Here is a 107,057-nt window from a genome sequence, read left to right as displayed (position 1 = left end):
GGTGAACTCGGCGTCCGTCACCAGCCCCGCCTGATGCAGCTCACCGAGGTGATGTATCCGCTCGGCGATGTCCGCCGGGTCCCGCCGACCGGCGGACACCAGGACCGAGGCGGGCTCGGCGGGCGCGGGCTGGCTGCGTCGCACGGACTCCAGTACGGCGGCGGCGAAGGGCAGCGACTCGTGCACCGGCCCGTAGCCCAGGCCGAAGATCACGGCTGCCGGGTCCTGGTCCGCCTGGGCCACCGGGGCGGCCGTGCGGGGCACCAGCCGCAGATAGCCGTCCAGCGCCTCGGGCGAGCGCCACTCGATTCCCGCCAGTTCGCTCACCCGGTAGGTCTGGTCGCCGGCCTTCCACTTGGCGCTGGACGCCCCGGTCCAGGACCACCGGAAGGAGACCCGCTCGCCGTCGAAGCCGGCCCGTCCGTCGTACGCCTTGAAGTTGACCGGGGCCTCCGGGGCGGTGACCAGGAAGCGGTCGGCGGGCTCGTCGCAGGAGGCGCCGAGCAGCGCCCGCAGCTCGTCGGCGTAGTACTCCGCGAGCACCTCCCGCTCCGCCGGAAGCACCAGGCGGTAGGGGTCGGACCCCTCCTTGAGCTGCCCCGCGGCAGCCTCCATCAGGGGGTCGGCACCTGGTCGGGGCACGGCACGCAGAACCACCGTGCCCCGCTTGCCCGGAGTCAGCGTCACCGATGACAGCGCCGCATACGGGATGCGGCGTTCCCGCAGGCTCTGGAAGAGCTTCGGTGCGCGGATACCCCGTTCGAAGCGGATGAGCACGGAGTCGGTGTCGAACTCCCAGGTGGCATGAATTCCGGCCAGCACATCACCCATGTGCCTCATCGTATGCGGCACAGGCCCGCACGTCCCCCCTCGGAGTAAGTCCCAGTTAATCCGCCCGTCACGCCCTTCTACGCGCGTCGGCCGTCCCGTTCACCGTAAATACCGCTGTGACATGCGCTGTCGGCACTCGCGCAGCGGACCGATCCGTAGGCCCCGACGCCGATCGCGGCGAAGTTGTCCAGGCTCGCGGTGCCCGGTTCGAAGTAGCCGCTGTGCCCGGCGGCCCCGGCCGCCGAGACGATCCGGGCGCCGAAGTCCGGGTCCACCGGGTCGGCCCCGTGGCCGATGCCGCCGAACTCCAGATGCGGTACGTCCCCGATCCAGTCGTCCTGGTCCCGCATCGCCCAGATCCGGGCGTCGGTGTCCAACTGCCCGGCGTTCGCGGCCCGCATGCCGGGGGAGCCCGCGACCGCGATGTCGGCCACCCGGCCCGGGGCCTCGTCCGCCGCCACCCCGCAGACCACGGAGCCGTAACTATGGCAGAACAGCGAGACCGTGGAGGTACCGGGCAGCGCGCCGACCATCGCGTTGAGCCGCACCGCGCCGTCCGCCGCGAGCCGGCCGAGCGCCGCGTCCATGCCGAGGCCGGCCGGGGCGGTGTAGTCGGCCCAGGCGATGACCGCGGTACGGGTGCCCGGGGCGGCCGAGCGCTCCGCCCCGTACAGGGACTTCGCCATGCCGACGGGGGCGGCGTTCGCGCCCCGGGTGCGCTCCATGGTCAGGAGATGGGTGTCGACGCCGGGGACGATCACGGAGACCCGGGCGGCCCGGTCGAGATCCCCGAACACCTCGGCCGCGCGGCCCTTCCCGGACGGGTCGAAGGCCAGGATCTGGCGGTCGCCCGCGAGCAGTGACCGGAAGCGGTTGATACGCCGTACCGCCTCGTCGCGGCCGTCCGCCGAAAGGGCCGCGCCGTGTACGCGCCGCTTCTCCGCGGCGGCGGCCCGCTTCAGGGCCAGCCGGTTGGCGTGGTAGCGCAGGGTGACCGGCGCCCCGTTCAGATTTCCCACCACTGATGGGTACTTGCCCGCGAGCGCGACCTGCTGTCCGGAGGTGAGTGTGGCGAAGAAGCGGGCCAGCCGGTAGGCCGGCGCGTCGACGTCCGGCAGCGCCCGGCCCCCTATCCGGTCCCGCGCCCAGGAGGCGAGGGCGAGTGTCCGTCCCTCGTCGGAGCGCTGACGGTGTACGGCGCTCCAGCCGGTCGTCGCCAGCATCACGAACACCACCGCGACGGCGAGCAGCGCGCGCCAGGCGGTCAAGGTGGGGGAGGTGTCGAAAGAAGTCACTGCGCCACACCCTAGGAGACGTGTCACGAGGACCGTGGTCCAGGTGACGTACATCACCCGTACACGAAGGATTCACCTGCGATTTCTCACGCAGCGTCACCCGTCCGTCGGCAGGGTCACTTGTCCTTCGGTAGCGTCCCCCGTCCGTCGGCAGAGTCCCCTGTCCCTCGGTGGCGTCATCTGCCCCTCGGCCGGGCCACCGGCCATCCGGCAGGCGCGCCGGTCCTCAGGGTGTGTCCTGTCGCCACTCATGGGCGAGCGCCGGGCCGAGCTGGTCAAGGTAGGTCTCGGTCAGCTCCCGCAGGGCCTCCACGCTCGCGTCCTGCCCCTGGCCCCAGAGCTGTCCGGTCACCCGGATCACTCCGGAGAACGCGGCGACGGCGACCCGCGGGCGGGGGTCCCGGTCCACGTCGAGCCCTTCACGCTCGGCGATCAGCCGCGCGATCTGCTCCTCCATGGCGACGCCGCGCCGCATATGGGCGGCGAGCAGGGAGGGCGTCGACTCGATCATCCGGTACGTCCGCATATGAAGGTCGACCGTGACCACCTCCTCGATCGCCTCGCCGATGCTGTTCCAGGAGCACAGCACCGCCCGGCGCATCGCGTCGAAGGGGGTCTCGTCGGCGGGGCGGCGTCCCAGCTCCGCGAGGAAGTGCGACTCGACCATCTCCTGTATGGCGAAGGCCGTCTCCTCCTTGTTCGCGAAGTAGCGGAAGAAGGTGCGCTGGGAGACCTCCACGGCGTCGACGATCTCGTCGACGGTGGTGCGCTCGTATCCCTGGGTGGTGAACAGTTCGAGGGCGGCGAGCAGCAAGGCGTCGCGAGTGCGCTGCTTCTTGCGTTCGCGTAGTCCGGCTCGGGGCTCCACTGCCTGCCCGTCGGTCACGTACTGGTCCCTCTTTCCCTGTGTTTGTCCAGCTCAGCTTACCTGTGAGCTATGTGACAGTTACTGACTTGTGAAATCGTTTGTCAACTGGCAGCGGCTGTCATTAGTCTCCGCGTATGACTAGTCAGACCACCGTCGAGAAGGCGCCGCGGGAGCCCGCGGGCAACGCTGTTCCCGCCCCGGCCAAGGGGCTCCGCGGCCACCCCTGGCTGACCCTCTTCGCCGTCGCCATCGGCGTGATGATGGTCGCGCTCGACGGCACGATCGTCGCCATCGCGAACCCCGCCATCCAGAAGGACCTCGGCGCCACGCTCGCCGACGTCCAGTGGATCACCAACGGCTATCTGCTCGCCCTCGCCGTCGCCCTGATCACTGCGGGCAAGCTCGGCGACCGCTTCGGCCACCGGCAGACGTTCCTGATCGGCATCGCGGGCTTCGCGGCCTCCTCCGCCGCGATCGGCTTCTCCAAGGAGATCGGCCTGGTCGTTCTCTTCCGTGTGCTCCAGGGCCTCTTCGGCGCCCTGCTGATGCCGGCCGCGCTCGGTCTGCTGCGCGCCACCTTCCCCGCCGAGAAGCTGAACATGGCGATCGGTATCTGGGGCATGGTCATCGGCGCGTCCACCGCGGGCGGTCCCATCGTCGGCGGTCTGCTCGTCGAGCACGTCAGCTGGCAGTCGGTCTTCTTCATCAACGTGCCGGTCGGCATCGTCGCGCTCACCTTCGGCCTGGTGATCCTCAAGGACCACCGTGCCGCCAACGCGCCGCGCTCCTTCGACATCCTCGGCATCGTGCTGCTCTCGGGCGCGATGTTCTCCCTCATCTGGGGCATCATCAAGGCCGGTGAGGCCTGGGGCTGGGGCGACGGCCGCACCTGGGCATGGCTCGGCCTGGCGATCCTGCTCTTCGTCGCCTTCGGCCTCTGGGAGGCCCGGGTCAAGGAACCGCTCGTTCCGCTGGGGATGTTCCGCTCCGTCCCGTTGACGGCCGGGACCATCCTCATGGTGCTGATGGCCTTCGCCTTCATGGGCGGGCTGTTCTTCGTGACGTTCTTCCTCCAGGGCGTCCACGGCCTGAGCCCGGTCGACAGCGGTCTGCATCTGCTGCCGCTCACCGCCATGATGATCGTCTCCTCGCCGGTCGCCGGTGTGCTGATCACCAAGTTCGGCCCGCGCGTCCCGCTGGTCGGCGGCATGGTCTGCACGGCCACCGCGATGTTCGGCATGACGACGCTCACCGACTCCACCGGCACCTTCGCCATGTCCCTCTGGTTCGCGCTCCTCGGCTGCGGGCTCGCCCCGGTCATGGTCGGCGCCACCGAGGTCATCGTCGGCAACGCGCCGCTGGAGCTCTCCGGTGTGGCGGGCGGTCTCCAGCAGGCTGCCATGCAGGTCGGCGGGGCGCTCGGCACCGCCGTCCTCGGCGCGGTCATGTCCTCCAAGGTCAGCGCCGACTTCGCCGGGAACTGGGCGGCGGCCGGCCTGCCCGGCGAGGCGGACCCGAAGCTGGAGGAGGCCGCCGAGTTCGGCATGGTCCCGGTGGAGGAACTGTCCAAGGCCCCGGGCATGACGCCGGACCTCGTCGACCGCATCGGCGGGGTCATCCACGACACGTTCATGTCCGGCATGGGCCTGGCCTTCACCGTCGCGGGCGTTGTCGCCGTGGTCGCCGCCCTGGTCGCCACGCTCACCAAGCGCGGTGCGAACGCCGAGGCGGGCGCCGGAGTCGGCCACATCTAGCACCCCCGTACGCCGTCAACCCGGCGCACACCACAGCCCCGCCGAATCCTTTCGGCGGGGCTGTCGCCTATCAGGGTGGCCTGGGCCGTCCTCCTCTTCCGCATACCTCGCCCGGTGACTCAGAGTGAGCGGCAGAAGAACAGCACCAACCACGGGGGTTGATCCACCATGCGTACGACCGTTCTCGCGGCGGCCGCCCTGGCCGTCACCGCACTCGTTCCCCAGGCTCTCGCCGACGACCGGGCCGCGGCCCCTCCCGGGCCGTCGTCCGACATCAGCCTCGGGAGCTGCGAGGCAGGCAGCCTCTGCCTCTGGAAGAAGCCCGACTTCACCGGGGCCCGGCAGACCTACGAGCTCTCCGGCGTGGACATCGAGAGCTGCACCCCGCTGCCGAAGGGCGGCGACGCCCAGTCCCTCGCCAACCGCACCGGTCGGCCTGTCACGACCTACCAGTCCGCCGAATGCGCGGAGACCGGCGAGTTCGAGACGTACCCCGGCGGCGGGACCTGGCTGCCGCGCTCGCCGTACCAGGTACGCGCCTTCAAGATCTGGGAGAACTGAGCGCACGGGCTGGACACGCCGAGGGGCGGCGACGCACACGCGTCACCGCCCCTCGGATCCGAACGGCAGCCCGCGGCTACGCGTCGCCACCCGCCGCGCCCGGATCGGCCGCGGCCACATCCAGGAGCTCGTAGCGGTCCACCGCCGTCTTCAGGGCCGACCGGTCGATCTTGCCCTCCTTGGCCAGCTCCGTGAGCACCGCCAGCACGATCGACTGCGCGTCGATGTGGAAGAACCGGCGGGCCGCGCCACGGGTGTCCGCGAAGCCGAAGCCGTCGGCGCCCAGCGACTGGTACGCCCCCGGCACCCAGCGCGCGATCTGGTCCGGCACCGAACGCATCCAGTCCGAGACGGCCACGAACGGGCCCTGGGCCCCTTCGAGCTTCTTGGTCACATACGGGACGCGCTGCTCCTCCTCCGGATGCAGGAGGTTGTAGCGCTCGACGTCCACGGCCTCACGGCGCAGCTCGTTCCAGGAGGTCGCCGACCAGACGTCCGCCTTGACGTTCCACTCCTCGGCGAGGATCTTCTGCGCCTCGACGGCCCACGGGACCGCCACGCCGGACGCCAGGATCTGCGCCGGGATCTCGCCCGCCTCGCCCTGCTTGAAGCGGTAGACACCCTTGAGGATGCCGTCCACGTCCACGTTCTCGGGCTCGGCCGGGTGCTGGATCGGCTCGTTGTAGACGGTCAGGTAGTAGAAGACGTCCTCGTTGGCCTCGCCGTACATCCGGCGCAGCCCGTCCTGCATGATGTGCGCGATCTCGTACCCGAAGGCCGGGTCGTACGCGACGCAGCCCGGGTTCGTCGAGGCGAGCAGCTGCGAGTGGCCGTCCGCGTGCTGGAGACCCTCACCGGTCAGCGTCGTACGCCCGGCCGTCGCGCCCAGCACGAAACCGCGCGAGAGCTGGTCGGCCATCTGCCAGAACTGGTCACCGGTGCGCTGGAACCCGAACATCGAGTAGAAGACGTACACCGGGATCAGCGGCTCGCCGTGCGTGGCGTACGCCGAACCGGCCGCGATCAGCGAGGCCGTGCAGCCTGCCTCGGAGATGCCGTCGTGCAGCATCTGCCCGGTCGGGGACTCCTTGTACGCGAGCAGCAGCTCCCGGTCGACCGCCTCGTACTGCTGGCCGAGCGGGTTGTAGATCTTCGCGCTCGGGAAGAACGCGTCCATGCCGAAGGTGCGGTACTCATCGGGCGCGATCAGCACGAAACGCTTGCCGATCTCCTTGTCCCGCATGAGGTCCTTCAGGATGCGGACGAACGCCATGGTGGTGGCGATCGACTGTGAACCCGAGCCCTTCTTCGCAGCCGCGTACGTCTTCTCCACAGGCTGCGGCAGCGGCTTCGCCCGCACGACCCGGGTCGGGACGTAACCGCCCAGACTCCGGCGGCGGTCGTGCATGTACTGGATCTCCTCCGAGTCGCGGCCCGGGTGGTAGTAGGGCGGGTAGCCCTCGTCCAGCTGCTTGTCGGTGATCGGGATGTGCAGCCGGTCGCGGAACCGCTTGAGGTCCTCGACCGTGAGCTTCTTCATCTGGTGGGTCGCGTTGCGGCCCTCGAAGTTCGGCCCCAGCGTCCAGCCCTTGACCGTCTGGGCGAGGATCACCGTCGGCTGGCCCTTGTGCGCCTTGGCCGCCGCGTAGGCCGCGTAGACCTTGCGGTGGTCGTGACCGCCGCGGCCCAGGTGCAGGATCTGCTGGTCGGTCATGTCCTTGACCATGTCCCGCAGCCGCGGGTCGTCGCCGAAGAAGTGGTCGCGGATGTACGCGCCGGTCTCCGTGGCGTACGTCTGGAACTGGCCGTCCGGCGTGGTGTTCAGCTTGTTGACCAGGATGCCCGTGCGGTCCTGCGCCAGCAGCGGGTCCCAGGAGCGGTCCCAGACCAGCTTGATGACGTTCCAGCCGGCACCCCGGAACTGCGACTCCAGCTCCTGGATGATCTTGCCGTTGCCGCGTACCGGGCCGTCCAGCCGCTGGAGGTTGCAGTTGACCACGAAGGTCAGGTTGTCCAGGCCCTCCCGGGCGGCGATGGACAGCTGGCCCAGCGACTCCGGCTCGTCCATCTCGCCGTCGCCGAGGTAGGCCCACACATGCGACTTGGAGGTGTCGGCGATGCCGCGCGCCTCCATGTAGCGGTTCATCCGCGCCTGGTAGATCGCGCCGAGCGGGCCGAGACCCATCGAGACGGTCGGGAACTCCCAGAAGTCCGGCATCAGCCGCGGGTGCGGGTAGCTGGACAGGCCGTTGGGGGCCTTCGACTTCTCCTGGCGGAACGCGTCGAGCTGGGCCTCGCTCAGCCGGTCCAGCAGGAACGCGCGGGCGTAGATCCCCGGGGAGGCGTGCCCCTGGAAGAAGATCTGGTCGCCGCCGTCGCCCTCGTCCTTGCCCCGGAAGAAGTGGTTGAAGCCCACGTCGTACAGCGAGGCGGAGGACGCGAAGGTGGCGATGTGGCCGCCGACGCCGATCCCGGGGCGCTGCGCCCGCGAGACCATCACGGCGGCGTTCCAGCGGGTCGCGTTGAGGACCTTGCGCTCGATCTCCTCGTCGCCGGGGAAGAACGGCTCGTCCTTCGTGGCGATCGTGTTCACGTAGTCCGTGCTGCGCATCTCGGGCACCGCGACGCGCTTCTCCCGCGCGCGCTCGATGAGCCGGAGCATCAGATAGCGGGCCCGCTCACGGCCGCGCTCGTCGACGGCGGCGTCGAGGGAGTCGAGCCATTCCCGGGTCTCCTCGGGATCAAAGTCCGGGACCTGGCTCGGAAGGCCGCCAATGATGATCGGGTTGCGATCGGATCCGGAAGCCACACTGTTCCTTCGCTGTTCGGTGGTGCTCTACGGGGCCTGTTACGGGGAATGTAACCCCGGACAGCTCTGTCAACTCTGTGCGCGCCGCCTCCATCGTGCTACCGCGAGGGCCCAAACGTCATCTCTACCGTTGGGTAACCCCGAGGGTTGCGAAAACTCGTCCGCGGGGCACGAGTATGGGCAGTACGCGGCTGGGTACGGGCAAACCGCAACCTTACGCCCAAGGCGTCCAAGCGTTCCCAAAGGCTGTTCGACTCCGATTGGCGGATCGAAACGGCATAAGCTGAGGAAGGACGTAAACGGATGGAGCGACCCAGGGGCGACCCGGGGGAGCCGCCGGAGAGACATGCCGGAGCTTGCGGTGACGTGGCAGGGAACGTCACCGTTTCGGCGGTCTCGCACGCTGGGTACTTGCGCGATTCGCCGGGCCCGTGTGGACTACGGCCTACGCCCCGCGCACGCGCGTGGGCAGCATTTTCCGAAGACATGATCAGGAGGCAACCCGTGAGCGCGACCGCGGACCACGCGGAGGAGCGGACCAACCCGGCAGCACGCCTGGGGTTCGAGCCCGGACAGGTGGTCCAGGAGATCGGCTACGACGACGACGTCGAGCTGGAGCTCCGTGAGGGCATTGAGGCCACTACCGGCCAGGAACTCGTCGACGAGGAGTACGACGACGTCGCAGACGTCGTCCTGCTCTGGTTCCGTGACGAGGACGGCGACCTTACGGACGCGCTGGTGGATGCCATTGGTCTGATCGAGGACGGCGGTACGGTCTGGCTGATGACGCCGAAGACCGGCCGTGACGGATACGTCGAACCGAGCGACATCAATGAGGCTGCCCAGACAGCCGGTCTCGCCCAGACCAAGAGCATCAGCGCGGGCAAGGACTGGACGGGCAGCCGTCTGGTCACCCCCAAGGGGGCCAAGGCCAAGCGCTGAACCACTCTCTGCACCACCCCGGGGCCCCCACGGGCGCACAACACTGTGCTCGTGGGGGCCTTCGCACGCCTGCGGCCATGGAAGCCCCCGTACGCCCCGGGCCTTCGTACGCCCCGGGCCTTCGGATTGCCCGCGGCCCGGGTCGGCGGGCTGCGGCCACGGGTGCTTGGAGACCGGCCCGCGGCTCTGCGTAGGGTGGGTGTCACCCGGACGGCCCCCGCCCGGGACGCGGAGAAGCGGCGAAGGGATGCGTGTTTCCATGACGATCGAGGTCGGCACCGAGGCCCCGGACTTTGAACTCAAGGACAACCACGGCCGGACCGTGCGGCTCTCGGAGTTCCGCGGTGAGAAGAACGTGGTGCTGGTGTTCTACCCGTTCGCCTTCACCGGCGTCTGCACGGGCGAGCTGTGCGAGCTCCGCGACGAGCTGCCGCGCTTCGAGAACGACGACACCCAGTTGCTCGCCGTCTCCAACGACTCCATCCACACCCTGCGCGTCTTCGCCGAGCAGGAAGGCCTGGAGTACCCGCTGCTGTCCGACTTCTGGCCGCACGGCGAGGCCTCGCGGGCCTACGGTGTCTTCGACGAGGGCAAGGGCTGCGCGGTGCGCGGCACCTTCGTCATCGACAAGGCGGGCGTCGTCCGCTGGAGCGTCGTCAACGGCCTCCCGGACGCACGCGACCTGAAGGACTACGTCAGGGCGCTCGAAGCGCTCTGAGACGATCTCCTGGCGGCGCCCGGCCATAAGCTGTTTCGGCCGGGAACCGGTCACTAGGATCCAATCGTTGATCCGATGCCAACGAACGACGGGGACGCTGGTGTCTGCCGGCCCCTGAGAAAACTACTGGAGGACTCGTGGGAGTCAGCCTCAGCAAGGGCGGCAACGTCTCGCTGACCAAGGCCGCGCCCAACCTGACCGCGGTCATCGTCGGTCTGGGCTGGGACGCCCGCACCACCACCGGCGGAGACTTCGACCTCGACGCCAGCGCGCTGCTGGCGAACGCCGAGGGCAAGGTCGCGGCGGACGGCAATTTCGTCTTCTTCAACAACCTGAAGAGCCCCGACGGCTCCGTCGAGCACACCGGTGACAACCTCACCGGCGAGGGCGAGGGCGACGACGAGGTCATCAAGGTGAACCTCGCCGGTGTCCCCGCCGACGTCGACAAGATCGTCTTCCCGGTCTCGATCTACGAGGCCGAGACCCGTCAGCAGAGCTTCGGCCAGGTCCGAAACGCGTACATCCGCGTGGTCAACCAGGCCGACAACACCGAGCTGGCCCGCTACGACCTGAGCGAGGACGCCTCGACGGAGACCGCGATGGTCTTCGGCGAGCTCTACCGCAACGGCGCCGAGTGGAAGTTCCGCGCCATCGGGCAGGGCTACGCCTCGGGTCTGCGCGGCATCGCGCAGGACTTCGGCGTCAACGTCTGAGGTTCTGAAGCAGCAGGAGCTCCGAGGCTCGCAGAAGCAGCAGGAGCTCTGAGGCTCTGAGCAGCAGTGGAAGCTCCGAGGCTCGCAGCAGCAGAAGTACGGAGCGCGCACAGCGCTCCCGCACCACCGTGTCCGGCGCCGCATGCACATGCGGCGCCGGACGCGCTCGGGGGGTGTCCGGGAAGCCCCCCGGCAGCGTTCACACGACTAGGGGAGGACACACATGGGCGTCACGCTCGCCAAGGGAGGCAATGTCTCCCTCTCCAAGGTCGCACCCAACCTCACACAGGTGCTGGTCGGGCTCGGCTGGGACGCACGCTCCACCACCGGAGCGGACTTCGACCTCGACGCCAGCGCACTGCTGTGCCAGTCGGGCCGGGTGCTCGGTGACGAGTGGTTCGTCTTCTACAACAACCTCACGAGCCCCGACGGCTCCGTCGAGCACACCGGCGACAACCTCACGGGTGAGGGCGACGGCGACGACGAGTCCGTCATCGTCCGCCTCGACCAGGTGCCCGCCCACTGCGACAAGATCGTCTTCCCGGTCTCGATCCACGAGGCGGAGAACCGGGGGCAGGCGTTCGGCCAGGTCAGCAACGCCTTCATCCGGGTGGTCAACCAGGCCGACGGCCAGGAGCTGGCCCGTTACGACCTGAGCGAGGACGCCTCGACGGAGACCGCGATGATCTTCGGCGAGCTCTACCGGTACAACGGCGAGTGGAAATTCCGTGCGGTCGGTCAGGGGTACGCGTCGGGCCTGCGCGGCATCGCTCTAGACTTCGGCGTCAACGTTTCATAGCCGCGCACGGCGCGGGGGAGCCCCCCGAAAGACACCAGGGGAGACCCTTACACAACACGATGGGGTAGGCAGTGGTTCTGAAAACCTTCGGCTGGTCGTTCGCGGTCACCGCGCTCGGCCTGGTTGCGGCGTTTTTCTACGGGGGGTGGCAGGCCTTCGGTATCGTCGCGATCCTGTCGGTCCTGGAGATCTCGCTGTCCTTCGACAACGCGGTGATCAACGCCGGAATCCTGAAGAAGATGAATGCCTTCTGGCAGAAGATCTTCCTTACCATCGGCATTCTCATCGCCGTCTTCGGTATGCGGCTGGTGTTCCCCGTCGTGATCGTGGCCGTGAGTGCCCAGCTCGGTCCGATCGAGGCCATCGACCTGTCCTTCAACGACCCGGACAGATACAAGGAACTGGTCACGGACGCCCATCCGTCGATCGCCGCCTTCGGTGGCATGTTCCTGCTGATGATCTTCCTCGACTTCATCTTCGACGAGGACCGGGACATCCACTGGCTGCGCTGGATCGAGCGTCCGCTCGCCAAGCTCGGCAAGGTCGACATGCTGTCGGTCTGCGTCGCTCTGATCATCCTGCTGATCACCGCCATGACCTTCGCGACCAACGCCCACCAGCACGGTGGCGGGCACGTGGACAAGGCGTCGACCGTCATGCTCTCCGGTATCGCCGGTCTGATCACCTACCTCGTCGTCGGCGGGCTCTCCGGATTCTTCGAGAACAAGCTCGAAGAGGAGGAGGAGCGTGAGCACGAGGCCGAGGAAGAGGCCAAGCGGAAGGGCAAGCCCGTCAACGGGGTCGCCCTCGCCGGAAAGGCCGCGTTCTTCCTCTTCCTCTACCTGGAAGTCCTGGACGCCTCGTTCTCCTTCGACGGCGTCATCGGCGCCTTCGCGATCACCAACGAGATCGTGCTCATGGCCCTCGGCCTCGGCATCGGCGCCATGTACGTCCGTTCGCTCACCGTCTACCTGGTGCGCGAGGGCACGCTGGACGACTATGTCTACCTGGAGCACGGCGCGCACTACGCGATCGGTGCCCTGTCGGTCATCCTGCTGATCACCATCCAGTACGAGATCAGCGAGATCATCACCGGTCTGATCGGCGTCGTCCTGATCGGGCTGTCCTTCTGGTCCTCCCTGCGCCGCAACAGGGCGCTCGCGGCTGCCGACGGGGGCGGCGGGAGCGACGGCCCCAGCTCCGGCGCCAAGGCCGAAGTCACCTCCGGGGTGTGACCCGGTAGGGATTGAGGAACGCTCTCTGCGGGGCGGCCACACGGCGACGGCTCTCCGGGATCTCCCGGACCCGGCCCGAGTGGCCGCCCCGCAGCGATGTCCGGGTGCTGTCATGCGTGCGGGCGCGAGAGCAGGCGCGAGAACGAGCACGCCGACAGGCGCGCCAACAGGTGGGGGTTGGAATGGGATTCTTCGACGGCTTGCGACCGCTGCGCGCGGCACAGTTCGACTCGGGCAATGGCACGTCGAGCGCCATCGAGCTGACCAAGCGGAACGCGACGATCTCGCTCACCGAACAGGGCGCCCTGTCGGGCAATCTCCGGGTCAACCTGTCCTGGCGGATGCGGACCTCGGACATCGAGGGACGCTCCCGCCAGAGCGGCCGGCTGCGCCGCCCTCTCAAGCTCTTCCAGCCCGAGGTGGTCCAGGCTCACACCCAGGGCGTCGTCGACGTCGACCTGGACCTCGGCTGCATGTACGAGCTGACGGACGGCACCAAGGGGGTCGTGCAGCCGCTGGGCGGCCTGCTCGGCGACCTCAACGCCCCGCCGTACATCCGGCTCAGCGGCGACGACCGGTTCGGCGCGCCTTCGGGGGAGACGGTCTACGTCAACCTCGATCAGCGCGAACAGATCAAGCGGCTGCTGTTCTTCGTCTACATCTACGACCAGACGCCCGCCTTCGACCGTACGCACGCGAAGATCACGCTGTACCCGGGGCACGGGCCGCGCATCGAGATCGACCTGGACGAGCGCGCACCGCAGGCCCGGTCCTGCGCGGTGTTCACCGTGGACAACACCAAGGGGGAGCTGATCGTGCGCCGCGAGGTGAAGTTCGTCTACGGATTCCAGTCGGAGCTGGACCGGCTGTACGGCTACGGCATGCAGTGGGGCCGCGGCTACAAGTCCCGTACCTGAGTCGCTCCCGTACCTGAGCGCCTTCCGTACCGGGCCGTTGGACGCGGGCTTCGTGACCCGGGCGCCCGGATCGTCAGGCCCGGATGAACTGCGGACCTTGAGGGGGCAGCACGAAATGCGGGTCGGGTGCGTGCGCGGCGGCCGCCGCGGGCTGGGGATAGCCGTACGCGGGCGGTGCGGCGGCGGGCTGAGGGTAGCCGTACGCAGGCTGGTGGGCCGCCGCGGCCGCCGCTGGATGTGCGGCGGCAGGCGGGTAGCCGTAGGAGGGCTGCTGATGCAGGACCGTGGCCTGGGAGTCCGGACCACCGGCCCCGGCGGCCGCGGGCATCGGAGTGGGCGGCGGGGGCACGGGTGGCGCCGGGGGCACGGCCGCCGGGGCAGGCTGAGCGGACTGCGCCCCGGGCCGGGGCTGGGAGACCTGCGGCTGAGGCTGCGGGGCCGACGGCTGCGGGGCCTCGGGCCGGACGGCGGAGGGCTGGGTCCCCGCCTGCGCGGCGGCCGCGCTCTCGTCCTCCCCGGCGGCCTCCGAATCGTCGACCGAGATCCCGAAGGCGGTGGCCAGCCCGATCAGCCCGGTGGGATAGCCCTGGCCGACCGCACGGAACTTCCATCCCTCACCGCGCCGGTACAGCTCGCCGCAGATGATCGCGGTCTCTTCGCCGGTCTCCGGCCGCACGTCGAACACGGCCAGCGGCTCGCCCCCGGCGGACGCGGCATCGAAGAGAAGTATCCGCAGGTCAGGAACCTGCTCAAAGGCGGCGCCGTCCGAGGAGGCGGCGATGACCACCTGGTCCACGGAGGCGTCGAGCGCGCCGAGATCCGCCTCGACCGTGTCCGTCAGTCCTTCGGGCACACTGCGCTTCGGCAGCCGCCGGACCAGGCCGGAGGGGTGCCGGGGCTGGTTGTAGAAGACGAAGTCCTCGTCGGACCGCACCCGGCCGGACGCACCGAGGAGCAGGGCGGAGGCGTCCACGTCGGGAACCCCGGCGCCCGGGGTCCAGCGCAGCACGGCCCGTACGGCCGCGGCATCGACGGGGACGTTCGAGCCCTTCAGCATCGTGTGCGTCATGACCGTCATCCTGCCTGCTGGGGGCTTGTGCGGACAACGCGGGGGCGGCACGTCTGTGCCCGGAGACCGTGCCGGCAGGGCGGGACGGTACCGCGGGAGGAGGGCGGGTGACTGCCGGGTAACCGGAAATTCATGTCCTTGCGGAACTGTTGACACCCGTCCGTACGTACTATTACCGGCCATACGTTGTCCGGCCGGTCAGGCAGTTCGGGGGAAACTCATGCGTCACTTCGGGCATATAGCGCCCGCGACCCGGGAGGGTCTGTTCTTCCGGGAGCCCTGCGACTTCAGCGCGCGTTCCCCGGCGCGGCTGCTCTCGGTCGCCCTCGGGGCCACGCTCTACTCCCCGGCCACCCGCCCGGCCCTGGCCGACGACGTGCTGAAGCAGGCCGGGCGCGGCGTCGTCTCCATGGTGCTCTGCCTGGAGGACTCGATCGACGACGCCGAGGTGGTCGACGCCGAGGCCAACCTGATCAGGCAGTTCGCCGCCCTCGCCGCCCGGTCCGAGTCCCCGGACCCCACCGTCCCCGACGTGCCGCTGCTCTTCATCCGGGTCCGCGAACCGGACCAGATCACCGACCTCGTGGAGCGCCTCGGCGACGCGGTCCGGATGTTGTCCGGTTTCGTACTTCCCAAATTCACCGAAGAGCGTGGAGTCCTGTTCCTGGAGGCTCTCGCCGAGGCCGAGACCGCCTGCGGACAGCGGCTCTTCGCCATGCCGGTCCTCGAATCGCCCGAGCTGCTCCACCTGGAGAGCCGCGCCGAGATCCTCCAGGGCATCGCCCGCAGCGTCGACAAGTACCGGGACCGGGTGCTCGCCCTGCGGCTCGGCGTCACGGACTTCTGCTCGGCCTACGGACTGCGCCGAGCGCCCGACATGACGGCGTACGACGTCCAGATCGTCGGCTCCGTGATCGCCGACGTGGTCAACGTGCTGGGCCGCGCCGACGGCACCGGCTTCACGATCACCGGCCCCGTCTGGGAGTACTTCCGCCGCCAGGAACGCATGTTCAAGCCCCAGCTGCGCCGCAGCCCCTTCCTTGAGGGCCGGGCCGAGGAGCTGCGGACGGCACTCATCGAGCACGACCTGGACGGCCTGCTGCGGGAGATCGAGCTCGACCGCGCCAACGGCCTGCTCGGCAAGACCTGCATCCACCCCTCCCACGTGGTGCCCGTGCACGCGCTGTCCGTGGTCAGCCACGAGGAGTTCACGGACGCCCAGGACATCCTGCGGCCCGAGCGCGGGGGCGGCGGCGTGCTGCGCTCCGCGTATACGAACAAGATGAACGAAGTGAAGCCCCACCGGGCCTGGGCCGAGCGCACACTCCAGCGGGCCGAGGTCTTCGGGGTGGCCAGGGAAGACGTCGGCTTCGTGGACCTGCTGGCCGCGGGCCTGACGAACTGAGCGCGTATCGATGAGCGAGCGCGCGGCGAGACAAGAGACCAGAGAAGAGGCCGTGGACGTGGTGTGGTCGGGCAGCTGGGTGGCGGAGCGGCTGGGAGTCGCCCTGGAAGGCGACGGGGAGCTCCGGGAACTGCTTGGCCTCGCCCTGCGCCGTAACCCCAAGCGGGCACATCTGCTCGTGTCCAACGTGCTGGGCAAGCACGTGCCCCAGCGCCCCTCCGTCGTGTACGGAGAAGGCTTCGCGCTCGGCCAGCGGGTGCGGGAGCTGCTCGGCGCGCAGGAGGCCCGCCGCGCGGTCGTCCTCGGGTACGCGGAGACGGCCACCGGCCTCGGCCACGCCGTCGCGGACGGACTGCGGGACGCCCCGTACCTCCACTCCACCCGGCGCCCGGTGCCGGGCGTCGAGCAGGCGGGCGGCTTCGAGGAGTCCCACTCGCACGCCACCTCGCACCTGCTGCTGCCGGAGGACCGGGAGCTGCTGGCGGGGGGCGCGGACACCGGTGCGGGTGCCGGTGCGGAGGCAGGTGCTTCCGTTCTGGTCCTGGTCGACGACGAGTTCTCCACCGGCAACACGGTCCTGAACACCATCCGCACCCTGCACGACCTGCACCCGCGCGAACGGTACGTGATCGTCGCCTTGGTCGACATGCGCTCACCGGAGGACCGCGACCGGCTGGCGGCCTTCGCCGCCGAGATCGGGGCCCGGGTGGACCTGGTGGCCCGCAGCAGCGGCACGGTCGCCCTGCCGGACGGCGTACTGGAACACGGACAGGCCCTGGTGGCGGCACAGGAGGCGGAGGCCCCCGCCTGCCCGCCGCCCTCCGCACAGGCCCCCGCTTCCGTCACCCGCGTCGATCTCGGCTGGCCCGCGGGAGTCCCCGACGGCGGCCGGCACGGCTTCACCCCGGCCCACCGGGCGGCCCTCGAATCGGCGCTCCCGGTCCTGGCGGAGCGGATTGCGGGTGCCCTGGGAAGCGACGTCCGCCGGGTCCTCGTCCTCGGCTTCGAGGAGCTGATGTACGCGCCGCTGCGCCTGGGCACCGCACTGGAGGAGGTGCTGGGAGCCGACGCGGCCGACACCGAGGTCCGCTACTCCACCACCACCCGTTCCCCGGTCCTAGCCGTCGACGACCCCGGCTACGCGATACGCACCCGCCTGGTCTTCCCGGCCCACGACGACCCGGCTGACGGACCCGGCGACCGGTACGCGTACAACGTGGCGGGCGCGGGCTTCGACGCGGTGGTCGCCGTCGTCGACTCCGCCGCCGACACCCCCGAACTGCACGCCCCCGACGGCCTGCTGGCCCGCCTCGCCGAGCACACCGGCCACGTACTCCTCGCGGTCATCCCCTCGTACACCCCCGCCCCCGCCCCCGCACCCGTCCCCCACCGGCAGGAGCCCCCCGTGCTGCCCGAGCCCCTCCGAGGCCCCGACTTCTCCAGTTACGCACCGGAGGACGTCGGCTGGCTCCTCCAGGACCTCTCGGACACCGAGCTGGAGGCGCCCACCGAGGAGCGCGAGGAGGCGATCCAGAGCGGCGGCGCGCACTACGCGGAGTCGCTGCCCGTCGAGTACCAGCCGAGCCCCGAGTACCAGGCCCTGTTCACGGCCGCCCTGGATGCCTCCGCCGCCCGCATCGCCCGCGCGGTGGGCACCGTCACCGAGACGGTCCTCGCCGAACGCGGCCCGCGCCCGGTCCTCGTCTCGCTCGCCCGCGCCGGAACGCCCGTCGGGGTGCTGATGCGCCACTGGGCCCGCCACCGGCACGGCCTGGACCTCCCGCACTACGCCATCTCCATCGTCCGGGGCCGGGGCATCGACGCCAACGCCCTGCGCTGGCTCGCCGCCCACCACGACCCGGCCGACGTGGTGTTCGTCGACGGCTGGACGGGGAAGGGTGCGATCGCCCGCGAACTGGCTGCGGCCATAGGTGAGTTCGAGGCGCAGGAGAGGGCTGGGGGCTCCACGGGTACTGGCGGCCGCGCCGGCTTCGACCCGGAGATCGCGGTGCTCGCCGACCCGGGCGGCTGCGTCCGCACGTACGGCACCCGCGAGGACTACCTGATCCCTTCCGCCTGCCTCAACTCCACCGTCTCCGGCCTCATCTCCCGTACGGTGCTCCGCGCCGACCTGGTCGGCCCCGACGACTTCCACGGCGCGAAGTTCTACCGCGAGCTGGCGGGGGCCGATGTCTCCGGCGACTTCCTGGCGGCGGTGGCCGCGCGCTTCGACGAGGTGGCGGACCAGGTCGACGCCGAGGCGAAGGAACTGCTCGCCGCCGACCGGGCCCCGACCTGGGAGGGCTGGGCGGCCGTCGAGCGGATCAGCGAGGAGTACGGCATCCACGACGTGAACCTGGTCAAGCCCGGTGTCGGCGAGACCACCCGGGTGCTGCTGCGCCGGGTCCCCTGGAAGATCCTCGCGAAGCGCGGAGCAGGCACGGACCTGGAGCACATCCGGCTGCTGTCCGAGCAGCGGGGCGTCCCGGTCGAGGAGGTCGACGACCTCCCGTACAGCTGTGTCGGCCTGATCCACCCCCGGTTCACGCGCGGCGCGACGGGCGCGGACGGCAAGGCGGTGCAGGGCGCATGAGCGTGAGCGCGACTTCACCGGTCACCCTGGTGGCGAGCGACCTCGACCGTACGCTCATCTACTCGGCGGCCTCGCTCGACCTGACGATGCCGGACGCGGAGGCCCCCCGGCTCCTGTGCGTGGAGGTGTACGGCCACAAGCCCCTCTCGTACATGACGGAGACGGCGGCCGCACTGCTCACCGAGGTGGCGACCTCGACGCTGTTCGTCCCGACCACCACCCGGACCCGCGAGCAGTACCACCGCATCCACCTCCCCGGCCCCACTCCCCGGTACGCGATCTGCGCCAACGGCGGCCACATCCTCGTCGACGGGGTCTCCGACCCGGACTGGCAGACGCGGGTGGAGACCCGCATCGCCGACGAGTGCGCCCCCCTCACCGAGATCCGGGCTCATCTCGCCGCGACCGCCGACCCGGCCTGGCTCCTCAAGGACCGCGTGGCCGAGAACCTCTTCGCGTATCTCGTCGTCGAGCGCTCCCTCCTCCCCGAGGAGTGGGTGAAAGAGCTGGCGGCCTGGGCGCGGCCCCGCGGCTGGACGGTCTCCCTCCAGGGCCGCAAGATCTACGCGGTCCCGGCACCGCTCACCAAGAGCGCCGCGATGCGCGAGGTGGCCCGCCGCTCCGGCGTCACCCGCACGCTCGCCGCCGGGGACTCGCTCCTCGACGCCGACCTGCTGCTCGCCGCCGACCTGGGCTGGCGCCCCGGCCACGGTGAACTCGCGGACGAGGGCTGGCGGGCCCCGCACGTCGAGGCGCTGGAGGAGAAGGGAGGGGCAGCAGGGGAGGAGATCCTCCGCCGCTTCCTGACGGCTTCCTCCTCCGCCGCCTCCGCCGCCTCCGCCGCCTCCGCCGCCTCCGCCGCCTCCGCCGCCTCCGCCGCCGAGTCGGCCGCCTCTGCCGCTTCCTCTGATTCCTCCGCTTCCTCTGCGTAGGGGCGCTGGTTGCGCGAGGCTGGGGCGGAGAGCGGCTGACGGGCGCGGAGCCCGGCCACTCTTCTTCACGGACGACACGACAGAGGGAAGCGCACCCGGATGACCAAGGGCAACGAGACCACGATCACGGACGAGCTGTACGCGTACATGCTGGCCCACAACCCGCCGCTGGACCCGGTCCAGCGGGAGCTGGTGGACACCACGTACGCCCGGTTCCCCGACCACGCGGGCATGGTGTCGGCCGAGGAGCAGGCCCCGCTGCTGGCGTTCCTCGTCCGGCTGGTGGGTGCCCGGCACGTGGTGGAGGTCGGGACGTTCACCGGCTTCAGCGCCCTGGCGATGGCCCGGGCGCTGCCCGCCGACGGCAGGTTGATCGCCTGCGACATCTCGGAGGAGTGGACGGCGTACGGCCGGGAGGCATGGGAGAAGGCGGGCGTCGCGGACCGCATCGACCTGCGAATCGCCCCGGCCCTGGACACGCTGCGCGCGATGCCCGCCGAGCCGCACATCGACTTCGCCTATCTGGACGCGGACAAGGGCGGGTACATCGCGTACTGGGAGGAGCTGGTGCCCCGGATGCGGCAGGGCGGGGTCATCGCCACGGACAACGTGCTCTTCCACGGCGGCGTGACGGACCCGGAGGCGACGGGCCCGACAGCGGCGATCAAGGAGTTCAACGACCACGTGAGCGCGGACGACCGGATGGACAGCGTGCTGCTGACGGTCGCGGACGGCCTGACACTGTCCCGTAAGAAGTAGCGCGCACCAGGCCGCCCGGCTCAGGCCCGGCACTGGTGCGGCGCAGTTGGGGTGCGGGTGGCGGGTGGCGGGTGCGGGTGCGGGCGGCGGCGTGGTGAGGCTCGGGTGGGGCGGGGTACGGCTCAGCCGCAGCACCCACCGCCGCAGCAGCCCCCGCCCCCTCCGCCGCCGGACGAGTCGGGCGCGGACCCGGCGGCACCGCCCACGGCCACGGCGGACAGCAGCTTGACGGTGTCGTCGTGGCCGAGGGGGCAGGAGGCGGGGTCCGAGGACTGGGCCATGGGGCGGCTGACTTCGAACGTGTCGCCGCAGGTGCGGCAGCGGAATTCATAGCGAGGCATGGGCCAAGGCTAGAGCCATCCGCGCCCGCACGGCTACGACGAGGGCTATGGGCCTCGGGCGGGCGCAGAGCCAGGCGGAAGGTGCAGCGCATCGCGACATACGCCACGGCGCGACCGGCACCGCGTCGCGAGCCCGGCACGGCCCGACACGGCGCCCGAGGACCTCGCACCGTATCGCGAGCCGGGAACGGCAAGGTACGACACCAGACAGCCCTGCAACGCACGGCACGGTGGCCATGCCGCACGTGGCTATGCCGTACGCAGCTATGCCGTGCGCAGCTACGCCCCGGCCCCGCTGCCGCGCTCTTCGCGGATGTCGGAGACGACGCGGGCGGCGGTCCGCCGGACGGCTTCGGTCTCGGTCAGGAAGTGCCAGTAATCGGGGTGACGCCCTTCCAGGCCGCTGATGGCGCGCTCCAGCCGGGCCACGGAGTCGTCGAGCGGCCGCGCGTGCCGGGGATCGGGGGTGTGCCGCCCGGCCATGGCGAGGCGCTGGGCGTCCCGGACCGCGAACCGGGTCCGCTCGATCTCCTGCTGCGGGTCCTTCGCCACGGCATCAAGCCGCTGCAACCGGTCTCCGGCGGCGGAGACCGCCTCGTCGACGGAGTTGAGGAGGGCCCGGACGGTGGAGAGCCGCGAGGTGGCGTCCGCCCAGCGCTGCTCATCACGCGCCTTGGCGGCCTCGGCGAGCTTGTCCTCGGCCTGTCGTACGTTTACGGCGGCCTGCTCAGGGATGGGCTGGAGGTCCTGCCAGCAGGCGGCGGAGAAGCGCCGCCGCAGTTCACTGAGGACCGGCTCGACCGACCCGGCGCGAGTGGTGAGGGCCTGGGCGCGGGTTCGAAGGGAGACCAGGCGCCGGTCGATCTCGGCGGCCCGCTCGGGCAGCCGCTCGGCTTCGGTGCGTACGGCCTCGGCGTCGCGCAGTACGACGTCGGCGCGCTGGAGTGTCTCGGCGACCCCGTGCTTTCCGGCACCCTGGTTCAGCTTGGTCAGCTCCGGGGCGAGCGCGGCGAGCCGGGCGGCGAGCTCATCGGCCCGCAGCCCCGCGGCCCGTACGGCATCGAGGGCGTTGCTGGCGGCCAGGAGCGCCTGCCGGGCCCGCTCCACGGCGGGGGCGAGCCGGGCGAGCTGGGTCTCCGCAGTGCCCAGGAGGGGCCCGAGCCCGTGCGCGAACCGGTCCAGCTCGCCCTTGACCCGGACGAGGTCGTCCTTGGCCCGGGTGAGCTCGGTGCGGGCCCGGGAGGCGACGGAGGGCTCCAGATCGTCCCGGTCCAGGTCATGGGAGTCGACGGCGGTGATGTACGCGTGGCTGACCGTGTCGATACGGTGGCTCAGCGCGGCGAAGTCCTCGGAGGCCTTGCGGCCGCGCGAGGAACTGTCCACGGCGTTGATGGTCTCGATGGAGATCCTGAGATCGCGCTGGGCGCTGTCGAGCTCGTAGAAGGCCTCGGCGGCGGCGTCCTTCGCGGCCTGCGCCTCGGCCCGCTGATTCTCACCACGCCCGCCGAACCACCGGCGCGTACCGCCCCCGGCGAAAGCGGCGGGCAGTGCGGCAAGCAGGAGGGGCACAGGCAGCAGCACGAGCGCCAGCAGATCCCGCCCCCCTTGACCACGGCCCGTTTGACCACGGCCCCTGGGACGGCCCCCTTGGACACGGCGCGCGCCCCGGCCCCCCTGGCTTTCACGGGCTCGGGCTCGCTGATCGCCCTTGACGGCGGAACTCCCACCCGCTCGTGCCTCTGGCCGCGTGTGTGTCGCCGTCACATCCCTCTCCCGTGCTGTTCCGCCCCTGCCCGGTACATTCTCCCACCAGGTAAGGACGAACACACGGGTCGGTTAGTTCGCGCTTCGCACGGTGACTTGACCATTGTCGCTGCGGGCCTTCACCACGTGAGCACTGTCGTCGCTGCGCGGCACGCCGATCGAGACGTCGCCGTTGTCGGCGGAGGCGCTGACGGCGTACTTCTTCCCGCCCGCAGGCAGGTCGATGGTGACGCCGCCGTTGTCGCTCACGGTGTCCACGAGGTCGGGCACGGTGTCGAAGTCCAACCGGACTTCGCCGTTGTCCGACCTGGCGACGACGGAGGAGGAGGATATCCGCTCCGCCAGCACCTGCCCGTTGTCGCTCTGCAGCTTGAGCGTCCCGCTCACGTCCCGGACGTGGACTTCGCCGTTGGCGGAGGACAGCTCCAGCGGCCGGTCGAACCCGGTGGCGCTGACTCTCCCGTTGTCCGCCTCCGCCGTCACGCTCACCCCGCGCGGCACCTTCACCCGGTGCCGGGCCTCGCAGTTGTTGATCATGGCCTTGCACTTCACGTGCAATGTCAGGGTGTCTGCGTCCATAGCCCACACAGGATCGGGCCCACTGCCGAACATCACCCATCCGTCGACCTGACGCTCGACCTCGACCCGCTCGACGTCGGCGGGCACGAGCTCCACGGAGCTGTTCTCGGCGTCGATGGTCAACATCTTCCCCTCCAACGCGAACGTCTTCCGCTCCACAGGCACGTCATCCACGTTGGTGCCCCCGCACCCGGTGATGCCCAGCGCCAGCAGCACGACCCCACCCCCCAGGGCGAGAACCCGACCGCGCGCCCCGCGACGGGTACGGTTCGGTGCGCTCGTAACGATGTCCACGGTGATCGATCCCCCAGTGAGTACGGCCGGACGGTGCCACCGGACGCCCCGCCCGGTTCCCTCAAACCGTATGCACCGGAAGCCCCCGACGGGATCCGGGCGGCCACCGTCTCTGGGGTGGGGTTATCCCCCGGTCCCGGCGGCCCGGAGCCGCCGCCGACCGCTCCCGCCGAATCGGTTTATGAGCAGGGCCCCCCGTCCATGTACGCTGTTGTCTCATCCACGGGTGCGTAGCTCAGGGGTAGAGCGCTGCTCTTACAAAGCAGATGTCGGCGGTTCGAAACCGTCCGCGCCCACAGCAGTAACTAGCAGGTGAGAGCCTGTTTCGGCCCCTCGATCCACACGGATCGGGGGGCCGTTTCCATGATCGATGCCACATAGATGCCACATCCCCATGGGCGGCCGTTGGATCTGTCACCCGTTCGAGGGGTGGACTGCGTGGCCTTGGCACGTAGAGTGCAGGCACGGACGGGGCAGGCGTGACTCCCCACACGCGCCTGACACGCGCCGTCCGGATGCCTGTGGTGACTGGGCGGGGAGGCCCGGCCCACAGGAGCGAGGCCCCCACCGCACAGCTCGGTGGGGGCCTTCTGCTGTCCAACGTAGACCGCCCCGCACCCTGATGGGTGCGGGGCGGGACGTCTTGACTGAGTCATGACGTCTAACGGCGCAATGAGGCGGACACGCGAACACCTCTGCGCCGCTTCGGTGCCACATCCGAACTCGCAGACGTGGCCGCTCAGTGTAGGTTCTGCCCTACATACATTCGATCTTGATCCGCTGAACGTGGTGGAGTGCCACGCTCCGTACCGCCGCCCGACTGGGTCATCGCCCGCCGCCGCGCGATCGGAGACCGCATCCGCGCCGCCCGGCTGGCCGCCGGGTACACCCAGGAGCAGATCGCGCTCCGCATCGGGATGGACCGGGCCACGTACAACCGCATCGAGCAGGGCCACGCGGCGGCACTCATCGACTCGCTTATCCGTATCGCCGACGCCATCGGCGTCCCGCTCTCCGGACTCGTCGAGTAGAACCCGCAGCTACACCGGCGGGGTGCCCGGCGGAGACGGGGCCGGCGGCGGATGAGGCAGTGGCGGCCCCTGGTCCGGAGGCGTCTGCGGTGACCCGGACCCGTGCCGACCCATCTCGATCCGGCGCTCCGTCAGCCCGTAGATCCCGAACGGCGGGAACAGATCAACGCGCCGCGGGTAGCCGCCCACCGCGCACGGCCGGCAGACGAGGTCCGTGCCGGAGTCGGTGACGCGAACGCCTTCCACCGGCTCCTTCCAACAGGCCTCGCAGGTGGTGACCGCAGTCGAGGACAAGGCGGTTGTCATGGGCGCCGCCTGGGGGGTGTCGTCGGGCGGGTGTCGGTGGTACGCATGGTGGTGCCTCCGTCCTCATGGGTGGGTGGTGACCCGTCTCGGCCGCTGTCCTGGCAGGGAGTGGGCGGCCGGGGCGGGAGCTCGTGGCAGATGCAGCCGCAATACAGCCGTTCGACGATTCGCCCTGCTGCGATGACGTTCGTGTTCCCCGCGCACAGGTCGTGCCCCTCGTCCCATTCGGCATAGGCCGCGGTCCGACACTCAGGGGAGCCGTACGTCCTCGTCCGCTGGCCGTCGACGGCAGTCACTGTGCGGCGGCCTCTCGTTCGGCGCAGGTCGCCGCGTCAAGGCACTCGCGCGGGAACCAGAGGTAGGCGGCGCCTGTCTCGGGGACGACGCGCTGCTGGCCCAGGTCGGTGCTCAGGCCGACGGGCAACCAGGTCCTGCACCAGACGCACGCCCAACCACGCTGCTGCTGTTCGAGCGTGTCGTTGACCGGCGGTAACTGGCGTACAGACACGGCCGCCTCCCGGGTCGTCGAAGTGGTTCTCAGACCGTAGAGAAGGCTGTTTCTCGGGACCCGCGATGTTTCTTGATGTTTCTCCGGCGGGCCCCGGTGTTGCTCCGGGTTTCTCAGAAGCCGATCGCGGCCCGCGTGCGAGCGATGACGGCGTGCGCCGCCCGCCCGGTCACCGCCCCGGTGGCGAGCCCGTCCCAGACCTTCGCGAACAGGGCGATGTCGTCGGCCGAGTCCAGCCACATCTCCGTGTGCCACGTCTCGGCGATGACGAGGCGGTCGTCGTGGATCCAGAAGTCATCGCCCACACCGATCCGCACGTCGGCGGTGAGCGGGATGACTCCCAGCTCCACCGTCGACAGTCCGTTCACGGACATCAAGCGGTCCAGCTGGTCGGCGAGAACGGCGCGCGTACAGATCCGCGTGTGGAGGGCAGCCTCGGCGACGAGGACGCGGTACCGGCGCCCCGACCGGTAGAGCCCCTCCTGCCGGCGCATCCGGGAAGTGACCGCCGCGTCGATGTCACGGGTCACGCCGTGGAGTTCGGCGTACCGGGTCAGGACGCTGCGCGCGTACTCGGGGGTCTGGAATACGCCGGGGATGACGGCTGCACTGAATCCGCGGAACACGGTGGTCCTCTCGTGCTGGGCGCCGAGCGCATCCTGCACGGCGCGGTGGCCGCCTGCGAGCTGGCGGCGCCAGGACCGGTACGTGGACTCCAGCCCTGCAAGGCGGCCGTGCAGCTCGGCGGCGCACTCGGGCTGCCCGACCGCCGCCGCCCACGCGTCGAGATCGGCGACAGCAGCGGTTTGCTTCCCGTTCTCCAGCTTCGAGACCTTTGACGGGGCCCACCCGCAGCGGGCGGCGAAGTCGCGGACGGTCAGCCCGGCCTCGGTGCGCAGCTCGCGGAGCCGCACACCGAGGAGGACCCGGGCGCGCTGGAAGTCGGTGCTCACATAGGGGACGGTACCCGGCTGATGAACTCCTCGTACGGGACGGCGTAGTGCCATGCCGCGTCGCGGAGCTGGCATGCCCGGACAACCTGCTCCGGGTCGGTTGTCAGCTCCATCCGGCGGTTCGCGTCCTCCCAGTTGAAGGACGCGAGGGCCCGGGAGTCGAAGAGCCAGAAGTCGCCAGCGCCTGCGAGGCCGAGGGCGTCGGCCTCCGACCGACACAGGTAGCGGATGTCCTCCCCGGCCGCGAGATTGCTGGGTGTGGTGGCCAGCAGGTACCGCTGGTTGTCCGTCGCAGGCTCGTCGACCAGGCGGACGCGCTCGATGCGCCGCCCGGCTGCCGTCTGCGCCCGGGCGTTGGTGAACCACGGGCCGTCGTCGTCGAGCGGCGGCGCGACACCCTGGAGGAACTGCTGGTACTCCTCCGTTCCTTGGTCAGCGGCGTACTCCCGGCGGGTCTCCAGCCGCCATGCAGTGTGCTCGAAGCCATCCCGGAAGAAGTCGAGTATCCGGGCGGCGGGTACGACGTCCACCGTCACTCCTTCGGCGCGAAGTTGATGAGGAGCTCGCGGTCGACGACGACGAGCGACTCGCCCTTGAGAGGGTTGACCATCTGTGCGAGTACCTCGGGGTCGGTGACGGTGTACCCCTGGACGAGGATCTCCCTGGTGTCGACGTCCTCGTAGAGCGTGGGGCATTCGCCGGTCTTCGAGTTGGTGCCGAGCATCCGCAGTGTGCGGGCCATGTGTGTCCCCTCCCGGTCATGGGCCCGGCCAGGCAGCCGGGGTGTGATCGACCGTAGCCCGGCGATCAAGAAACACGCCACCAGCCAGGCGCACGGACGTGCAGCGCCCGGGAGGTCGTACGATCCGGCCATGGCTGACATCGACATCCCCGAGCACCTGATCGCCCTGGAGCGGGCCGCGTGGGCGGAGCAGCAGCAGGGCGCGCTGACCTTCGAGACGGCGGACGCGGTGCAGGCCGCGTACCGGGAGCACGCCGCGGCCACCGACGGGGTGTCGCGGCTGGAGCTGGAGATGGCCGTCAAGCGGGCAGTGCGGCACCCGCAGGTCAGGGCAGGTTGAGCGGGAGTCACGATCCTCCTGCGGCCCGCCCCGCCTCGGTGACCGACAGCCGCCACCCCGTGCGCCCCTCCTCCCAGCCCAACCCCCGCTGAGACCCCTCGTACTCGGGCACGGGCCCCAGCTCCCCGAGCTCGATCAGGCCCGCGTCAACCAGTGCCATCAGGGTCTGCGCGCGAATGGTCTGCCGGAGCTGCCAGGGCCGCCACAGATCGGCGGGCACCTCGCTGATGAGCCCGACCAGATGGCCGCTGCGGGTGGGTACGGCCCACGCCGGGAACCGCACGCCCGGCGTGCAGGATCGAGAGATCGCGATGAGAACGTCGCTGGGCTTCATGGGGCGAGCATGGCGCAGGCACCCCGGCCACTCCGCTCCCACGGCGCACACAGCTTGTGACCTGGGCCACACGGGCATGACGAAAGGCCCCCACCGCCGAAGCAGTGGGGGCCAGGTCTGGTCAGCGGAGGAGTGCGAGCAGGCCGGTAGCAGCGCCACCAACACCCGCCAGGACACCGATGGTGGGCAGCGGCCACCGCGCCCGTTCCAGGGTGCGGATCCGCTGCTCGTGGTCACCGAGGTCGCCGCGGATGTCTTTCGTCTCGTCGAGTATGCCGTCGATCTTCGACTCGATCCGGCCGACCGCCTGAGCCAGCGCCCTCACCTCCTGGTACATCTGCGCCGGGGAGATGTACACCCCCGGGTCCTGCGGTGTTACCACCTACACCCCCCGGCCCGGGACCACCCGATCCGGCTGCCGGTTCGGCACGGCGTAGGTGATGCCGAGAGCGCCGAGGACGGCGAGGACCGTGGTCACGACCTCACCGGTCGTGAAGACGCCGTCCTGCACGGCGGTGACCGCGACACTCGCACCGGCGGCGAGAGCGGCCGTGAACGCCTTGGCGGCGGAAGAGATCTTCATGGTCAGTCCTTCGGGTTGTCGAGGGCAGCGCGGACGAAACAGTCCTTCGCTTCCAGCAGTTTCCGGAGCCCGGCCGTCAGTTCGGGTCCATCCGGGAGCGCGTAGACCATCTCCTGGGCGAGGCGCGCGCACGGCATGGCCACGTCCTGGAGGCGGCCGGGCAGGTGCCCGTGGTCGAAGTACCTCAGCAGGTTCGTCGTGCCGGGGTGGCGGTCAGCCATGGGTCAGCTCTCCGTTTCCAGGCGCACGGTGACGCCCTCGATGGCGGCCTTGATCCGGGCGATCAGGGCCTCGACGTCGACCGCGTCGTTCCGCGAGGCGAGCGCCTCGGCGAGCGTGCGGACCGTGGCGTGGGTTGCCGCCAGCTCTCCCTGCACCGCCCGGATGCGGGCGTGGATGTCGCGGACGTAGCTGTCGGGGGTCCAGAACTCGTTGCCGGGCGCGGCAGTCGACGGCGACGGCAGGATCCCGTCCGTCTTCCAGATCTTCTTGACGTCGTCAGTGCTCAGCGGCACGTCGGCCTCCTTCGGTGGGTTGGTCTTGCCGTTGGCGCGGGCGACGATCCCGGGGAACACCACCTCGCGGAACTGGCGGATGCGGGCGGGCCCCGGGCACGCCGTGCCCGAGGTGGACCACTGCGGGAACATGCTGTGGTAGCCGAACCCGGGGTCGCCGTGGCTGCGGCAGATCCGCAGCGGGATCCCGTGGTGCTGGTGCGCCCAGACTCCGAGGGCGATCAGCTCCTCGACCTGCGCAGCGTTCCACGGGTCCGTCGCCGTGCTGTTCGACGCGGTCTCCACCGAGATCGCCCCGGTCCCGTCCGACCGCCGGTTCGCCCCCGCGTTCGCATCGGCCCGGGTCTCGGTGCCGATGTACTGAGCGATGTCCCGCTCCCCGTACCCGATCCCGAAGTGCGATTCGAGGTTGGTGGAGTCCCGCCAGAACTCGTAGGTCCGGCGGGCGGTCCAGTTCGCGACGATGCTGTGCATGATCAGCTGCGTCGGCCGGATCGCAGGCTGCGCATCCGACTCCGGTTGCAGCTCCAGCTTCTTGGCACCGGGGTACCAGGCCATCAGGCCTCCAGACGTGACGAAGCCCCGGGCCGATCGGCGCGGGGCAGGGGTGGGCGGGGGCGAGGGTCAGACGACCTCGTACACGGTGACGACCAGCGCGGTGTACTGATTCAGCGTCATGCCCGTGGGCACCGTTGCGCTGAGTTTCAGCGTGTGCGAGCCCGCCGCCCCAAGATCGACCCGGTAGTCCTGCCCGGGGGTGCTGCGGTCAGCGCTGGCTCCCGGGCCCTGTTGGAAAAGGGCAAACCGTGAAGTGGCAACGCCGTCTACGACCAGGCGGCCGGACCCCAACGTTGTTGTCGCCGCCGTGAAATCGAAGTCGAAGGTCGTGTTCACCACGGCGACGGCATTGTCCGTCGTGGTGGTGAACGTCACCGTGGCCCCCGGGACGTCCACGCCGGTCTCAGGCCCTGTGAGGGTCCCGGTGGCAGCCGCCTCGTACGTAGTGGGCTGGAGCCGGTTGAGCTGCCCGGCAGTGACATTCTGACCCGCAAGGATCGGCAAGGTGCTGCCCCCTTTCTAGAGTGCGGCGCGCATCGGATGGGTGAGAGACAGCACCGTCCCGGCCGCATGAGATTTAGTGATGCCGTTGACGGACCGGACAACAGTCATCGTCTGAGGGCTGGTCGTCGACACGGTGGCGGTGGCCACCAGCTGGACAGCCCACCAGTAACTGATGTCCGTCAACCCAGGCGTCGCCCCAACACGACCCCGAACCCGCGCCCGGGACGCGTCAGCCGGCGCCGTCGCAGTCACCGTGATGAACGTCCACACCCCGGCCGCCACCGGAACGGCAACCGACGGACTCGTGGAAATCAACGTGTCAGCAGCGGTATACCAGTCGGTCACCACCCGCATGTCCGACCACCCAGCAGGCGAGTAAACCCACCCCGACATCGTGTAGCTGGCCCCCGGCGTAATACTGCCCACGGGGGTGTTCGGCGAGGACGCCACCGATGCCGAGGACGCGCCGGTCGGCGTCACCACCAACGACGCAGCCGCCCCCCGATCCGTGTGAACCACAGCAGTTGAGTAGTCAACCTGCGCCGACAACGGAACCCACCCCGACGCCCCGGTGAGCAGCAACGGGTTCGAGGTGAGCACGCTCCCAGCAGCGACCGCAGTAACAACCTCACCACTGACCGTCAGGTCGAACGGATACTCCTGTGGGTCAGTAACCCACGGGGGGCCAGCAGTCGTAGAGATCGACAGCAGCGTCGCCGAGTCCGTCACACTCGACTCCAGTTCCGATCCCTCAGTGTCCGGGCGGCCCAGCACCGGATCCTCCACCACACCCACCTGCCACGGACCAGCCGGGGCACAGTTCATCGTCAGGGCCCAGTCGTACAGGCCGAGGCGCTCGGTGTACCCGTGCATGTGCTGGTCGATCACCCCTGGGGGCAGCCACGGCGGCGGGTTGCTGATCTGGAGGCGGTCACCGATGTCCATGCCGAGAACGGCGGGGATCAGGTGCGGGGCGGCATGCAGCCACACAGTGATCGTCGGGTAGCGGGCCTCGTCCCACGTGCCCAAGTGGAGCCGCCACTGGGCGATCCGGTCGGGCTGGTCGTCGGTGGCCAGGCTCAGCGTCAGCGACTCGTCGTAGATTCCGACCCCGTCCGGAGGCGGCAGCACGGAAAGCGGGCCCGTCTCGGCGACCGCGCGCCCCGAGGACCCGCCGGACCGTGTGACGGTGACGTCGTTGCGGAGCCGCTGATCGTCCTCGATCGGCTCCAACGGCGGTGGTACCTCCCCGGGCGCTGTGTAGTCGAGGGACAGGCGCACCGGCTGGTTGTACAGGGATGACCGGTCCCGGTACACGAGGCCGAGCCGGTCCGCCGGTTCGTACAGGACCCCGCCGTCAGTGTCCGCAGCCTCCTGAATGAGAGTCAGGAGGGTGTTGGGCCGTTGCGGGCCGAGGCGTTCGGTGTCCGCCGCCGTGTCGCCGTCGATCCACGACAGGTCGATCTGCGCCGACTCCTCGTTCGCGAGACGCCGCATCCTCGCGATCGCCGACTCCCGGGAGAACCCGTGATCGGCGGACGTGTAGGCCGCGGTCGACGCGACGGGCATGACCGCCAGGTGCCCGACCTTCAGGCCGCTGACCGACGCACCGAACTGCGTCTCAATCTGGGTGACGCGCCCGGTCGTCCCGCTGTACGTGTCACCGATGCCGCCAGCCGGACCGCCGATGTTGTACCAGTCGAGCCGCCAGGTGACCGTGCCGCCGGACTGGGACACCCAGAAGTAGAAGCGCTGCCACCCCTCGAACACGTCGTCGCCGATCGCGGCGAACTTGGTGACGACAGCAACCCCGTCCTCGTCGAGCCCCTCGATTGTGGCCAGGTCCTCGCGCTGCACGATCCGCCACCGGCGCACAGTCCCCGTGGTCTGCCAGGACAGGAACTCGGCGTTCGTGGCGGGCGGGGAGTCGACCGCGTACACCATGTGCACCGACCACTCGGTGGCCGTGCCCGATGGGGCAAGGACCGTGCCAGTCATACGGCCTCCGGCGTCCACCGCCGGGAGCGCGGACGACCCAGCCAGAGTGGAGTCCTGCCCGAACCGGAACCCGGTCACGGTCAGCGGGGCGACCCCTTCGATCGGGGAGTACGCCTGGGTGGCACCGTCCTCGTCCTCGCACGGCCAGTACGCCAGCGGGGAAAAGGCGGGAATCCGCCGCCTCAGTGTGCTGTCGAGCGCCTTCTGCCCCTGTCCGAGCCGCCGCCGGATACCGGCCGCCTCGATGGGGACCCACACGTCGGCACCGGACACGTCCCACCGGGACGGCCAGGCGGAGATCTCCCCGTGGAACCGGAACTGCCGGTCCGTGACCTGTGCGTCGGGCCCGAGCGTCCACGTGCGGCCCACGGAGTCCGTCCACCCGGTGGTCCCCTCCGGCAGATCACGCACGTCGAGGTCCGCGACCACGGTCCCGCCGATACCATCACGCACCTCCGCACGGTGCACCCGGCCCTCCACAGGCAGCCAGGGTGGCGTGATCGTGAACGAGGCAGGCGCCAGGCTCAGCGGAGCTGTGCTGTTGAAAATACTGATCGGCCCGTCAGCATCGTAGGAGAACGGAGCCATGATCGGGATCCACGGCCCGTCCAGGGAATCGGCCCAGTACATGTTCATGGTCCAGCCGCCGGCCCCGTTGTTCACGTCCATCGTGGCCCGGACGGCAGCCCGCCGAGGCAGTGCTGGCAGGGCCGCGTTGACGGTGTACCCGTAGACGCCATCAACGGTGACCTGAAAGCGCAGGACCCCGTTCTCGATGGTGAGCATGTAGCTGCGCTGGGCGATGGATGAGTCCCATTTCCCGAGCAGGATCTGCGGGGCGACGCGCCGCCAGTCGGTGGTCACTTCCACCCGCACGTCCAGGTCCCCGGTAATGTCCAGCGCTGCCGCATCCGGCGTCGTCACGTAGGACGAGGTGATGCCCTCCAGCCGGAGGTAGGACTCCGGGCCCTGCACCGACACCCTGATCGGGGTATTGCGGCCGATCAGCCCGTAGTACGGCGACATCGGGTTACGCGGGGAGAAGCGGCCGTCCCGGTTGTTGAGCTTGAGGGTGCACTTGGACGGGCCGACCTTCGCGGACTCGCTCTTCGCCCCGCGCTCGATGAGGATCGGCTCGCTCTCGCGGACGGCGCTGGTGACGTTCGTCCACGTGCCGCCGATCTGGAACTCTGTGCGCCGGTCCAGAGGGAACACGGCCACCCCCTCTACTGGCCGAAGGCCTCTTGGACGTCGCCGCCCGCCTCGATGCGGACGATCTCCTGCAATGCGGTGCGCAGCGCGCTGCTGCCGCCGGACGCGTCGTAGACGAAGCGGATGGTCGTCCCGCCCCCCTCACCGGCGTGCCGGGGCCCCCGCGGCGAGTTCAACAGGCTGTCGAGCTTCGACAGCGGCAGGACGGCTTCCTGCTCGGCCCCTTCGCCGATCATCGCGAGCGTGGCGCCGGTGGTGATGCCGCCCTCGGCCAGCATCGGGATGTTCGGGGTGTGCAGGGTCAGCGACGGAATAGACACGCCCATGATGGAGCCGCCGCCGATCGTGAAGGACAGGTTGTTCCAGCCGCTGATCAACTGGTTGACCATGCTGCGGAAGCTGGAGCTGATGCCGTCCCACATGCCCGACGCGGCGGACCGGATCTTCCCGGGCAGGCCGCCGATCCAGGACACGACCTGACCGAACCATCCGGCCACCTTCCCGGGGATCGCAGCCAGCCAGTTCACGATCGCCATGACGTCCGAGATCGCCTTGCTGATGTCGGCGACGACCCAGTCCCATGCCGCCGTCGTCTTCTGGACCACCCAGTTCCATGTCGCGGCGACCGCGTCCTTGACCCACTGCCAGGCGGTGCCGAGCTTCCCGACGATCCAGTCCCATACCCGGCCGGTGGCGGCGGCGATCTCGTCCCAGTAGACGACGATCAGCACGATGATCGCGATCAGGGCGATGATCCCGGCGATGATCCACGTCCCGGGGAACGCCCACAGGGCGGTGTTCCATGCCCACTGGGCGATCACCGCGATGCCGATTGCCAGGGCCAGCGCGATCAGCCCGACGGCGAGAACCTTCACCAGGCCCGGGTTCTCCTGCATGAATCCGGCCAGGAACTCAAGGGCGGGCTGCAACGTCTCCCCGAGCGTTACCGCCATGGTCCGCCAGATCGCATCCAGCGACTTTGACGCCTCTGCCGACGCGGTGGCCTTGTCGGCGGCCCCGGCCACGTCGTCCATGCCTCCGGCGGCGGCGGCGGTGGCCGGGTCCATCGCCCACAGGGCGTCCGCGCCTTCGCCCGCCATGTCGCCGAACAGTTCGATGCCGAGGGCTGCCTGCTTGGCCGGGTCCTTCACCCCGCGGAGCGCTTGGAGGGTCTTGCCGAGGGCAGCTTCGGCGTCGTCGCCGCCCTTGCCGATGTCGGCGAACATTTCCTTGGCCGGCAGGCCCAGTTCCTTGAACGCGTCACCGGCCCTCTCCGTCTCCTCGGACGTGATGCGGGCGAACTCGTGGATGACGTCGGCGGCCTGGTCGATGTCGCGGCCGCCAGCCTGCACGTACTGCGACATCATCCCGAACGCGGTCTTGCCGTCGACCCCCATCCTCTCGAAGTGCTTGCCGTACTCCTCGATGACCTTCGGGATGTCGTCGCGCATCATCGCGGGGAGCTCCTGCGCGGCCGCGGTGAGGATGTCGAACGCCTCCTCGCCGTCCTTCGCCATCCCCAGCTTGATCATTTTTCCGGCGGCGTTCGCGGACTCGGCGACGTCCAGCTCGAACGTCTCGCCGAGCATGAGCGCCTTCTTGGTGAGGTCGTCCATCTCGGCATCGGACAGGTCGCCGACACCGCCCATGGCCTGGGCCACGGTGCCGAGGGCGTCGCCGACCTCCTGCATCGACTCGCCCCATCCGGCCGCGTACACCCGCCCAGCCGCTTCCCCGGCGCGCGCGGCCTCGTCCTCGGTGAGGCCCAGCTGGTTCTGCAGACGGGTCTCCACGTTCTGCAGGTCCATGGCTGCGGTGAGCCCGGCCACGAACAGTCCGCCCACCGCGGCACCAGCCGCAGCTGCCTGAATTCCTCCCAGGCTCGCACCCACGTCGTCGGCGGCACCCTGGGCCCCGCCGGTGAGGTCGTCGGTGTTGATCCCGATCGAGACAAGGAGCTCTTCGAGCGTGGCCATCACGGTCTCCCTTCTCTGAGATCAGCACCGCCGAACCGGGCGTTCATCGCCTGGACCTTGGCCAGCATCTGCTGCCAGTCGCCGGGCTGGCGCTTCGCCGCCTTGTCCCACGTGGGCACGAAGTCCTTGGGCTCGGCCTTCTTGCCGCCCTTGCCTCGGGCGGCATTGGCGACGGTCGCGGCAAGGATGCCGTGCAGGATGTCCTGGCGTTCCGGGCCGATGGGTCCGGCCACGTGCTCGTAGGCCATCCACTCGGCGAGCTCGTCCGAGGTGCAGCGCGCCAGGAGTTCGGGCACGGTGCACCGGAGTTCGAGGGCTAGGCGGTGGTAGAAGCGCCGCTCTGGGGCGCTTCGGAGTTTCCCGCCTTCGCCTCCACGTCCTCCTTGCGGAGCCCGGACAGGCGTTGAGCGACCTGCCCGATGCGTTCGAGGACGGCCCCGTTCTTCTTGCCGAGGGCGGCGACTTCCTTGTCGGTGAAGAGGCGTTCGAAGTCCTCGCCGACCATGGACTTGGCGCAGAGTTTCGCGAGCTGGTCGGCCATGTTCATCCGCTGCACGGACCCGTTGGAGCCGAGGACGACAAGCGAGCTCTGGTAGGCGTTGCGTTCGGTGCCGGACATGCCGAGGACGCGGACGGTGCCGCCCCACTCGGGCACGTCGACGTCCTCCCACTGCCGGTCGTCGACCGCGGTGATCTGGTCCTTACTCAGCAGTGCCATTGGGGGCGCCTTCCTTCAGGGTGTTCAGTACGTCGACGCGGGCGCCGATAAGCGTCAGATGAACGGCGGGGGCATCGTCGGGGTTGACGGGGACGTCCACGGAGTCCCGCAGGATCGCGCCTGCCGGGATCTCTACGCCGTCGACGACAATGCGGGCGAGCATGCCCTCGCGGACGACAGTGATGCGCTCCGCGGGCATCAGCTGATGACCGGCTTCCCGGACACCTTGAAGGTGAGGGACGCGGCGGCCTTGTCGTCGTAGGGAGCTTCCGGCTCGAACCCGGTGATGATCGCCGGGAACGACCACGTCGTGGCCCCGGTGTCGGGGAACACGATCTGGTAGTTGCGGGGGGCGGTGTCGTCGAAGTCCGCGACGAGCGTGTCGTGCAGGACGGGCTGGTAGTTGATGTCCGCAGACACCTCACCCGGGTCCTTGAGCCCGCCCAGGAACTCCATCCACCCGTCCGGCGACCCGTGCGACGTGACGTCGAGGGTCTCCCTGGACAGGCCCGGGCCCGACAGGTTCGTGATGTCGGCGATGGCGGTGAACACCTCAGGGTCCTCGCCGTCGCCGCGCTTGAGCTGTACTCCGAAGCCGTCCATACCGGCCATGAGGTGCCTCCTGGGCATGAAGAAGGCCCCGGCCGGTGGCGCGGGGCGGAAAGGGAAGGGGGAGGGTCAGTGCTGCTCGGTGACGATCCGGTACCGCAGCACCAGGTGCCGGATGTTGCCCGGCGGCTCCGGGTCGGTGAGCGTCTGGGAGAACTCGAACCGCGTCGCGATCCACTCCTGTCCGGGAATGGTCAGCGGCTGGTGGTCCAGGAGCTCGGTGATTCGGGCCCCGATCCGCAGCACCCGGGCGTACCCGCGGTACTGGTCCCACACGTGGAGGGTCGGCACGGTCTGCCGGCCGAACCCGCCGTGCCGGTTGTCCGGTGTCTCGATCGCCTCGCCGATCTGGACGAACGGATAGGGGACGGTTTCAGGCAGGTAGTCGTAGATGCCCTCGATCAGCGCCCCGAGCGTGCTGTCACCGGACAGGACGCTGTGCAGGGCCCCCTGGACGGGGAGCATCGGGGACGGGGCGGTGCTCATCCCAGAGCCCTCCTCACCTCGGCCTGGATGCGGGCGGCAATCCTGGTGCGTTCGGCCTCGATCGCCGGTCCGAGCGCGGGCCGGGCGGGAATCTTGCGGGTGCCGAACTCGTGGAGGATCGCGTAGAAGTCGTCCCGGTCCCACCAGCCGATCTCGGCGCGCAGCTGGCTGTTGTGGAACCGGGCTCTCGCGCTGTTCCGCAGGTTCCCCGAGTCGACCCGCACGCCCCTGGCCGCATCAGCGCGGATGGCCTCGGCCGAGTCCTTCAGCGCCTTGAAACCGGCGGCCCGGATCGTCGGGGTGAGATCTGCGAGCTGATCCCGAAGCCGGTCCAGGCCCTCGATCTGCACGGTGATTCCGGTGCTCCTGGTCCCGCCGCCGCGGCCGCCGGACCGTCCTCGTCGCCGCGCCACAGCTACTTCGCCAAGGTCCGGCGGATCGTGGCCAGCTCGGACGCCACGGCAAGCAGCGCCCAGGCGAGGGCGGCTGCCGGATCGTCCCCGCCCTCGTTGTTCGCGAGGAGCCGCTCGGCGTTCTGCCGGCACTCCAGCGGATCGGTGGGCAGCGGCGGGCGGGCGGTCACTGGCCGAGCTCCAGCACCGCGACCGTCACCGAGGTGACCGCATCGTAGGTGATTGCCGCCCGGCCCGACGTACCGCGGAACAGAGGGGCGAGGGGAAGCACCCCGGTCTCCCCAGCAGCGACGACCAGTGTTGCGTCGGGGACAGCGAGGCCGGACACGGTGCCCGGGGTGGCGACCGTCGCGGTGTGGGGCGAGGCGTCGCCGTTCACCATGACGAGGAAACGGCCCGGCCCGCACGGAGCAGTGTCCCCGAGCGCCGCCGCAGCGACTGCGGCGCCTTCGAGGTCGGGCAGGCCGCCGTTGACCGGGACCGGGGTTACTGCGAGCGCGGCCATGTCAGCCACCTGCTTTCTGGATCAGTTGGCACGGGGCCTTGGAGTACACGGGGGTGGAGGGCTGGACGACGGCCAGCACCCGGAGCACCTGCTCCTGGCCCAGGGCGTCGGTGCCGCGCAGCTCGTCGCCGCGGCGGACATCCGCCCGGGGCAGGAGGAACACGGTGTGGTCGTGCGTCGACTGGGCCTGGGCGGCCAGCATCCGGTCCGCGTTGCTGGGCTGGTCGACCTTCGCCCGTACCGTGCCCGGCTGCTGTACAAACACGGTCTCCTGGCCGCCGTACCCGTCGTCCACGGTGGTCGGCCGCCACACCTCCAGCCGCCGGTTCAGATGCCGCCCCGGGCCCCTCACCGCGACCTCAGCAGGGAAGCGCCGCCACCGAACCGGGCGGCCAGCCGCTCGTGCAGGTAGGAGGGCAGTTCCATCTCGGTGATCAGGCCGTCGCTACCGTAAGTGACCGCCCAGTCCCCGAGCCGCTCCGAGGTGACGTTCCCTGCGGCCAGCCCTTCCCCGCCGTCGTCCGCCCGGTACGCCACCAGCGCGGCCGCGACCATCCGGCACACGAGGTCGACGATGTCCGGCGGCACGGCGGGCAGGCCGTGGGTGTAGGTGACCGTCACCTCGGACGGACCGTCGGACGCGGTCCAGCCACCGAAGCGCCAGAGCCGGTCCGAGCGGAGCCGCCAGTCAGTTACCGCTACGTCGTCCAGGAGGACCGTGGTGACGTCGGTGACGGGCGGGCCGGGCAGCCGTAGCCGCTGGTCCGCCTCGCCCTCCACAGTGACCGTGGACGTCGTCATGGAGATCGGCGCCCCGGCCGCGTCCCGCACAGCGGCCGAGGCCACCGCGAGGTACCGCTCGGCGACGGCGGCCTCCTCGGAACCCACGGTCATACCGAGGGCCTCCAGGTCGCCCACCGTCGCAAGGAGTTGCAGAGCCACGGTGACCTCCCGGTCGTCAGCTGACCATGTCGATCAGGTCGGCCTTCGTGTAGTTCTCGGCGTCCTCGGCGGACAGCAGACCGCGGGCGACGACGCACGCGATCCACTCGGACTTCGGCGCGTTCAGGGCCGGGCGGTTCTGTCCGCCGACCACCGGCTCAGGCACCGGGTCGGTGGCGGGCGGCTCGTCAGGCCGGGCAGCGGGCGCGGACGTCGGGGCAGGCGCGGTGGGCTGGGGGGAGCCGTCCGAGTCGACGCGGACGAGGAGGCCGCGCTCGTACCGGTCGGCGATGCCCTCGGGCAGGGGCAGGTCCATCGTGAAGATGGCCCCGCCCTCGCCCCGCAGGTGGATCGTCTCGGCCATGTCAGGTGTTCCTCGGCACTCGGAGCGCGGTGATCGTGCCCGTGGTCGTCGTCGACTCGATGAGCATCGACCCGTCGTTCTGGACGAACCGCCCGGACTCGAACGGGCCGATGAACTGGGTGGTGCCGAACGCCACCGACACCTCCAGGTCGCCCTGCCCGGCGGCCAGGGCAGGCGGGTGGTCCCCGGCCTTGACCGTGATCGTCAGGGCGGTGTCGTCGTCGGTGTTCGAGACACGCAGCACGGTCAGCTCCGGGAAGGAGTCGGCCAACTGCATGTCGTTCGTCGGCGCCGCGACGAGCGTCGTCCCGGCGGGCTGCGCCAGGTTCCCGTTCGGCACGAGGTTGGCGTAGGTGAGCTGTGTGGTTGCCATGGGTCAGGCTCCTCAGGCGGCGGGGTTGATGAACGCGGCGGCCAGGTGGTCGGGGCGCACGACCTTCGCCCCGTACAGGGCCAGGCCCTTGACCGCGTCGGAGAACGAGGACTCGGGACGGTAGGCCTCGGTCTTGTTGATCTGCTCGGCGAACGTGATCGCCCCGTTCGTCCCCGCGGTGACGACCTGCGTGTCCCCCGTCGGGTTGGGGATGTTGTTCGACTCGTAGATGTCGAACCCGGCGGCCCGGCCGACCATGCCGTTGCGCAGACCGGCGTCCGTGCCCGACTCGTTGACCTTGATGAACCGGGAGTCGAGCAGCAGCGAGGCATAGAACTCGGCGGACACGATCGCGTACCGGCCTGCGGTAGGCACGTTCGCCTTCGTCAGGCGGGTCCGCAGCGGCACCAGCACCTTGTCATAGGCGTCCGTCGGGGTGGTGTACGTGTCGATCGGCGAGCCCTGCACGTTCAGGAAGTTCGCCGTCTGGATCTGCGTGTACAGCCCGGCCACGTACTGGTCGACGGTGTCCGCCAGGGCGTAGGCCGCCTCGGACATCGCCTGCGGGACAAGCCCGCCCTTGGCCTGCCGCTTGTCGACGTCGTCGATGCTGAACGCCCAGTACTTCGACTGGTCGACGACGAGGGTGCGCTGCCCGGTGGTCAGCTTCTCCGGGGTGATGACGGTGGAGCCGGGTACGTAGGTGCCGACCGCCGGGCGGGACACCGAGGTGATGCGGACGGTGTCGCCCGCCTCGCTGATCTCGCCCTCGTAGTCGCGGTTCACGACCGTCGGGCCCGCGTAGATGAGCTGCTTCCGGACCGCGACGAGGAGCCGCGACGACCAGATTTCGGGAACGAAGTTCCGCACGGACATAGGGATCTCCCTGGTTACTTGCCGCCCATGAGGTCATCGAGTCGGCCGTCTTCACGGGCCTTGTCGATCGCCTCAGGGGACATGGACTTGAGGTCTGCTCGGGTGAGCTGCTTCGGCCGGCCCGCCTTGCGCGCTGCCGCTCCGCCGTCGCCGGTGCCCTGGAACCTCTTCACCGTTGCGGCAAGGTAGGGCTTGGACTTGATGAGCTCGTTGATGGCTTCGGTGACCTCGTCGGAGTCGAGGTCACCGTTCTCGTCGACCTCGAACTGGTCGAGGTCGAGGAACCTGTAGGCGTCCGCGGGGTCGGCCAGCACACCCTTGGCGGCAGCCTTCACCTCGGCACGGACGATGCGGGCATTGGCCTTCTCCAGCGCTGCGGCCTCGGCCTGCCGGCGGGCCTTCTCGGCCTCGTCGACGCCGTCCTTGTCCGCCAGGCGTTGCTCCAGCTCCCGCGCCCGGTCTCGCTCGGCCCGCCACTTGCCCTTCATCGACGCCAGAGCGCGCTTGCCCTTGTCGCCGAGCTCGTCGGCGCCGTCCGGGTCCGGCTCGTCGCCCTCGTCGGGCTGCTCTTCCTGCTCGTCGCCCTCGGGCTGCTCTTCACCGCCGTCGCCAGGCTGCTCTTCCTGCTCGTCGCCGTCGGCGTACAGGGTGAACGGGTCGGTGTAGGGGTGGGTCCAGCCGGGTGCGTGCGCGCGGGCGTGACGGGGCAGGGTGCGGCGGTTCATGGGTTCTCCCGTTGCGGGTGAAGGGCCCGGGCGTTGCGCGAGGGCAGGGGGTCAGTAGAGGTAGCCGTGCAGCCGCAGCAGACGCATGGCGTGTGCGCGGCCGTCGGCCAGGCGGAAGATCTCTTCGGGCATCAGGCGGGGAGTCCGTGACACCCGGTACCGCTGCCCTTCGACCTTCGCGAAGTTCTGGAGCCGGTTCCCGGCGAGGCCGCGGCGGGTCGTGCCCTCGGTCGTTGTCTGAACCGTGCGCCCGAACACGGTGGCGGTGGCCATGCCCCGGCGGGCGTTCACGACCTGCCCGAGGTCGGCGCCCTCGTCCAGGGCACGCGCACCGGCCTGCCCGAAAACCCGCCGCTTCTCCTTGGCCGACATGGCGTCGAACACCTTGCGGGGGTCCTGCGCGGTGGGCCGGTGTTCCCGGGTGACCGGCTCCATCCCGCAGTGACATCGAGGGTGCCGCAGGAAACCGCTGGAGACGCCGTACTCCCGCCCGGCCAGGACGATGCACCGGGAACACGCCCCGGCCTCCACGACACGGATGTACGACGTCACCCCCGGGCGGGCGGTCATACCAACCTGGTCCGCGGCCCGCGCGGCGTCGGCGACGGCAGTGCGCACCATCAGATCCAGAAGCAGCTGCCCGCGGGCGAGCGCCTGCACGATCGGCACGCCCTGGGTGACGAGACGCAGCGCGGTGAACACCGGGATCTGCAACGCCTGCGCGAGCGGAACACCATCCCCGGTCACCCCGGCCAGGGACTCCGGCACAAGCCGGTCCGACTGGGCTTGTTCCGGGTCCTCGCCGAGCAGGGCGAGGAGCCAGGGCTCGGTGCCGCGCGCGGCGGCCAGCTGTGCACCGGCCACTGCCGCGACGACCGGGCCGAGCGCCGCCACCCACGACAGGCCCGGGGCGTCACGGTCGACGCCCCGCCACGCGGACCGGGCCGCCCGGGACGCGGCGGCCGCCAGGCGCAGGCGCGCGAGCACGTGCGCCACCGCCATCGGGGACGGGCTCACGCCGCCACCTCCTCGGCCTCTTCCTCCTCGGGCGCCGGAGGCTCCGGCGCAGCCGACCCTGTGAGCTGCCGGGTGATCTCCGAGACCGGATCCATCTCCAGTTCCCGCTCCCGCATCGCGACCACGTCGGCCACCTCCGTCGGCGTCAGCCCGTACCGCAGGGCCAGCCACTCGAACGGGAACCCGAGCTGCTTCAGCTTCAGCAGCGCGTCCGCCATCTGCGCATGCGACCGGGACTCCGAGTCCGCCCACAGCACCCGGCCTGAGCGCAGCGCGCGCGCCAGCCCGTCCTGCCCGCGCGCCAGAGCAATCAGCCGGGCCACCTCCCGCAGCCCCTGCCCGAACCACAATTTCTTCTCGTCGACCCGCTGCACCAGCCCGGTCTCCGCAGCCAGCAGAGCGTCGGCCGACAGGTTCGCCATCTTCCCGATCAGATAGTGCTGGGGGGTGCGGGTCTGGGCGGCGAGGTGACCCACGGCAACCTCGATGATCCCGGTGTATGCGGCCAGGTTCGCGGCCTGCCACTCGGCAATCTTCGCGTCCTTGCCGGTGATCCACGCGACCCGGTCGATCTGGAATTTGTCCAGGTCAACGGGCTGCTTCCCGATGATCTCCCCGGCCGCGTTGAGCTTCGGGATCATCGGCCGCTCGGCGCCCATGACGACCCGCTGCGGGAAGCTGGCGTAGTCCGAGGCGGTGAACAGCTGGGCCCACAGCAGGTTGATTGCGTCCTGCATCGCGATCACGCCGTGCACGTCGCTGATCGGCTCGTCCACCAGCATCGGCTTGTTCGGCAATTCCACCATCGGCACCACGCCCATGGGGTTCGGCTGCGGGTTCGGCTCGTCGCCAAGCTCCCGCGGCGTCCACCGCTCCAGCTCCTCGTCCACGTCCGCCATCTGCGGGGACTTGTCCTGCTTCGCCAGCGGCCGGGAGAACTTCCACACCTCGTCCTTCAGGTACAGGGTCGCGAAGTCCTGGTTGCCGTCCTGCCACCGTTTCAGGGCCGCCCGCCGGTGCCGCCGTGACCCGGGCTCGTAGGCCACGATGCACTGCGAGGCGTCCTCGAACGTCACGACGGGCATGTCCGGGTCGTCGGGGTCGCCCCACACCAGCACGAAGCACCTGGCCCCGGTCACCGCACCGAGGAAACCCAGCTGGGAATCGGCGTCCAGGCCGTTGACCTGCCACACCTCCCACAGATCCGTGTCCGCCGTGATCTCCCCGGACGCCTGGAACCCGGTGACCGTCAGCCGCTCCACCGGGGAGTCCGCCACCACCTGAACCCAGTTGTCGCTGAAATCCCGGTAGCGGTCGCCGTGGAACTTCGCGAACTCAGCCGACGCGAACTTCAGCCTCTGCTGCCCCCGGTAGTAGTCGTTGTGCCGGTCGATATCGCCGCGCCGCCGGATCAACTCGTTCTCCAGCAGCCCGACCAACTGAAGGGCCTGCCCCTCCGTAGCCATGGGCCCTCCTCATCCGCCGTAGTAGTAGGACGTCTCCAGCTCGGCCAGGCCAGCCGCGATGACGTCGCCGAGCGCCTCGTGGGCGAGGATGCTCGGGATCGTGGCGTCGATCTTCTGAGCGGGCGACGCCTTTCGGAGCACGTACCGATCCGACGGGCGCGCGGCCGCGCGGGTGTTCGCGATATGCGACGCGGTGATCTCGCACCCGTCATGCGTGAACACCGCCCCCTCCGAGTTGCGCTTGACCACGTCCGTCTTCAGCCGCTCGGCCGCTGAGTACATCTGCACGATGCGGCGGGTGTGCCACCGAATCACCCGCTCCTCCCCGTACAGATCCACCCACTCATCGATCTCCGTGTCCCAGTACGGCGGGTCCGCGTACAGCCGCACCACGTCGTACCGGTTCATCAGCTGGTCCACCGCCGCCCGCACCTCCGCGCGCGGCACCTGCCCTCCGGTGTCCGCCGGGTTCCAGATCGTCGGGGCGTCATCCGGCCCGTACAGCGGGGTGAACTGGTAGCCGTCCATCGTCTCGGCGCGGATCGCCGTCCAGTCGTCCGAGTCGGACCCGTCGAACCCGAGGACGATCCGAGTCATCGGCCGCACCCGTCGCGGGTCCGCCTTCGCCGCCCACTTCGCCGGATCCAGCCACGCCGCCGACCCGGCGACACACCGGTTCCCGAAGAACCGTTCAGCCTGCGCCGGATCCTTCTCCATGATCTCGGCGGCCTCAGCCTCGATCGCGTCCAGGTCGACGTGCGCTGACCCGGCGTAGACCACGGCGTGGATCTTCCGGCGGTCCCGCTTGTTCGCGTAGGACAGCGTCTTCGGAGCCTGCGGGTGATAGCGGAAGATGTCCGTCGCCTTCGCCTCGGACGTCGACTGCGCGACGGAGTCCTCCGAGGGGTCCCACCCGTTCGTCGTCTCCATCGACCGGCCGCCCATGCCGGCCGTACCGCGGCGCTGGGTCTCAGCCACCCGGCGCAGCTTGTTCGCCGTGGTGTACAGGCCGGTCTCGTCCTGCATCGCGAAGATGATCGGGTTACCCAGGCGGGACAGCGCGGACGACGTGACCACGTCGATGCGGCCCTGCTCGCCGACCCGGGTGAACTCCTCGCCCACACGCAGCTGCTCGGACAGCGGGCCCCGGCGCACCATCGACTGGAGCGGCCGGTAGACGTTCGCCACCTGGTCCTCGGACGTCGCGGTCAGCTGGATCTGGGGCGTCGGCCACGGGGTGCCCATCGGCTCGCCCGGCTCGTAGTCGTACCACCACCCGCAGCCGCACCCATGCTCCGAGCACCGGTACCGCTCGCCGCCGCACGCCCACCCGTTGAAGACGACCGGCCCGGCCGCCTCCGCCAGGACGATGGTTGCGCTCCAGGGGCCCTTGCCCGTCTTCTGCGGCGCCACCACCTGCGACCGCCGGTAGCGGAACGCGGGCGCCAGCTGGCCGACCACCGCGGTCGGCTTGATCCGGTAGTGGTTGACCGTGCACCACAGCTGCCACGGGTACAGCTCCATGTCCTCACCAGCACGGAACCCGTCCGGGATCGGACAGTGCCGCTCGATCCAGTCCGGCACGATCCAGAGGGTGGGGAAGTCGACGACGAACTCGGCGGCGGCCTCAGCCGCCTTCGCCACTGGGCACGACCTTCAGCCGGTCCCGGGCAGACGCGCGCCGCACGGGCTCCGCAGCCACCGAGCCGACGGCAACCGACTCATCCGCCACCGGGGCGATCTTCCACCGGTTGCGGTTCATGCCAGCCACGCTCAGCCCGAGCGAATCGAGGTAGCCGCGCACCATCTTCTTCACGTCGACACGGGCGTCCGCACGCTCAGCCTCGGCCAGAGTCCGGACGAACAGGGCCACCTCCAGCTCCTGACCCATGTCCTCCCACGCCACTGCCTGAGGCTTCGCCCACAGGTCCTCCCACAGATCCAGCTCACGGTCCGCGCCCTCGGTCAGCGGCCACTCCGGCGGACTGCCCGCGCGGCCCTCGGCCGGCAGAGTCCGCCACCCGCCCTTCTCCATCGACGCCGCACTCTTCAACGACCGCGGGTCCGGCGGCGGCCCGGACACAGCACGCGCTCCACCACGGGGCATAACGATCACTCCTTCAACGCCGCATTGCGCGGCACCGATGCCGTCACCTTGCGTGACAGCGGGGACCCTCTGAACCCGGCGCACCCCCGAGCGCCCTCCCCCGCGTCTGGGCCCCCCAGGTCGGCCGGGGGTACCCCCCTGGGTGGGGGTTGCTGAGCGTGACGAGCCTGGTCAGTGCCCGAAGGTCTCGATCGCGGTCTTGCGGCTGTGATGACGCTTGCTCATGGCCTGCCAGTTGGTGGGGTCGAAGCCTCGGGGGCCGAGTGGTCCGAGGCCGTCGATGTGGTCGACCTCGGTCGCTCGGTCGCGTTGCAGTGGGGGCAGGGCGGCGCACTCGTCGCATTCGCAGTACGGGTGGTCTTCGAGGTAGCGGGGGCTGGCGTTGCGCCATGCGGTGCCTCGGCCTGCGTTGCGGTGTGCGGGGCGGGCCTGGGTGGCCTGGGCTTGGCAGGGGGGGCATCTGCCTTGGGGGGTGAGGGTGGGGCAGCCTGGTGTTGGGCAGACCTGCATGGCCTTACGCATGCGCGTACCTACTGCTGTGCGTGCGTGCTGTGTCCCATGCCTGGGCTGTGGGGATGAGCCCTGTGTCGAGGCCGCATGGGCATGTGGTGCGTGCTTGGCCTGTGCGTTCGACTGGGGCCCATCCGTTCTCGGGGGGCAGGTCGCGCGTCTCGGCCTGCACGTTGGGGACGTGCTCCATGGCTGCCTCCTGGCGTGGGTCGGCCCGGCGGCACGGTATGCGCGGCCGGGCCTGGGTGGATGGGTTCAGCGCTGGATGAGCTTTACCTCGTGGGCCGTCCACGTGTCGTCGTCCTCGGTGGACGTGGTGCATGTCCAGTTGCTGCGGACGGTGGCCCCGAATCCGTTCTGGCTGTCGACGACTCCGGTGACCTTGTACTTCCAGGGCTTGGTGTCGCTGAGGACGGTGGTCTTGGCGTAGTCGTCGTCCATGACGCCGGGGAACTTGGCGGTGCCGGGTGACTTGAGGCGGTCCTTGACGAAGCCCTCGCACATGACTGCGGCGCTCTCGTCGAGCGGTTTGCCGTCGCCGGAACCGCAGGCGGTGAGTGTCAGGAGCAGGCCGGCCGCGATGAGCGTGGCGGTGGTGGTGCGGGTGCGCATGGTCCCCCCAGGGATGGTGTGCGGTGGGGGCCATCATCGGCCGGGCCTCGGCTCGGTGTCTGGCTGTTCGGCCAATCAGAGTTGGGTGATGGCGAGGTTCCGCCAGTGGGGTCTGGTGTCGAGGTCGGTGATCGACCCGTTGGACAGCCCGTGGTAGCCGCCCCGGTAGGTGGTGTCGGCGATGGGCCCGGTGGTCCATCCGGTGCTGTCGGTGCGGCGGAGTTCGACGGTGGTGGGGGTGACGTCGATCTCGAACGACATGGCCGTGTCCGCGACGGGGGTGTCGGTGTTGACGGTGGACCCGATCTGTGTGCCGGAGGTGACTCCGGCGGTGTGCCGGTAGAGCTGCATGTCGCCGTTGCCGCGGAACACCATGTGGTAGCCGCCGGTGTCGTTGGCGTTGGAGAACCGGTACACGTCGTCCGAAACCTTGCCGAAGTACCAGCCGCTGTGGAGTGACGAGGCAGGCAGGACCACGTGCTTCATGTCGAACGCGATGCGGTACCCGGCTGCGCTGCCCTGGATGGGGCTGTAGGTGCCGAGCCCGTAGGACTGGTTCGGGAGGACGTTGATGCTGACCCACCCAAGATCATCACCGTCGCCGAACTTCAGGGCGTACACCGGGTCATAGTCCAGGGTCGGTGTGCCGCCGGGCTCTTTGATGCCGAGGTCCCAGCGGCTGAACGTCCGCTGCGGCAGGTTCGTGGATACGTATCGGGGGTCGGACGACATGATGCCGACGACGCCGAGCCCGGTCAGCCGTGCGACCTGGCTGCGCCGGTAGACGGGCCAGGCGAAGACGGGCTTGCCCCTGTCGACGACCTGGCTGATCCGCAGGTCGGTGAACGTCGTCTGGACTCCCCAGTAGTCGACCATGCTGTCCACAGCGTCCATGGTTGCGTCGCTGGTCCCGGAGTCGAGGTACACCCAGGTGCGGTATCCGCGGCCCTTGGCCCAGGGCAGGGACAGGGTCCCGATGTGGGCTTTCCAGATCACCGACCGCGGGGCGTGCGGGTAGTACGTGTCGAGGAGCGTCTCGGTGGGCACGACGGCATCGTTGCCCTTGGGCTCCAGCAGGATCGGGATCTTCCCGAGGAACTCGTCGAGGACCTGTCGCAACGACACCATCGGCTGGTCGGTCCACCCGGGGCCGAGGAGGGTCCGCCCGTTGGTGAGGACGGCCTGGCCGACCTCCTCCGTGGTGTACGTGGTCAGGGCACCGGTGGAGTAGGTGGTGCGGTCGAGGGTGAGGTCGTGGAGGCACCACAGCTCACCGCTGGCATCCACGTTCACGGACACCTCAAGCGGGAACCCCATGGCAGCACAAGCCCGGTAGCCGACGAGGGTGTGCTCGGGGCGGACCATGCCGCCACCCCTGTGGCCGAAGAACACCGGGCTGGACGGTGTGGCTGCGCCGATGATCTCGTCGACGGTCTGGATGGCGTTCGGGAGGTACAGGGTGGCGGCGGTGGCTTCGGCGGTGGCGATGGCGTCGTCGGTGTATGCCTCGGCGTCGGCGTTGTTGCCGTCGGCTCCGGGCGGGCCGGGTACGAGGACGTAGTCCCCTGTGTAGGGCTCGGTGGGGGCGAGGGTGGCGAGGTCGATGGTGGGCCCGAGGTCCGTTGTCAGGAGGACGGGGTAGACGCGGCCGGGGGCGTCTTCCGGGTACTCCATCACGGTGTGGGTGTAGCCGGTGGGGTCGTATCCGTCTGCGTCGGCGGTGAGGACGGTGATGGTCAGCTCTCCGTCGACCCAGCGGGCCTCGGCGTCGCCCTGGACGGTGTGGCCGAGGGTGGGGTTGGCCACGAGTGTGGGTGCGGGGCGGAGGACGATGCGGCCGCGCATGGGGCCGCCGTCGGGGTGTGTGCGGTTGTCGGTGATCGTGATTGTGGGGGTGCCGTCGGGGAGGGCCATGTCACCTCCCGGGGTACGACGAAGCCCCCGGGGCCGTGGGGCCGCTGCGGGGGCGTCTGGGCATGCGTGAACTGCTGGGGGCAGTGTTGCAGCAGCTCAGGGCGGTGGTCAAGCCGACACGAGACCGGCCTTGAGCGCGATGAGGGCTTCAACTTCTTGGAGGTCGACGAGGGCGCGGCCGCGGGGGTCGTATCCGCGCCGTGCCAGCTCGCCGCGGTGGATCCAGGTGCGGAGCGTGGCGGGGCTCTTCCCGGTGGCGGTCTGGGCGGCGTAGAGGTCGACGAGGGTCATGCGCCCAGTGTGCTCTACGGCCGCCAGTCGTCCCGGTAGTCGGGGTGGTCGGCGTACGGCAGAGCGAGGAGGCGCAGCACGTCGGCGCGCACTGCCCATTCGAGCCCCAGGGTTGTGGAGGTAGTGCTGGCCAGCTTGGTCTCGTACCGGCGCATGAAGGTCTCGATCATCCGTCGCTTGGCGTCGACGTCGCGCAGGACGCGGGCCGGGTCGTGGCGGGCGATGTGCTCGGCCACCGCTTCTTCGTCGTCCGACTGCGTGTGGATAGTCGACTCAGCGTCGGGGGCGTCGCCACCAGTCACCCTGCCAGCGGCACGCGCGATCCGCTCGTCGTCGTCGAGGCGGTTGCGGAGGAACTGTACGAGGTCGTCCATGGGGTCATCCTCTCGTGGTGAGGCCCCACCGTCGGGGGGATGGCGGTGGGGCCTCGGTCCGTAGCAGCGCGGCAGCCAGCTCGCGATCCTGCGGGTGTGATGCGGTCAGGCTACTGCGGGGGTGTGACAGCGGGGGCTACTTCTTCTTGGCGGCCTTCTCGGCGGCCCGCTTCTGCTGGGACTGCTCGTTGCGGCGGGCGAGGTCGCGGATGCTGATCTGCTTCTCCAGGGCCATCAGGACCCCTCCTTCTGCCAGGTGATGGTGCAGTGGCCGGGCTTGTCTTCCGTGACGCTGAACTGCGGTGTTGTGTCGTCAGCCCCTTCTGGGACCGGTGGGGGAGCGGGGTTAGCTGCACTAGGCACGGACCGTGCGGCGCGCCACAGGGCGACGATGCCGACCGCCCATGTGGTGAGGATTCCGGCGGTCGTGGAGGCGGCGTATACCCCGGCGAGCGGCGTCCCGAGGACGACGGCGAGGACGCACCCACCGGCGGCCGGGCTGCCCTCCTCCGGCTCCTTCCGGCTCATGCGATGACCCCGTAGACCGCGTTCCCGGCCCAGTTGACGGCTTGCGCGAGGGGTACGGCGGCGAACCCTGCGACCCCGGCCGAGGTGCCGAGGGTGATGCCGCACCAGGTGCCCATCTTGAGGTTTCTGCCGTGCTTCGACTTTTTCGCGGCGGCGATCATCACGACGGTGAGGATGAGGACAATTGCGGTTCCGGTCTGGGTGAGCGGGAGGTATGAGGGGGTGCCGGCGGATCGGCCGGGCTCGCCGCCGACGCCCCAGACGAGGGCTGCGTCTCCGAGCCAGTTGGTGATCCAGAGGGTGGTGTCGGCAATCCAGCCGATGATGCCGCCGACGGTGAGGATGGCGAGGACGCCGTAGGCCCAGGCGGCGAGGAACGGGGCGAGGCGGGCGATGTGGGGCAGGGGCTGCTTCTGAAGCGTTTTGAGGCCGGGCCACCAGGTGACGAGGGTGGCGAGGAGGATGCAGATTCCGACGGTGACGCCGCCGATGGTGACGATGTTCACGGTGGTCCTCAGCGGAGGATGGCCGCGCCGAACGCGGCGATGGTGAGCACGAGGGCGACGGTCCCGGTGACAGGTGGGACGGCGTCGGCGGCCACGTAGGCCAGACCGAGCAGCGCGAGGACAGCTGCGAGCGCGCAGAGCAGGCCGAAGAGGGCCATGAGACGGGTGGGTGTCTCAGCCTGCGGCGGGGAGCGTCTCGGGGTCGTAGAGGTTGCCCAGCGAGGGGTCGACGAGGGCGGGGCGGATCTTGCCGCGCTGCTTCCAGGTGCCGACGGTGCTGGGGCTGACGCGGTAGTGGGCGGCGACTTCGCCGGTGGTGAGGAAGCGGGGCGGCTCGGGTGTCTCGTCCGGCTGCTCGGTCGGCTCGGGCTCCGGCTCACCGGGCTCGTTGGCCGTCTTGGTCGGCTGCTCGCCCTGCTCGGGTTCGGCGGCGGGCTGCTCGGGGGCCTGCTCGGCGGGGGGCGGGGCCGCGGTCTTGATGGGGGTGGCGGCGAGATGGAGCAGGTGGCCGAGCACGAGGGGCGGGACGCATGAGACGGCGACGACGAGCCACAGGGGTGTGCGGGGCTCGCTGCTGAGATGCCCGGTGACGAACATGTGGCTCACGGGCTGGGCGGCCATCGCGGCGCCGAGCGAGAGGATCGCTCCGGCGACGGCGGAGCGCTGCCCGGGGGCACCCTTGGGGCGTGCGCTGGCGACGGCGGCGGCGATCCCGGCGTAGGCGGCGAGGACCCCGGCCATGCCCCACGCGAGACGGTCGTCCCATCCGGCGAGGACGGCGAGATGGTGTTCGCCGGGGGCGCACATGATGAGGACGACGACGGCGACGATGGGGCGGCCGGCGGCAGTGAAGGCGCGGACCCACCAGGGGGTGCGAGCAAGGGGCTGAGCAACTGCTGTACCGGGGTGGTCACGGTGCAGGAGGCGCGAGATACGATCACGGATAGCCACGGCGAGATCTCCAGGTCTCTCGGTGGTGAGGCCTTCGTCCGGTGTTGGTAGCACTGGGCGGGGGCCGCTTTTTTGTGTTCTAACGCGGGACTATAGCACGGTAGTTGATGGTTAGTCACGGTTTGTGAGGGCTGAGCTAGTGGGGTAGCTCAGCCGAGCCAGGGGTGAGTCAGGCGGCAGCCGTGTCGGCGTCGATCAGCTGCTTGAGCCCGGCCCACAACGCGGGCGGGTAGCTCGCCGAGCACCACGGGCAGCTCACGACTGTCTCGCCGGGCTGGAGGGTGAGCACGGCCCCGCAGTGGGTGCCGTCGGTGTGGGCGGCGGGGCAGTGGCCGATGCGCCGACCGCGGGGCCGGGGGTCGGGGTCGACGACCGAGGACGCCGAGCGGTGGAGCTCGGCGATCTCGCCCGCGAGGTCACCAGCGGCAGGCCAGCCGGACACGATCCACGGCATGTGGGCGAGGAGCCCCGCGACGGCCGTGTGGAGCCGTGTGAGGGCGTCCCCGGCCAGCCGTGGGGCCCGGAGGTGCCGGTCGCGGTGTACGGCCGTCAGCCAGTCGCTGGCGACGTCTGCCATGCCGCCGGGGGCTCGGAGGCCGAGGACGTGCTCGTTGACGGGCAGGGGGGCGGGTCCGCCCTTGCCGCCGCGTCCCTGTCCGGTGGCCATGCGCGGGGCGAGGTGGGCGGCGAGCGCTTCGTAGAGCCGGGGCAGCTGCTGGAGTTGGTCGGTGAGCCGCTGGGTGCAGGGGATGCAGAGAGCACTGCCGGTGGGGTCGGGCGTCTCGCAGTGGGTGCAGGTGGTGTCCATCGCGGCGGGCTCCTCGTGCGGGTTGGGCTGGTGCGGGTGGTGGTCAGGCGGTGGCTGCGCGCTGGTCGCGGTTGCGTGCGGCCCGGCAGCGGGGGTACGGGCAGCCGGTCACCGGTGGCAGGTGGTGGGCGTTGCACACGGCGAGCTGGTCGGTGCACTGCCCGGCGACGAGGTGGCAGACCATCTCGGCGAGCTGTTCACCTTCGGCGGGGAGGATGACGCCGCGTCGGGCCCGGTCGAGGAGGTGGTGGAGGCGCTCGGGCTGGGTGGTCACCGGGCCCCCTCGGTGGTGTGCTGCTCCAGGAGGGTGCTGGCGGCGTCGGGTTCGGGGCAGTCGAGGCGGGCGCAGGTGACGTAGCCGCCGGAGCCGAGGAAGAGGCTGGTGCTGCCGCAGGCGGGGCAGTGGCCTTGGACGGTGGGGAAGCCGGTCTGTACGGGCACAGCAGGGTCCTTACGGTTCGGGGGTGGCCGCTTGTGGTGGGGCGGCCACACAGCAGACAGGGGTCAGGCGGCGGGGCGGTCCAGTTCGGCGGCGATGGCTGCGCGCGCCTCCTCGGAGTCGTGCATCGGCTCGTTCCAGTGGCAGTTGGCGCACCAGAACGCGGCGGGTTCGGGCTGGGGGGTGAAGTCGCGGCAGAGCGGGTTCGGGTTGTTAGGCACGTTTCGGGCGGCGTTTGCGGCCGGGGCGCAGGTGTCGGCGAACGTCATGTGGGTCCTCCGTGGTTGGGCCGGGATCACCCGACAGCAGGGGCGGGGGCGGTGGTGCGGGCGCGCTCGTACCGGGCTCGGGCGGCAATGAACTCGGCGTCGGAGCCGCCCCGGTCCGGATGGGCGTCCGCCATGGCCTGCTTCAGCTCGGCCAGGGAAGGCGCGGACGGCGGCGTGTGCCGGTACACGGCGGGCTCGGTGAGGTAGACCGTGGAGTCGGCTTCCCACCAGCCACTGGAGAGGCGGTGGACCTGGCCGTCGGCTTCGAGGCGCTGCCGGTCGACGAAGCGGGTCATCCCCCGGAACTCGTAGTAGACGCGCTTGGGGGTCTTCTTCACGACGGGGAAGCTGACGGCGTGGGGCGGGCGGTAGCGGGTGGAGTCGTCGTCGACGGTGCTGTCGATGCCCCAGACGTACTCGGTGCGCGCGGGCGTGGTCACCGGGTCTCCTCGGGCGCGGCAGGGACAGCGGGCGGGCCGGGGCAGGTGACGGCGGTCGGGTCGGTGGTCATGCGGTCGGTCTGCATCTCGAACGGGGGCCGGTGGCAGCAGGGGGTGAGCCCGGATCCGTCGGGCGGGCAGGCGTGAACCACGCTGTGGTCCGCCTGCTCGGTCTGGTGTGCCCCGGCGGCAGCCTCACCGGCCAGACGGCGCAGCTCCGACGTGGCCCACGTGATGCCGGGGGCGAGGCGTGGGCTGGTGGCCTCGTCCATGGCGTCGATGCGGTCGGCCTCGGCCCGCAGCGCGGCGGCCCGGTCGGCAGGCGCAGGCGGAACGGCGGGGGCTTCCAGGGCGAGTCCTCCGTTGCGGCCTGTGCGCTCCCGCTCCTCGTAGCTGAACGGGTCAGCGGCCGTGTCCTCGCCCGTGGTGGTGCCGAGGAGCTGCCGGGCCACCGCCAGAGCCGGGTGCACCAGGGTGGCAACCATGCCGCCCTCGCTGGGCCTGTGATGGTCTGACGCGTCGGCCAGGACGGTCAGCAGCCGGGCCAACTCCGGGCCGGGGGCACGCACGGCGGCGGCGCGCAGCTGGTCGGCGGGGCGGTCAGGGGTGGTGGGCATCAAGGACTCCAGGTGGTCGGTACGGTGGTGGGGCGCCCGGGCCAGGTAGCAGCCGGCCCGGGCGAACACGTGGTCATATGGCGGTAGCCGGGGTGTGGTGGTGGTCGAGGTACTGCCGGCCGATCCACTCCGTGTACGCCGGGGGCACGGCCTGGCGGGCCTCGGTCTTGTTCATCCAGGTGCAGCCCATGGCGTCCGCGTAGGCCCGCTCGCCCTTGTGCTCGAACGGCAGCAACCCCTTGTGGTGCCAGCAAGGCGAGAGCAGGTCACCGCCGCCGCCCCACGAGGTCTCGAAGACCCGGTGGCGGCGCACGTTCAGCCCGAACTGGGAACCGCACAGCAGGTAGTCGGGGCGGAGCGCGCCGCACCACGACGCCTCGGGGACGTTCTCGATGACCCAGGGGCGGCCGGTGGACTGCATCGCTTCGCGGCCGGCCGGGATGAGGTTCTCGTGGTCGTCGCGGTTGCCGCGCCAGGCGGTGACGCGGGCGAAGTACTGGCAGGGCCAAGACCCGTGGATGAGGTCGAAGTCGGCACCGTGCTCGGTGACGTACTGGACGGCGTCGGCCTGGTGGAAGGTGAAGGGGTAGTTCGGCATCGGGTTGATGTCGACGCCGACGACGTCGTATCCGGCGAGGTAGTAGCCCATGGATAGGCCACCGGCGCCGCAGCAGGCGTCGAGGACGGTGAGCCCGTTCGGGACGCGGGGCGGGAGGTGGTCCATGTGGGTGCTCCGGAGGTCGAGGAGGACGCGGGCCCGGGCCAGGGCGGCCGTCACGCGGCGCTCGCGGCAGCAGCGTCGACACGGGACGGGTGCGGGCCGGCCAGCCGGTGCCGGGTCTGGCCCTTGCCCGGGCGGGTGCACGGCATGGCGACGGCGGCGCGGCAGGTCTCGACGGGGCAGGCGACGGCGAGGGCGTCGGGGCGGCCTTCGCGGATGGTGGCGATGCGGGCGGCGCGGCGGGGCCGGTAGGCGGCGAGGACGTCGTCGACGGACTGCGGGATGTACCGGCCGAACGCCTTCAGCCGCTGCTCGGCTTCGGCCGCGGCGGGCCCGGAGGTGAGGGCCTTGTGCTCGACGGGGGGCTGTTGGCCGGTGGCGACGGCCCGCCGGTGGGCGGCGAGCTGCTGCCGGTAGGCGGCCTCGTCGTCGGGGTCGACGGGCGGGGCGGGGTCGACGTCGCGCTGCATGCGGTCGCGGACGGTCGCGGCCCACTGGGTGGCGATGTCGGCGGGGAGGATCGGCCACGTGCTGCGGGCGTAGTGCTTCTGCACTGCGCGGACGGCGTAGTCGAGGGGGACGTCGGCGAGGATGCCCGCCCACATGAGGATCTGTGCGCGCCGCTCGGTCTTGTCCTCGCGCCGGACACGGGGGTCGGCAAGGGCGATCTCGGCGATGAGTTGGGGGATCTGCTCGGGCTCCATCAGGCGCCTCCGGTCTTCCGCTGGCGGAGCTCTTCAGCGATGGCCGCCATGTCTTCGAGGTACTCGGTGGTCTTGCTGGGGCCGGTCACGGATCGGAGGCTGGGCCGTCCGTCCGGAGTGGGCGCGGGGGTGGGCAGGGCGTGCCAGCTGTCGTAGAAGAAGCGGCTGGAGACGACGGGCGTGCGGGCGGACTGCCAGCTGCGTGAGGCCTGTTCGACCATCAGCGGTACGCCGAGGCGCTGGATGTCGTTGTGGAGCCGGATGAGGTCGTCGCCCTTGAACTTCCAGGGGACGTGCATGCCGGCGGTGCCCATGGCGGCGGTGAGGGGCTGGAGCCAGTCGGGGCCTACCGCTGCCGCCGCTGGTGCCTGGCCGTAGACGGCCGGGAGGTGGTCTCCGGTGCGCGGGGGGTAGGGGGGTGGTTCTTCCGTAGGAAGAACCGGGGTAGGGGTAGGGGACGGGGCAGCGTTACTAACGCCGTTACGAAACGCGTTGACCTGCGATGACGATCGATTCTCGGCACCGTTTCGAAGCGTCGTCGTGTCGCCGTCGTGCTGCGTTCGTGTCGTCGTCGTGCTGTTTCCCTGCGAAGAGGCCCCTTCCGTAACGCCGTTACGGTTGGCGTTACGGGCGGCCTCCCGCTCCTCCTTCCTTCGCTCGCGCCACGCCTTCTGCCGCTCGGCGTTGCTCTTCCGCTCGGCCTGGACCTTGGCCCGGTCCGGGTTGTATTCGAGGTAGTCGTGGATCGTCCAGCCGCCGTCCGCCGGGTCCCACAGGCCAGCGTCCTCCAGCTCCTTCGCGACGGACTTCAGCCCGCGGACGCGGGCGATGAAGGGGAGTTCGCGGGTGAGGATGCGGCCCTCGGTGAGGTTCTCGGAGGACCAGCAGAGGCCGGAGACGTACAGCCGGAACGCTCGGTCGGAGAGGAGCGCGACCTTGCGGTGCGTCGGGAACCGGTCGTCGAGCTTGACCCAGGGCATGTGCGGCTTCTTCCGTACGGGGTTGCGGTGGTGCGGGTGGTGGCCCGGGGCGCGGCAGCCCCGGGCCGAAGAGGTCAGGCCGCGGGCGTCAGCGGTCCGAACAGGGCGACGACTTCAGCGAGGGTGTGGTCGTCGTCATCGATCCCGACCAGCCGCATTAGGGGCTCGCCCATCCGGTCGCTGCCGGTGTACTCCCAGGGGTCGCCCTGCTTGTCGGCCCACTGGATGTCGAGGTTGTAGCCCTCGCCCTCGAAGTACGCGAAGCGGGTCAGGGCGCTCGTCCACCGGTCGGTGAGCTGGGTGCGGGTGGTGTGCTCGATGGTGGTGGGCATCTGCATGCCGATGAACTCGCCAGCGTCCTCGATGAAGACGAGCGGCTTCTTGGGCCCGGCCTGGAAGAACGCCAGCACGTTCCCGGCGTGCTGCCACCGGTCGAGGAACTTGGTGGTGACTCCGCTGAGGGGCACGGCCTGCGGTTCGCTGTCGAGCGTGCTGCGGACGAGGTTCCGCCAGTTCGGGAACTGCCCGTAGCGACCGGCCGGGTAGGCGATCCGCAGGCTCGCGCCGTTCCCGTTGAGGGTCAGGGTGTTGTCGCCGTCGTCGTTGGTTCCGGGGACGACGCTGATGGTGGTGGTCTCAGCGGTCTTCAGCCAGGCCGTGACGGTGGGCAGGTCCTCGGACGGGATGACGGCTGTCCACCGGTCGCCCTCGTTGATTCCCGTGCGGGCGACGCCCATCGTGTAGCGGTCGGTGGCGACGGCCGTGAGGTCGTGGTTCCGGGCTTCGAGGTGGATGACCGTGAGGAGGGGGAGGGTTTCGTCGTCGCTCAGGTGCGGGGTGACCTGCTTGATCATGCGGTGCAGGTCGTGGGCGGTGATGAAGGCCATCAGGCAACGCTCCGTTCGGTGGTGGTGCCGGTGTTGCGGAGGCGGCGGTCAGCAGCGGAGTTCGCGGCCCGGCACGGGTCGCACGGCTGCTCGCCGATACGCCGGTGCTTCTGGTAGCCGCCGCGGGTGCCACACTCCGTCACGGCCGAACCACGCTGGCGGGCACGCTCCCGCTGAACCCGGCTGCTCTTGGCGCTCGCCTCCCGGCATGCCTCGTCGATCGGCTCACCCCGGCGCACGTGCCGGTTGTAGGCGGTCCTGGTGCCGCAAGGGGCGAGCGGCCCGCGGACGCCCCGGTCTGCCTCCCACCGCTGCTTCGGGGTGAGACCGCCACGGATGCCGTACCTGGAGGCCTTGCCCTGGCCGCGCTCCTCGTCGGCGGCTGCCTGTCGGCAGAGCAGGAGGACGGGGCAGGAGAGGCAGGCGGTGATGGCCTCGCGGATGGTGGCCTTGTCGCTGGGCTCGGCGAACCACAGGTCGTCGTTCGGCGCCGTACGGCACACGGCCCGGTCCTGCCAGCTCGTGGTCTGGTCGAGGGTGTTGGGGGCGATGTGGGACCGGGTGACCTTGAACAGGGTCGTGCTCATGACGTCACCTCCGCTCGGGGCTTGTCGCTGCGCCTGGTCTGCCAGTGCGCGCCGAGGTCCAACGTGGGGTTGTCGAGGCCGACGGCGTTGTCGTACGCGGCCTGCACCCGCGCGGCCCGGCGCTCGGCGGCGGTCACCTCCGTGCGGAGCCGGGCCACGATGCGGACCAGGCGGGCAATGCGCCGCGTGTACCGGATCGCGTCCGCGAGGCGGGCGAGCCGGACCCGGTTCAGGGTGTCGTCGGCGGCGGTGAACTGGCCAGCGGCGGTGCGGGTCGCGGACTGCATGGCACGGACGTTGCGCTGGGCTTCGTCGCGCTGCTCACGGATCCGCTCGTAGTCGGCGGCCAGGGCGTTGTACTTCCTGCGGGACACGGGCATCACGCCTCACCGCCCGCGCGCTCCTTGCCGATGCGGACGACCATCTCGCCGATGGCCTCCTCATCACCGACCTCGTTGGTGACGAGCGCGCCCAGCTGCTGGCTCTGCTTCAACTCGAAGTGGATCTGCCGCAGCCGTCCGGCACTGGTCGACGGGTTGCAAACCTCGTCGAGGTAGGAGACGGCGGACCGGACGGACGACTCGCCGCGGTCGATGTCCGTGTGCCCGGGGTCCGGGTCGCCGGTCGGCACCAGACCACCGTTGAGGAGAAGCACCCGAAGCGCCACGGACTGAGCCTTGGCCGACCCCTTGTCGCCGGAGTCGAGCGCCTCCCCCTGTGACTGGGCGACGAGGACGTCGCCGCGCGGCCCGATGATGTGCCACGTGATCGTGGCGGTGCACTCGCGGGTGGCCTTGCCCTTGGCGGTCTTCGTGTCCCGGTACGTGGCGTTGACCTGGTGAGGGATGACGTTGACGCCGTGGCGCATGGTGACAGGGGCGAAGGCCATGACGGTAGCGTCCACCCCGCGGAAGTTGTAGCGGGTGTATCCGTCGTTGTACTCCTCGCCCTTCGCGATGCCGCGGATGTCCTTCCGGACACGGAGCCAGGCGAGGTGGACGGGGATCATGTCCGGGTCGTCGTCGCCCGGCTCGTAGTTGGCCATCGGGTCGACGGCCGGGGCCTGCTCGGTGACCTCGGGGAGCGTGTACTCCTCGGGCGCCGGGACGGTGGTGGTGTCGGGTCGGCCGGCCGCAGCCGCCGCCCGCTCAGCAAGAGTCGTCATGCCTGGTGCGCCTCTCGGACGGTCTTCGGGATGTTGATGCGGCGCGACGGCCGGTCCTCCACGCACGCCGCGTAGGCGTTGGGGAACTCCTCGCGTAGCCGCTCGCGGTCGACGTGCTCGCGGGTCGTCAGGTCGTAGGAGAACGCCACCCGGTCGCCCTGCACGGCGGTGTCGCCCGCGCCGAGGGCGCCGACGAGACCGGCCAGTGCCGTCTTCTTCCGGGCCTTTGCCTCGCGCTCGTCGTTCGCGGCGTCGAGGTAGTCGGACAGGGCGTCCTGGGCGTCACCGTCACGGTCGATCGCGACGACACCTGCCCGGTCGTGGTGCAGCTGCTCGTACAAGTCCAGGAGGACGTCGGGGTCGGCGTCGTGCGGGAGGATCGGCGGGCGGCGGTCGGTGATCTGCTGCCACGCCCGCGCCCCGGCGGCCCGCAGGTCCGCGATGAGCTGCTCGTGCTCGGACGTCCGGACGACGAACTGCCGGTAGTCGTTACCGCCGATGAGGACACCGACGTGGATGTGGTCGTAGCCGCAGACGTCGGCCTGCCACAGGGTCTGGGCGAGGACGTCGTCCGGGCACCCGGTGCGCCACTGCCCGGCCTTGAACGCGGCCCGGCACTTGATCTCGACGGCGCACCTTTCGCGGCCGTCGGCGAGCGGGCATTCGAGGACACGCCGGTCAAGGGTGCACATCTGCCACGGGCGGTCGACGTTCGCGACGAGCCCGACACGGCGCACGACGGACCGGTTACGGCGGGCCCACTCCCGGGCGACGGTGTCCTCGATGGCCCGACCCCACAGGGCGGGCTCCGAGTCGTCGCCTTCGAGGGGGAGACCGCCAGTTTTGTCGTGGTAGACGGAGAGGGCGTTGCCATAGCGGCTGATGCCGAGGACGGCGGCCATGTCGGAGGAGCCGAGACCGTTGCGGCGGGCGGTGAGCCAGGCGGCGTGGTCGGCGTCGGCGGGGAGGATGAGGCGGCCGGTCGGGGTGACACGGCGGCCGGCGGCCGGGGCCGAAGCCCCGGCCAGCGCGGTGTTCGTCACGCGATCACCCCGATCGCCTGCGCGGCCTCGTACAGGCCCCACCACATGGCGGCGCTGATGGGGAGGGCGATGACGCAGCCGACGCCGACGGGGCCGTCGCAGTCGTAGGACGCCCGGTCCTGGAGTTCGCGCTGGTTGCGGCCGACACCGTCGGCGCGGGGGCGGCGGTACTCGCCGCCGAACGTGTCACCCACGGGAGGCCTCCCGCCCGACAGTGGCCCGCCAGTCGTTCCACTCAGATACGGGCAGGCCCTCCTGGGCGTCGTTCATCGCGGTCGCGGCGGCGAGCGCGAGGGTGGCGTGCACCTGCGCGTCGGCGATGCTCTGTGCCGTGCGGTACTCGTCCTTCAGGAGGCGCTCGGCCTCGCGGTAGTGCTCGGGTCCAGTCATCGGGTGCCTCCGGTGCAGGTGCAGTCTTCGAACGTGCGGCGGCAGGTCGGGCAGGAGCCGGTCATGCCGTCCTCCGGGTCTGCCTCGGCATCGGGTTGGTGGCGAGGTACGCGCGGGTCGCGGCGTACGAGGGGTGTCGCATCTGCGACGGCATCCACCGGGCAGCGGACGTGAAACCGTCCTCCGCCATCGCCAGTTCGTCGGGGGTCGGCCCGTCCTCGGGCGTCAGGTCGTCGTTCACCGGTGGCCTCCGAGGCGGTGCAGCAGCTCAGCGAGATGAGTCAGGGGGTGGTGGCCGTCGATCACGACCACGAGGGCGATGGCGCACAGGGCGTACGCGACGGTGGAACCAGCGACGATCTGCCAGCCGCTCACGAGGCACCGCCCGGGCGCGGGTCGACGTGAGTGAGGCTGATGCAGGAGCTGTGCCCGTCCACCCAGACGACGGCCGTGTGCCCGCCGAGAACGGACGCCGCGCTGCGGGTGCGGGTCACGAGCCGGGTGCACTTCGAGTCGTCCTCGGGACGGCATCCGGGATACGCCGTGACCGGTGTGCCCACGGGGTGCAGGGCGTTCCAGCGGTCGGCGGCGGTCGCCGGGAACTGGTCGATGATCGACCGGTCCACCGCCGCACGCTCGGCCGCGTCGGAGGGCAGTGGGGGCAGTTCCTCGTCCTCGTCGTGGGTGAGGACCCAGCGCTTCGCCTTCAGGTCCCACTCGATGTGCTCGTCGCTGAACGGCGCGGAGATGTGCCCGTCCGGCTCCACGTGGAAGATCACGTCCGCGTCGACCAGGGCGTTCAGCCCGGCCACCGCCCGCTCCCACGGAGAGGCCGCCGACTCCGGCGACTGGAGCAGCCCCGCAGCCTCCAACGCCGCCGCGATCCCCGCCGCCGTCTGCCGCTGCTTCTGCGCCGCCAGGATCACCCCGGCCGCCGCGTTCACCCGCTTCGCGTTCACAGGGACACCGCCGTAGCGTCAGCCGCCGCGTACAGAACCGCGACCGCGCACTCCGTCGTACGCCCCTCGACGTCACCCCACGCCGCGATGTGGAACTCCAGCGAGAAGATGTCGCCCCAGAACGGGCCCTCGCCGTTCACCTCCAGGCGCAGCGCCAACACGCTGATCGCCCTGTCGGACAGCAGCGACGTCTCGTGCGGGTCACCCGACACCACACACCGCAGCGCAGCCACGATCGACAGCGGACGCAGGAAGTGCGGGATGCACATCTCCCGGTCGAACGGGTCGGGCAGGTAGTCGCCCTGGTAGTGGCCGTTCGCCGCGAGCAGCCGGGCCGCAGCCCGGAAAACGGCGGGCACCGTCGTCGGGCGGGGGATCGTCACGTCCACGTGGACCGTTCGCCGGTGACCGGCAGGCAGATCCGTCGGACGGATACTCTGTACAGACACGATGTCCTCGTCTCTCTCGTTGGTGAGGCGTCGTCGGGGTCGTTCGGATGCGCGTCCGGCGGCCCCGCTTTACGTGGTGGGTCAGGCGGACGCGGCGACGAGCCGCGCGGACGAGTCCGCGTCCTGCTCCGCCATCCACGCCTGGACCTCAGCGAGGTCGAACCGGCGCTGACGGCCCGGGAACGGGACCGTGGGCATACCGGCCTTGATCCACTGGAGGACCTGCCAGTCGGAGACGCCGTAGTACGTCTCGATCGCGCGCTGGTTCAGGAGGGGCACGAGCCCGGCCGGGAGGGTGGAGACGCGTTCACTCTTCTTCGGCATCGGAGCTTGACCTTTCTACTGTCACTGTCGAATGTGTGGGCATGCGACTGAACAAGGCGTGCATGCGGTCATCGAGGGCCTCGGTGATGAGCCATGCCGTGCGGAGCTCTGTGCGCTCCCGGGCCGTGGTGCCGCGGCCGGTGAGCCGGGCGATCGTGGCCGGGCTGACGCCTCGCCCCTCCGGGTCGACCGCCTTCGTCTTCTCGGAGAGCTCGTCGAGGGTGAGCTGCTGCCGCTTCAGTGCGTCGCGGAGTGGCTGGCCTTCGTCGTTGCGGAGCACCTTGGGCATGGGTACCTCGGGCTGTTCGGTGCGGGTGGGCTCCTCGTTTCGAGGCGCTGCGACAGTTCTACAGTCGCTGTCGCAGTCGTGTCAACGGGAACTTCCGAGAACTTCCGAGACGTGTCACGTGATTCGAATGCGCGTTCTATGGTGGAGTCATATGTCAGCACGCCGGGGCGTGGCGGGGAGGTCACGCGCCGTGTGATAACCCGCCATGCTTCTACTTTTACTTGCGAAAAGTAGAGATCAAAGGGCACCCTTAGTGCCGTGGCAACAGACGACGCGACCCCCACCGAAGACCTCGCTCAGCTGCTCGCGCGCCTGAAGGACGAGTACGGCGTGAACGACAGCCAGATCGCGACGGCTATCGGTGTGTCCGTCTCCACCGTCAACACCTGGGTCCACCGGAAACGGCAGCCCCGCCCGGACGCCCTACGTGCCCTCGCCGCGGCGTACCCCAAGTTCACCGAGGACCAGGTCTTCGCCGCCGCCGGCCGGAAGACCCCTGGTCCGCTCAGCCGCACCGCTGAGGAGCGCCTCCTTGAGCTTTTCCGGGGGCTCACGGCAGAGCAGCAGGAGATCAAGGAGCTGGAGCTCCGCGCGCTGAACGAGTACAACCGTTCCGCGCTGTCGTGAGTCTCCTCTAAATGGAGTCCGTCACTCCCTGCTCATAACGGGTCGTCAGCTTCTGTAACAGTGGTCGCATTCTCAACGACTCAGGGGTACGGTCGTTCGCACGGCCGTCGCCCTCCCCCTTCGGCCGCAGGTTCCCATCTCGCCTGCGTATCCGGGGGTCCGCATGTGCATTCGCGTTCGTTTCGCCAAGATCGGCACGGCTCCGCTGTTCGACGCCGTAACCCAGACCATCGCCCTCCCTCCCGACCTTGACCGCGAACACACGGTCACCGCCGCACGGGCGATTCTCTCCGAACTCGCAGTGCCACAGGCCCGGTTCGGTGCACGCTGTTTCTGCGGGGAGCCGCTCGACCTGAGCCCCCGCGTACCCCAGCAGCGAAGGAGTGACGAGCAGGTGATGAAGCATGTCTAGAGGCGATCTCTACCAAGTCGGCAGCCGTACGTGCGGATGCGTCGACTGCATCGAGGACTACCCGCCCGCACAGTACGGAGATCGGCCGGGCCGGGATGGTTGTCTGGGCCGGTGGCGGGCCAGGTACCGCACGCCAGAGGGAGTGCAGAAGCAGAAGACGCTGCCCTCGCGCGCGGACGCTGTCCTTTTCCTGCGGACTCAGGCGGCGCCTCATGGCGCGTAGAGCCACGAACAACCCGCGACAGCTTCGAGAGAAGGGCTGCGGCTGCAAGGCCTGCATCGAGCACTACCCCGCCGACAAGTACGGCGAGCGGAAGAGTCGGCGCGACTGCATCGGCAGCTGGCAGGCCCGCTACCGGGACCCCGACGGCAAGCAGTGCGGTCCCGTGTTCCCCACCCAGAAGGAAGCCACGGCCCACCTGGACAAGGTGCGCACCCAGGTGCGCGAGGGGACCTACCAGGACCCGAAGCGCGGCGCGATCACCGTGGATGACTGGTACGCGATCTGGTGGCCGACCGTGAAGGTCAAGTCCGTCACCACGAAGAACCGCAAGCTCAGCGCCTGGACCGTGCACGTCCAGCCGAAGTGGGGCAAGCGCAAGCTCAACACGATCACCTGGCTCCAGGTGCAGGACTGGATCAGCAACGAGGTCAAGGGCCACGCCACGCAGAAGAAGGTGCTGGAGCTGCTGCGGCACATGATGGTCGCCGCGCTCCGCGACCGGCGCATCAGCGTGAACCCCTGCACCGACATCGAGGTGTCCCCGGCCCCGGCCCGGCACCCCGACGAGCTGATCCCGCCGACCGCGGCGCAGTGCGCCCTGATTCGCGAACAGCTCGATGAGTACTACCTCCCCCTTGTAGTGTTCGCGGAGGAGACCGGGATGCGATGGGGTGAGTACACGGGCCTGCGGGCCTGCAACGTGGACCTCGGCAGCGCCACGGTGAAGGTGAAGGAAGTTCTCATCGACGACCGGGGGAAGATCCGGCGGAAGATGGCGCCGAAGTCCCGTGCCGGATTTCGCACCGTTCCACTCACCCCGGCTGCTGTCGCCGCCGTGCAGACCATGCTCGACAAGTGGTCGCCGGCCACTACCGAGACGCCCATCGGCGATGGTGAAGACCTGCGCCGCGAAGAGCTCATCTTCCGCGGCCCGAACGGCGGGCCGCTCACCCGGCCGAACTTCCGCCGGCACTGGATCCCGGCCATCAAGGACGCTGGCCTGGCCCGGCTGGTGAAGAACGAGGAGACCGGCCGCACGGAGTACTGGCCGCGTGTGCACGACTTGCGGCACACGTTCGCCACGAGGTTGAAGGATGCCGGGGTCCCGGAGAAGGACGTCCAGGTCATCATGGGCCACGAGCGTGGGGGTCGGGTGACGTGGTTGTACCAGCACGCTGGGCCGGAGTTGGTGGAGGAAGTGCGTGCTGCCCTGGTCAAGGGCCGCCCGCTACGGGCTGTTTCGTGAGGGCGGATGCCGCATCGATGCCACATGGATGCCACAAACCCCGCTCGGGTGGTCTCGGAAGTTCTCGGAAGTTCCTGTTTCCGCAAGTGAGAGCGATGCTCGGAAGTTCTCGGAACGTCTCGGATTCTCTCGCCATCGGTCTACGGGTTCTTACAAAGCAGATGTCGGCGGTTCGAAACCGTCCGCGCCCACCAGACACGAAGGCCCCCAACTGATCATGGTTGGGGGCCTTTGGTGTCCACCCGCATGCTCCAGGGCGTCGAGTACGAGGCGCAGGGCTATGAGAAGGTCGCCTCGGCCGGCCGCATACGGCCCTGGGCGAGGGTGAAGCCTGATCCGGGCATGCCGACTCTCCGGAGGCTACCGGTGATCAAGCGGCCCTCCGGTCGCTCACCGCCTCCGCGATCGACAGGCTGTTCTCGTAGAGGTGGTGCCGGGTGATCCGGCCGTTCTCGACGGTGAGCCGCAGCGCGAACGGGCCCTCGAAGGACCTGCCCGTCGCGCGTACGGTCCCCGACAAGTGCCCCATCAGTACGGCGTCGGCGCCGTCCACGAGGAAGGTGTCGACGGAGGTCCGGGCCTCCTCGGGGACCGTATGCTCCATCAACTCCCCGAACTGGGCCGCGCATTCGGCGGGCGTGGAGCGTGGGCGAATCCAGGGGACCGTCGGATTGTCGGCCAGCTGCCAGTCGACCTTGTCGGCGAAGAGCGCGGTGAACGCCTCGGTGTCTCCGGCCAGTCGGGCGGCGAGGAACTTCTGGACGACCGCCCGGGTGGCGTCGGCGGGGGATGTGGTGGGCATGCGGGCCTTCCTGCTGTTGGTGTGCCTCTTGTCGTGGGGTCTCTCTCGTCGGTGTGGTCGATGCTGCCGGGGGAGGGGCGGCGCGTCGATTACTCCCGAGGTAAGGGGGCGGGAGGGCCGGGCTGGGCCCGCGATGATGGGAGCGGATGACGTGCAGCGAAAGGGCACTTCATGGGGCAGAGCCTGGCCGAGATACAGGCCGTAGTGGTCAGGCCGTACTGCTCAGGACCTGGCGCTCAGGCCCGGCGCTCGGGGCCTGCTGCTCAGGGCCTGGCGCTTCGGCCTGGCTCCTTCGGCACATGGATCCTTCGGCATGGAGATTCGGCACTGTGAAGGAAGCGCCGTCCTCTACTCTGCGTGTCATGATCGAGTCAGTCGTCAGTCCTGCCTGCGCCGATTCCGACGTTGCCGTCGCCGCCGCGCTCGCCGGTGCGGAGGCTGTGCGTGCCCGGTACGGACGCCGCCTCACCCGTATCGACAAGGGCGCTGGGGACTTCGCCACCGACGCGGACCTCGCGGCCGAGGAAGCGATCCTCGCCGTCATCCGTGCCGCCCGGCCCGAGGACGCGGTGCACGGGGAGGAGGGCGGTCGGCGGGGCGCGGTCGGTGCGGGGCGCGAGTGGTTGGTGGACCCCCTGTGCGGCACGCTCAACTACGCCGTCGGCTCCCTGCTCGTCGCCGTCAACGTGGCCCTGCGCGACGGTCCGGCCGCGGTGGCCGATCCGTTCGGGGGTGAGGTCTTCTTCACTGATGGGACGGCCGCCCGCCTTCGGCGGCAGAGGGATGAGGGGGCGGGCGATGGCGGTGAGGTCTTGGTCCCTGCCTCGGACAACCGGCTTGTGGATGTGAACCTGGACCCGCCCTTTCCTGGCGCGCCGGGGTTCAGGGCCGTGGACCTCCTCGCCCACCCCGCCTTTGTCGAGCGCTTCCGTCCCCGGGTCGTGTCCACCACCCTCGCGCTCGCCTGGGTCGCGGCGGGCAAGCGTGCCGCGTACGTCACCGATGGCGGTGACCTGCGCGAGAGCGTGCACTTCGCCGCGGGCATCGCCCTCTGCCGGGCTGCTGGATGCGTCGTCACCGGAGTCGACGGGGCTCCGCTCGGGCCGGCGGGCCGCGGTCTCGTCGCCGCTGCGGACGCCGAGACGCATGCGTCGCTCCTGTCGATGATGCGTAGCTGACCAGTGCCGTTCTCAGACGTGCAGTTCGGGCGGGAAGCCGGTCCAGCGCAGGTCCCTCGGGAGGTGGCCGGTGTCGTTGAACAGGAGGACGGACGCGGGGCGGTCGGGGGCGTAACGGATGACGGTCAGTGCCGCGTTGGCGTGGTTGATGCTCAGCCATCGCCACTTCGGGGCGTCGAGCGCTGCCCGTACGAGCCAGCCGACCAGGAAGTTGTGGGTGACGAGGAGATGGTGGCGGGGCTCGTCCCCCTCCACTGGGCCGGTGAACCGTGCCAGGGCCTCCTCGGCCAGCTCCGGGCCCTTCTCGCGTTCCTCCGCCGGGAAACCTGCCAGACGTGCGAGCGTCGCGTCCGCCGACTCCGGGGGCAACTCCTCGCGGCGGGGTAGGTAAGGAATGTAGTCGCCGGCCGGTTCGGACCGCAGCAGCGGTACGTTGGTGAGCTGCTCGCCGATCAGCCGTGCCGTCTGCTCCGCGCGGGCAAGCGGGCCGTGGTGGACTGCCGTGAGGGGCACCGTGCCGAGCCGCTCCCCGAGCAGCGCGGCCTGGCGGCGGCCGTTCGCCGTCAACGCGCTCTCGTCCGACGACGCCTCACCGTGGCGCGTGATGTACAGGTAGCGGGCAGCCGTTGCCGTCATCGGCGCGTCCTCCGTCGGGCGTCGGATTTCATGATCGTACGAAAGAGCGGACGCCGGGTTGTGCCAGCCCGGTTCCGTACGCGTTTCCGCCTCCCGGGATGCGCGCGCGCAGCGGCCGGGGCACCGTGGAGGCATGGCCGAGCACCCGCCTGTCATCGTTCACCCGCCGTCCACGACCGGGGGGCGGCGGGTGACTGTGCACGGGCAGATCGTGGGGCTGGCGCACGGACGGGGTGAGGTGGCCGCAATGCTGCGGGCCGCGGGGCTCGCTCCGGGGCCGGACGAGGCCGTCGTCGAGCTGGACCGGCCCGAGCTGATCGAATGGCGCGGCGGCGACCTCGATACGTGGGGATGATCCCCTGACGCGCGACACGTGGGATGCGGTGCGTCATGTGGGGTGGTCCCGTGAGGCGACACATAGGGGTGGTCCCGTGAGGCGACACATGGCGGTGATCCCGTGAAGCGTCGTCGAACGGCGCCCGAGAGCGCATCGATCGAGCCGCCTCCCGGCTATTACACCGCCGCGGGTGAGCCCCCCGATGCCGCGCAGCGTGCGCTGATCCTGGACTGGGTGGTGAGCCGGCGCATCGCCGGCGGGTGGCGGGTCGAGTCGCGGTCCGGGAGCCAGGTGGTGCTGGTGCGCGGGCAGCCGGTGAACCATGTGCTGCACGCCATCCTCACCGTCTTCTCGTGCCTGGTCTGGGGGCTTGTCTGGGCCGGGGTGTCCCTGGTCAACCGTGTGGAGCGCGTGGCCCTCACCGTCGACGCCCAGGGGCGCGTCGTCCAGGTCAATGCGCCGTGACGTATCACCCGTACGGGTGTGTCCAGGTGGCTGCCCCCTGGGGCCGGGAGGAATGTCGGAGCTGATCTGCACGCACCACCAGGGCAGGTCAGGACAGCAGGCGCCCGCGCCTGTTCCGGCTAAGGAGTCCTCATGTCGCAGCCCAGTGAGCCCACCCCCGGCACCCCGCGCCCCGCCGACCCGCGCCCGGGTGGAGGGTCCGGCAGTGCGTGGGCGGCGGGGGGAACGGTGTTCGCCGGTGTCCTCCTCTTCGTGGACGGCATCCTCGGAGTGCTGAAGGGCATCGCGGGGATCGCCTCCAACGACGTGTACACGCGGATCAACGACTACGTCTTCAAGTTCAACGTGACTTCGTGGGGCTGGATCCACCTCGTCCTCGGCGTGATCCTCATCTTCGTGGGCTGGGGCATCCTTTCGGGCGCCACCTGGGCCCGGGGCGTGGGTATCGCGCTCGCCGCGCTGAACCTGATCGCCAACTTCATGTGGCTCCCGTACACGCCGGTCTGGGCCCTCGTCACCATCGCCATCGACGTCTTCGTCATCTGGGCCCTGTGCACGGACCGGTCGAATCCGAGTGACTCGGTCCGGAACGGCTGAACCCGTCCGGGCGGGGGCCCGGTGGGCGGGGCGGCGGGCGTCCGGCGTCCCGGGCGTTCAGCGGCCGGTGCCCGGACGTTCAGTGTCCGGTGTCCGTTGTCAGTGGTGCGGTCCACACTGGAGACATGTGCCGCAGCATCAAGACGCTCCGCCCGCCCGCCCTCCCCGAAGAGGCCACCGAGGAGGACGTGCGGGCCGCCGCCCTTCAGTACGTACGCAAGGTCTCCGGATTCCGCGCGCCCGCCGCGCACAACCGGGAGGTCTTCGACCGCGCCGTCGACGAGATCACCGCAGCGACGATGAAGCTGCTCGATGGTTTGGAGATACGCGGGGCGGCGGCCCGCCGCTGAGAGACGCAGTCCGGGGCCGGGCGGCCGCCGCTCAGGGGGTGACGGGCGTCGGTGCCGGTAGCTGGGCCGGTACGGTCACGGGGCCGGGGCCCGGGGCGGACGCGGGCGTCGGTACCGAGACCTGGGACGGGTTGGGCGCGGGCACGACCGCAGCGGGAGTTGCCTTCGGGGCGGGGGCGTTCGGCGCTAGCACTGCCTCCGGTGATTCTGCTGTCTTCGTTGCCTTCGCCGAGTCCGCTGCCTTCGAAGCGTTCGCCGCGTCCGCCGCCTTCGGTGACGGTGGTGGAACCGTCCCCTCGGCCGTCAGGTACTTCACGGCCCCCGCTGCCCCCGTCGCCGCCTCCGCGGTGGCCCGCGCCACCGTCGGGCGCTTGACCACGAACGCGGCCAGCGCGCCCGCCATGAACAGGGCCAGCACGGAAACCGCCGTGCCGAACCAGGTCGAGCCCAGCCACCGGCCGCCGAAGTAGCCCAGGCCCACGCTGTAGCAGGCCCAGGCCAGGCCTGCCAGTGCGGACCAGGGCAGGAAGTCCCGCACCCTGCGGCGCGCCGCTCCCGCGCCCAGGGAGACCACGGACCGGCCCGCCGGAGCGAACCGGGCGATGACGACCAGTGCCCCGCCGCCCCGGCTCAGCGCTGCGCCGAGACGTTCCTGCGCGGTGGTGAGGCGTCGCGAGCGGGCGATGGCCCGGTCCAGCCGGTCGCCCCCGCGCCAGGCGAGCCGGTACGCGACGAGGTCACCGAGCACCGAAGCGGTGGTCGCGCACAGGATCAGCGCGATCAGCGAGGGCACCTGCCCGGAGGTGCCCTCCCCGGCGCCGCTGACGGTGGTGGAGCCCGCGGCCGCCGCCGTGGCGGCCGTGATCACGAGTACGCCGCTGGGCAGGAGGGGGAGGAAAACGTCCAGGAGTACGGAGAGGGCGACCACCGCGTAGATCCATGGGCTGCTGGTCAGCGCGCCCACACTCTCTAGCACCGTCTACTACTCCCCGGTCGTGTCAACGCCGCGACGTCGCAGGGGAGCGGCAGGGGCGGCAGGTTCAGCTGTACAGCGTACGCGTGGGGGTTCTCCGGCCATCGACCAGGGCGGGTGATGTTGTGCACCTCACGTACACCTGGCGGGCCTTGTGCCGTTAGGCGGGGGGGGGGGGGGGGAGCGGCCGACGCGAGCGAGGAGCAGTACAGCACATGAAGCACACGAAGCACATGAAGCAGTCGGAGCACACGACGGCATGGATCGTACGGACGGGGAGCGGGGCGGCGCACTCGAATTCGGGTGCGTGGCGGACGGCATCGCGGGCGGGCGGTGCGTTGCCGGGGGCGCCGGGGGCTCGGGGCGTTCTGCGGGCCCCCGCCGTGCTGGCCGGGGCGTTGGCCCTGCTGGCGCTGGCCGGTGGGTTCGGCGTCGCCCACGGTGCGGGGGATGACGGAGCGTCCGGCGCGCATGGCGCCCATGGGGTGGGGTCCGCGGCCGTGGTCCCGGCGGGCGGCGGCCCGGGTCCCTCCGACGAGGCCGTCACGCGGGGCGGCGGCTTCTGGATGCGGGCCGCGGGAGTGTTCTCGCCGCCCGGCTCCTTCGTCCCGTCCGAGGCTCTGACGTACGACACCGCTCTGGTGCCGGCGGGCGCGCGGATCGAGGTCACGGAGTACGCGGGCGGGGCCGGTACCCGGGTCACCGCCCGGCTGCGGGGGCTCGTGCCGAACCGTGCGTACGGGATGCACGTGCACACCTCCCCGTGCGGCGCCGATCCCGCCGCGGCCGGGCCGCACTACCAGCACCGTCCGTCGGCGACGGCGGACCCGGTCAACGAGGTGTGGCTGGACTTCCGGACCGACGCGGACGGTGCCGGGCGGGCCGAGGCCCGGCACCGCTGGGGATTCCGCGAGGGCGGAGCGGGGTCGGTGATCATTCACGACCGGCAGGGTGGTGCGGGGGAGCGGGCGGCCTGCTTCACGGTGCCGTTCGGTCCCATGGGGGCGGGGCGGGGCTGATGGGGGCGGGGCGGGGCTGAGGAGGGGCCCGCCCGTGCTGCTGTGCCTGGTCTGCCTGCCGTACGTCGATGGCCCTCGTCCTCCGGGGCAAGAGGTGAGGGCCACCCGTCGTATCGGGCCGTCAGGCGTGCGGTCGGGCCTGGCGGCGGGTCAGGCCGCGACGGCCGAGGCGTCTTCGCGTCGGGACGCGTCCCCGGTCGGATTCTCGGCGCTCCGCGCGCCGAAGAGGCGATCCAGCGCCACGGCGCCCGGTCCGGTGAAGACCAGGAGCAGGAACGCCCAGCAGAACAGCGCCGACAGTCCGCCGCCGTTCTCGATCGGCATCAGCCCGTCGGGCTGATGCACCTTGAAGTAGGCGTAGGCCATCGAGCCCGAGGCGAGGAAGGCGGCGGCGCGGGTGCCGAGGCCGAGGGCGACGAGAACGCCGCAGACCAGCTGGATCAGGGCGGCGTACCAGCCGGGCCAGGCGCCGGTCTCCACCTGGTTGCCGCCGAGCACTCCGAAGAGTGAGGAGACGCCGTGGCAGGCGAAGAGCAGGCCGATCACGAAGCGGAAGAGGCTGAGCGCGTAGGGCTGGGCATGGTTCAGGCGGATGAGCATGGGGGGCGGGCTCCTTCGGTCGAGGTGGGGACGGGAACCGACTGGGTGCCTCAGGTTAGGGAAACCTCACTAGTACTTGCAAGTTCAACATTGTGGCGAGTGGCTGAAAGTCGACTCATCCTCAGGGGTGAGTGAACGCTCAAGAACCGTCTCCAGCTGCGCTCCTCGTCTGGTTGCTGTGGCCTGCGCCAACGTCAGCGCAGACTTCCGGCCACGCAACGTCAGCGTCATGAGCTGGTTACCGAACCAGGGGCCACCGGCTCTGCCCCAGGTCACCGGTGACGCTTGCGTACGGCCGTGGCGTGCCAGCAGACGGCCGAGGTGCCGACCCGTCCGGCTCCAGCCGAAGCGGAAGGCGGTGCGGAGCGGGCGGGGGACCGCGTTGTGCGTCGGGGAGCAGGTCAGCTGAAGGACGCGGGCCCGCGGTGCGCTCGTGGCGCCGGTGGCGGACCATCGGGGCTCGGCGATGTAGGCGTGGTGCACATCACCCGAGAGCACGCATACCGTCGCCGGGGCGTCCGGCCCGCTTCCGGCCTCCCGCAGCAGTTCCGTGAACCGGTCGAAGGAATCCGGGAAGGCGGCCCAATGCTCCAGGTCGGACGCCCGGCGCAGCTTCTCGCCGAACCGGGCCCAGCGCTTCCCGCGCACGCCCGCGCACAGGGCGGCGCTCCAGCGTTCCGTCTCGTGGACGAGCGGGGGCAGAAGCCACGGCAGGGAGCTGCCGATCAGGAGGTGATCGTATGAAGCCGGGTCGCCCAGAACCTCGTCCCGCAGCCAGCGGTCCGCTTCGGGGTCGAGCATCGCGCGCTCCTGCTCGGCCAGGACGCGGGCCGCGCGGGTGTCCACCATCAGCAGCCGTACTCGGCCGAAAACACGCTGGTAGCTCCAGCGGGTGCGGGTGGGGTCGGCGTCGGTCTCGGCCGCGAAGCGGCGCAGTGCCTCGGTGCCGTCGGGCGAGGCCCGCACCGCCGCGTACACGGGGTCGGTGGCCAGTTCGGCGGGGGAGAGGTTGCCCAGATGCTGGTGGACCCAGTACGACATGAGCCCGCTGATGATCCGCTCGTGCCACCAGGGGGTGGCGCGAATCCGCTCCTGCCAGGCGGCGCTGGTGTTCCAGTCGTCGATGACGTCGTGATCTCCCAACACACGGAACTAGTAGTTCTGGAGTGTTGTCGTGGGTGCATCGACGCTGGTCAAGCCCGGTACCGAGACCGGAACCCCTTCGGTCCCTACAGGGGGCATGACCCATGCACCCCGGAACCCCCTCGCGGGCACGGTCTACACCGAGACCCTTCGGGGCGTGCGGTGTGTCCGCCTGTCCGTGCTCACCGACGAGACCACCAGCCCCGAGCGGCAGCGCGAAGCCGACGACCTAGCGGCAGCCGCGCACAACATCAGCTTCGGCGAGGGTGATCAGCTCCGCGAAGCGGTGGACCTTGACGTTTCCGCTTCCAAGATCAGCCCCTTTGACCGTCCCGCCCTAGGTCAGTGGCTTGCCCGCCCCGATGAATTCGAGGCTCTTGTTTGGTGGAGGTTCGATCGCGCTATCCGGTCCATGGCGGACATGCACAAGCTGGCCGAGTGGGCCCGCAAGCACCGAAAGGTGCTCGTGTTCGCCGAGGGCATCGGCGGGGGCAAGCTGGTCTTTGATTTCCGCGATCCGATGGACCCGATGGCGGAATTGCAGATGACCATGTTCGCCTTCGCCGCTCAGGTGGAGGCGCAGAGCATCAGCGACCGTGTTACCGGGGTCATGGCTGCCATCCGGAATATGGCGCTGCGGTGGCGCGGTGGCGGTCGCCCCCCGTACGGCTACATGCCCGCCCCCATGCCCGCAGAGTTCGGCGGGATCGGCTGGACGCTCGTACCGGACCCCGACGCGGTCAAGGTCATTGAACGGATCGTCCGTGAGCTGTTGGAGGGGGCGACCGTTTCGGCTATCGCCGTGGGTCTCAACGCCGACAGCATCCCGAGCCCGCGCGATCACTGGGCCGTGAAGAAGGGCCGCAAGAAGGGCGGGAAGACCGGCGGAGTCAAGGGGCTCGTTAAGGACGCGTTCCTGTGGAACCCGGCGGTCATTACGCGGATGCTGCGTAACGAATCATTGCTCGGCTGGAAGATGCACAAGGGCAAGCCCGTCCGGGACGCCGAGGGCAACCCGATCATGGCGACCACACAGCCGATCATGACCCGCGAGGAGTTCGACCGCATCGGCGCGGTTCTGGACGAGCGGAGCATTGACAACGGGGACCGGAAGGACACGGACGCGCTGCTGTTGCGGGTCATTCACTGCGACTCGTGCGGCGGGCGCATGTACCTGAACAAGCAGGACAGCAAGAAGAACCAGCACCCTACGTACAAGTGCAACCCGTACTCGCGCGGGTTCAAGTGCGAGAAGTCCGCCAACATCCGGGGCGATTGGGCCGACGAGTACGTGACCGCCGAGTTCCTGCGGCTGATGGGGTCCGTACAGACAACGCACGTCGTGACGATCCCCGGGTACGACCCCGGGCCCGAGCTGCGCGCCACTATCGCCGAGTTCGCCGAGCACCAGGAACAGAAGGGCCGCCAGAAGTCCAAGCACGCTGCGGCCGAGTGGCAGAAGCGCGCGGACGCACTCGACAACCGGATAGCCGAGCTGGAGACCCGGGAGAAGACCGAGCCGCAGCGCATCGTGACGAACACGGGAAGGACGTTCGCGGACGAGTGGGCCGAGAAGGACACGGCGGGACGGCGCGCGATGCTCATTGAAGCGGGTGTGCGGCTGGACGTGCGGCGAGGCACCCCCGGCGGGTGGCGCAAGCTCGACGTACGGCGCGTCACGTTCACCATGTCCGGCGAGCTGGACCCTGCCGCGGAAGCCCTCGCGGGTGAGGCATCGGCGCTGGAATCCGAGACGCGCGGAGACGAGCCGACCGAGGACGCGAGCGTGCGCCTGGTCGAGCCCGCCACGGTCGCCGAGCCCGTCCGCGTACTGGTCGCCGCGTAGCGCCCGAACAGCCCTCAGAGCGCCCCGGTAGTCCTCGCGGACCGCCGGGGCTTTCTGCTGCCCGTACGCGGGCGCGCGGAGCCCTCGCCGGATCGCCCACAGGTGGGGCCGCTGGACAGCGGGAGGCGAAAAGGTGTTGAGGGTGTCGAACTTCGACACTTTTCGGGGTAGCCAAGAAAAACCTAGAGAGAAGAGAGAACGGGGTCTCTGTCGTCACCCCGACACCCTCCCTTCCTCTGCCCCCGCCGTCTCGTGGGGCGTATCCAATTCGCATTTCATCCTTGCTGAACAGTTTTTCGGAACACCTTCGGTCCCTACTGATGGCAAGCCCGAAGGGGCATCAACCAGCGAAGGGGTCCACCGCTGCCGGGAGCACTGCGGGACTGCCGCTCTCCCGTAGAGACCGAATCGGCTTCATGACCCCTGAACCCACCTGAGAGGCACGATGGACACCACACGACACATAGAGGTCTGCGCGCTGCTGCGACGCGCTGAGAGCGCCGCACGGGACGCCGTGAACGGCGATCAGGCCGCCGCGCGCACAACGCTCAACCTCGTGGCCGACGCACGGCAGCGCGCCGAGGACACAGGTTCTGGCATCTGCGCTCATCCGGACTGCTCGAACGAACTGCACTACGTCGGGCGGGGGCGTCGTCCCCTGTACTGCTCGGCGGACTGCCGCACGGACGTTTACCAGGCAACGCAGATGGCCGCGCGTGCGCTGATCAAGTCCCCGGAAAGGGTCACCGCGTAACGCACCCCTCGCCCACAACTTCACAGCTCCACCCATGAACCCCTGACGTGCCATACGCGGGGGCTTTTTCATGCCCGAATGCAATGACGGAAGGAATGCCCCCCGATCTACCGGCCGTGAGCCGGCGAGGGGTGGCGACCCATACACATGAGCGACGAGAACACCACCGAACAGCTTTCCCACGACACCGAGAGCGCCGATACAGGCACGGCGGAAACTCGGGCCCTGGAAGAAGCTAACAGCCGACTGGAAGCCGCACAGAAGCGAATTGACGCCATGCTGCTGCGAGAGATCAACCACCAGGCATCCCAGCGCCTGGAAGTTCCCTCCGACCTGTTCGACCTCGGCAAGCATCAGCTTTCCGATCTGCTCACGGATGACGGAGACGTGAATACGGAAAAGGTCACGTCCGCCGTTGAAGCGCTGCTGAACGACCGGCCCAATCTGGCGAGCCGCCCGACGGGTTGGGGCGATGTAGGCGCGGGTGCGGGAGGTTCGGACGGCGAGGACGACGCTCCCGGCTGGTCCGCTGCTCTGCGCGGCTGACACGCCGAATCAGATCCCACACGCGGCGACACGCCGATGAACATAAACCGAAACGGAGAAACGCATGTCCATCTACACCAACACGCCCGGGGTGCAGGGAATTCTTCCCGACGAGTACGGGGCGCTTGTGGAGAAGCCGGTAAAGGAACTCTCCCTCGCAATGAAGCTCGGCACCGTAGTCAACACGGCGAGCACCACCTATCGCATTCCGATCCTCGCTGAGGACGTGACCGTTGGCGCGGTCGCCGAGGGTGCTGAGATCACCCCGTCCGATGTGAAGTTCGATGAGCAGAAGGTCCGCCCCGCCAAGTTCGCCGGGCTTACCGTCATCAGCCGCGAAATGGCGGAGGACAGTTCCCCGTCCGCCGGGGAACAGGTCGGCCGTTCCATTGCGCGTCAGATATCCAACAGTGTGGATAACGCATTCCTGAACGCGCTGACCGACCCTAACCCCGCTGGGCTCGGCTCCCTTAAGGGGATTTCCAAGGTAAATGCCCCGGTGGTCTATGCGAACCTCGACCCCTTCGAGGAGGCTATATCCGTCTCGGAAGCTGCGGGCGGGAACATTACCGCGTGGGTGATGACTTCCTCTACGGCGCTGGATATCGCCAAGCTGAAGGATCAGAGCAACTCAAACCGCAGTCTGCTCAACACGGATATGACGATGGAGGGGCGTCGGCAGATTCTTGGCCGTCCCGTGTTCGTGTCGCCGTTCGTGCAGCCGGACACGGTGTACGGCGTGAGCCGGGCCGATCTGCTGACCATCGTCCGCACGGGAACGCGACTCGACGTTGACAAGTCCGTGTTCTTCACGAGCGACCGCGTGGCCGTCAAGGGAACCATGCGCGTCACTTTCGGGTTCCCCGTCGAAGCGGCGCACGTCCGCATTCAGAACGCAGCGGAGTAACCCCCGTGCCGCGTAGACCCCGGCCCCCGTGTTCGGTCCCCGGATGCCCCGAGCTGACGCCCCGTGGCGGACGTTGCGCCAAGCATGAACGCGAGGCGAACCGTATGCGCGTCACGCCGGGCGGCAGTTCGTACGGGCGTCAATGGCCACGTATTCGGGCCGCTTATCTGTATGCCCATCCATGGTGCGTACTGTGCGGACGGACAGCGAATGTCGCGGACCACTTTCCCGAGAGTCGGCGAGCGCTGCTGGCTCAAGGGGTTTCGAATCCAGACGCATTCGAGAGACTGCGTCCGCTGTGTGCGTCATGCCATAGCCGCGAGACCGCGAGGCATCAACCAGGCGGATTCGCGGCGGAAGTACGCTCACGGCGCGAGGCGAACGAACGCCCGCCGTTCTGACCAGGCGGGCACTCCCCCTCCCTCACGCAGCCGCACGGCAGTGAGGCAAAAGACTCTCACCGCAGCTAAAGCCATTTGCGCGGGCCCGCAACGCTGCCCGCATATCGAAAGGAAGCGACCTTGGCCGACCCACGGCGCAAGAAACCTGCCCTGCAAGTGATCAGAGAGGGCAACCCCGGAAAGCGCCCCGTATCGCAAAGCGCATCCGTACCGCCCTCGGAACTGGCCGAGCCGGATTGGCGCGAGACCTTCCGTAGCGTGAGCGATCCGGAACAGGAAGCGGTGAACTCCCGCTGCCGTGCCGTCGCCTCGCGCGAATGGCAGCGCGTCGTCCCCGTGCTGAAACTCGCGGTCGGGATCGGCGAGGTAGACACCACTGTCCTTAAGGACTACTGCATTTCTGCCGCGCGAATCGACCAGTGCGAGCGGGAGCTATCCGAGAACGGCTTGCTCGTCCGGGGCGAGCGTGGGTGGCAGAAGAACGGCGCTACCACCATCGCAGGCCAGTACCGGGTGCAACTCGCGCGGTACGTGCGGGAGTTGGGCCTTTCGCCGAGCGCTCGCACCGCGATTACGGCACCCGAACCCAGCGACGACGAATCCGACGTGTGGGACTGACCCCACGTCGCCACGCAGACCCCCGCACTTGTCACCCACGCCAGGGCGACGGGTGCGGGGGTTCCTGGCGTTCTCAGGTGTGTGAGAGGGCCGTTCAATCTCCCTTTGGGAGTGCCTTCAATCCCTGGTACGCCTCTCGCAGGTCTGACGCTTCCGGGAGCTGTCGCCGCTCAACAGCCTTGACGACTTCCAGCGCACGCCAGTGATTCGACGGAACGATGCGGCCGGATAGGATGGCCCGCTGTGCTGCGTTGCACGCCTCATCTAGCCGGTCACCGCCGACCAGTGCCAGCGCCAAATCAATGTTCGCGGACGCCACCCGGCGCGGCCATTTCTCCACATCGTCAGCGGGGGCGAGTCGCGCGATTACCTGTCGCGCGTAGTCCTCGGCTGCGGGATCTCCGACCCATGCAAGTGTCGTTGCTGTGTAGGCCAACGCTTTACCGGGGTCGTACTGATAGTGATGCTCGGTGCCCTTGCGCGGAACCATTGCGCCCGACATGTGTTGCACTCGTTCAATGGCCGCGTACGTTTCCGGCCCTTCCCCGAGTCGCGCTCTCGCCCGCCCCTCCTGCGCTGTTGCCTGGATTGCAGCCGAGGTTCCGGCCGGTGCCAACTCCTGTGCAATTTGGGAGAGTTCTAGTGCGCGTTTGTAGTCACCATCGGTGAGCACTCGCCAAGCGTCAGTCTCGTAACACCACGCTTCGATTTCGCGGTGGTCTGCGTGCTGCGCAAGAGTGGCCGCTGTCTGCAAACGAGCCGTCGCCGCGTGTTCCTGGTTCAGGTCGATATGCAGCGTCGCCCCCAAGAGTTGGAACCATCCACCGACCACGTAAAGGCGACGCTGTTCCGCAAGGGTCATGCGCGCATCCATGAGATGTGAGACGTAAGCGGAGTGCTTCCTTACTCTTTCAAGCAAGTCTTGCGGCGGTGACACGGGGTATTTCATTGCCAGTTCATCGAATGCGTGCTCTAGGCGACTTAGCGTTTCCTTACCCACGTCGCTAGCGGAGACGCGCCGTGCCAATTCGAGCGCATCGAATTCGTCGTCGCTATCTGGCGATGCGCCAGAAAGCCAAGCGGTGCGCGACTTTGGTGGGGCGTATGCGTCCGGGACTAGCAGCGCGTCGAGTTCCGCCGACGTGACCGACAATGCCTTTGCGATCTTCCGTCGCTGCCAGGGTTGCGGGTCAGTCTTTCCACTTTCCCAGCGCTGGACCGTAGAGCGATCAGCGCCAACCGCTTCCGCGAATTCCTCTTGGTTGTACCCGCACGCTTTCCGGCGCTCCGCCAACCTCCGCCGCCTGCTGGTCATCGTGGCCGGTCTCCTCTCGGGAAAGGCGTCTGCCCTGGTCAGCGTATCCAGTGCGGCCAGGGTGCGGCAGGAGTGCGGCCTTTCTGCTGTGGTGCGCGGCCCGCTGTGGCGTTTCTCTGAGGCATCACACGCAACGGACGAGACGGACCGAGCGGAACGGTGACCATGTCGACCAAGACGCGGACGACCCAGGAGAAGCCCCTAGACCTCCCGGTGAGGCTGGACCCGGACCCCAAGCCCATGCCGGGATGCGCCGGTTGCGACGTGATCGCACACGACCGAGACCGGGCGCAGGCCAACGGGAACGCAAGCGGAGTGAGCGACTGCAACGTGCGCTTGCGGCTGCACCTAGGGGACGCGCACGCATGAGCGTTCCCGTGAAGCCACAGAAGCGCCGTACGCGGCCTCTCCCGCCCCCGAAGCTAGTCAGCCTCATAGACAGTCCCGGTAGTCCGTACGCGGACTCTCCGGCCGGCTGGTGGGATCAGTACGGCGGGGCGGTCGCCGGGGGCGTGGTCTATCTCCCCGGACCGACCCATCCGCCGAACCGCCGCCACCCCGACGACTGCCCGAACTGCGTACCGATCCGGGATAACTCGTGAGGTACGTAAGGCGGTTCGGTTGGTCGGTGTTCGTTTTCACGGTCGCCGCGCTGGCAACGGCGATTCCGACGCTGGCCGCTACCGGCCGCCTATAAACCCCCGTCCCCTCTCGGTTCCGCACAGCTCCCCCCGTGCTGATTGCAGAGGCCCTTGAGGGATGGGCTCCAACTCCCACTCCCGGTGATTCCTCATGGACGGTCGAGTTATCGGGGGTGGGGCAAGATCCCGCCCCGGTGGTGGAAACCCTGGACAGGTCGAGCGGCCGGGGCGGGTTCCCAGAAACCCCAGATGCAAGGAGACGCACAATGCGCGCTGCCGGAAACCGTCTCTTATTCGCATGGCTTGAGATCACGGGACTCTGTAACGAGTTCTGTGATCACTGCTACGCAGACAGCGGACCGAAAGGGACGCACGGAACCATGACGGTGCGGGACTGGTTGAACGTGATTGACCAGCTTGCCGACATGGGCACCATGGACGTTCAGTTCATCGGGGGAGAGCCGACGCTTTACCCGAGCCTGCCCGCGCTGATCAAGCACGCTCACGGGCGGGGCCTCGGTATCGAGGTGTTCTCGAACATGACCCACATTCGCCCGGAACTGTGGGACGCATTCACGGAGTACGGCGTCAAGCTCGCCACGTCGTACTACTCGGACACCGCCGAGGAGCACGACCAAGTGACGCAACTCCGAGGGGCACACAAGAAGACGCGCGCCAACGTTCAAAAGGCGCTTGCACTCGGTATCCCGCTGCGGGGTGGAGTCGTTGCTGTGCGGGACGGACAGCGCGTACAGGAGGCGGCGCAGGACCTTACGGTGCTCGGTGTCGAAACGGTCGGCGGAGACCGTACCCGCGCATTCGGACGGGCGAGTAAGGGAGCCGCGCCGACCATCGCTGATCTGTGCGGGCACTGCGCCCACGAGAAATGTGCGATCGGCCCGACCGGCGATGTGTGGCCGTGCGTCCTCGGTCGATTCCTGACTCTCGGCAATGTGCTGGAAACGCCGATCTCGAATATCTGGGGTGGCGCACAAATGGCCGACGTGGCCGCCGAGATCACAGCGGTTCACGGGGATGGTGTCCAGTCGTGCACGCCTCCGCAGTTCCTTCCCATGTGCGGCCCCTGTGGTCCGTGCGTTCCCTCGGTCGGGCACTGCGACCCCAGGGAGGCGGAGAGCGCCGCTACGATCGCCGCACCGGTCTAATCCGCTGAATACCAGGGAGCGCGCGCATGGACGATCACGGGGACGACTTCGGCCCGTGGGGGTGGGAAGGTGAGAGCAACGCTGTTCGGAGGAGTGAGGATGAATGGCTCACCATCGCTCGGTACGTCCGGCACGCTGCCAACAAGCTCGGACCGCAACTCCCGCTGTGTCTCCCAGGTGAACCGCAGGAATGCGGGCGCACGGCGCAACAGCACGTGATCGCGTGGGCCGCTCACCTTCGGGCGGTCTCCCACCACCTGATCGAACAGGCCACCCCGAGCAAGGCCAGGGGCGCGCACGCCATCGGGCCGATGTATCAGCGGCGTCTCTCTGATCTGCGCGCGTCCACTTCCGCGCCCCACTGACCGACCGCACACCCATACCGGCCCCGTCCGTGTGCTGCCCCCGTGGCGCGCGGGCGGGGCTACTGCGCGTCCTGGCGCTCGTCCTGGCTGCGGTCGCGCACGAAAGAGCCCATGCCGGGGGTAGTGATGATCAAGCCCTCATCCCGCAGGGCCGCCGTCGCCTTGCGGACCGTTGTTCGAGCCACGCCGAATTCGTTCTCCAGCTGTACTTCGGAAACCAGGTGCCGGGCGGGGTATTGGCCGCTGGCAATGCGCTGCCTCACCGCGTCCGCGATCTGCTGCCACTTCGGTTGCGTCGGGTCGAACTCCATCACGGGGGGACCGTACCCACCCCTACACATAGAGGCATAGATGCACCTGTCTACCCCTGTGCATGGACAGGTGTATGTAGGAGTCGTTACCTTCAGAACTGAGAGCGCCCCGACAGACCGCTTAGGACCGGTCCATCGGGGCTTGCCGAAACAGCTTTAGGGAGCTGAAACGACATGCGTGACTCTATCGCCCGTGCCCTGCTTTGGGCGCTGCGGCTGCTGCTGCCTGCCAATGGTCGGCACACTGCCGAGCAACCCGTTCCCCCGCCCGTACCCGCCCCCGCCTCGCCCTGGTCCCGCCCCTGGACCGCACCGTCAGCGCGGGAGGTACGCGAAATCTTCCACGACGAGCACATGCGGTACCTGCCCGCCCCGCAGCGGGAGCGGAGCTACGCCGCAGCGTTCGCCCGGATCGGCGTGGACTACGACCACCCGACGATGCCGCTCGGCAGTCTCGTGCGCCGTGAGCGGGTGGCAGCATGACCGCCGACGACCTGTTCCCGGAAGTCCTCGCGGGACACGTCGCGCTCTGCATCGAGTGCAAGACCGTCACGCGCGCCCCGATCCCCGTCCGCTGGATACAGAGCAACAGCGGCCCCGGAGCGACCCTCTACGCCTGCCCTGACCACGCGGTGAAGCTCGGCGCGGGACCAACCCCCGAGGACGAGCTACGGGCCCCGTAGCGCCCCGCACGGACAGCAATACGCCCCGTTCGGCAACTGCCGTGCGGGGCTCTGTCGTTGGCGCTGACGTGCGCGTATGCTCAGAACTGGTAGTCAGGTGTGTTGGGGTCGTCGAAGATCATGCAGCTGGGAACCGTCGAGAGCAGCCAGCGCACCTCCGGGTCCCGCCACGATTCGTCGTAGAGGTACGTGTACTCCTCGTAGTCGGCGACCTCCGCGCCCGGCGGCTCGCGCAGGTCGCGGCGAGCGGCGAGCCTGCGCCGGGTCGCCCGCGAGGCCTCGTCCGCGTACACCTGATCGCCGAGGAGGAGCAGGACGTCGGGGCGAACGGCCGCCGGATCCGCGGCGAGCCGGGCGGCCAGGGTGACCAGTGCGTCCGGTCCCGCGGGGTCGCGCCCGCCACCGGGCGCGGCCGCCCAGCGGCACGAGCCGAACGAGACCCGCACGCCGGGCTCCTCCGCCCCGGCTGCCGGTTCCGCCGCTGTTACGTGTGGTGTGCCGTGTGCTGTGTCGCCCCTCGTGCCCGTGCCCGTGTCGCCCCTCGTGCCCGTGCCCGTGCCCATGCCCTTCGCCGTGGTCGTGACCCGGGGAGTGGTGATGGTGCTCGGCGGGAGGTGCGATTCCTTGGGTGGCCAGACGCGCCGGTTCCCGATCAGCACTTCGTACGTCGTCGTGGAACCGGGTGTCAGCCCCTCCACCACCACCAGGGCGTAGTGGTGCCCGGCCACCGCGAAGGTCCGCGACGCTCCCGAAGCGCCGTCCGCGCAACGGACGTGCACCGTGCACGGACGGCTGGCCTCGACCCAGACCGTCGCGGTGGACCCGGACTCCCAGTCGACGTACCGCAGCAGCGGACCCAGACGCAGTCCCGCCATGTGGTGCCTCCTCGCGACGGCGTCAGGGGTGTCTGCTGAACGACCGGGGAAGGGGTGTGGGTTCCGGCGGTGGGTCAGTGGGCTGTCAGCAGCTGTTCAGGGCCGTCTGCAGGGCGCTCTTCTCGGCCTGGTCCACGCTCAGGCCGTAGTGGTGCTTCACATGGACCCAGGCGCGGACGTACGTGCACTTGTAGGCCGTGCGCGGCGGCATCCACTCGGCCGGGTCCCTGTCGCCCTTGGACTGGTTGACGTTGTCGGTGACCGCGATCAGCTGGGGGCGGGTCAGGTCGTTGGCGAACGAACGGCGTTGGGTGGTGGTCCAGCTGCTCGCGCCGGAGCGCCAGGCCTCGGCGAGGGGGATCATGTGGTCGATGTCCACGTCGGACGCGGCGCTCCAGGTGGCGCCGTCGTACGGCGAGTACCAATTGCCGCTGATCGCGGCGCAGGCGGCGTTCTGCTGGACGTTCGTGCCGTCACGCTTGAGGACGACCTCGCGGGTGTTGCAGGTTCCCGACTGGGTGATCCAGTGCGGGAACTTGTCCCGGCTGTAGCCGCTGGACGAGCCCTCCGCGCCGACGGTGAGCTGGCCGAGGTACGTGCGTGCGGTCGCCGCGCTGACCGGGGTGGGCATGGCGGCCTGCGCGGACGGGGCGGTGAACAGGGCGGATGTGGCGGCGAGCGCTGCGGTTGCGGCGACGACGGAGAGCCGACGCGCGTAGACACCGGACATGCGAACTCCCTTGACGCGGGGGGTGATTGGGCGGGCGGTGGGTGGAGCCCGGCCATCGTGGCGACGCCAGGTTTCTCGGGGATGGGCGTCAGGTGACAGGGTGACGACATGTTCACGTCACATCAAGGGGTGTGCGAGGCGTGTGCAAGGGGTGCGCAGGGGGTGGTACGGGTGTCCGGCGCGCCTCTGCCGGGGCGGCGGAGCGTCCTCGTTCCCGGCTTATCGTTGCCGCGTGCTGCTTCCGGTCTCGGTCACTCTCGGAGTCGTCCTCGCCGTCCTGCTGGTCTTCGCCGCCCTCGTCGCGGCGTGGGCGTCGCTCGGCCGCTCGCGCGAGATTCTCCTCGCGGGTGTGCGGGCTGCGGCCCAACTCGCCGCCGTCTCCCTGCTCATCGGCTGGGTGGCCCGCTCCCTGGCCCCGCTGCTCGGGTTCGTGGCGCTGATGTTCGCCGTGGCCGTGTGGACCGCCGGCCGCCGGATCACCGGCAATCACACCTGGCGGTGGGCGGCCCTGCCGATCGGGGCGGGCGTGCTTCCCGTGGTCGGGGCCCTGCTGCTCACGGGGCTCGTCCCGGTCCGGGGCCTGGCCCTCATCCCGGTCGCCGGCATCCTCATCGGCGGGGCGCTCACCGCGACCGTGCTCGGCGGGCGGCGCGCCCTGGACGAACTCGCCACCCGTTACGGGGAGGTGGAGGCGGGGATGGCGCTCGGGATGCTCGACCGGGACGCCCGGCTGGAGATCGTCCGGCCGACGGCGTCGGACGCGTTGCTGCCGGGTCTCGACCAGACCCGGACGGTCGGGCTCGTCACGTTGCCGGGGGCGTTCGTGGGCATGCTGCTGGGCGGCGCCTCACCCGTGGAGGCGGGCGCCGTGCAGCTCTTCGTCCTGGTGGCACTGATGGCCGTGCAGGTGGTGGCCGTCGCGGTGGTGCTGGAACTGGTTGCCCGCGGGCGGCTGCGGCGGGGGTGACGGCTGCCGAGCGGTCTCAGGCCTCGCTGATGTGCAGGCGGATCGAGCCGTCGCCCGCCGCCTCCACCCGTATCCGCGTCAGGTCCTCGACGTGTGTGTCCGGCGCCAGGGCCGCAGCGCGCGGGCCCACGCCCACGACGCGCATCCCGGCCGCCCGGCCTGCCGCGATACCCGCCTCGGAGTCCTCGAACACGATGCAGTCCGCCGCGTCGAAGCCCAGCTCCGCGGCGCCCTTGAGGAAGCCCTCGGGGTCCGGCTTGCTCGCGCCGACCTGCTCCGCGGTGACGCGGACGGCGGGCATCGGCAGGGCGGCCGCGCCCATCCGGGCCGTCGCGAGCGCGGCGTCGGCGGAGGTCACCAGCGCGTGCGGCAGTTCGGCGATCGCGGCCATGAACGCGGGCGCCCCGCCGATCGGCACGACGCCCTCGACGTCGGCGGTCTCCTCGGCGAGCATCGCCCGGTTGTCCGCGTAGTTCTCCTCCACCGGGCGGTCCGGAAGCAGGACCGCCATCGTGGCGTACCCCTGGCGGCCGTGCACCACCTTCAGCGCGGCCTCGGGGTCCAGCCCGTGCTTGATCGCCCAGCGGCGCCAGCAGCGCTCCACTACCGCGTCGGAGTTCACGAGGGTGCCGTCCATGTCCAGCAGGAGGGCTCGTGCGGTGAGGACGGTTGCCGGCATCGGCTGGCTCCAGGGCGCGGGGGACGGTGGTGCGGTACAAGAGCAGCCCCGCCCGCCGGTCAGGGAGTGCGGGCGGGAGCTACTTTGTTCCACGAAGATACAAAAACCTGGGCCGGAAAGCCAATCAGCCTGGTCCGGCCTGGTCCGGGGCCTCCATCGCTCCGGTCCGGGGCCCTCTCCTCATGCCGGTCCGGGGCTTCGCCCGCTCCCCGGTCGGCCGGTCAGCGGCGGCCCCGTCCGCTCGTCTCTGCCTCCAGCGCGCGCCGTGTGTTCGGCCCGTACACCCCGGCCGGGTCGCCCTGGACCGGCTTGTGCGACTGGTAGACGGTCACGGCGTTCTCCACCCGGTCCGAGTAGTGCGCGTCCGGCGGGCCCCCGTAGAGCCGCACCTCCATGAGCCGCTTCTGCAGCTCGGCCACCTCCGGGCCCCGGTCGCCACGGCGGAGCGTGGGTCCGGTCAGGTCCGCGGGCGGGGCGGCGGACGGTGTCCCCGGGGTCGCACTGCCCGTCGCCGGGGCCGACGGGGTGCCCGCCGTCGGCGTCGCGGGGGCGGTGGCGGTCGGGGTCGGCTCCTCGCTCCTCGTCGGCGACGCGGAAGCGGACGGTGAGGGGGGCGGGGTGGGCGAGGGCGAGAGCGAGGCGGTACGGGAAGGGGTCGCCGAGGCGGAGGGCGACGGGGCCGCCGACGCCGCCGGTCCGCCCCCGGTGTCCGGGGCGCTCGTGGTCGCCTCCGGCAGCGCCTCGTCCTGGCTCCCGTCGCCGCCGAAGAGTCCCCCGGCGAAAGCTGCCGTGCCGATCACCGAGGCCACGGCCGCCCCCACGGCGAGGGCCGCGAAGGGGCGCCTGCGGCGCGGCTGCACGGGGTCGTAGCCCGCGCTCACGGTGGCAGAGGTGACAGAGGTGGCAGAGGTGGTGGTGATGGCAGTGGGGGCGGTGCGCCGACGGCTCTCGCCGGACACGGAATCCGTACCGAAGCCCGCGGCTGTGCCGGTGCCCGCACCCGTGCGCGTACCGAAGCCCGCACCCGTGCCCGTACCGAAGCCCGCGCCCATATCGGTACCCGCATCGGTACCCGCATCGGTACGCGTATCCGTACGCGCACCGGTACGCGCATCCGCATCCGCCCCCGTGGCCCGCCCCTCGGTGCCCAGGAAGAGCGGCATGGTGGTGGCCGCTGCGCCCGGAACGTCCTCGGGCGGCGCCGAGGAGTCGTCCGTCAGCTTCACGTACGGCCTGATCCGCAGCGGGTCGAAGTCCTCGGCCGCCGCGATCTCCGCCGTACGGGCGGTCCGCTGCTCCTCCTCCGTGAACGGCGCCGGACGCGCGCCCGCGCCGCACCGGCACGGCACCCGGTGTTCCGTACCGGGCTCCCCGGTCGTCCGTCTCCCGCACTCCGGGCATGCCTGTCCGGTCATCGTGGGTCCCCTCCCCTTGAGCTGCCTGCGATTATGCAGCCCGCTCCGGGGAAGCCCAACGCCCTGCCGGGAGCCCCCGGGGGCGCTGGCGACGCCCGGCAGGGCACAACAGGCCATAACGAGGGAAAGCAGCCAGGATGGGGGAGTAGCGGATCAGCGGACCGAGGAGACGCCCATGGCCCAGCAGCTGAGCCCGCCGCCGCCGGCCCCCGGTGACGGACAGTCCCGGCGGACCGTCATGGTGGCGATCGGCGCCCTGCTCCTCGGCATGCTGCTCGCGGCACTCGATCAGACCATCGTCTCCACGGCGCTGCCGACCATCGTCAGCGAACTCGGCGGCATGGACCATCTGTCCTGGGTGGTCACCGCCTACATGCTCGCGGCGACCGCGGCGACCCCCCTCTGGGGCAAGCTCGGCGACCAGTACGGCCGCAAGAAGCTCTTCCAGACCGCGATCGTCATCTTCCTCGTCGGCTCCGCGCTCTGCGGCATCGCCCAGAACATGCCCCAGCTGATCGGCTTCCGCGCCCTCCAGGGACTCGGCGGCGGCGGGCTCATGGTGCTGTCGATGGCGATCGTCGGCGATCTCGTCACGCCCCGCGAACGCGGCAAGTACCAGGGCCTGTTCGGTGCCGTCTTCGGTGTGACCAGCGTCCTGGGGCCGCTGTTGGGCGGGTTCTTCACCGAACACCTCAGCTGGCGCTGGGTGTTCTACATCAACCTGCCGATCGGTGTCGTCGCCCTGCTCGTCATCGCTGCCGTGCTGCACATCCCGGTCCACCGGGAGAAGCACACCATCGACTACCTGGGCACCTTCCTCATCGCGTCCGTCGCCACCTGCCTGGTCCTCATCGCGTCGCTCGGCGGTACGACCTGGGCCTGGGGTTCGGCGCGGATCATCGCGCTCGCGGTGCTCGCCGTCGTCCTGCTCGTCGCGTTCGTCGCCGCCGAACGGCGGGCGGCCGAACCGGTGCTGCCGCTCAAGCTGTTCCGGATCCGGACCTTCAGCCTCGTCGCCGTGATCAGCTTCGTCGTCGGCTTCGCGATGTTCGGCGCGATGACCTACCTGCCGACCTTCCTCCAGGTGGTGCACGGCATCACGCCGACCATGTCCGGCGTGCACATGCTGCCGATGGTCCTCGGCATGCTGCTCACCTCGACCGGCTCCGGGCAGATCGTCAGCCGGACCGGCCGCTGGAAGGTCTTCCCGCTGGCGGGCACCGCCCTCACCGCCGTCGGCCTGCTCCTGCTCCACCGGCTGGACCCGGCCAGCTCCACCTGGGCGATGAGCGTCTTCTTCTTCGTGTTCGGTGCCGGACTCGGCCTCGTCATGCAGGTCCTCGTCCTCGTCGTGCAGAACGCGGTCTCCTACCAGGACCTGGGTGTCGCCACCTCCGGAGCCACCTTCTTCCGCTCCATCGGAGCCTCCTTCGGCGTGGCCATCTTCGGCACCGTCTTCACCAACCGGCTCACCGGCCAGCTGGACAGCGCGCTCGCGGGCCGCTCCCTGCCGCCGGGCGTCGACGCCGACCGGCTGGCGGCCGACCCCCGGGCCATCCAGATGCTCCCGGCCGACCTGCGCCCCTCGATCCTCGACGCGTACTCCACCTCCATCACGGACGTCTTCCTGTACGCGGCACCCGTCGTCCTCATCGCCTTCGTCCTCGCCTGGTTCCTCCGGGAGGACAAGCTCCGGGGCTCGGTGACGGCTCCCGACACCAGCCAGACCCTCGCGTCCAACCCCGTGGAGCGTTCCTCGTACGACGAGTGCGCCCGCGCCCTGTCGGTGCTCGCCACCCGGGAGGGGCGCCGCGAGATCTACGAGAAGATCACCGCGCGCGCCGGGTACGACCTGCTGCCCGCCTCCAGCTGGCTGTTGCTGCGGATCAAGCGGCACGGCACGGTCGAGCCCGCCCGGCTGGCCGAGACGGCCCCCGTACCGCTGCGGGTGATTACCGAGGCGGCCCGTCAGGTGGAGGAACGCGGGCTGGCCCGTCGCGAGGGGCTGCAGATGATCCTCACCGACGCGGGGGGCGAGGCGGTCGTCCGGCTCTCGCAGGCCCGCGAGGACTCCCTCGCCGAACTGCTGGGGGACTGGTGGGGGCCCGAGCGCCCCACCGACCTGGTCAAACTCGTCGCCGAGCTGGCGGCGGAGGCCGGCGGTTCGAGCAAGGAGCGCCCGCACTCCCCGGAGCCTCCCCGCGACCACGAGGCCCACTGGAGCCACGGGCACGACGGGCACCACGACCGCCCTCGCCCGCCGTCCGGCTGAGCATCGCGCGGGCCGGGGCGCGGCTTCCCTCCCCCGTAACTCCTTTGCGAATCACAGCTCTTTGGCCAACCAGACTTCCGCGTACGGGGTGCGGCGGTGGAACGCCGGCACCTCCCGATAGCCGTGCTTCGCGTACAGCCCGCGCGCCTCGACCAGGTCGGTGCGGGTGTCCAGCCGCAGCAGCCGGACGCCGAACTCCCGCGCCGCCTCCTCGACCGCGGCCAGCAGCACCGCACCACCGCCCGTACCCCGGAACGCCGGGCGCACGTACACCCGCGTCAGCTCCGCCGTCCCCGGCCCGGCGGCCTCCGTCAGCACCAGCCCGGCACAGGCCGCGGCCTTGCCCTCGTGGCGGCCGACGACGAACTGCCCCGTCGGCGGGGTGAGCAGATCGGCGCCGTCGTCCGTGAGACCGTCGGCGATCTCCTCGGCGGTCGCGGGCCGCTGCCAATAGCGGCTCGCGACCTCGTCGTAGTAGTCGCGGCGCAGCGCGGTCGCGTCGGGGGAGTCGAATCGTTCGGCGGTCACGGTCCAGGTCATGTGGGGCATTCTTGCTCGCGCACAGCCGTACGGCGACCTGATTACGTGTAGGGGGCAGCAGTGAATCGGGACGGGGCGACGGCCGACAGCGCTACAACGGCGGTCCAGCGGCTCGCCGGGCGCTGGATACGGGACGGCATGGCCGCCACCGGCGGTCCGGGCGGCTTCGTGTGCTCGCCCGCCGGGCTGTGGCTCGCGCTGGCCGCCGTGGCCGCCGGTGCGCGCGGCGCGACCGCCGCCGAGCTGCGGGCCCTGCTCGGCACCGCGGACCGGGAGGCCGCACCGGCCGTCACGGCGGTGGCCCGTGAGCTGGCGGGGACCGGGGCACTGGGCGTGGCGACCCGGGTGTGGAGCCGGGTGCCGGTGCTGCGCGCGTACCGCGAGGCGCTGCCGGCCGTCCGCTTCGACTCGGTGGACCCGGACCCGGCGGTCGTCGACGCCTGGGTGCGCGGGGCCACCGGAGGGCTGATCGAGCGGCTGCCCCTGGAGATCACCGACGAGACCCTGCTCGCCCTCGTCGACGTCACGGCCCTCAAGACCCGGTGGGAGAAGCCGTTCGACGCTTGGCGGACGCGGGACCTGCCGTTCACCGACGCATCGGGGACGGCCCGTCCGGTGCCGACCATGACCAAGGACGTGGCCCCGGCCGACGTCTGGACCCTGGACGGTGCGTACGTCGTCGAGCTGCGCTGCACAGCGGAGCCGGGTGGTCACGTCACGGACTCAGCCGGTTACGTTACGGACTCAGCCGGTTACGTCACGGGCTCGGGCGGTGATGCCGCGGAACCGGGCGGTGATGCTGCGGACCCGTGCGGTGGCCACGGGGCGCGGGTCCGGTTCGTCCTGGGGGAGCCGGGGGCGGGCGCGGCGCGGGTGCTGTCCGCGGGCTGGGCGCCCCGTTCGGCGGGCGTCGCACCGGAGGCCGACCGGGTCACCGTCGCGCTGCCCCGCCTCGCCCTGCGTACGCGGGTGGCCGTGACCCGGCAGCTGCCCGCGCTCGGCGTACGTCTTGCCGCCTCCGGCGCCGCCGACTTCTCCGGCCTCTCGCCCGAACCGCTCGCGATCTCCGACGTGGTTCAGGAAACCGTGCTGAAGATCGTCGAGGAGGGTGTGGAGGCGGCGGCCGCGACCGTGGTCGCGATGGCCCCCGGAAGCGCCGCACCGCGACCGCGGCGGGTCCGGCACATCGCCTTCGACCGGCCCTTCGGCATCGTCGTGCTGGGCGGGGCCGACGACGTACCGCTCTTCACCGCCTGGCAGGCGGACTCACCGGCAGCCTAGGTCCCCGTCGCTGTCCGAGACTCCAGAGTTCCGTTTCCCGGTCACTCTTCTGGACGAAAGCATGATGACAGTCAGGCAAAGAGGGGGTTGATTGTGTCTGCCTCGTAGGGCAATGCGAGGCTTCATCCGGCACTGCCCCACTCGAAGGGGCGATGCATGGAACGGTGGGAGGGTCGGCGCAGCGTGGCGACAGCGGATCACAGTGTGCGTGGGGACGCGGCAGCGGACGCGGGAGCGAGGGACCGGCTGGCCAGGGCCGTCCTCTGGCTGGTCGTGGCCGTGCTGGCGGTGCGGCAGGTGGCGGTGGTGCTCCGGCAGCCACCGGGGGAGCGGCTCACCGATCTGGAGACCTGGACCGGGGAGGGCGGAGTCCTGCATGCGACGGGCGCGCTGTACGACAGCGGCCGGTTCACCGGAACGCCCTTCGCCGGTGTGGTGCTGAAACCTCTCACCGCCGCGGCCCAGCAGGCCCTGGGCGTCGCCTGGACGTTCGGCTCCCTGCTGCTGGTCGTCGCCCTCGGGATCGTCGCGGCCCGCGCCCTGCCCCGGCCGGCCGGCCGTCGGACGGTCCTGCTCGCCGCGCCCGTCGCGATCAGCCTGCTCATGCTGTCGCTGCCGGTCCGCAACGCCCTCCACCTGGGCCAGACCAGCATCCTGCCGGTCCTGCTGGTGCTTCTGGCCGTCTTCGTCGTACGGGAACACCGGGCGGCGGGCGTCCTCGTCGGCCTCGCGGCAGCCCTCCAGCCGGTGCTGCTGCTCTTCGCCGCCCTGCTCTGGCTGACCGGCCGACGGCAGGCCTCGGTGAGCGCGGGCGCGACCTTCGCGCTCGCCACCGCAGCCGCCTGGGCCGTGGCGCCGAAGGACTCGTGGACGTACTGGGTGCACCACGCCGCGGGCGCCGGGCTGGGCGAGCGGCCGGACAGCCTGGCCAACCAGTCCCTGCACGGGGCGCTGCTCCGGCTCGGGCTCGAAGGCCCCCTGGAGATCGCCCTGTTCCTGGTGCTCGCCGCCGCCGTCGTGTTCCTCGGGCTGCGGCGCGCGGTGCGCTACGCCCAGGACGGCCAGATGCTCCTCGCCGTGGCCGTGACCGGCTGTGTCGTGGTGGCCGTCTCGCCGACCGCATGGCAGCACCAGCTGCTGTGGGTGCTCCTCGCGGTCGTCGGCCGGGTCGGCAAGCGGGCCTCCGACCGGCTGGTCTGGCCGGCGGTCGTGGTCCTGATCGTCACCCTGCCGGGGACGATGCTGCTGCCGAACATCGCGACGCTCTACCCCGTACGCGACAACGTGCTGCTCCTCGCGGCCCTCGGCGCGGCCTGCCTCGCCCCCTTCCTGCCCCGCACCTCGCCGTACTGGCAGCACCCGATCCCCACGGACTACGCGAAGCCGGTGGCGGCGCGCTGGAGACGCGTGCCGCTCCTGCCGTTCTGGCGCCGGGTGCTCAGCCGCCCCAACCTGCTGCTGGAGCTCCTGCTCATCCGGGTCGTCTACTCCGCCTACGCGCAGGTCCGCCTCGCCGCCACCGCGGGCCGCCCCGTAGCCGAGGAGCACGGACGGCAGATCCACGCGATCGAACAGTGGCTGCACATCGACATCGAGCACTGGGTCAACCACACCGTCGTCCAGATCGACTGGCTGCGCGAGTTCTTCGACTACTACTACCTGACCTTCCACTTCATCGTCCCGCTGACGATTCTCGGCGTGCTGTACGCGCGCCGCCCCGCCGACTACCGCTGGGTCCGCTCCTCCATCGGCTTCGCCACGCTCCTGGCGCTCGTCGGCTTCTGGCTCTACCCGCTGGCCCCGCCCCGGCTGATGCCCGGCCTCGGCTTCATCGACACCGTCCACGGGGTGCAGGACTTCGCCAAGCCCGACTACGGGACGCTGACCACCGTCACCAACCAGTACGCGGCGATGCCGTCACTGCACTTCGGCTGGTCGCTGTGGTGCGGGGTGGTGATCGTGATGCTCGCCCCGAAGATGTGGATGAAGGCGCTCGGTCTGCTGCATCCGCTCTTCACCATCGCCGCCATCGTGGCCACCGCCAATCACTGGGTGCTCGACGCGGCCGGTGGCGCGCTGGTCGTCACGCTGGGCTTCGGGCTGACGTACGTGCTTTCGGGGCCGAGGAGGCTGGTGGCCGACGGGAAGCGGGCGGCGGCGGAACCCGCGGAGCCCGCAGGGTCCGCGGCCGCGCCCGAGCGCGTACCAGCGGAGCCCACGGAACCCGCGGACGCCGAGCCCGCGCCCGAGCGCGTCCCCGCGGAGAAGGTCGGCGGCAAGCAGTAGCAGGGCACGAGGACCGAAGGGCAGCAGGACAGCAGGCCGAAGGGGTGCCGGGACGACGTACACCGTCCCGGCACCCCTTCGGCGTGGATCGCCGCGTCCCTACATGGTCCGCCCTCCCGGCCCCGCCCGCCACTCGGGGCTGTCTCAGGAAGCCGCCGCGGTGGTCACCTGGAGCTGTTTGATGCCGTTGAGCCAGGCCGACCGCAGCCGTCGCGGGTCCTCCAGCAGCCGCAGATCGGGCAGTACGTCGGCGATCGCGTTGAAGATCAGGTCGATCTCCATCACGGCCAGCGACTTGCCCAGGCAGAAGTGCGGGCCGCCACCGCCGAACCCGAGGTGCGGGTTGGGGTCGCGGGTGATGTCGAAGGCCTCCGGGGAGTCGAACACCTCGGGGTCGTTGTTGGCGGAGGAGTAGAACAGCCCGACGCGTTCGCCCTTCCTGATCCGCCGGCCGCCCAGCTCCACGTCCTGGGTGGCGGTCCGCTGGAAGGACACCACCGGGGTGGCCCAGCGCACGATCTCCTCGGCCGTCGTCGTCGGGCGCTCCCTCTTGTACAGCTCCCACTGTTCGGGATGGGTGAGGAAGGCGTGCATACCGTGGCTGATCGCGTTGCGGGTCGTCTCGTTCCCCGCCACCGCCAGCAGGATCACGAAGAACCCGAACTCGTCGGATGACAGGTTCCCCTCGCCCTCCGCCGCGACCAGCTGGCTGACGATGTCCTTCGCCGGGCACTCCTTGCGGGCCGCCGCCAGGTTCATCGAGTACGCCACGATCTCCATGGCCGCCTCGGCGCCGATCTCCTCGGTGATCGCGTACTCGGGATCGTCGTACGCGGCCATCTTGTTGGACCAGTCGAAGATCTTGGTCCTGTCCTCCTGCGGTACGCCGATGAGTTCGGCGATGGCCTGGAGCGGGAGTTCCACCGCGATGTCGGTGACGAAGTCGAAGGAGCCGTCGCCGTCGGCCGAAGCGAGGGCCGTCTCCACGATGCTGCGGGCCCGGGTGCGCAGGGCCGACTCCAGGGAGCGCACCGCGCGCGGGGTGAAGCCGCGCTGGACGATCTGGCGGACCCGGGTGTGTTCGGGCGGGTCCATGTTCAGCATGATCAGCTTCTGGACCTCGATCTGGTCGCGGCTGATCGTCTCGTTGAAGCGGATGACGGCGGTGTTGGTGTTCGAGGAGAACAACTCCGGGTGCGTGGAGACGTACTTGACGTCCGCGTGGCGGGTCACGGCCCAGTAGCCCTCGTCGCCGAACCCGGAGATGTTGGCGGGCTGGGTGCACCACCAGACCGGAGCCGTCTGCCGCATGAGGGCGAACTCCGGGTGCGGAACGCGGGCTTGGAGGAGATCGGGGTCGGTGAAGTCGAACCCGTCGGGCAGATGGGGGCAGCGCATGGGCACCTCTCCACTCCGGATCTGGCGGCGAACCGTTCAGGGAGCCGTCCGGCCGGCCGTCCGGCATCCTGACGACCCATCAGAAGTTGCCCGCAAGGTAGTAACGAGTTCTACAAGTGGCAAGGGCCGTGGCCGGATCTGTTGCCTCCGATGTCCGCGCGGGGGTTCCCGGTGGCGGTAGGGGTGCCTCTGCCGTCGGTGCCGCGCCCGTCGGCTCACCGGGGGCGCACGCGTGGTGCGTGCGCGCCCCTTGCGCGGCGGGGTCGTCGTCACGAGACTGCTTGCAGAACTAGAACGCGTACTAGTTCCTTCCGTGGGCGCCGGGAAGCCCCAGCGGAAGCGTGAGGAGAGGACGAGCTCATGGCCGCGGAACCCGTCATCGTCGAAGCCGTACGCACCCCCATCGGCAGGCGCGGGGGCGCACTCGCCAATCTGCACCCCGCCTACCTGTTGGGCGAGACCTACCGTGAACTTCTCGGCCGCACCGGCATCCAGGCCGACTGCGTCGAGCAGATCGTCGGCGGCACCGTCACCCACGCCGGGGAGCAGTCCATGAACCCGGCCCGCACCGCCTGGCTGACGGTGGGCCTGCCGTACGAGACCGCCGCCACCACCGTGGACTGCCAGTGCGGCTCCTCGCAGCAGGCGTCCCACATGGTCGCCAACATGGTGGCCGCCGGAGTCATCGACGTGGGCATCAGCTGCGGCGTCGAGGCGATGTCCCGGGTCCCGCTGGGCAGCGGCTCCAAGCACGGCCCGGGCAAGCCCTGGCCCGACGAGTGGAACGTCGACCTGCCCAACCAGTTCGAGGCCGCCGAGCGCATCGCCCGCAGGCGCGGCCTGACCCGGGAGCGGGTCGACGCGCTCGGCCTGCTCTCCCAGCAGCGGGCCGCCGCCGCCTGGGCCGAGGAGCGCTTCAAGCGCGAGACGTACGCCGTCCAGGTGCCGACCACCGAGGAGGAACAGGCGGCCGGGCAGGGCATGTGGCGGCTCGTCGACCGGGACGAGGGGCTGCGGGACACCTCGATGGAGGCGCTCGCCGGGCTGAAGACCGTCATGCCGAGCGCGATCCACACCGCGGGCAACTCCTCGCAGATATCGGACGGGGCCGCGGCCATCCTGTGGTCCTCGAAGCGGATGGCGCGGGCCCTGAAGCTCAGGCCCCGGGCCCGGATCGTGGCCCAGGCGCTGGTCGGCTCCGACCCCCACTACCACCTCGACGGTCCGATCGACGCGACCCGGGCGGTGCTCGGCAAGGCCGGGATGTCGCTGCGGGACATCGACCTCGTCGAGATCAACGAGGCCTTCGCGTCGGTGGTCCTGAGCTGGGCGCAGGAGTTCGAGGCGGACCTCGACGGCCTGGAGAAGGTCAACGTCAACGGCGGCGCGATCGCCCTCGGCCACCCGGTCGGCGCCACGGGGGCCCGGCTGATCACCACGGCCCTGCACGAACTGGAACGCCGCGACAAGGAGTTCGCCCTCATCACGATGTGCGCGGGCGGCGCGCTGGCGACGGGAACGATCATCCAGCGGCTGTGACCCCGTCGGCGGCCGGTACCGGACGAGCCCCGGGGCCGTCACCCCCCGGGCTCCCCGAACGCGCCGCGCGCGTCGAACGCCGCCCGCCGGGTCGCCCGGCGCAGCGCCCGCAGCAGGGTCGGGCCGACCGTGAGGGTCAGGACGACGGTCAGCGCAGCCCGGCCCAGGTCCCAGCCGAGCGAGGTCGCCGCGCAGTAGGCGAGGAAGCGCACCAGGTTCTCGTGCAGCGGGTCCCCCGCGACGAACGAGACGCCCGAACCCAGCCCGGCGATGAGCGGCCAGCCCTGGAGATTCATCACCGTGCCGTACGCGAACGCCGCCACCCAGCCGTAGCAGGCCAGCATCGCCAGCTCCGCCCGCCCGCGCAGCCGGTCGGGCCCCGGCAGCAGGCCCGCGCCCATCGTGAACCAGCCCATCGCCAGCATCTGGAACGGCATCCACGGCCCCACCCCGCCCGTCAGCAGCGCCGAGGCGAACATGGTCACCGAGCCCAGGACGAAGCCGAACCCGGGACCCAGCACCCGGCCGCTCAGCACCATCAGGAAGAACATCGGCTCCAGGCCCGCCGTCCCCGCCCCCAGCGGGCGCAGCGCCGCCCCCACCGCGGCCAGCACGCCGAGCATCGCGACCGCCTTCGCGTCCATCCCGGACTCGGAGATCGTCGCCACCACTACCGCGACCAGCAGCGGCAGCAGCGCCGCGAACAGCCACGGCGCGTCGCCGGCATGCGCGAGCCCGGACCCGGCGTCCGCCAGCAGCGGCCACCCGAAGGCGACCACGCCGACGGCCCCGATCAGCACCAGCGCGGCCACCGACTTCGGCCCGAGCCGCACGGGCCGGGCCATGGGCTCCGGTACGGCCCGCCCTCGTTCCGCCCGCTCCCGTACGCTCATCGCGCGCCCCGCTTCCGTACGCCCGGCTCCGCGCCGGCCCGGGGCGCCCGCTCCCGTACTTCCGTGGTTCCGCTCACGTGCCCGCCTCCAGCGCCCCGCGCACCTGGGACACGGTCAGCCACTCCTGCGGGGCCAGGATCTTCGCCGTCTGCGGGGCGAACGAGGGGGAGGAGACCACCACCCGCCCGGTCGGGCCGTCCGCGACGACCTCCCCGTCGGCGAGGATCACCACCCGGTGCGCCAGCTCCGCCGCCAGCTCCACATCGTGCGTGGCCAGGACGATCGCGTGGCCCTCGGCGGCCAGGGCGCGCAGGACGCCGACGAGTCGGGCCTTCGCCGCGTAGTCCAGGCCGCGCGTCGGCTCGTCCAGCAGCAACAGCGGCGGGCGCCCGGTCAGTACGAGCGCCAGGGCGAGCGCGAGCCGCTGGCCCTCGGACAGGTCCCGGGGGTGGGTGCCGTCCCCGACCCCGGGCAGCAGCTCCGACACCAGCGCCCGGCAGGTGCCCTCCGCCGCGCCCGCGTCCCGGTCGGCCGCCGCGCACTCCGCGGCCACCGTGTCCGCGTACAGCAGATCGCGCGGCTCCTGCGGTACGAGACCGACCCGGCGCACCATCGCCCCCGGGTCGGTCCGGGCCGGGGCGAGCCCGCCGACGCGCACGGTGCCCGAGGTGGGCTCGATCATGCCGACGAGCGCGCCGAGCAGTGTGGACTTCCCGGCCCCGTTGCGGCCCATCAGGGCCACGGTCTCGCCCGGGGCGACGGTGAGTTCCACCCGCCGCAACGCCTCGATCCGACCGCGTCGCACCCCGAGCCCCTCGACCCGGGTGACCGGATCGAAGGCGGGGGCGGCGGACCGGTCGGACGCGCGGGGGCCGCCCGTCCGGCCCCGGCCCAGCAGCCGGGCGAGCCGTCCGGGCCCGGGCCGCTCCGAAGCGACCGGCCGCACAGGCTCCGGCACGGGTGCGGCCGCCGTACGCGCGGGCACGGCCGCGTCCGCCAGCCGGGCCCGCAGCGCACCCGCCCCGCGCCGGGCGTCCCGTACCGACAGGGGCAGCGGGTCCCAGCCCGCCAGCAGCCCCAGTTCGGCCACCGGCGGCCGGACCGGCGACACCTTCATGATCTCGGCGGGCGGCCCCGTGACGGGGGCGACGCCCGGGGCGGGCAGCAGGATGACCTGGTCCGCGTACTGCACCACCCGCTCCAGCCGGTGCTCGGCCATCAGCACGGTCGTGCCCAGGTCGTGGACCAGCCGCTGGAGCACCGCGAGGACCTCCTCGGCCGCCGCCGGGTCCAGTGCGGAGGTCGGCTCGTCGAGCACCAGCACCTTCGGGTGCGGGGTGAGCACCGAGCCGATCGCCACGCGCTGCTGCTGGCCACCAGACAGGGTCGCGATCGGCCGGTCGCGCAGCTCGGCCAGGCCCAGCAGGTCGAGCGTCTCCTCGACCCGGCGGCGCATCACGTCGGGGGCCAGACCCAGCGACTCCATGCCGTACGCGAGCTCGTCCTCGACGGTGTCCGTGACGAAGTGCGCGAGCGGGTCCTGCCCCACCGTGCCGACCAGATCGGCCAGTTCACGCGGCTTGTGCGTACGGGTGTCGCGCCCGTCCACCGTGACCCGGCCCGACAGCAGCCCGCCCGTGAAGTGCGGGACGAGCCCCGAGACCGTACCCAGCAAAGTCGATTTGCCGACCCCTGAAGGGCCGACGAGCAGCACGAGTTCGCCCTCGGGGACCGTGAGGTCGACGCCGGACAGCGTGGGCCGCTCCGTGCCCTCGTACCGCACGGAGACCCGCTCGAACCTGATCACGCCAGCTCCTTGCTGCGATGTGCCTGTTTCCCTGCCCCGGGGGACGACGACGGCGGTACGGGCGCGACCAGCGCGGGCAGCAGCCCGATCAGCGCGGCCGCCGCGGGCCACAGCGGCAGCACCGGCGCGGTCAGCGGTACGACACCGGGGCGCAGCGCGTCCGGATCGGCCGCGCCCGCCCGGATCATCACCGCCGCGACCGCCGCACCCGAGCACGCCACCAGCCAGGCCCGTACCCCCCACCGGTCCGGCCGGTAGCGGGTCCGCACCGAGCGGCGGCCGCCGAGCCGAAGCCCCGCCAGCGCCGTGACCAGACCGGCCAGCAGCAGCGGCAGCCCGTACACCGCCCCCTGAGCGGCCAGCAGCCCGTACGTTCCCGCGCACACCCCGAGCAGCCCGCCCAGGGTGAGGACGTTCGTGGTGTGCCGGACGGCCGCCGGGACCTGGGCGGTGCGCCCGTAGCCGCGCGCGTCCATCGACGCGGCCAGCGCCACGGACCGCTCCAGCGCCCCCTCCAGCACCGGCAGCCCGATCTGCGCCACCGCCCGCACCCCACCGGTCGGCCGGCCCCGCAGCCGCCGCGCGGTGCGCAGCCGGACCACGTCGGCCACCATGTTCGGCGCGAACGTCATCGCCACCACGACGGCGACCCCCACCTCGTACAGCGCACCGGGCAGCGACTTCAGCAGCCGGGCCGGGTTGGCCAGCGCGTTCGCCGCGCCGACACAGATCAGCAGTGTGGCCAGCTTCATCCCGTCGTACAGGGCGAACACCAGCTGTTCCGCCGTGACCCGGCCACCGATCCGCACCCCCTGCGCCCAGTCGGGCAACGGAAGTTCCGGGAGAACGAACACCGTGTGCGAACCGGGGATCGGCGACCCGAGGAAGACGGAGAACAGCACGCGCAGCGCCACGACGAACAGCCCGAGCTTGACGAACGCCCCGTAGGAACGGGCCCACGGCGCGTCGGTCCGCCGGGCCGCGACCACGTACCCCGCCACGCCCACCAGCAGCCCGAGCAGGAGCGGGTTCGTCGTCCGGGACGCGGCGGTGGCGAGTCCCAGGGCCCAGAGCCACCACGCCCCGGCGGGCAGCGCGTTGCCGCGGTCGGCCTGCGGCGCGCGCAGGGCGCGGCGGAGCCGCCGGGCGGGGGCCGGGGCGGCGGTCACCGGCGGCGGCGGGCCTGGATGACGGCGGCGATGCCGAGCAGCAGGACGGCGCCGATGCCGACGAGAAGCCCGACGGAGGGACCTCCGCCACCCCCGTCACCTTCCTCGTCCGCGCCTTCCGCCTCTTCGGCCGTGCTGGAGGGTCCGGACGACTTCCCGCTCCCGTCCCCCGACACCTGCTCGCCGCAGCCCGACTCGGGGTAGCCGGAGATCGCGCAGAGCATGGCGCTGCTGTCGTACCGCAGCGGCTTCGCCACCGCGGCGAGCGCGTCCGCGCTGCTGGCGTCCGGCGCGACCTGCGCGCACGCTGTGCGCAGCGCGGGCGGCTTCTCGCCGTCCGGGGCGTCGGCAGCGGTGCCCGGGTCGATCACCAGGGCGATCCGCTTGGAGCCGTCCTCCGCCGGGGTGTCCGCGCAGATCGCCCCGAAGTCGGGGGCGCGGCGCGGCTGGTCCGCGTCGCCGGAGTCCTCGCTCACGGCGAACCGGAAGCCCTGGACCGTACCGTCGTCCGGGCGCAGGACGGCCGGGCCCTGAGTGGCGTACTCCCAGTTCTTGCCGTTGCCCTCCCAGAAGGACCAGTAGCGGTACCCGGCGGCCTCGGCGCTGCCCGCGCCCAGCAGGACGGCGGAGGCGGCGACCAGCGCGGTCAGCAGAGCGACGACGGGGGTCCGCAGTGCGACGGCGGGGGTCCGCAGATGTGCCAGGACCGGTGTACGCCTTGTCACGGCTGCTGCTTCTTCCGGCGCATGCTGAGCAGGAAGCCGATGCCCGTGCCGGCGAGCAGTCCGATGCCGATCAGCCACCACAGCCCGAGCCCGCTGTCGTCGCTGCTGGTGCCGCTGGTGGGCTGGGTACCGGTCCGCGTCGGCGCGGGCGTGGCGGTGGCGGCCGGGGCGGGGCCGGTCGCGTTGAGCTGCTTGACGAGGTCGACGCCGCCGAAGCTGCGGGCGTCCGCGCCGGTCGCGTGCGCGGCGAAGATCAACTGGGCTGTGGCGGCCGGACCGCCCTGCTGCGCCCAGGTCTTGGAGTTCTTGGCCAGCCAGCTGACGGAGGCCTCGGCCTTGTCCTTGTGCCCGGAGGCGGAGAGCGCGACGACGGCGTCGGCGGTGTTGCCGAAGTCGGGCTGCGGCGCGCTGTCCTCGGCACCCGGCATCGGGGGCTGCTCCAGATACGGCGACTTCTCCAGCGTGTCCGCGAGGAAGGAAGCGCCGTTCTGCGCGCTCTGCTCCGGGCTGAGGTCGTCGCCCTTCGTGCAGACGGGGTCCTTCACCGCGTTGGCGTTCCCGATGGCCATGCCCCGGCCCAGCAGACCCAGCACGGCGGCCGCCGAGGAGTCCAGGTTGGCGACGAGCTCGCCCTTCTTGCCCGGCTGGTAGGCGAACGCGCCGCCGTCCTTCTCCCCGCACGGGATGGCGAGGGCCTGGAGCGCGGTGTACGGGGTCTTGCCGTCGGCGGTGGTGACTTCGTTGATCGGCACACCGGCCCGGGCGAGGGCGCCGATCACGACACCGGTGGAGTTCGCGTCGCTCGGGCTGCCGGGGTTGTACCCCCAGCCGCCGTCCTCGTTCTGGACGGACTTCAGCCAGTCGGCGCCGTTGTTCGCGGCGTCGCGGTGCTGGTTGAGCTCGACGAGGGCCTGGACGGCGGCGGCGGTGGCGTTGGTGTCCATCACCGTCGAGGCGTCGCAGGGCTCGGAGGCGTCCCGGTACGAGGTGAACGCCCCGCTGTCGCACTGCTGCCCCACCAGCCAGTCCACCGCCTGCGTCGACGGCGTGACGTACTCGATCTTCTGCGCGAGGAAGGCCAGCGACTGCCGCCAGACCCCGTCGTAGGTCGGGTCGGTGGTGCCGTAGAGCCCCGGCGGCAGCTCGGCCGACGGGGAGGGGCTCGGTGCGGCGACCGCTACGGGCGCGGCCGCGCCCAGGAGCACGGCGGTGGTCGCGAGCGCGGCTGCGCTGCGGCGTACGGTCATGGCGGGCTGGGCCTCTCCTGCGGGGGCCGGACTCCCCGGGCGCACGAGGGCACCGGGCTCCGGCCCCGTATGCCTCGACGGTGCCGGCCACCGGGGTTCCGGTGGCCCGAGGGCCGGTCGTCGAAGTGCCGACCTGCCCGAGCCGCTCACGCTCCGCGGACAGGGCGGTCCGGCTGCCGTCGGGCGGACGGTTCACGGCTGGGGTCCAGCGCCGGACTCGCACCGGCCTACCCCTGTACGGGCATGATGACGACCAGCTCACTCTACCGGTCCGTACCACGTGGACCTGGGGGTGGCGGACCGTGTACGGCATCGGGTACCCACGGACGTACGAGGCCGGGGCACCGGCCCCCGCGGGCTCACGGCCGGCTCGGCCGGCGGTGTACGGCGGGCTCACACGGCGAGGTACGGCGGGCTCGTCCGGCGGTCTGGGGCCGGCTCAGACGGCGATGTACGTCGTCGGGGGCCCGCCCGGTACGGCCTCCGCGCGCCCGAGCTTCACCAGCCGCCGCAGATGGGACTCGGCCTCCGACACGGCGATCGACCGCGAACCGTGCGGGATCTGCTCCCACGGCCGGTTCCACTCCATCCGCTCGGCGAGCTGCCACGGGGTGAGCGGCGTGGCGAGGAGCGCGAGGAGCCCGGTCAGCCGCTCCTCGTGATGGTCGAGCAGCTCCCGCACCCGCCCGCCCGCGTCGGTGAACGCGTGCTGGTGGGCGGGCAGCACCTCGGCCACCCCGAGCCGCCCGATCCGCTCCAGCGAGGCCAGGTAGTCCCCGAGCGGATCGGTGACGGCGGTGTCGTCGGGGTCCTCGTACAACCCGATGTGCGGGCTGATCCCCGGCAGCAGGTGATCTCCGGAGAACAACCGCCCGTGCCCCGGCAGATTCGCCGGGTGCCGCTCCTCCAGATGGAGGCAGACATGGCCCGGGGTGTGGCCGGGGGTCCAGACGGCCCGCAGCCGGCGCCCGGCGAGGCCGAGCAGTTCGCCGGGGACGATGTCCCGGTCGGGCAGGGCGGCGCGCAGCCCGGGCAGGGTCCGCAGCCGCCCCGCGCCGCGGGCGGCGCGCAGCGGGGCGAGGTGCTCCTCGGGCGCACCGACGGCGGCGAGCTTACGGGTGAGGTAGTCGAGCCAGGTGCCGGGCTCGGATTCCCGGGTGCGCCGGACGATCGCGGTATCGGCCTCGTGCATCGCGATCCAGGCCCCGGATGCCTCGCGGACCTGCCCGGAGAGGCCGTGGTGGTCGGGGTGGTGGTGGGTGATGACGACGCCGTGGACGTCGGTGACGGCGGTGCCGAGGGCGGCGAGCCCGGCGACGAGCGTGTCCCAGGAGGCCGGGTCGTCCCAGCCGGTGTCGACGAGGACGGGGCCCCGGTCGGTGTCGACGAGGTGGACCAGGGTGTGGCCGAGGGGATTGTCCGGGATGGGGACCTTGATGCTGTGGACGCCTCCGCCGTGGTCGGTCACCTGAGTCATGGGCTCCCCATCTCCGCTTCGGCCTCCACTGTAACGAGAACTCGTTCCAGTGGTAGCCCTGGTCTACCAAACCCTCCGCGCAAGGGGCCGCCCCGTGCGGGCCGGTGCGGTCCGATCCGTGGACTCCTGGAACAGGAACTGGTATCAGTTCTGACGACTAGTCAGTCAGTGGGCCGGGCGGCGGGAGGCAGCAGCCATGACCGAGCTTGTGGAGCACGGACAACTGTTCATCGGCGGGGAGTTCACCGACCCGCTCGGCAGCGATGTCATCGAGGTGATCTCCCCGCACACCGAACAGGTCATCGGCCGCGTGCCGCACGCCTCCGAGGCCGACGTCGACCGGGCCGTCGCCGCCGCGCGCCGCGCCTTCGACGAGGGCCCCTGGCCGCGGATGCCGCTGGACGAGCGGATCGCGGTGATCACGCGGATCAAGGACGCCTTCGCCGTACGCCACGAGGAGTTCGCGCGGCTGATCAGCGCGCAGAACGGCACCCCGTACAGTGCGAGCGTCATGGTGCAGGCGCTGGCGGCGATGATGGTCTGGGACTCGGCGATCACGGTGGCGCGCGCCTTCCCCTACGAGGAACGGCGCGACGGCGTCCTCGGCCCCCTCCTGGTCCGCCGCGAACCGGTCGGTGTGGTCGCCGCGGTCGTACCGTGGAACGTCCCCCAGTTCACGGCCGCCGCGAAACTGGCCCCAGCACTCCTGGCAGGCTGCACGGCGGTCCTGAAGGTCTCACCGGAAACCCCCCTTGACGCCTACCTCCTGGCGGAGACAGCGGCGGAGGCGGGCCTGCCGGAGGGCGTCCTCTCCATCCTCCCGGCGGACCGGGAGGTCAGCGAGTACCTGGTGGGCCACCGGGACGTGGACAAGGTCTCCTTCACCGGCTCGGTCGCCGCGGGCCGCCGTGTGATGGAGGTCGCCTCCCGCAACCTCACCCGGGTCACCCTCGAACTGGGCGGCAAGTCGGCCGCAGTGATCCTTCCCGACGCGGACCTGGACGCGGCGGTCGCGGGCATCGTTCCCTTCGCCTGGATGATCAACGGCCAGGCGTGCGTGGCCCAGACGCGCATCCTGGCCCCGCGCTCCCGTTACGACGAGGTGGCGGAGGCGTTCGCGGCAGCGGCGGGCGCGCTCCGCGTGGGCGACCCCCTGGACCCCACCACGGAACTCGGCCCCCTGGTGGCCCGCCGCCAGCAACAACGCTCCCTGGACTACATCCGCCTGGGCCAGGAGGAGGGCGCCAAGATCCTCACGGGCGGCAGCCGCCCCGCCTCCCAGGAACGGGGCTGGTACGTGGAACCCACCCTCTTCGGCTCGGTCGACAATTCCATGCGCATCGCCCGCGAGGAGATCTTCGGCCCGGTCATCTGCCTGATCCCGTACGGCGACGAGGCCGAGGCCGTCCGCATCGCCGACGACTCCCCGTACGGCCTCAGCGGCAGCGTCTGGACGACCGACACGGAACGCGGCATCGACATCGCCCGCCAGGTCCGCACCGGCACGTACAGCGTGAACACCTTCAGCCTCGACATGCTGGGCCCGTTCGGCGGCTACAAGAACTCGGGCCTGGGCCGCGAATTCGGCCCCGAGGGCTACGGCGAGTTCTTCGAGCACAAGATGATCCACCTCCCCGCCGGCTACCAGGAGGCGTGAATGGGCGACCGCTGGCACGTGGAGGTGGACCGGTCCGTCTGCATCGGCTCCGGCATGTGCGTCAACCACGCCCCGGACGCCTTCCACCTGGACACCGCCCGCCAGTCCCACCCGAGGGACGAGGACCGCGACGCGGCCGAACAGGTCCTGGCGGCGGCGGAGGGCTGCCCGGTGGAGGCGATCACGCTGACGCTGGCGGGGTCGGGGGAGGTGGTTTTCCCGCCGGAGGAGTGAGGGGCGTCCGGAGCTGCCTCGTCTGGTCACGACCAGACGAGGCGCCCGTCGGCGATGTTGCCCTTGGTGCAGTTTCCCGTCACCGCCGCGCGCGGGGTGCGCGCCGGGCGGCCGCCGATGGTGCACGAGGACGCCTTCGACCGGCTGCTCGTCGCGCAGGCGCAGGCCCATCGGCTGGTCCTCGTCACCCGGAACGCCTGGATCCCGCAGTACGGCGTACCGGTCGTGCGGGGCTGACCGGTACGCCGTACCCCGGTGGAACAGGTCAGACCGCCGGTTCGCCCTCCGCCTTCCGGAGCATGCCCTCCGGCGCCCGCCGCAGCGCGCGGATCGCGGGGACGCCGAGCATGACGGCCAGCAGGACGAACGACATGACCGACGAGAAGATCAGCACCTCGTTCGCGCCGAACGCGTCGGCCGCCGGCCCCGCCAGGGCGCGGCCCAGCGGGATGACCATGATGGAGCCGGCGACGTCGTACGCGGAGACGCGGCTCAGGACCGTCAGCGGGATGTGGGACTGGACGCTCGTCGCCCACATCACGCCCCAGAACGCGAAGCCGTAACCCGCGATGACGTGGGCCACGGCCGTGGCTGCGAAGGACCATTCCAGGGCCGGGGCCAGGGGGTTGAGCGCGAAGCAGAGCATCGCCAGGGCGCCCGCGACCAGGGGACGGCGCGGGCGGACCCGCATACCGATCAGGCCGCCGATGATCGTGCCCGCGCCGTCCGCCGAGGCGATCCAGCCGTACCCGCTCGCCCCGTGCTGCTCGATCATCAGCGCCGCGCCCAGCGGCAGCGCGGGACCGAACACCAACAGGCCGTACACGGACCAGACCGAGATGACGCCCCACAGCCACTGGCGGGACCGGAACTCCTGCCAGCCCGTCGCGAGCCTGCGCCACATCGGGGCGTCGCCCTCGTCACGGACCGTGTGCAGCTTCCGCAGCGGTAGCAGCACCGCCGCGCTGAGCGCGTACGCCGCCGCGATGACCAGGTACGAGCCCGAGACCTGCCAGTACGCGACCAGGATGCCCGCCAGGCCGGGGCCCAGCAGGGTGCTCAGGGCCTCGGAGATCCGCAGCAGCGCGTTGGCCTTCTGGATGTCCTCGGCGACCCGGGGGACCATGCTCGCCATGCCAGGCTGGAACATCGCCGTCGCGGCCCCGCTGAGCGCCATCAGCGCCATGATCTGCCACAGCGGAACGCCGTCCGAGAAGAAGAGCAGCGCGCCGAGCGTGATCATGGCCAGCATCCGCACCAGGTCGGCGCAGATCATCATCAGCTGCGGGGTGAACCGGTCGGCCAGCACCCCGCCGAACAGCACCAGCAGCACGATCGGGGTCATCCACGCGGCCAGCGCGTAACCGACGCCGCTCGCCCCGTGGCCCGCTCCCAGCACGGCTGTGGTGAGGGACACCATCAGCATGCCGTCGGCCAGCAGCGACGCGCTGCGGGCCGTGAAGAACAGCTGGAACCGGCCCGACCGCCAGGGGCTGGGCAACGGCTCGGGCTTCTGCTGGAGGGTCGTGTCGTCAACGCTCATGTCGCACCTGCCGGCTCCTGCCGGTCCCTTCCTCGATGATCTGCTGCCGACGCCACGCGTCGCTCC

The 107,057-nt window shown here is 70.5% G+C and carries 127 protein-coding genes, 1 tRNA gene and 2 pseudogenes (2 of these 130 only partly in view); 39 read left to right on the top strand and 91 right to left on the bottom strand.

The features are described 5' to 3' along the window. The 3 genes from ACZ5WC_RS03150 to ACZ5WC_RS03140 all read right to left on the bottom strand — a co-directional run. A protein-coding gene (locus tag ACZ5WC_RS03150) for a DUF4429 domain-containing protein (protein ID WP_468539202.1) crosses the window boundary here: on the bottom strand, positions 1-831 show its 5' portion. 33 nt of this gene lie to the left of the window's left edge; only the first 831 of its 864 coding nucleotides appear in the window; its start codon is at positions 829-831; its stop codon lies off the left edge, out of view. Positions 832-908: 77 nt separating this feature from the next. Then, positions 909-2,126, bottom strand: coding sequence for an alpha/beta hydrolase (locus ACZ5WC_RS03145; RefSeq protein ID WP_468539201.1), 1,218 nt, complete (start codon positions 2,124-2,126; stop codon positions 909-911). A 226-nt stretch (positions 2,127-2,352) separates the two neighbouring features. Beyond that, positions 2,353-3,012, bottom strand: coding sequence for a TetR family transcriptional regulator (locus tag ACZ5WC_RS03140; protein WP_468539200.1), 660 nt, complete (start codon positions 3,010-3,012; stop codon positions 2,353-2,355). 116 nt (positions 3,013-3,128) lie between these two features. Here ACZ5WC_RS03140 and ACZ5WC_RS03135 point away from each other — a divergent pair, with 116 nt between their 5' ends. Together ACZ5WC_RS03135 and ACZ5WC_RS03130 are read left to right on the top strand one after the other, a co-directional pair. Further along, positions 3,129-4,748, top strand: coding sequence for an MFS transporter (locus tag ACZ5WC_RS03135; RefSeq protein WP_468539199.1), 1,620 nt, complete (start codon positions 3,129-3,131; stop codon positions 4,746-4,748). 168 nt (positions 4,749-4,916) lie between these two features. Next, positions 4,917-5,309 carry a peptidase inhibitor family I36 protein gene (locus tag ACZ5WC_RS03130; protein WP_468539198.1) on the top strand — a complete coding sequence of 131 codons (393 nt, stop codon included), beginning with the start codon at positions 4,917-4,919 and terminating at the stop codon, positions 5,307-5,309. A 76-nt stretch (positions 5,310-5,385) separates the two neighbouring features. Here the strand turns inward: ACZ5WC_RS03130 and aceE are convergent, their stop codons facing one another. Next, the gene (gene aceE / locus ACZ5WC_RS03125) at positions 5,386-8,118 is read right to left on the bottom strand and encodes a pyruvate dehydrogenase (acetyl-transferring), homodimeric type (RefSeq protein WP_468539197.1); all 2,733 of its coding nucleotides are present in this window, start codon (positions 8,116-8,118) and stop codon (positions 5,386-5,388) included. Positions 8,119-8,622: 504 nt separating this feature from the next. On the opposite strand from aceE, the gene ACZ5WC_RS03120 reads away from it, so the two are divergent. The 6 genes from ACZ5WC_RS03120 (at position 8,623) to ACZ5WC_RS03095 (ending at position 13,442) form a co-directional block, all read left to right on the top strand. Then, a complete protein-coding gene (locus ACZ5WC_RS03120; protein ID WP_003969400.1) occupies positions 8,623-9,060 on the top strand; it encodes a DUF3052 domain-containing protein in 438 nt (145 codons plus the stop codon). A 259-nt stretch (positions 9,061-9,319) separates the two neighbouring features. Beyond that, entirely contained in the window at positions 9,320-9,778 is a 459-nt protein-coding gene (locus ACZ5WC_RS03115) for a peroxiredoxin (protein WP_468539196.1), read from the top strand. Between the two features lie 137 nt (positions 9,779-9,915). Next, a complete protein-coding gene (locus ACZ5WC_RS03110) occupies positions 9,916-10,491 on the top strand; it encodes a TerD family protein (protein WP_096623105.1) in 576 nt (191 codons plus the stop codon). A 223-nt stretch (positions 10,492-10,714) separates the two neighbouring features. Then, positions 10,715-11,290, top strand: a complete 576-nt coding sequence (locus tag ACZ5WC_RS03105) for a TerD family protein (protein ID WP_096623103.1) — start codon at positions 10,715-10,717, stop codon at positions 11,288-11,290. A gap of 71 nt (positions 11,291-11,361) precedes the next feature. Next, complete coding sequence (locus ACZ5WC_RS03100; RefSeq protein WP_468539195.1) at positions 11,362-12,525, top strand: DUF475 domain-containing protein; 1,164 nt, start codon at positions 11,362-11,364, stop codon at positions 12,523-12,525. Between the two features lie 182 nt (positions 12,526-12,707). Then, entirely contained in the window at positions 12,708-13,442 is a 735-nt protein-coding gene (locus ACZ5WC_RS03095; RefSeq protein WP_468539194.1) for a TerD family protein, read from the top strand. Between the two features lie 73 nt (positions 13,443-13,515). Here the strand turns inward: ACZ5WC_RS03095 and ACZ5WC_RS03090 are convergent, their stop codons facing one another. Next, entirely contained in the window at positions 13,516-14,520 is a 1,005-nt protein-coding gene (locus ACZ5WC_RS03090; RefSeq protein ID WP_468539193.1) for a TerD family protein, read from the bottom strand. A 211-nt stretch (positions 14,521-14,731) separates the two neighbouring features. On the opposite strand from ACZ5WC_RS03090, the gene ACZ5WC_RS03085 reads away from it, so the two are divergent. From ACZ5WC_RS03085 to ACZ5WC_RS03070, 4 genes are all read left to right on the top strand, one after another. Then, on the top strand, positions 14,732-15,916 hold the full coding sequence (locus tag ACZ5WC_RS03085) for an HpcH/HpaI aldolase/citrate lyase family protein (protein ID WP_468539192.1): 1,185 nt from the start codon (positions 14,732-14,734) through the stop codon (positions 15,914-15,916). A 10-nt stretch (positions 15,917-15,926) separates the two neighbouring features. Further along, a complete protein-coding gene (locus tag ACZ5WC_RS03080; RefSeq protein ID WP_468539191.1) occupies positions 15,927-18,509 on the top strand; it encodes a phosphoribosyltransferase in 2,583 nt (860 codons plus the stop codon). Beyond that, complete coding sequence (locus ACZ5WC_RS03075; protein ID WP_468539190.1) at positions 18,506-19,441, top strand: HAD family hydrolase; 936 nt, start codon at positions 18,506-18,508, stop codon at positions 19,439-19,441. The genes ACZ5WC_RS03080 and ACZ5WC_RS03075 overlap by 4 nt, the downstream gene beginning before the upstream one ends. Positions 19,442-19,540: 99 nt before the next feature. After that, a complete protein-coding gene (locus ACZ5WC_RS03070; RefSeq protein WP_468539189.1) occupies positions 19,541-20,200 on the top strand; it encodes an O-methyltransferase in 660 nt (219 codons plus the stop codon). Between the two features lie 122 nt (positions 20,201-20,322). On the opposite strand, the gene ACZ5WC_RS03065 is transcribed toward ACZ5WC_RS03070, so the two are convergent. From ACZ5WC_RS03065 to ACZ5WC_RS03055, 3 genes are all read right to left on the bottom strand, one after another. Continuing rightward, positions 20,323-20,541: an FmdB family zinc ribbon protein gene (locus ACZ5WC_RS03065; RefSeq protein ID WP_311119376.1), complete on the bottom strand. Its 219-nt coding sequence runs from the start codon at positions 20,539-20,541 to the stop codon at positions 20,323-20,325. Positions 20,542-20,820: 279 nt separating this feature from the next. Beyond that, the gene (locus tag ACZ5WC_RS03060; protein WP_468539188.1) at positions 20,821-22,122 is read right to left on the bottom strand and encodes a hypothetical protein; all 1,302 of its coding nucleotides are present in this window, start codon (positions 22,120-22,122) and stop codon (positions 20,821-20,823) included. A gap of 255 nt (positions 22,123-22,377) precedes the next feature. Beyond that, a complete protein-coding gene (locus tag ACZ5WC_RS03055) occupies positions 22,378-23,178 on the bottom strand; it encodes a DUF4097 family beta strand repeat-containing protein (RefSeq protein ID WP_468539187.1) in 801 nt (266 codons plus the stop codon). 224 nt (positions 23,179-23,402) lie between these two features. Here ACZ5WC_RS03055 and ACZ5WC_RS03050 point away from each other — a divergent pair. Together ACZ5WC_RS03050 and ACZ5WC_RS03045 are read left to right on the top strand one after the other, a co-directional pair. Then, positions 23,403-23,474: transfer RNA gene (locus ACZ5WC_RS03050), tRNA-Val, on the top strand. Between the two features lie 498 nt (positions 23,475-23,972). After that, positions 23,973-24,209 (top strand): helix-turn-helix domain-containing protein, encoded by a 237-nt coding sequence (locus ACZ5WC_RS03045; RefSeq protein ID WP_468539186.1) that lies wholly within the window; start codon positions 23,973-23,975, stop codon positions 24,207-24,209. Positions 24,210-24,218: 9 nt separating this feature from the next. On the opposite strand, the gene ACZ5WC_RS03040 is transcribed toward ACZ5WC_RS03045, so the two are convergent. From ACZ5WC_RS03040 to ACZ5WC_RS03020, 5 genes are all read right to left on the bottom strand, one after another. Next, positions 24,219-24,515, bottom strand: coding sequence for a hypothetical protein (locus ACZ5WC_RS03040; RefSeq protein ID WP_468539185.1), 297 nt, complete (start codon positions 24,513-24,515; stop codon positions 24,219-24,221). A gap of 292 nt (positions 24,516-24,807) precedes the next feature. Then, positions 24,808-25,023 (bottom strand): hypothetical protein, encoded by a 216-nt coding sequence (locus ACZ5WC_RS03035; protein ID WP_468539184.1) that lies wholly within the window; start codon positions 25,021-25,023, stop codon positions 24,808-24,810. Between the two features lie 113 nt (positions 25,024-25,136). Next, positions 25,137-25,976, bottom strand: coding sequence for a helix-turn-helix domain-containing protein (locus tag ACZ5WC_RS03030; protein WP_468539183.1), 840 nt, complete (start codon positions 25,974-25,976; stop codon positions 25,137-25,139). After that, positions 25,973-26,506 carry a DUF6879 family protein gene (locus ACZ5WC_RS03025; protein WP_468539182.1) on the bottom strand — a complete coding sequence of 178 codons (534 nt, stop codon included), beginning with the start codon at positions 26,504-26,506 and terminating at the stop codon, positions 25,973-25,975. The genes ACZ5WC_RS03030 and ACZ5WC_RS03025 overlap by 4 nt, the downstream gene beginning before the upstream one ends. A gap of 2 nt (positions 26,507-26,508) precedes the next feature. Then, positions 26,509-26,718, bottom strand: a complete 210-nt coding sequence (locus ACZ5WC_RS03020) for a hypothetical protein (RefSeq protein ID WP_468539181.1) — start codon at positions 26,716-26,718, stop codon at positions 26,509-26,511. A 130-nt stretch (positions 26,719-26,848) separates the two neighbouring features. On the opposite strand from ACZ5WC_RS03020, the gene ACZ5WC_RS03015 reads away from it, so the two are divergent. Beyond that, positions 26,849-27,058, top strand: coding sequence for a hypothetical protein (locus tag ACZ5WC_RS03015; protein ID WP_468539180.1), 210 nt, complete (start codon positions 26,849-26,851; stop codon positions 27,056-27,058). A gap of 7 nt (positions 27,059-27,065) precedes the next feature. On the opposite strand, the gene ACZ5WC_RS03010 is transcribed toward ACZ5WC_RS03015, so the two are convergent. The 57 genes from ACZ5WC_RS03010 to ACZ5WC_RS02730 all read right to left on the bottom strand — a co-directional run bounded on the left by ACZ5WC_RS03010 (position 27,066) and on the right by ACZ5WC_RS02730 (position 62,096). Continuing rightward, positions 27,066-27,392 (bottom strand): hypothetical protein, encoded by a 327-nt coding sequence (locus tag ACZ5WC_RS03010; RefSeq protein WP_468539179.1) that lies wholly within the window; start codon positions 27,390-27,392, stop codon positions 27,066-27,068. A gap of 121 nt (positions 27,393-27,513) precedes the next feature. Further along, positions 27,514-27,750, bottom strand: a complete 237-nt coding sequence (locus ACZ5WC_RS03005) for a hypothetical protein (protein ID WP_468539178.1) — start codon at positions 27,748-27,750, stop codon at positions 27,514-27,516. 24 nt (positions 27,751-27,774) lie between these two features. Next, positions 27,775-27,975: a hypothetical protein gene (locus ACZ5WC_RS03000; RefSeq protein WP_468539177.1), complete on the bottom strand. Its 201-nt coding sequence runs from the start codon at positions 27,973-27,975 to the stop codon at positions 27,775-27,777. Positions 27,976-27,977: 2 nt separating this feature from the next. Continuing rightward, on the bottom strand, positions 27,978-28,196 hold the full coding sequence (locus ACZ5WC_RS02995; protein ID WP_468539176.1) for a hypothetical protein: 219 nt from the start codon (positions 28,194-28,196) through the stop codon (positions 27,978-27,980). Between the two features lie 3 nt (positions 28,197-28,199). After that, entirely contained in the window at positions 28,200-29,048 is an 849-nt protein-coding gene (locus ACZ5WC_RS02990; RefSeq protein ID WP_468539175.1) for a peptidoglycan recognition protein family protein, read from the bottom strand. A gap of 66 nt (positions 29,049-29,114) precedes the next feature. Beyond that, positions 29,115-29,423 (bottom strand): hypothetical protein, encoded by a 309-nt coding sequence (locus ACZ5WC_RS02985; protein WP_468539174.1) that lies wholly within the window; start codon positions 29,421-29,423, stop codon positions 29,115-29,117. 144 nt (positions 29,424-29,567) lie between these two features. Next, complete coding sequence (locus ACZ5WC_RS02980) at positions 29,568-32,771, bottom strand: hypothetical protein (protein ID WP_468539173.1); 3,204 nt, start codon at positions 32,769-32,771, stop codon at positions 29,568-29,570. Between the two features lie 5 nt (positions 32,772-32,776). Then, positions 32,777-34,738, bottom strand: a complete 1,962-nt coding sequence (locus ACZ5WC_RS02975; protein WP_468539172.1) for a phage tail tape measure protein — start codon at positions 34,736-34,738, stop codon at positions 32,777-32,779. Then, positions 34,738-35,034 (bottom strand): phage tail assembly protein T, encoded by a 297-nt coding sequence (locus tag ACZ5WC_RS02970; RefSeq protein ID WP_468539171.1) that lies wholly within the window; start codon positions 35,032-35,034, stop codon positions 34,738-34,740. Before ACZ5WC_RS02970 ends, ACZ5WC_RS02975 begins: the two co-directional genes overlap by 1 nt. Positions 35,035-35,054: 20 nt before the next feature. After that, entirely contained in the window at positions 35,055-35,456 is a 402-nt protein-coding gene (locus tag ACZ5WC_RS02965) for a hypothetical protein (RefSeq protein WP_468539170.1), read from the bottom strand. Beyond that, entirely contained in the window at positions 35,440-35,655 is a 216-nt protein-coding gene (locus ACZ5WC_RS02960; protein WP_468539169.1) for a hypothetical protein, read from the bottom strand. Before ACZ5WC_RS02960 ends, ACZ5WC_RS02965 begins: the two co-directional genes overlap by 17 nt. Continuing rightward, positions 35,655-36,068: a phage tail tube protein gene (locus ACZ5WC_RS02955; protein ID WP_468539168.1), complete on the bottom strand. Its 414-nt coding sequence runs from the start codon at positions 36,066-36,068 to the stop codon at positions 35,655-35,657. The genes ACZ5WC_RS02960 and ACZ5WC_RS02955 overlap by 1 nt, the downstream gene beginning before the upstream one ends. A gap of 66 nt (positions 36,069-36,134) precedes the next feature. Then, positions 36,135-36,551: a DUF3168 domain-containing protein gene (locus ACZ5WC_RS02950; RefSeq protein WP_468539167.1), complete on the bottom strand. Its 417-nt coding sequence runs from the start codon at positions 36,549-36,551 to the stop codon at positions 36,135-36,137. Further along, complete coding sequence (locus tag ACZ5WC_RS02945) at positions 36,548-36,901, bottom strand: HK97-gp10 family putative phage morphogenesis protein (protein WP_468539166.1); 354 nt, start codon at positions 36,899-36,901, stop codon at positions 36,548-36,550. Before ACZ5WC_RS02945 ends, ACZ5WC_RS02950 begins: the two co-directional genes overlap by 4 nt. Before the next feature lie 65 nt (positions 36,902-36,966). Continuing rightward, positions 36,967-37,134 carry a hypothetical protein gene (locus ACZ5WC_RS02940; protein WP_388430173.1) on the bottom strand — a complete coding sequence of 56 codons (168 nt, stop codon included), beginning with the start codon at positions 37,132-37,134 and terminating at the stop codon, positions 36,967-36,969. Further along, positions 37,131-37,469: a hypothetical protein gene (locus tag ACZ5WC_RS02935; RefSeq protein WP_468539165.1), complete on the bottom strand. Its 339-nt coding sequence runs from the start codon at positions 37,467-37,469 to the stop codon at positions 37,131-37,133. Before ACZ5WC_RS02935 ends, ACZ5WC_RS02940 begins: the two co-directional genes overlap by 4 nt. Before the next feature lies 1 nt (position 37,470). Further along, the gene (locus ACZ5WC_RS02930; protein WP_468539164.1) at positions 37,471-37,821 is read right to left on the bottom strand and encodes a head-tail adaptor protein; all 351 of its coding nucleotides are present in this window, start codon (positions 37,819-37,821) and stop codon (positions 37,471-37,473) included. Beyond that, positions 37,818-38,411: a hypothetical protein gene (locus ACZ5WC_RS02925; protein ID WP_468539163.1), complete on the bottom strand. Its 594-nt coding sequence runs from the start codon at positions 38,409-38,411 to the stop codon at positions 37,818-37,820. The genes ACZ5WC_RS02930 and ACZ5WC_RS02925 overlap by 4 nt, the downstream gene beginning before the upstream one ends. A gap of 16 nt (positions 38,412-38,427) precedes the next feature. Beyond that, complete coding sequence (locus ACZ5WC_RS02920) at positions 38,428-38,775, bottom strand: hypothetical protein (protein ID WP_468539162.1); 348 nt, start codon at positions 38,773-38,775, stop codon at positions 38,428-38,430. Between the two features lies 1 nt (position 38,776). Next, the gene (locus ACZ5WC_RS02915; RefSeq protein WP_468539161.1) at positions 38,777-39,148 is read right to left on the bottom strand and encodes a hypothetical protein; all 372 of its coding nucleotides are present in this window, start codon (positions 39,146-39,148) and stop codon (positions 38,777-38,779) included. A 12-nt stretch (positions 39,149-39,160) separates the two neighbouring features. Beyond that, the gene (locus ACZ5WC_RS02910) at positions 39,161-40,024 is read right to left on the bottom strand and encodes a phage major capsid protein (RefSeq protein WP_468539160.1); all 864 of its coding nucleotides are present in this window, start codon (positions 40,022-40,024) and stop codon (positions 39,161-39,163) included. Positions 40,025-40,038: 14 nt separating this feature from the next. Further along, positions 40,039-40,749 (bottom strand): hypothetical protein, encoded by a 711-nt coding sequence (locus ACZ5WC_RS02905; protein WP_468539159.1) that lies wholly within the window; start codon positions 40,747-40,749, stop codon positions 40,039-40,041. 51 nt (positions 40,750-40,800) lie between these two features. Next, entirely contained in the window at positions 40,801-41,766 is a 966-nt protein-coding gene (locus tag ACZ5WC_RS02900) for a hypothetical protein (protein ID WP_468539158.1), read from the bottom strand. Beyond that, on the bottom strand, positions 41,763-43,232 hold the full coding sequence (locus ACZ5WC_RS02895; protein WP_468539157.1) for a phage portal protein: 1,470 nt from the start codon (positions 43,230-43,232) through the stop codon (positions 41,763-41,765). Before ACZ5WC_RS02895 ends, ACZ5WC_RS02900 begins: the two co-directional genes overlap by 4 nt. Positions 43,233-43,241: 9 nt before the next feature. After that, positions 43,242-44,876, bottom strand: a complete 1,635-nt coding sequence (locus tag ACZ5WC_RS02890; RefSeq protein ID WP_468539156.1) for a hypothetical protein — start codon at positions 44,874-44,876, stop codon at positions 43,242-43,244. Continuing rightward, on the bottom strand, positions 44,860-45,339 hold the full coding sequence (locus ACZ5WC_RS02885) for a hypothetical protein (RefSeq protein WP_468539155.1): 480 nt from the start codon (positions 45,337-45,339) through the stop codon (positions 44,860-44,862). The genes ACZ5WC_RS02890 and ACZ5WC_RS02885 overlap by 17 nt, the downstream gene beginning before the upstream one ends. 171 nt (positions 45,340-45,510) lie before the next feature. Further along, on the bottom strand, positions 45,511-45,861 hold the full coding sequence (locus ACZ5WC_RS02880) for a hypothetical protein (RefSeq protein WP_468539154.1): 351 nt from the start codon (positions 45,859-45,861) through the stop codon (positions 45,511-45,513). A 243-nt stretch (positions 45,862-46,104) separates the two neighbouring features. Continuing rightward, a complete protein-coding gene (locus ACZ5WC_RS02875; protein WP_468539153.1) occupies positions 46,105-46,461 on the bottom strand; it encodes a hypothetical protein in 357 nt (118 codons plus the stop codon). Positions 46,462-46,536: 75 nt separating this feature from the next. Continuing rightward, positions 46,537-48,375: a glycerophosphodiester phosphodiesterase gene (locus ACZ5WC_RS02870; protein WP_468539152.1), complete on the bottom strand. Its 1,839-nt coding sequence runs from the start codon at positions 48,373-48,375 to the stop codon at positions 46,537-46,539. Positions 48,376-48,483: 108 nt separating this feature from the next. Continuing rightward, positions 48,484-48,666 carry a hypothetical protein gene (locus ACZ5WC_RS02865; protein WP_468539151.1) on the bottom strand — a complete coding sequence of 61 codons (183 nt, stop codon included), beginning with the start codon at positions 48,664-48,666 and terminating at the stop codon, positions 48,484-48,486. A 14-nt stretch (positions 48,667-48,680) separates the two neighbouring features. After that, positions 48,681-49,040, bottom strand: a complete 360-nt coding sequence (locus ACZ5WC_RS02860) for a DUF6221 family protein (protein ID WP_468539150.1) — start codon at positions 49,038-49,040, stop codon at positions 48,681-48,683. 234 nt (positions 49,041-49,274) lie between these two features. After that, entirely contained in the window at positions 49,275-49,568 is a 294-nt protein-coding gene (locus tag ACZ5WC_RS02855) for a hypothetical protein (RefSeq protein WP_468539149.1), read from the bottom strand. Next, a complete protein-coding gene (locus ACZ5WC_RS02850; RefSeq protein ID WP_468539148.1) occupies positions 49,565-50,074 on the bottom strand; it encodes a hypothetical protein in 510 nt (169 codons plus the stop codon). The genes ACZ5WC_RS02855 and ACZ5WC_RS02850 overlap by 4 nt, the downstream gene beginning before the upstream one ends. Before the next feature lie 8 nt (positions 50,075-50,082). Continuing rightward, positions 50,083-50,232, bottom strand: coding sequence for a hypothetical protein (locus ACZ5WC_RS02845; protein WP_468539147.1), 150 nt, complete (start codon positions 50,230-50,232; stop codon positions 50,083-50,085). Positions 50,233-50,248: 16 nt separating this feature from the next. Further along, the gene (locus ACZ5WC_RS02840) at positions 50,249-51,025 is read right to left on the bottom strand and encodes a helix-turn-helix domain-containing protein (protein WP_468539146.1); all 777 of its coding nucleotides are present in this window, start codon (positions 51,023-51,025) and stop codon (positions 50,249-50,251) included. A gap of 169 nt (positions 51,026-51,194) precedes the next feature. Then, positions 51,195-51,833: a hypothetical protein gene (locus ACZ5WC_RS02835; protein WP_468539145.1), complete on the bottom strand. Its 639-nt coding sequence runs from the start codon at positions 51,831-51,833 to the stop codon at positions 51,195-51,197. Positions 51,834-51,876: 43 nt separating this feature from the next. Then, positions 51,877-52,107, bottom strand: a complete 231-nt coding sequence (locus ACZ5WC_RS02830; RefSeq protein ID WP_468539144.1) for a hypothetical protein — start codon at positions 52,105-52,107, stop codon at positions 51,877-51,879. Next, the gene (locus tag ACZ5WC_RS02825; protein ID WP_468539143.1) at positions 52,104-52,274 is read right to left on the bottom strand and encodes a DUF6085 family protein; all 171 of its coding nucleotides are present in this window, start codon (positions 52,272-52,274) and stop codon (positions 52,104-52,106) included. Before ACZ5WC_RS02825 ends, ACZ5WC_RS02830 begins: the two co-directional genes overlap by 4 nt. Before the next feature lie 63 nt (positions 52,275-52,337). Further along, positions 52,338-52,541: a hypothetical protein gene (locus ACZ5WC_RS02820; RefSeq protein ID WP_468539142.1), complete on the bottom strand. Its 204-nt coding sequence runs from the start codon at positions 52,539-52,541 to the stop codon at positions 52,338-52,340. A gap of 26 nt (positions 52,542-52,567) precedes the next feature. Next, positions 52,568-52,981: a hypothetical protein gene (locus ACZ5WC_RS02815; RefSeq protein WP_468539141.1), complete on the bottom strand. Its 414-nt coding sequence runs from the start codon at positions 52,979-52,981 to the stop codon at positions 52,568-52,570. Then, positions 52,978-53,598, bottom strand: coding sequence for a hypothetical protein (locus ACZ5WC_RS02810; RefSeq protein WP_468539140.1), 621 nt, complete (start codon positions 53,596-53,598; stop codon positions 52,978-52,980). Before ACZ5WC_RS02810 ends, ACZ5WC_RS02815 begins: the two co-directional genes overlap by 4 nt. A gap of 73 nt (positions 53,599-53,671) precedes the next feature. Then, complete coding sequence (locus tag ACZ5WC_RS02805; protein ID WP_468539403.1) at positions 53,672-54,322, bottom strand: DNA cytosine methyltransferase; 651 nt, start codon at positions 54,320-54,322, stop codon at positions 53,672-53,674. Positions 54,323-54,372: 50 nt separating this feature from the next. Next, complete coding sequence (locus tag ACZ5WC_RS02800; RefSeq protein ID WP_468539139.1) at positions 54,373-55,023, bottom strand: zinc finger domain-containing protein; 651 nt, start codon at positions 55,021-55,023, stop codon at positions 54,373-54,375. Beyond that, on the bottom strand, positions 55,023-56,003 hold the full coding sequence (locus tag ACZ5WC_RS02795; RefSeq protein WP_468539138.1) for a hypothetical protein: 981 nt from the start codon (positions 56,001-56,003) through the stop codon (positions 55,023-55,025). Before ACZ5WC_RS02795 ends, ACZ5WC_RS02800 begins: the two co-directional genes overlap by 1 nt. A 74-nt stretch (positions 56,004-56,077) precedes the next feature. Next, positions 56,078-56,890 carry a DNA polymerase III subunit beta family protein gene (locus ACZ5WC_RS02790; protein WP_468539137.1) on the bottom strand — a complete coding sequence of 271 codons (813 nt, stop codon included), beginning with the start codon at positions 56,888-56,890 and terminating at the stop codon, positions 56,078-56,080. Then, a complete protein-coding gene (locus ACZ5WC_RS02785; protein ID WP_468539136.1) occupies positions 56,890-57,477 on the bottom strand; it encodes a WhiB family transcriptional regulator in 588 nt (195 codons plus the stop codon). Before ACZ5WC_RS02785 ends, ACZ5WC_RS02790 begins: the two co-directional genes overlap by 1 nt. Continuing rightward, positions 57,474-57,851 carry a hypothetical protein gene (locus ACZ5WC_RS02780; protein WP_468539135.1) on the bottom strand — a complete coding sequence of 126 codons (378 nt, stop codon included), beginning with the start codon at positions 57,849-57,851 and terminating at the stop codon, positions 57,474-57,476. The genes ACZ5WC_RS02785 and ACZ5WC_RS02780 overlap by 4 nt, the downstream gene beginning before the upstream one ends. Positions 57,852-57,856: 5 nt before the next feature. Continuing rightward, positions 57,857-58,642, bottom strand: coding sequence for an ERF family protein (locus ACZ5WC_RS02775; RefSeq protein WP_468539134.1), 786 nt, complete (start codon positions 58,640-58,642; stop codon positions 57,857-57,859). After that, positions 58,639-59,685, bottom strand: a complete 1,047-nt coding sequence (locus tag ACZ5WC_RS02770; protein ID WP_468539133.1) for a YqaJ viral recombinase family nuclease — start codon at positions 59,683-59,685, stop codon at positions 58,639-58,641. Before ACZ5WC_RS02770 ends, ACZ5WC_RS02775 begins: the two co-directional genes overlap by 4 nt. Then, positions 59,682-59,879 carry a hypothetical protein gene (locus ACZ5WC_RS02765; RefSeq protein ID WP_468539132.1) on the bottom strand — a complete coding sequence of 66 codons (198 nt, stop codon included), beginning with the start codon at positions 59,877-59,879 and terminating at the stop codon, positions 59,682-59,684. The genes ACZ5WC_RS02770 and ACZ5WC_RS02765 overlap by 4 nt, the downstream gene beginning before the upstream one ends. Beyond that, complete coding sequence (locus ACZ5WC_RS02760) at positions 59,872-60,075, bottom strand: hypothetical protein (protein ID WP_468539131.1); 204 nt, start codon at positions 60,073-60,075, stop codon at positions 59,872-59,874. The genes ACZ5WC_RS02765 and ACZ5WC_RS02760 overlap by 8 nt, the downstream gene beginning before the upstream one ends. A 61-nt stretch (positions 60,076-60,136) precedes the next feature. Beyond that, positions 60,137-60,316 carry a hypothetical protein gene (locus tag ACZ5WC_RS02755; protein ID WP_468539130.1) on the bottom strand — a complete coding sequence of 60 codons (180 nt, stop codon included), beginning with the start codon at positions 60,314-60,316 and terminating at the stop codon, positions 60,137-60,139. Further along, positions 60,313-60,450, bottom strand: coding sequence for a hypothetical protein (locus ACZ5WC_RS02750; RefSeq protein ID WP_468539129.1), 138 nt, complete (start codon positions 60,448-60,450; stop codon positions 60,313-60,315). Before ACZ5WC_RS02750 ends, ACZ5WC_RS02755 begins: the two co-directional genes overlap by 4 nt. Beyond that, on the bottom strand, positions 60,447-61,034 hold the full coding sequence (locus ACZ5WC_RS02745; RefSeq protein ID WP_468539128.1) for a hypothetical protein: 588 nt from the start codon (positions 61,032-61,034) through the stop codon (positions 60,447-60,449). Before ACZ5WC_RS02745 ends, ACZ5WC_RS02750 begins: the two co-directional genes overlap by 4 nt. Beyond that, complete coding sequence (locus ACZ5WC_RS02740; protein WP_468539127.1) at positions 61,031-61,417, bottom strand: DUF6197 family protein; 387 nt, start codon at positions 61,415-61,417, stop codon at positions 61,031-61,033. The genes ACZ5WC_RS02745 and ACZ5WC_RS02740 overlap by 4 nt, the downstream gene beginning before the upstream one ends. Before the next feature lie 147 nt (positions 61,418-61,564). Beyond that, positions 61,565-61,807 carry a helix-turn-helix transcriptional regulator gene (locus ACZ5WC_RS02735; protein ID WP_468539126.1) on the bottom strand — a complete coding sequence of 81 codons (243 nt, stop codon included), beginning with the start codon at positions 61,805-61,807 and terminating at the stop codon, positions 61,565-61,567. Next, positions 61,791-62,096 (bottom strand): XRE family transcriptional regulator, encoded by a 306-nt coding sequence (locus ACZ5WC_RS02730; protein WP_468539125.1) that lies wholly within the window; start codon positions 62,094-62,096, stop codon positions 61,791-61,793. Before ACZ5WC_RS02730 ends, ACZ5WC_RS02735 begins: the two co-directional genes overlap by 17 nt. 258 nt (positions 62,097-62,354) lie before the next feature. Here ACZ5WC_RS02730 and ACZ5WC_RS02725 point away from each other — a divergent pair, with 258 nt between their 5' ends. After that, entirely contained in the window at positions 62,355-62,723 is a 369-nt protein-coding gene (locus ACZ5WC_RS02725; RefSeq protein WP_468539124.1) for a helix-turn-helix domain-containing protein, read from the top strand. A gap of 624 nt (positions 62,724-63,347) precedes the next feature. Further along, entirely contained in the window at positions 63,348-64,604 is a 1,257-nt protein-coding gene (locus tag ACZ5WC_RS02720) for a tyrosine-type recombinase/integrase (RefSeq protein ID WP_468539123.1), read from the top strand. A 370-nt stretch (positions 64,605-64,974) separates the two neighbouring features. Here ACZ5WC_RS02720 and ACZ5WC_RS02715 read toward each other — a convergent pair whose 3' ends face one another. Continuing rightward, positions 64,975-65,406 carry a nuclear transport factor 2 family protein gene (locus tag ACZ5WC_RS02715; RefSeq protein ID WP_468539122.1) on the bottom strand — a complete coding sequence of 144 codons (432 nt, stop codon included), beginning with the start codon at positions 65,404-65,406 and terminating at the stop codon, positions 64,975-64,977. 362 nt (positions 65,407-65,768) lie between these two features. Here ACZ5WC_RS02715 and ACZ5WC_RS02710 point away from each other — a divergent pair, with 362 nt between their 5' ends. Beyond that, entirely contained in the window at positions 65,769-66,584 is an 816-nt protein-coding gene (locus ACZ5WC_RS02710) for an inositol monophosphatase family protein (protein ID WP_468539121.1), read from the top strand. Positions 66,585-66,596: 12 nt separating this feature from the next. Here the strand turns inward: ACZ5WC_RS02710 and ACZ5WC_RS02705 are convergent, their stop codons facing one another. Next, positions 66,597-67,220 (bottom strand): histidine phosphatase family protein, encoded by a 624-nt coding sequence (locus ACZ5WC_RS02705; RefSeq protein WP_468539120.1) that lies wholly within the window; start codon positions 67,218-67,220, stop codon positions 66,597-66,599. Between the two features lie 133 nt (positions 67,221-67,353). Between ACZ5WC_RS02705 and ACZ5WC_RS02700 the strand changes: the two genes are divergently transcribed. The 4 genes from ACZ5WC_RS02700 (at position 67,354) to ACZ5WC_RS02685 (ending at position 68,969) form a co-directional block, all read left to right on the top strand. Beyond that, positions 67,354-67,575 (top strand): hypothetical protein, encoded by a 222-nt coding sequence (locus tag ACZ5WC_RS02700; protein WP_468539119.1) that lies wholly within the window; start codon positions 67,354-67,356, stop codon positions 67,573-67,575. Between the two features lie 102 nt (positions 67,576-67,677). Continuing rightward, the gene (locus ACZ5WC_RS02695; RefSeq protein WP_468539118.1) at positions 67,678-68,022 is read left to right on the top strand and encodes a DUF8108 domain-containing protein; all 345 of its coding nucleotides are present in this window, start codon (positions 67,678-67,680) and stop codon (positions 68,020-68,022) included. 132 nt (positions 68,023-68,154) lie between these two features. Beyond that, positions 68,155-68,619, top strand: coding sequence for a DUF7144 family membrane protein (locus ACZ5WC_RS02690; protein ID WP_468539117.1), 465 nt, complete (start codon positions 68,155-68,157; stop codon positions 68,617-68,619). Between the two features lie 125 nt (positions 68,620-68,744). Continuing rightward, entirely contained in the window at positions 68,745-68,969 is a 225-nt protein-coding gene (locus ACZ5WC_RS02685) for a DUF2277 domain-containing protein (protein ID WP_468539116.1), read from the top strand. A 31-nt stretch (positions 68,970-69,000) separates the two neighbouring features. Here ACZ5WC_RS02685 and ACZ5WC_RS02680 read toward each other — a convergent pair whose 3' ends face one another. After that, positions 69,001-69,945: a DedA family protein gene (locus ACZ5WC_RS02680; RefSeq protein ID WP_468539115.1), complete on the bottom strand. Its 945-nt coding sequence runs from the start codon at positions 69,943-69,945 to the stop codon at positions 69,001-69,003. Between the two features lie 380 nt (positions 69,946-70,325). Between ACZ5WC_RS02680 and ACZ5WC_RS02675 the strand changes: the two genes are divergently transcribed. Further along, entirely contained in the window at positions 70,326-70,961 is a 636-nt protein-coding gene (locus ACZ5WC_RS02675) for a superoxide dismutase family protein (RefSeq protein WP_468539402.1), read from the top strand. Between the two features lie 150 nt (positions 70,962-71,111). Here the strand turns inward: ACZ5WC_RS02675 and ACZ5WC_RS02670 are convergent, their stop codons facing one another. Together ACZ5WC_RS02670 and ACZ5WC_RS02665 are read right to left on the bottom strand one after the other, a co-directional pair. Next, positions 71,112-71,561, bottom strand: a complete 450-nt coding sequence (locus ACZ5WC_RS02670; RefSeq protein ID WP_468539114.1) for a DoxX family protein — start codon at positions 71,559-71,561, stop codon at positions 71,112-71,114. 84 nt (positions 71,562-71,645) lie between these two features. Further along, positions 71,646-72,707: pseudogene (locus ACZ5WC_RS02665) on the bottom strand (metallophosphoesterase family protein); the annotation flags it as partial. Between the two features lie 94 nt (positions 72,708-72,801). On the opposite strand from ACZ5WC_RS02665, the gene ACZ5WC_RS02660 reads away from it, so the two are divergent. The 5 genes from ACZ5WC_RS02660 (at position 72,802) to ACZ5WC_RS02640 (ending at position 77,776) form a co-directional block, all read left to right on the top strand. Further along, positions 72,802-74,550, top strand: coding sequence for a recombinase family protein (locus ACZ5WC_RS02660; RefSeq protein WP_468539113.1), 1,749 nt, complete (start codon positions 72,802-72,804; stop codon positions 74,548-74,550). A 445-nt stretch (positions 74,551-74,995) separates the two neighbouring features. Then, the gene (locus ACZ5WC_RS02655; RefSeq protein WP_468539112.1) at positions 74,996-75,304 is read left to right on the top strand and encodes a hypothetical protein; all 309 of its coding nucleotides are present in this window, start codon (positions 74,996-74,998) and stop codon (positions 75,302-75,304) included. A 147-nt stretch (positions 75,305-75,451) separates the two neighbouring features. Then, positions 75,452-75,850: a hypothetical protein gene (locus tag ACZ5WC_RS02650; protein WP_468539111.1), complete on the top strand. Its 399-nt coding sequence runs from the start codon at positions 75,452-75,454 to the stop codon at positions 75,848-75,850. A gap of 64 nt (positions 75,851-75,914) precedes the next feature. Then, on the top strand, positions 75,915-76,757 hold the full coding sequence (locus ACZ5WC_RS02645) for a phage major capsid protein (protein ID WP_468539110.1): 843 nt from the start codon (positions 75,915-75,917) through the stop codon (positions 76,755-76,757). A 521-nt stretch (positions 76,758-77,278) separates the two neighbouring features. After that, complete coding sequence (locus tag ACZ5WC_RS02640) at positions 77,279-77,776, top strand: phage terminase small subunit P27 family (RefSeq protein WP_468539109.1); 498 nt, start codon at positions 77,279-77,281, stop codon at positions 77,774-77,776. A gap of 94 nt (positions 77,777-77,870) precedes the next feature. On the opposite strand, the gene ACZ5WC_RS02635 is transcribed toward ACZ5WC_RS02640, so the two are convergent. After that, positions 77,871-79,091, bottom strand: coding sequence for a helix-turn-helix transcriptional regulator (locus tag ACZ5WC_RS02635; protein ID WP_468539108.1), 1,221 nt, complete (start codon positions 79,089-79,091; stop codon positions 77,871-77,873). Between the two features lie 907 nt (positions 79,092-79,998). Between ACZ5WC_RS02635 and ACZ5WC_RS02630 the strand changes: the two genes are divergently transcribed. Then, positions 79,999-80,898: a radical SAM/SPASM domain-containing protein gene (locus ACZ5WC_RS02630; protein ID WP_468539107.1), complete on the top strand. Its 900-nt coding sequence runs from the start codon at positions 79,999-80,001 to the stop codon at positions 80,896-80,898. A 424-nt stretch (positions 80,899-81,322) separates the two neighbouring features. Here the strand turns inward: ACZ5WC_RS02630 and ACZ5WC_RS02625 are convergent, their stop codons facing one another. Continuing rightward, entirely contained in the window at positions 81,323-81,574 is a 252-nt protein-coding gene (locus ACZ5WC_RS02625; RefSeq protein WP_468539401.1) for a GntR family transcriptional regulator, read from the bottom strand. A 174-nt stretch (positions 81,575-81,748) separates the two neighbouring features. On the opposite strand from ACZ5WC_RS02625, the gene ACZ5WC_RS02620 reads away from it, so the two are divergent. Next, positions 81,749-82,057 carry a hypothetical protein gene (locus ACZ5WC_RS02620; RefSeq protein WP_468539106.1) on the top strand — a complete coding sequence of 103 codons (309 nt, stop codon included), beginning with the start codon at positions 81,749-81,751 and terminating at the stop codon, positions 82,055-82,057. After that, complete coding sequence (locus tag ACZ5WC_RS02615; protein WP_468539105.1) at positions 82,054-82,257, top strand: hypothetical protein; 204 nt, start codon at positions 82,054-82,056, stop codon at positions 82,255-82,257. Before ACZ5WC_RS02620 ends, ACZ5WC_RS02615 begins: the two co-directional genes overlap by 4 nt. 92 nt (positions 82,258-82,349) lie before the next feature. Here ACZ5WC_RS02615 and ACZ5WC_RS02610 read toward each other — a convergent pair. Both ACZ5WC_RS02610 and ACZ5WC_RS02605 read right to left on the bottom strand, forming a co-directional pair. Then, a pseudogene (locus tag ACZ5WC_RS02610) lies at positions 82,350-83,132 on the bottom strand (DUF7800 domain-containing protein); the annotation flags it as partial. An 85-nt stretch (positions 83,133-83,217) separates the two neighbouring features. After that, positions 83,218-83,862 (bottom strand): HNH endonuclease family protein, encoded by a 645-nt coding sequence (locus ACZ5WC_RS02605; protein ID WP_468539104.1) that lies wholly within the window; start codon positions 83,860-83,862, stop codon positions 83,218-83,220. Between the two features lie 232 nt (positions 83,863-84,094). On the opposite strand from ACZ5WC_RS02605, the gene ACZ5WC_RS02600 reads away from it, so the two are divergent. Further along, entirely contained in the window at positions 84,095-84,829 is a 735-nt protein-coding gene (locus ACZ5WC_RS02600; RefSeq protein WP_468539103.1) for an ABC transporter permease, read from the top strand. Positions 84,830-84,845: 16 nt separating this feature from the next. On the opposite strand, the gene ACZ5WC_RS02595 is transcribed toward ACZ5WC_RS02600, so the two are convergent. Next, positions 84,846-85,508 (bottom strand): HAD-IA family hydrolase, encoded by a 663-nt coding sequence (locus ACZ5WC_RS02595; RefSeq protein ID WP_468539102.1) that lies wholly within the window; start codon positions 85,506-85,508, stop codon positions 84,846-84,848. A 221-nt stretch (positions 85,509-85,729) separates the two neighbouring features. Then, positions 85,730-86,923, bottom strand: coding sequence for a peptidoglycan-binding domain-containing protein (locus tag ACZ5WC_RS02590; protein ID WP_468539101.1), 1,194 nt, complete (start codon positions 86,921-86,923; stop codon positions 85,730-85,732). A 175-nt stretch (positions 86,924-87,098) separates the two neighbouring features. Between ACZ5WC_RS02590 and ACZ5WC_RS02585 the strand changes: the two genes are divergently transcribed. After that, positions 87,099-89,195 (top strand): MDR family MFS transporter, encoded by a 2,097-nt coding sequence (locus tag ACZ5WC_RS02585; RefSeq protein ID WP_468539100.1) that lies wholly within the window; start codon positions 87,099-87,101, stop codon positions 89,193-89,195. 51 nt (positions 89,196-89,246) lie between these two features. Here the strand turns inward: ACZ5WC_RS02585 and ACZ5WC_RS02580 are convergent, their stop codons facing one another. Next, positions 89,247-89,735: a GNAT family N-acetyltransferase gene (locus ACZ5WC_RS02580; RefSeq protein WP_468539099.1), complete on the bottom strand. Its 489-nt coding sequence runs from the start codon at positions 89,733-89,735 to the stop codon at positions 89,247-89,249. Positions 89,736-89,795: 60 nt separating this feature from the next. Here ACZ5WC_RS02580 and ACZ5WC_RS02575 point away from each other — a divergent pair, with 60 nt between their 5' ends. Continuing rightward, complete coding sequence (locus tag ACZ5WC_RS02575) at positions 89,796-91,016, top strand: serpin family protein (protein WP_468539098.1); 1,221 nt, start codon at positions 89,796-89,798, stop codon at positions 91,014-91,016. A 156-nt stretch (positions 91,017-91,172) separates the two neighbouring features. Continuing rightward, positions 91,173-93,302 carry a bifunctional glycosyltransferase 87/phosphatase PAP2 family protein gene (locus ACZ5WC_RS02570; protein ID WP_468539097.1) on the top strand — a complete coding sequence of 710 codons (2,130 nt, stop codon included), beginning with the start codon at positions 91,173-91,175 and terminating at the stop codon, positions 93,300-93,302. Positions 93,303-93,446: 144 nt separating this feature from the next. On the opposite strand, the gene ACZ5WC_RS02565 is transcribed toward ACZ5WC_RS02570, so the two are convergent. Further along, positions 93,447-94,700, bottom strand: a complete 1,254-nt coding sequence (locus ACZ5WC_RS02565; RefSeq protein WP_468539096.1) for a cytochrome P450 — start codon at positions 94,698-94,700, stop codon at positions 93,447-93,449. Between the two features lie 360 nt (positions 94,701-95,060). On the opposite strand from ACZ5WC_RS02565, the gene ACZ5WC_RS02560 reads away from it, so the two are divergent. After that, positions 95,061-96,239: a steroid 3-ketoacyl-CoA thiolase gene (locus ACZ5WC_RS02560; protein ID WP_468539095.1), complete on the top strand. Its 1,179-nt coding sequence runs from the start codon at positions 95,061-95,063 to the stop codon at positions 96,237-96,239. Between the two features lie 38 nt (positions 96,240-96,277). Here ACZ5WC_RS02560 and ACZ5WC_RS02555 read toward each other — a convergent pair whose 3' ends face one another. From ACZ5WC_RS02555 to ACZ5WC_RS02530, 6 genes are all read right to left on the bottom strand, one after another. Beyond that, positions 96,278-97,132, bottom strand: a complete 855-nt coding sequence (locus tag ACZ5WC_RS02555) for an ECF transporter S component (RefSeq protein WP_468539094.1) — start codon at positions 97,130-97,132, stop codon at positions 96,278-96,280. Between the two features lie 73 nt (positions 97,133-97,205). After that, entirely contained in the window at positions 97,206-98,939 is a 1,734-nt protein-coding gene (locus tag ACZ5WC_RS02550) for an ABC transporter ATP-binding protein (protein WP_468539093.1), read from the bottom strand. After that, on the bottom strand, positions 98,936-100,108 hold the full coding sequence (locus tag ACZ5WC_RS02545) for an energy-coupling factor transporter transmembrane component T (protein ID WP_468539092.1): 1,173 nt from the start codon (positions 100,106-100,108) through the stop codon (positions 98,936-98,938). Before ACZ5WC_RS02545 ends, ACZ5WC_RS02550 begins: the two co-directional genes overlap by 4 nt. Beyond that, positions 100,105-100,833 (bottom strand): SCO2322 family protein, encoded by a 729-nt coding sequence (locus ACZ5WC_RS02540; RefSeq protein WP_468539091.1) that lies wholly within the window; start codon positions 100,831-100,833, stop codon positions 100,105-100,107. The genes ACZ5WC_RS02545 and ACZ5WC_RS02540 overlap by 4 nt, the downstream gene beginning before the upstream one ends. Next, on the bottom strand, positions 100,830-102,080 hold the full coding sequence (locus ACZ5WC_RS02535) for a prenyltransferase/squalene oxidase repeat-containing protein (RefSeq protein ID WP_468539090.1): 1,251 nt from the start codon (positions 102,078-102,080) through the stop codon (positions 100,830-100,832). Before ACZ5WC_RS02535 ends, ACZ5WC_RS02540 begins: the two co-directional genes overlap by 4 nt. 439 nt (positions 102,081-102,519) lie before the next feature. Then, on the bottom strand, positions 102,520-103,557 hold the full coding sequence (locus ACZ5WC_RS02530; protein ID WP_468539089.1) for an MBL fold metallo-hydrolase: 1,038 nt from the start codon (positions 103,555-103,557) through the stop codon (positions 102,520-102,522). A gap of 196 nt (positions 103,558-103,753) precedes the next feature. Here ACZ5WC_RS02530 and ACZ5WC_RS02525 point away from each other — a divergent pair, with 196 nt between their 5' ends. The 3 genes from ACZ5WC_RS02525 (at position 103,754) to ACZ5WC_RS02515 (ending at position 105,685) form a co-directional block, all read left to right on the top strand. Then, entirely contained in the window at positions 103,754-105,214 is a 1,461-nt protein-coding gene (locus ACZ5WC_RS02525; protein WP_468539088.1) for an aldehyde dehydrogenase, read from the top strand. After that, positions 105,215-105,448 carry a ferredoxin gene (locus tag ACZ5WC_RS02520; RefSeq protein ID WP_311119352.1) on the top strand — a complete coding sequence of 78 codons (234 nt, stop codon included), beginning with the start codon at positions 105,215-105,217 and terminating at the stop codon, positions 105,446-105,448. A 66-nt stretch (positions 105,449-105,514) separates the two neighbouring features. After that, positions 105,515-105,685 carry a PIN domain-containing protein gene (locus ACZ5WC_RS02515; protein ID WP_468539087.1) on the top strand — a complete coding sequence of 57 codons (171 nt, stop codon included), beginning with the start codon at positions 105,515-105,517 and terminating at the stop codon, positions 105,683-105,685. A 28-nt stretch (positions 105,686-105,713) separates the two neighbouring features. On the opposite strand, the gene ACZ5WC_RS02510 is transcribed toward ACZ5WC_RS02515, so the two are convergent. Then, entirely contained in the window at positions 105,714-106,991 is a 1,278-nt protein-coding gene (locus ACZ5WC_RS02510) for an MFS transporter (protein ID WP_468539086.1), read from the bottom strand. After that, positions 106,981-107,057, bottom strand: partial view of a condensation domain-containing protein gene (locus ACZ5WC_RS02505; protein WP_468539085.1) — the 3' portion only. It continues 1,720 nt past the right edge of the window; 77 of the gene's 1,797 nt are visible here — the last part of the coding sequence; its start codon lies off the right edge, out of view; the stop codon is at positions 106,981-106,983. Before ACZ5WC_RS02505 ends, ACZ5WC_RS02510 begins: the two co-directional genes overlap by 11 nt.

It is taken from the genome of Streptomyces sp. NPDC033165 (genome assembly GCF_055577965.1).
Note: the sequence above shows the minus strand (reverse complement) of the source record. Positions and strands in the feature narration are given on the sequence as shown.

Bases quoted from the DNA above. Each gene is read 5' to 3' on its own strand.
- ACZ5WC_RS03135 (WP_468539199.1), top strand. From the start codon at position 3,129: ATGACTAGTCAGACCACCGTCGAGAAGGCGCCGCGGGAGCCCGCGGGC.
- ACZ5WC_RS03130 (WP_468539198.1), top strand. From the start codon at position 4,917: ATGCGTACGACCGTTCTCGCGGCGGCCGCCCTGGCCGTCACCGCACTC.
- ACZ5WC_RS03115 (WP_468539196.1), top strand. From the start codon at position 9,320: ATGACGATCGAGGTCGGCACCGAGGCCCCGGACTTTGAACTCAAGGAC.
- ACZ5WC_RS03105 (WP_096623103.1), top strand. From the start codon at position 10,715: ATGGGCGTCACGCTCGCCAAGGGAGGCAATGTCTCCCTCTCCAAGGTC.
- ACZ5WC_RS03095 (WP_468539194.1), top strand. From the start codon at position 12,708: ATGGGATTCTTCGACGGCTTGCGACCGCTGCGCGCGGCACAGTTCGAC.
- ACZ5WC_RS03090 (WP_468539193.1), bottom strand. From the start codon at position 14,520: ATGACGGTCATGACGCACACGATGCTGAAGGGCTCGAACGTCCCCGTC.
- ACZ5WC_RS03085 (WP_468539192.1), top strand. From the start codon at position 14,732: ATGCGTCACTTCGGGCATATAGCGCCCGCGACCCGGGAGGGTCTGTTC.
- ACZ5WC_RS03080 (WP_468539191.1), top strand. From the start codon at position 15,927: ATGAGCGAGCGCGCGGCGAGACAAGAGACCAGAGAAGAGGCCGTGGAC.
- ACZ5WC_RS03075 (WP_468539190.1), top strand. From the start codon at position 18,506: ATGAGCGTGAGCGCGACTTCACCGGTCACCCTGGTGGCGAGCGACCTC.
- ACZ5WC_RS03070 (WP_468539189.1), top strand. From the start codon at position 19,541: ATGACCAAGGGCAACGAGACCACGATCACGGACGAGCTGTACGCGTAC.
- ACZ5WC_RS03065 (WP_311119376.1), bottom strand. From the start codon at position 20,541: ATGCCTCGCTATGAATTCCGCTGCCGCACCTGCGGCGACACGTTCGAA.
- ACZ5WC_RS03040 (WP_468539185.1), bottom strand. From the start codon at position 24,515: ATGACAACCGCCTTGTCCTCGACTGCGGTCACCACCTGCGAGGCCTGT.
- ACZ5WC_RS03020 (WP_468539181.1), bottom strand. From the start codon at position 26,718: ATGGCCCGCACACTGCGGATGCTCGGCACCAACTCGAAGACCGGCGAA.
- ACZ5WC_RS03015 (WP_468539180.1), top strand. From the start codon at position 26,849: ATGGCTGACATCGACATCCCCGAGCACCTGATCGCCCTGGAGCGGGCC.
- ACZ5WC_RS03010 (WP_468539179.1), bottom strand. From the start codon at position 27,392: ATGAAGCCCAGCGACGTTCTCATCGCGATCTCTCGATCCTGCACGCCG.
- ACZ5WC_RS03000 (WP_468539177.1), bottom strand. From the start codon at position 27,975: ATGAAGATCTCTTCCGCCGCCAAGGCGTTCACGGCCGCTCTCGCCGCC.
- ACZ5WC_RS02995 (WP_468539176.1), bottom strand. From the start codon at position 28,196: ATGGCTGACCGCCACCCCGGCACGACGAACCTGCTGAGGTACTTCGAC.
- ACZ5WC_RS02990 (WP_468539175.1), bottom strand. From the start codon at position 29,048: ATGGCCTGGTACCCCGGTGCCAAGAAGCTGGAGCTGCAACCGGAGTCG.
- ACZ5WC_RS02975 (WP_468539172.1), bottom strand. From the start codon at position 34,738: ATGGCCACGCTCGAAGAGCTCCTTGTCTCGATCGGGATCAACACCGAC.
- ACZ5WC_RS02965 (WP_468539170.1), bottom strand. From the start codon at position 35,456: ATGGCACTGCTGAGTAAGGACCAGATCACCGCGGTCGACGACCGGCAG.
- ACZ5WC_RS02960 (WP_468539169.1), bottom strand. From the start codon at position 35,655: ATGCCCGCGGAGCGCATCACTGTCGTCCGCGAGGGCATGCTCGCCCGC.
- ACZ5WC_RS02955 (WP_468539168.1), bottom strand. From the start codon at position 36,068: ATGGCCGGTATGGACGGCTTCGGAGTACAGCTCAAGCGCGGCGACGGC.
- ACZ5WC_RS02950 (WP_468539167.1), bottom strand. From the start codon at position 36,551: ATGAGCACCGCCCCGTCCCCGATGCTCCCCGTCCAGGGGGCCCTGCAC.
- ACZ5WC_RS02935 (WP_468539165.1), bottom strand. From the start codon at position 37,469: ATGGCCGCGCTCGCAGTAACCCCGGTCCCGGTCAACGGCGGCCTGCCC.
- ACZ5WC_RS02920 (WP_468539162.1), bottom strand. From the start codon at position 38,775: ATGGCCGAGACGATCCACCTGCGGGGCGAGGGCGGGGCCATCTTCACG.
- ACZ5WC_RS02915 (WP_468539161.1), bottom strand. From the start codon at position 39,148: ATGGCAACCACACAGCTCACCTACGCCAACCTCGTGCCGAACGGGAAC.
- ACZ5WC_RS02910 (WP_468539160.1), bottom strand. From the start codon at position 40,024: ATGTCCGTGCGGAACTTCGTTCCCGAAATCTGGTCGTCGCGGCTCCTC.
- ACZ5WC_RS02905 (WP_468539159.1), bottom strand. From the start codon at position 40,749: ATGAACCGCCGCACCCTGCCCCGTCACGCCCGCGCGCACGCACCCGGC.
- ACZ5WC_RS02895 (WP_468539157.1), bottom strand. From the start codon at position 43,232: ATGGCTACGGAGGGGCAGGCCCTTCAGTTGGTCGGGCTGCTGGAGAAC.
- ACZ5WC_RS02885 (WP_468539155.1), bottom strand. From the start codon at position 45,339: ATGCCCCGTGGTGGAGCGCGTGCTGTGTCCGGGCCGCCGCCGGACCCG.
- ACZ5WC_RS02880 (WP_468539154.1), bottom strand. From the start codon at position 45,861: ATGCGTAAGGCCATGCAGGTCTGCCCAACACCAGGCTGCCCCACCCTC.
- ACZ5WC_RS02875 (WP_468539153.1), bottom strand. From the start codon at position 46,461: ATGCGCACCCGCACCACCACCGCCACGCTCATCGCGGCCGGCCTGCTC.
- ACZ5WC_RS02870 (WP_468539152.1), bottom strand. From the start codon at position 48,375: ATGGCCCTCCCCGACGGCACCCCCACAATCACGATCACCGACAACCGC.
- ACZ5WC_RS02865 (WP_468539151.1), bottom strand. From the start codon at position 48,666: ATGACCCTCGTCGACCTCTACGCCGCCCAGACCGCCACCGGGAAGAGC.
- ACZ5WC_RS02860 (WP_468539150.1), bottom strand. From the start codon at position 49,040: ATGGACGACCTCGTACAGTTCCTCCGCAACCGCCTCGACGACGACGAG.
- ACZ5WC_RS02855 (WP_468539149.1), bottom strand. From the start codon at position 49,568: ATGAGCCGGAAGGAGCCGGAGGAGGGCAGCCCGGCCGCCGGTGGGTGC.
- ACZ5WC_RS02845 (WP_468539147.1), bottom strand. From the start codon at position 50,232: ATGGCCCTCTTCGGCCTGCTCTGCGCGCTCGCAGCTGTCCTCGCGCTG.
- ACZ5WC_RS02835 (WP_468539145.1), bottom strand. From the start codon at position 51,833: ATGGACACCACCTGCACCCACTGCGAGACGCCCGACCCCACCGGCAGT.
- ACZ5WC_RS02820 (WP_468539142.1), bottom strand. From the start codon at position 52,541: ATGACGTTCGCCGACACCTGCGCCCCGGCCGCAAACGCCGCCCGAAAC.
- ACZ5WC_RS02810 (WP_468539140.1), bottom strand. From the start codon at position 53,598: ATGCCCACCACCCCTGACCGCCCCGCCGACCAGCTGCGCGCCGCCGCC.
- ACZ5WC_RS02805 (WP_468539403.1), bottom strand. From the start codon at position 54,322: ATGGACCACCTCCCGCCCCGCGTCCCGAACGGGCTCACCGTCCTCGAC.
- ACZ5WC_RS02800 (WP_468539139.1), bottom strand. From the start codon at position 55,023: ATGGAGCCCGAGCAGATCCCCCAACTCATCGCCGAGATCGCCCTTGCC.
- ACZ5WC_RS02795 (WP_468539138.1), bottom strand. From the start codon at position 56,003: ATGCCCTGGGTCAAGCTCGACGACCGGTTCCCGACGCACCGCAAGGTC.
- ACZ5WC_RS02790 (WP_468539137.1), bottom strand. From the start codon at position 56,890: ATGGCCTTCATCACCGCCCACGACCTGCACCGCATGATCAAGCAGGTC.
- ACZ5WC_RS02785 (WP_468539136.1), bottom strand. From the start codon at position 57,477: ATGAGCACGACCCTGTTCAAGGTCACCCGGTCCCACATCGCCCCCAAC.
- ACZ5WC_RS02775 (WP_468539134.1), bottom strand. From the start codon at position 58,642: ATGACGACTCTTGCTGAGCGGGCGGCGGCTGCGGCCGGCCGACCCGAC.
- ACZ5WC_RS02760 (WP_468539131.1), bottom strand. From the start codon at position 60,075: ATGACTGGACCCGAGCACTACCGCGAGGCCGAGCGCCTCCTGAAGGAC.
- ACZ5WC_RS02735 (WP_468539126.1), bottom strand. From the start codon at position 61,807: ATGCCGAAGAAGAGTGAACGCGTCTCCACCCTCCCGGCCGGGCTCGTG.
- ACZ5WC_RS02730 (WP_468539125.1), bottom strand. From the start codon at position 62,096: ATGCCCAAGGTGCTCCGCAACGACGAAGGCCAGCCACTCCGCGACGCA.
- ACZ5WC_RS02720 (WP_468539123.1), top strand. From the start codon at position 63,348: ATGGCGCGTAGAGCCACGAACAACCCGCGACAGCTTCGAGAGAAGGGC.
- ACZ5WC_RS02715 (WP_468539122.1), bottom strand. From the start codon at position 65,406: ATGCCCACCACATCCCCCGCCGACGCCACCCGGGCGGTCGTCCAGAAG.
- ACZ5WC_RS02710 (WP_468539121.1), top strand. From the start codon at position 65,769: ATGATCGAGTCAGTCGTCAGTCCTGCCTGCGCCGATTCCGACGTTGCC.
- ACZ5WC_RS02705 (WP_468539120.1), bottom strand. From the start codon at position 67,220: ATGACGGCAACGGCTGCCCGCTACCTGTACATCACGCGCCACGGTGAG.
- ACZ5WC_RS02700 (WP_468539119.1), top strand. From the start codon at position 67,354: ATGGCCGAGCACCCGCCTGTCATCGTTCACCCGCCGTCCACGACCGGG.
- ACZ5WC_RS02690 (WP_468539117.1), top strand. From the start codon at position 68,155: ATGTCGCAGCCCAGTGAGCCCACCCCCGGCACCCCGCGCCCCGCCGAC.
- ACZ5WC_RS02685 (WP_468539116.1), top strand. From the start codon at position 68,745: ATGTGCCGCAGCATCAAGACGCTCCGCCCGCCCGCCCTCCCCGAAGAG.
- ACZ5WC_RS02670 (WP_468539114.1), bottom strand. From the start codon at position 71,561: ATGCTCATCCGCCTGAACCATGCCCAGCCCTACGCGCTCAGCCTCTTC.
- ACZ5WC_RS02660 (WP_468539113.1), top strand. From the start codon at position 72,802: ATGACCCATGCACCCCGGAACCCCCTCGCGGGCACGGTCTACACCGAG.
- ACZ5WC_RS02655 (WP_468539112.1), top strand. From the start codon at position 74,996: ATGGACACCACACGACACATAGAGGTCTGCGCGCTGCTGCGACGCGCT.
- ACZ5WC_RS02650 (WP_468539111.1), top strand. From the start codon at position 75,452: ATGAGCGACGAGAACACCACCGAACAGCTTTCCCACGACACCGAGAGC.
- ACZ5WC_RS02645 (WP_468539110.1), top strand. From the start codon at position 75,915: ATGTCCATCTACACCAACACGCCCGGGGTGCAGGGAATTCTTCCCGAC.
- ACZ5WC_RS02635 (WP_468539108.1), bottom strand. From the start codon at position 79,091: ATGACCAGCAGGCGGCGGAGGTTGGCGGAGCGCCGGAAAGCGTGCGGG.
- ACZ5WC_RS02630 (WP_468539107.1), top strand. From the start codon at position 79,999: ATGCGCGCTGCCGGAAACCGTCTCTTATTCGCATGGCTTGAGATCACG.
- ACZ5WC_RS02625 (WP_468539401.1), bottom strand. From the start codon at position 81,574: ATGGAGTTCGACCCGACGCAACCGAAGTGGCAGCAGATCGCGGACGCG.
- ACZ5WC_RS02620 (WP_468539106.1), top strand. From the start codon at position 81,749: ATGCGTGACTCTATCGCCCGTGCCCTGCTTTGGGCGCTGCGGCTGCTG.
- ACZ5WC_RS02615 (WP_468539105.1), top strand. From the start codon at position 82,054: ATGACCGCCGACGACCTGTTCCCGGAAGTCCTCGCGGGACACGTCGCG.
- ACZ5WC_RS02605 (WP_468539104.1), bottom strand. From the start codon at position 83,862: ATGTCCGGTGTCTACGCGCGTCGGCTCTCCGTCGTCGCCGCAACCGCA.
- ACZ5WC_RS02595 (WP_468539102.1), bottom strand. From the start codon at position 85,508: ATGCCGGCAACCGTCCTCACCGCACGAGCCCTCCTGCTGGACATGGAC.
- ACZ5WC_RS02590 (WP_468539101.1), bottom strand. From the start codon at position 86,923: ATGACCGGACAGGCATGCCCGGAGTGCGGGAGACGGACGACCGGGGAG.
- ACZ5WC_RS02585 (WP_468539100.1), top strand. From the start codon at position 87,099: ATGGCCCAGCAGCTGAGCCCGCCGCCGCCGGCCCCCGGTGACGGACAG.
- ACZ5WC_RS02580 (WP_468539099.1), bottom strand. From the start codon at position 89,735: ATGACCTGGACCGTGACCGCCGAACGATTCGACTCCCCCGACGCGACC.
- ACZ5WC_RS02570 (WP_468539097.1), top strand. From the start codon at position 91,173: ATGGAACGGTGGGAGGGTCGGCGCAGCGTGGCGACAGCGGATCACAGT.
- ACZ5WC_RS02565 (WP_468539096.1), bottom strand. From the start codon at position 94,700: ATGCGCTGCCCCCATCTGCCCGACGGGTTCGACTTCACCGACCCCGAT.
- ACZ5WC_RS02560 (WP_468539095.1), top strand. From the start codon at position 95,061: ATGGCCGCGGAACCCGTCATCGTCGAAGCCGTACGCACCCCCATCGGC.
- ACZ5WC_RS02555 (WP_468539094.1), bottom strand. From the start codon at position 97,132: ATGAGCGTACGGGAGCGGGCGGAACGAGGGCGGGCCGTACCGGAGCCC.
- ACZ5WC_RS02535 (WP_468539090.1), bottom strand. From the start codon at position 102,080: ATGACCGTACGCCGCAGCGCAGCCGCGCTCGCGACCACCGCCGTGCTC.
- ACZ5WC_RS02530 (WP_468539089.1), bottom strand. From the start codon at position 103,557: ATGACTCAGGTGACCGACCACGGCGGAGGCGTCCACAGCATCAAGGTC.
- ACZ5WC_RS02525 (WP_468539088.1), top strand. From the start codon at position 103,754: ATGACCGAGCTTGTGGAGCACGGACAACTGTTCATCGGCGGGGAGTTC.
- ACZ5WC_RS02520 (WP_311119352.1), top strand. From the start codon at position 105,215: ATGGGCGACCGCTGGCACGTGGAGGTGGACCGGTCCGTCTGCATCGGC.
- ACZ5WC_RS02510 (WP_468539086.1), bottom strand. From the start codon at position 106,991: ATGAGCGTTGACGACACGACCCTCCAGCAGAAGCCCGAGCCGTTGCCC.